The 91,609-nt window shown below is 28.4% G+C and carries 69 protein-coding genes, 9 tRNA genes, 2 rRNA genes and 1 pseudogene (1 of these 81 running past the window's edge); 12 read left to right on the forward strand and 69 right to left on the reverse strand.

The annotated features are described in order from the left end of the window. The 4 genes from BUA92_RS17420 to BUA92_RS17435 form a co-directional block, all read right to left on the reverse strand. Positions 1-412 carry the 5' portion of an ABC transporter ATP-binding protein gene (locus tag BUA92_RS17420; protein WP_341413346.1) on the reverse strand. 311 nt of this gene lie to the left of the window's left edge, so the window shows 412 of its 723 coding nt (coding positions 1-412); its start codon is at positions 410-412; its stop codon lies beyond the left edge, outside the window. After that, a complete protein-coding gene (locus BUA92_RS17425; protein WP_139259374.1) occupies positions 402-1,520 on the reverse strand; it encodes an efflux RND transporter periplasmic adaptor subunit in 1,119 nt (372 codons plus the stop codon). Before BUA92_RS17425 ends, BUA92_RS17420 begins: the two co-directional genes overlap by 11 nt. A gap of 147 nt (positions 1,521-1,667) precedes the next feature. After that, positions 1,668-2,963 (reverse strand): sensor histidine kinase, encoded by a 1,296-nt coding sequence (locus BUA92_RS17430; RefSeq protein ID WP_073021709.1) that lies wholly within the window; start codon positions 2,961-2,963, stop codon positions 1,668-1,670. 500 nt (positions 2,964-3,463) lie between these two features. Beyond that, positions 3,464-3,538: transfer RNA gene (locus tag BUA92_RS17435), tRNA-Arg, on the reverse strand. Between the two features lie 244 nt (positions 3,539-3,782). Between BUA92_RS17435 and BUA92_RS17440 the strand changes: the two are divergent. Then, a pseudogene (locus BUA92_RS17440) lies at positions 3,783-4,772 on the forward strand (exosporium glycoprotein BclB-related protein); the annotation flags it as partial. 229 nt (positions 4,773-5,001) lie between these two features. Here the strand turns inward: BUA92_RS17440 and BUA92_RS17445 are convergent. Further along, on the reverse strand, positions 5,002-6,369 hold the full coding sequence (locus tag BUA92_RS17445; protein ID WP_083553574.1) for a bifunctional glycosyltransferase family 2 protein/class I SAM-dependent methyltransferase: 1,368 nt from the start codon (positions 6,367-6,369) through the stop codon (positions 5,002-5,004). A gap of 200 nt (positions 6,370-6,569) precedes the next feature. On the opposite strand from BUA92_RS17445, the gene BUA92_RS17450 reads away from it, so the two are divergent. Beyond that, positions 6,570-7,649 carry a tetratricopeptide repeat-containing glycosyltransferase family 2 protein gene (locus BUA92_RS17450; protein ID WP_073021711.1) on the forward strand — a complete coding sequence of 360 codons (1,080 nt, stop codon included), beginning with the start codon at positions 6,570-6,572 and terminating at the stop codon, positions 7,647-7,649. 45 nt (positions 7,650-7,694) lie between these two features. Here the strand turns inward: BUA92_RS17450 and BUA92_RS17455 are convergent, their stop codons facing one another. The 5 genes from BUA92_RS17455 to BUA92_RS17475 all read right to left on the reverse strand — a co-directional run bounded on the left by BUA92_RS17455 (position 7,695) and on the right by BUA92_RS17475 (position 15,097). Continuing rightward, complete coding sequence (locus BUA92_RS17455) at positions 7,695-8,555, reverse strand: pyridoxamine kinase (RefSeq protein WP_073021712.1); 861 nt, start codon at positions 8,553-8,555, stop codon at positions 7,695-7,697. Positions 8,556-8,642: 87 nt separating this feature from the next. After that, positions 8,643-10,262 (reverse strand): DUF2207 domain-containing protein, encoded by a 1,620-nt coding sequence (locus BUA92_RS17460; RefSeq protein WP_073021714.1) that lies wholly within the window; start codon positions 10,260-10,262, stop codon positions 8,643-8,645. A 15-nt stretch (positions 10,263-10,277) separates the two neighbouring features. Continuing rightward, complete coding sequence (locus tag BUA92_RS17465) at positions 10,278-11,261, reverse strand: DUF4003 family protein (protein WP_083553575.1); 984 nt, start codon at positions 11,259-11,261, stop codon at positions 10,278-10,280. A gap of 132 nt (positions 11,262-11,393) precedes the next feature. Further along, positions 11,394-14,294: a YhgE/Pip domain-containing protein gene (locus BUA92_RS17470; RefSeq protein ID WP_073021716.1), complete on the reverse strand. Its 2,901-nt coding sequence runs from the start codon at positions 14,292-14,294 to the stop codon at positions 11,394-11,396. A gap of 236 nt (positions 14,295-14,530) precedes the next feature. After that, complete coding sequence (locus tag BUA92_RS17475; protein WP_073021718.1) at positions 14,531-15,097, reverse strand: TetR/AcrR family transcriptional regulator; 567 nt, start codon at positions 15,095-15,097, stop codon at positions 14,531-14,533. A gap of 304 nt (positions 15,098-15,401) precedes the next feature. Here BUA92_RS17475 and BUA92_RS17480 point away from each other — a divergent pair, with 304 nt between their 5' ends. Next, positions 15,402-16,289: a phosphatidylserine decarboxylase gene (locus BUA92_RS17480; protein ID WP_073021720.1), complete on the forward strand. Its 888-nt coding sequence runs from the start codon at positions 15,402-15,404 to the stop codon at positions 16,287-16,289. Between the two features lie 29 nt (positions 16,290-16,318). Here BUA92_RS17480 and BUA92_RS17485 read toward each other — a convergent pair whose 3' ends face one another. Both BUA92_RS17485 and BUA92_RS17490 read right to left on the reverse strand, forming a co-directional pair. After that, positions 16,319-16,684, reverse strand: a complete 366-nt coding sequence (locus BUA92_RS17485) for a zinc ribbon domain-containing protein (protein ID WP_073021723.1) — start codon at positions 16,682-16,684, stop codon at positions 16,319-16,321. 30 nt (positions 16,685-16,714) lie between these two features. Then, positions 16,715-17,875, reverse strand: a complete 1,161-nt coding sequence (locus BUA92_RS17490) for a Card1-like endonuclease domain-containing protein (protein WP_073021725.1) — start codon at positions 17,873-17,875, stop codon at positions 16,715-16,717. A gap of 209 nt (positions 17,876-18,084) precedes the next feature. On the opposite strand from BUA92_RS17490, the gene BUA92_RS17495 reads away from it, so the two are divergent. After that, entirely contained in the window at positions 18,085-18,813 is a 729-nt protein-coding gene (locus BUA92_RS17495) for a GntR family transcriptional regulator (RefSeq protein WP_073021727.1), read from the forward strand. A gap of 61 nt (positions 18,814-18,874) precedes the next feature. Here the strand turns inward: BUA92_RS17495 and BUA92_RS17500 are convergent, their stop codons facing one another. The 6 genes from BUA92_RS17500 to BUA92_RS17525 form a co-directional block, all read right to left on the reverse strand. Further along, positions 18,875-19,933, reverse strand: a complete 1,059-nt coding sequence (locus tag BUA92_RS17500; RefSeq protein WP_073021729.1) for a family 8 glycosyl hydrolase — start codon at positions 19,931-19,933, stop codon at positions 18,875-18,877. A gap of 30 nt (positions 19,934-19,963) precedes the next feature. Next, entirely contained in the window at positions 19,964-21,169 is a 1,206-nt protein-coding gene (locus tag BUA92_RS17505; protein WP_073021731.1) for an alginate O-acetyltransferase AlgX-related protein, read from the reverse strand. 12 nt (positions 21,170-21,181) lie between these two features. After that, entirely contained in the window at positions 21,182-22,600 is a 1,419-nt protein-coding gene (locus tag BUA92_RS17510; protein ID WP_073021733.1) for an MBOAT family O-acyltransferase, read from the reverse strand. Between the two features lie 27 nt (positions 22,601-22,627). Further along, positions 22,628-23,719, reverse strand: coding sequence for a hypothetical protein (locus tag BUA92_RS17515; RefSeq protein WP_207650358.1), 1,092 nt, complete (start codon positions 23,717-23,719; stop codon positions 22,628-22,630). Further along, on the reverse strand, positions 23,700-25,967 hold the full coding sequence (locus BUA92_RS17520) for a glycosyltransferase (protein WP_073021737.1): 2,268 nt from the start codon (positions 25,965-25,967) through the stop codon (positions 23,700-23,702). The genes BUA92_RS17515 and BUA92_RS17520 overlap by 20 nt, the downstream gene beginning before the upstream one ends. A gap of 227 nt (positions 25,968-26,194) precedes the next feature. Next, positions 26,195-27,973: an aminopeptidase P family protein gene (locus BUA92_RS17525; protein WP_073021740.1), complete on the reverse strand. Its 1,779-nt coding sequence runs from the start codon at positions 27,971-27,973 to the stop codon at positions 26,195-26,197. 616 nt (positions 27,974-28,589) lie between these two features. Between BUA92_RS17525 and BUA92_RS17530 the strand changes: the two genes are divergently transcribed. After that, positions 28,590-29,114 carry a sigma-70 family RNA polymerase sigma factor gene (locus BUA92_RS17530; protein WP_073021741.1) on the forward strand — a complete coding sequence of 175 codons (525 nt, stop codon included), beginning with the start codon at positions 28,590-28,592 and terminating at the stop codon, positions 29,112-29,114. Positions 29,115-29,218: 104 nt separating this feature from the next. Continuing rightward, on the forward strand, positions 29,219-29,425 hold the full coding sequence (locus tag BUA92_RS17535; RefSeq protein ID WP_073021852.1) for a BhlA/UviB family holin-like peptide: 207 nt from the start codon (positions 29,219-29,221) through the stop codon (positions 29,423-29,425). Between the two features lie 50 nt (positions 29,426-29,475). On the opposite strand, the gene BUA92_RS17540 is transcribed toward BUA92_RS17535, so the two are convergent. From BUA92_RS17540 to BUA92_RS17580, 9 genes are all read right to left on the reverse strand, one after another. Beyond that, positions 29,476-30,018 carry a hypothetical protein gene (locus BUA92_RS17540; RefSeq protein WP_073021743.1) on the reverse strand — a complete coding sequence of 181 codons (543 nt, stop codon included), beginning with the start codon at positions 30,016-30,018 and terminating at the stop codon, positions 29,476-29,478. Between the two features lie 148 nt (positions 30,019-30,166). After that, the gene (locus BUA92_RS17545) at positions 30,167-31,513 is read right to left on the reverse strand and encodes a peptidoglycan-binding protein (RefSeq protein ID WP_073021745.1); all 1,347 of its coding nucleotides are present in this window, start codon (positions 31,511-31,513) and stop codon (positions 30,167-30,169) included. Between the two features lie 190 nt (positions 31,514-31,703). Further along, complete coding sequence (locus BUA92_RS17550) at positions 31,704-31,859, reverse strand: tyrosine-type recombinase/integrase (protein ID WP_083553576.1); 156 nt, start codon at positions 31,857-31,859, stop codon at positions 31,704-31,706. A 62-nt stretch (positions 31,860-31,921) separates the two neighbouring features. Further along, positions 31,922-33,943 carry an ATP-dependent nuclease gene (locus tag BUA92_RS17555; RefSeq protein ID WP_073021747.1) on the reverse strand — a complete coding sequence of 674 codons (2,022 nt, stop codon included), beginning with the start codon at positions 33,941-33,943 and terminating at the stop codon, positions 31,922-31,924. Between the two features lie 179 nt (positions 33,944-34,122). Continuing rightward, complete coding sequence (locus tag BUA92_RS17560) at positions 34,123-35,241, reverse strand: site-specific integrase (protein ID WP_073021749.1); 1,119 nt, start codon at positions 35,239-35,241, stop codon at positions 34,123-34,125. A 39-nt stretch (positions 35,242-35,280) separates the two neighbouring features. Next, positions 35,281-35,466 (reverse strand): helix-turn-helix domain-containing protein, encoded by a 186-nt coding sequence (locus BUA92_RS17565; RefSeq protein WP_073021751.1) that lies wholly within the window; start codon positions 35,464-35,466, stop codon positions 35,281-35,283. A 71-nt stretch (positions 35,467-35,537) separates the two neighbouring features. Further along, the gene (locus BUA92_RS17570) at positions 35,538-37,331 is read right to left on the reverse strand and encodes a hypothetical protein (RefSeq protein ID WP_073021754.1); all 1,794 of its coding nucleotides are present in this window, start codon (positions 37,329-37,331) and stop codon (positions 35,538-35,540) included. 174 nt (positions 37,332-37,505) lie between these two features. After that, a complete protein-coding gene (locus BUA92_RS17575; protein WP_073021756.1) occupies positions 37,506-38,819 on the reverse strand; it encodes a hypothetical protein in 1,314 nt (437 codons plus the stop codon). Between the two features lie 45 nt (positions 38,820-38,864). Then, positions 38,865-39,200 carry a helix-turn-helix domain-containing protein gene (locus BUA92_RS17580; RefSeq protein WP_073021759.1) on the reverse strand — a complete coding sequence of 112 codons (336 nt, stop codon included), beginning with the start codon at positions 39,198-39,200 and terminating at the stop codon, positions 38,865-38,867. A gap of 125 nt (positions 39,201-39,325) precedes the next feature. On the opposite strand from BUA92_RS17580, the gene BUA92_RS17585 reads away from it, so the two are divergent. Next, positions 39,326-39,574 carry a hypothetical protein gene (locus tag BUA92_RS17585; protein ID WP_073021761.1) on the forward strand — a complete coding sequence of 83 codons (249 nt, stop codon included), beginning with the start codon at positions 39,326-39,328 and terminating at the stop codon, positions 39,572-39,574. Between the two features lie 122 nt (positions 39,575-39,696). Here the strand turns inward: BUA92_RS17585 and BUA92_RS17590 are convergent, their stop codons facing one another. The 3 genes from BUA92_RS17590 to BUA92_RS17600 all read right to left on the reverse strand — a co-directional run bounded on the left by BUA92_RS17590 (position 39,697) and on the right by BUA92_RS17600 (position 43,039). Beyond that, a complete protein-coding gene (locus tag BUA92_RS17590; RefSeq protein ID WP_073021764.1) occupies positions 39,697-40,524 on the reverse strand; it encodes an HNH endonuclease in 828 nt (275 codons plus the stop codon). Beyond that, positions 40,511-42,163 (reverse strand): AAA family ATPase, encoded by a 1,653-nt coding sequence (locus BUA92_RS17595; protein WP_073021766.1) that lies wholly within the window; start codon positions 42,161-42,163, stop codon positions 40,511-40,513. Before BUA92_RS17595 ends, BUA92_RS17590 begins: the two co-directional genes overlap by 14 nt. A 366-nt stretch (positions 42,164-42,529) precedes the next feature. Then, entirely contained in the window at positions 42,530-43,039 is a 510-nt protein-coding gene (locus tag BUA92_RS17600) for a JAB domain-containing protein (protein ID WP_341413345.1), read from the reverse strand. Between the two features lie 382 nt (positions 43,040-43,421). Here BUA92_RS17600 and BUA92_RS17605 point away from each other — a divergent pair, with 382 nt between their 5' ends. Then, positions 43,422-44,555, forward strand: coding sequence for a helix-turn-helix domain-containing protein (locus BUA92_RS17605; RefSeq protein ID WP_073021768.1), 1,134 nt, complete (start codon positions 43,422-43,424; stop codon positions 44,553-44,555). Between the two features lie 240 nt (positions 44,556-44,795). On the opposite strand, the gene BUA92_RS17610 is transcribed toward BUA92_RS17605, so the two are convergent. From BUA92_RS17610 to BUA92_RS17620, 3 genes are all read right to left on the reverse strand, one after another. After that, positions 44,796-45,938 (reverse strand): hypothetical protein, encoded by a 1,143-nt coding sequence (locus BUA92_RS17610; protein WP_073021770.1) that lies wholly within the window; start codon positions 45,936-45,938, stop codon positions 44,796-44,798. A gap of 536 nt (positions 45,939-46,474) precedes the next feature. Continuing rightward, a tRNA-Arg gene (locus BUA92_RS17615) sits at positions 46,475-46,551 on the reverse strand. Positions 46,552-46,614: 63 nt separating this feature from the next. Then, positions 46,615-47,514 (reverse strand): sensor histidine kinase, encoded by a 900-nt coding sequence (locus tag BUA92_RS17620; RefSeq protein WP_073021772.1) that lies wholly within the window; start codon positions 47,512-47,514, stop codon positions 46,615-46,617. A gap of 181 nt (positions 47,515-47,695) precedes the next feature. Here BUA92_RS17620 and BUA92_RS17625 point away from each other — a divergent pair, with 181 nt between their 5' ends. After that, the gene (locus tag BUA92_RS17625) at positions 47,696-48,571 is read left to right on the forward strand and encodes a DegV family protein (protein WP_073021775.1); all 876 of its coding nucleotides are present in this window, start codon (positions 47,696-47,698) and stop codon (positions 48,569-48,571) included. 38 nt (positions 48,572-48,609) lie between these two features. Here the strand turns inward: BUA92_RS17625 and BUA92_RS17630 are convergent, their stop codons facing one another. From BUA92_RS17630 to BUA92_RS17675, 10 genes are all read right to left on the reverse strand, one after another. After that, entirely contained in the window at positions 48,610-51,747 is a 3,138-nt protein-coding gene (locus BUA92_RS17630; protein WP_073021778.1) for an AAA family ATPase, read from the reverse strand. After that, complete coding sequence (locus BUA92_RS17635) at positions 51,748-52,950, reverse strand: exonuclease SbcCD subunit D (protein ID WP_073021780.1); 1,203 nt, start codon at positions 52,948-52,950, stop codon at positions 51,748-51,750. An 85-nt stretch (positions 52,951-53,035) separates the two neighbouring features. Then, positions 53,036-54,502 (reverse strand): 4-alpha-glucanotransferase, encoded by a 1,467-nt coding sequence (gene malQ / locus BUA92_RS17640; protein WP_073021782.1) that lies wholly within the window; start codon positions 54,500-54,502, stop codon positions 53,036-53,038. 14 nt (positions 54,503-54,516) lie between these two features. Beyond that, positions 54,517-55,863, reverse strand: a complete 1,347-nt coding sequence (locus tag BUA92_RS17645; RefSeq protein WP_073021785.1) for a sensor histidine kinase — start codon at positions 55,861-55,863, stop codon at positions 54,517-54,519. After that, the gene (locus BUA92_RS17650; protein WP_073021787.1) at positions 55,853-56,539 is read right to left on the reverse strand and encodes a response regulator transcription factor; all 687 of its coding nucleotides are present in this window, start codon (positions 56,537-56,539) and stop codon (positions 55,853-55,855) included. Before BUA92_RS17650 ends, BUA92_RS17645 begins: the two co-directional genes overlap by 11 nt. 13 nt (positions 56,540-56,552) lie before the next feature. After that, entirely contained in the window at positions 56,553-57,464 is a 912-nt protein-coding gene (locus BUA92_RS17655) for a glycosyltransferase family 2 protein (protein WP_073021789.1), read from the reverse strand. After that, positions 57,424-58,878 carry a glycosyltransferase family 39 protein gene (locus tag BUA92_RS17660; protein WP_083553578.1) on the reverse strand — a complete coding sequence of 485 codons (1,455 nt, stop codon included), beginning with the start codon at positions 58,876-58,878 and terminating at the stop codon, positions 57,424-57,426. The genes BUA92_RS17655 and BUA92_RS17660 overlap by 41 nt, the downstream gene beginning before the upstream one ends. 132 nt (positions 58,879-59,010) lie before the next feature. Continuing rightward, positions 59,011-60,231 (reverse strand): peptidase T, encoded by a 1,221-nt coding sequence (pepT, locus tag BUA92_RS17665; RefSeq protein WP_073021792.1) that lies wholly within the window; start codon positions 60,229-60,231, stop codon positions 59,011-59,013. Between the two features lie 15 nt (positions 60,232-60,246). Further along, the gene (locus BUA92_RS17670) at positions 60,247-61,053 is read right to left on the reverse strand and encodes a DUF1189 domain-containing protein (protein ID WP_073021795.1); all 807 of its coding nucleotides are present in this window, start codon (positions 61,051-61,053) and stop codon (positions 60,247-60,249) included. 53 nt (positions 61,054-61,106) lie between these two features. Beyond that, positions 61,107-61,880, reverse strand: coding sequence for a DUF1189 domain-containing protein (locus BUA92_RS17675; RefSeq protein ID WP_073021797.1), 774 nt, complete (start codon positions 61,878-61,880; stop codon positions 61,107-61,109). A 144-nt stretch (positions 61,881-62,024) separates the two neighbouring features. Between BUA92_RS17675 and BUA92_RS17680 the strand changes: the two genes are divergently transcribed. The 3 genes from BUA92_RS17680 to BUA92_RS17690 all read left to right on the forward strand — a co-directional run bounded on the left by BUA92_RS17680 (position 62,025) and on the right by BUA92_RS17690 (position 66,198). Beyond that, positions 62,025-63,203, forward strand: a complete 1,179-nt coding sequence (locus BUA92_RS17680; protein WP_073021799.1) for a L,D-transpeptidase — start codon at positions 62,025-62,027, stop codon at positions 63,201-63,203. A 349-nt stretch (positions 63,204-63,552) separates the two neighbouring features. Further along, complete coding sequence (locus BUA92_RS17685; protein WP_073021801.1) at positions 63,553-64,767, forward strand: NAD(P)/FAD-dependent oxidoreductase; 1,215 nt, start codon at positions 63,553-63,555, stop codon at positions 64,765-64,767. Positions 64,768-64,848: 81 nt separating this feature from the next. Beyond that, complete coding sequence (locus BUA92_RS17690; protein ID WP_073021803.1) at positions 64,849-66,198, forward strand: CCA tRNA nucleotidyltransferase; 1,350 nt, start codon at positions 64,849-64,851, stop codon at positions 66,196-66,198. Positions 66,199-66,227: 29 nt separating this feature from the next. On the opposite strand, the gene addA is transcribed toward BUA92_RS17690, so the two are convergent. From addA to BUA92_RS17820, 26 genes are all read right to left on the reverse strand, one after another. Continuing rightward, positions 66,228-69,965: a helicase-exonuclease AddAB subunit AddA gene (addA, locus tag BUA92_RS17695; RefSeq protein WP_073021805.1), complete on the reverse strand. Its 3,738-nt coding sequence runs from the start codon at positions 69,963-69,965 to the stop codon at positions 66,228-66,230. Further along, positions 69,965-73,429 carry a helicase-exonuclease AddAB subunit AddB gene (gene addB / locus BUA92_RS17700; protein WP_073021807.1) on the reverse strand — a complete coding sequence of 1,155 codons (3,465 nt, stop codon included), beginning with the start codon at positions 73,427-73,429 and terminating at the stop codon, positions 69,965-69,967. The genes addA and addB overlap by 1 nt, the downstream gene beginning before the upstream one ends. Before the next feature lie 99 nt (positions 73,430-73,528). Then, positions 73,529-74,242 carry a trehalose operon repressor gene (gene treR, locus BUA92_RS17705; RefSeq protein ID WP_073021810.1) on the reverse strand — a complete coding sequence of 238 codons (714 nt, stop codon included), beginning with the start codon at positions 74,240-74,242 and terminating at the stop codon, positions 73,529-73,531. Positions 74,243-74,306: 64 nt separating this feature from the next. After that, complete coding sequence (gene treC / locus BUA92_RS17710; RefSeq protein WP_073021812.1) at positions 74,307-75,959, reverse strand: alpha,alpha-phosphotrehalase; 1,653 nt, start codon at positions 75,957-75,959, stop codon at positions 74,307-74,309. Positions 75,960-76,034: 75 nt separating this feature from the next. Further along, on the reverse strand, positions 76,035-77,450 hold the full coding sequence (gene treP / locus BUA92_RS17715; RefSeq protein WP_073021814.1) for a PTS system trehalose-specific EIIBC component: 1,416 nt from the start codon (positions 77,448-77,450) through the stop codon (positions 76,035-76,037). Positions 77,451-77,647: 197 nt separating this feature from the next. Beyond that, positions 77,648-78,166, reverse strand: a complete 519-nt coding sequence (locus BUA92_RS17720; protein ID WP_073021817.1) for a GNAT family N-acetyltransferase — start codon at positions 78,164-78,166, stop codon at positions 77,648-77,650. A 243-nt stretch (positions 78,167-78,409) separates the two neighbouring features. After that, a tRNA-Ser gene (locus BUA92_RS17725) sits at positions 78,410-78,500 on the reverse strand. 26 nt (positions 78,501-78,526) lie between these two features. Further along, positions 78,527-78,617, reverse strand: a tRNA-Ser gene (locus tag BUA92_RS17730). Positions 78,618-78,654: 37 nt separating this feature from the next. Next, positions 78,655-79,593 (reverse strand): alpha/beta fold hydrolase, encoded by a 939-nt coding sequence (locus tag BUA92_RS17735; RefSeq protein ID WP_073021819.1) that lies wholly within the window; start codon positions 79,591-79,593, stop codon positions 78,655-78,657. Between the two features lie 103 nt (positions 79,594-79,696). Further along, positions 79,697-79,787, reverse strand: a tRNA-Ser gene (locus BUA92_RS17740). 26 nt (positions 79,788-79,813) lie between these two features. Continuing rightward, a tRNA-Ser gene (locus BUA92_RS17745) sits at positions 79,814-79,904 on the reverse strand. A gap of 106 nt (positions 79,905-80,010) precedes the next feature. Next, on the reverse strand, positions 80,011-81,102 hold the full coding sequence (locus BUA92_RS17750; RefSeq protein WP_073021822.1) for an ABC transporter permease: 1,092 nt from the start codon (positions 81,100-81,102) through the stop codon (positions 80,011-80,013). Positions 81,103-81,105: 3 nt separating this feature from the next. Then, positions 81,106-82,251: an ABC transporter permease gene (locus BUA92_RS17755; RefSeq protein ID WP_073021824.1), complete on the reverse strand. Its 1,146-nt coding sequence runs from the start codon at positions 82,249-82,251 to the stop codon at positions 81,106-81,108. Between the two features lie 11 nt (positions 82,252-82,262). Continuing rightward, complete coding sequence (locus tag BUA92_RS17760; protein ID WP_073021826.1) at positions 82,263-83,201, reverse strand: ABC transporter ATP-binding protein; 939 nt, start codon at positions 83,199-83,201, stop codon at positions 82,263-82,265. Positions 83,202-83,295: 94 nt separating this feature from the next. Continuing rightward, positions 83,296-83,952 (reverse strand): response regulator transcription factor, encoded by a 657-nt coding sequence (locus BUA92_RS17765; protein WP_073021828.1) that lies wholly within the window; start codon positions 83,950-83,952, stop codon positions 83,296-83,298. Then, positions 83,949-85,124 (reverse strand): sensor histidine kinase, encoded by a 1,176-nt coding sequence (locus tag BUA92_RS17770; protein ID WP_073021830.1) that lies wholly within the window; start codon positions 85,122-85,124, stop codon positions 83,949-83,951. The genes BUA92_RS17765 and BUA92_RS17770 overlap by 4 nt, the downstream gene beginning before the upstream one ends. A 114-nt stretch (positions 85,125-85,238) precedes the next feature. After that, a tRNA-Ser gene (locus BUA92_RS17775) sits at positions 85,239-85,329 on the reverse strand. 78 nt (positions 85,330-85,407) lie between these two features. Next, the gene (locus tag BUA92_RS17780; protein WP_073021832.1) at positions 85,408-85,641 is read right to left on the reverse strand and encodes a DUF1667 domain-containing protein; all 234 of its coding nucleotides are present in this window, start codon (positions 85,639-85,641) and stop codon (positions 85,408-85,410) included. A 2-nt stretch (positions 85,642-85,643) separates the two neighbouring features. Next, entirely contained in the window at positions 85,644-87,041 is a 1,398-nt protein-coding gene (locus BUA92_RS17785; RefSeq protein ID WP_073021834.1) for an NAD(P)/FAD-dependent oxidoreductase, read from the reverse strand. Positions 87,042-87,073: 32 nt separating this feature from the next. Continuing rightward, positions 87,074-89,728, reverse strand: a complete 2,655-nt coding sequence (locus BUA92_RS17790) for a UPF0182 family protein (RefSeq protein ID WP_073021836.1) — start codon at positions 89,726-89,728, stop codon at positions 87,074-87,076. A gap of 13 nt (positions 89,729-89,741) precedes the next feature. Beyond that, positions 89,742-90,254 (reverse strand): transcription repressor NadR, encoded by a 513-nt coding sequence (locus tag BUA92_RS17795; protein ID WP_073021838.1) that lies wholly within the window; start codon positions 90,252-90,254, stop codon positions 89,742-89,744. A gap of 21 nt (positions 90,255-90,275) precedes the next feature. Then, a complete protein-coding gene (locus tag BUA92_RS17800) occupies positions 90,276-90,812 on the reverse strand; it encodes an HD domain-containing protein (protein ID WP_073021840.1) in 537 nt (178 codons plus the stop codon). Positions 90,813-90,880: 68 nt separating this feature from the next. Then, positions 90,881-90,956: transfer RNA gene (locus BUA92_RS17805), tRNA-Ala, on the reverse strand. Between the two features lie 6 nt (positions 90,957-90,962). Then, positions 90,963-91,039 (reverse strand) — tRNA-Ile (locus tag BUA92_RS17810). 7 nt (positions 91,040-91,046) lie between these two features. Continuing rightward, positions 91,047-91,163: ribosomal RNA gene (gene rrf / locus BUA92_RS17815) — 5S ribosomal RNA — on the reverse strand. A gap of 193 nt (positions 91,164-91,356) precedes the next feature. Then, positions 91,357-91,609 (reverse strand): 23S ribosomal RNA (locus BUA92_RS17820); the annotation flags it as partial.

Raw genomic sequence — 91,609 nt, forward strand, 5'->3', positions numbered from 1 at the left:
TTAATAATCCAACCATGTCTAGATATTTTTCTATACTTTTATCTCTTTCCTTATGGGGTATATTCCCCTTATAAAGCAGTGGTAACTCAACATTTTGCCCTATTGTTAATGATTCTATAAGGTGAAACTGTTGAAATATAAAGCCCATATATTCATTTCTAAATTCTGATTTTTCATTCTCATTTAAGTTAGTTACATCTTTCCCATTAAATATATAATTACCACTATCAAAGCTATCTAGAAAACCAAGAAGATTTAGAAGGGTTGTCTTACCACTACCTGACTTACCCATAATCATTAAGAAATCTCCCTGTTCTATATCTAAATTTATAGATTTTAGTGCATGTAATCTATCGCCTTTTAATTTATAGTATTTATCTATATTCTTAAGCTCTATAACCTTACTCAACAGATATCCCTTCTTTCATTTCATCATTAGGGTTTTCTGCTATTTCATCACCTTCTGATAGACCACTTGTAACTATTGCTTTTTCTCCATCTTCGCTGTAGGCTATAACTTGTTTAACTAATTTTTTATCTACAACCTTGAAAACATAAGACTCCTCACCCTCTTTTAATATTGAAGCCTTAGGTATTTCTATTCCTTTATCATCTAACTTTATGGTAGCTTGTACATGGAATCCATTAGTTAAATTTTCTTGGGAATCCAGTGTTATTATTACATCATAGTTAGAAATATTTGCTCCAGCAGTTGCTGTGGCTGCATTAGCAATGGCTATATTATTAGTTACTGGTCTGTTTCCTACTGTAGTAACTTTTCCAGTTATTTTTTGGTTTGTAGGCAAGATTATTATTTCTGCCAATTGATTTTCCTTTAATTTAGGTTGATCCTTTTCATTAACAGTTCCTTTGATATAAAAATTAACAGATTCTATAGTTATATATGGACTCGTCATATTGTTAGACTCACCATGTAGTATAACTCTTCCGTCTATAGGTGCATTTATGCTTGAGTATTCTTTATTCTTAAGTGAAGTTAATTGCTCCTCATACGCACTTATTTGACTGTCTATGCTTGCTGTAGATATAAGGCTACTATTAATGTTTGATGTATTAGTAGCTTTGTCTTCTGTTGGATTTTGACTTGCTAATAAAGCTTGATTTTTAATAGCCTCTTCTTGAGCCTTTTTTTGTGCCAAAAGCTCTTCCCTTTGGGATTTACTTGCCTTTAATTGAGAATTAATTTGATTAATTTGTTCAGTTACCTGCTCATTTTTATAAGTAAACAGGTTATCTCCTTTTTTAATTACTTGTCCATCTTTAACTGAAACCTTATCTATTTTTCCTTTTGTTGCATCTAGATATATATCTTCAGTACCCTCTGGACCAATGATACCATTAACAAATACCTTTTCTCCTGATGATATTGTATAGGTGTTTATTTTAGCCTTCTCATTTGTATGCATATTTTTCTTTAATAAATAAAATCCTATACTGGTTGCTAAAATTATAGCTGCTATAGCTATTAATATTATGTGGTTTTTTTTCAGTTTCTTCATTAATATCCCCCTTGTCTTATTATATGTATATTATTTTAATGTAACATATTTGTAAAATTTTGTGGTGATTATGCAGTAAACGTACGTATTTCTGTAATAAACGTCACTTTTTAAAAAATCTCTGAAAAATTTTTCAGAGATTTTATCTTAGGTATTAGTTATTTGTAGCTCTTGTATAAAGTAATTATCTATCATCTTTGTCTCTAAAAACACATTATCATAATCATCTATTATCTTTTTTAAATTGTTTAATCCAATTCCTCTTCCTGATCCCTTTGTAGAATAATTGGGTTTAAATATTTTATTTAGCGAAATATTTTTGTCCTTATAGCTATTAGAGATTACAATAATTATTGCTTTTTCTGTTTTAATAAATGCTAGCTTTAACTTAAACTCTAAACTTTCTTTAGATGCCTCAATAGCATTATCTAATAAAATTCCTAATATCCTACTTAAATCTATAATATTCATCTTTACATCATCTATGTTTTCAACTACCTCTACATGAACATCCAATCCCAATTCCTGCGCTCTTATAAGCTTAGAAGAAACTATTCCTTTTATCTCGGGTATATCAATATTTTTTATTGCTCCGATTTTAAAATCCTTTTTTTGCATACTTTTACTTACAGGAATTATATTTTCATAAAAATGTCTTTCTAATCCGTCCATATCTCTATTATCTATATATCCAATCATTGATGATATTATGTTTATATAATCATGTCTAAATACTCTCATATCAGAATAAAGCTTTTCCAAACTCTCAGTATATTGTTTTAGATTCTCAAACTCCTTTTGTTTATTTCTAAACTCTAACTCCTTAGTTAAGCTTCTAATTAATACAAAAAGAATTACTCCCAATAAAATAAAGTAAGTTAAAAATAAAATTCCATTAGCTCTTAATACATCTTCATTAAAGCCAGCCTTGCTACCTAAATAAATGTTTGTATAGAAAATAATCAATGTTAATAGTAAGCTTAAAACTATAAGTACTCCATACCTTCCTTTTAGATTTATATTAGTTAACTTGATTTTTTTATTTAATAAGTATCCTATACCCTTACTTATGGTTATGCATATAAAAAACTCTAGTAAGGCAACTCCTATATCAAAATTTCCTCTAGTTACATTTATACCAAATAAGGATATATAGGTATTACTAACTATATAATCTGAAACCACTCCTATAAGTACTGCCCCTATTGGAATTATTATGCTTATCATAAGATTCTTATCATATTTATATAAAATAACCCCTGTTATTACTATCATTGGAATTACGGCTAAAAACTCTTCTATTTGAGCCACAGGTATTGCAATAAGCTCCGCAGCTAATATCATTATAAAAAGATCTTTAAGACTTAGCTTGTAGCTAACTAGATTTATTATTGTCACATATATTAATAATACAGTTATTAAAATTTGTATGTATATGGGCATATATCCTATATTCTCCTCTATTTATTACTTTATTACATTATAAACCATTAATATTTTCATCACAACTTATTATTAACCATTAAATAGGTTATTTAATATCTTCTTAAATGATTTATTAATCTTTTTCTTGTATTATCTCTTTTTCTCTTAGTTTTTGTAAGTAATTCGTGAAATAGCTTATATGGTAATAATACAGATAAAAAAAACCATAGGATAACGTTCAGTAAAACTGATACATTTCCTATGGCCCCTTTTCTACACATTTATTTTATAAGTGTGTATCTTAATTCTATTGTACACTAAAATAGTGTGAATATTCACTATTTTTTTGTTAAAATTCTATTTAATTTGTGTTTAATAATTATTTTCTCAATTTTTCTGTATATAATTTACTTATTTGGATTTAATGTTCGAGTTTCGTTGTTATAATTTAATAGTTTAACAATCTTAATATGAAAAAGCCGACTTAAACTTTGAGTTTAAATCGGCTTTTTGGTTCTTGGTATCCCCAGTAGGAATCGAACCTACATTTGTCCCTTAGGAGGGGACTGTTCTATCCATTGAACTATGAGGACATAAATTACTATTAAATTCTAATACATTGTTTTCCTTATGTCAACTTTCACCCTATTTATATTTGTTATCAGAAATTAAAAATGTCTATGTTTATTATAAAATGTGGCAAATCTCACCAAATTCCATAATCTATATATAGGAGATATTTTATTTCTAATTATATATTAGGAGGTACTTTTAAATATGGTATATAGATTAAATAATGGTTGTTGCAATAATGCTTGCTGCACACTTGTTTTTAGAGGTGCCACTAGTGCTACTGGCGCTACTGGTGCTACTGGACCTACCGGTCCTACTGGTCCTGGTATTGGTGTTACTGGCGCTACTGGTGTTACTGGTGCTACCGGTGCTACCGGAGCTACCGGAGCTACTGGTGCTACCGGAGTTACTGGTCCTACTGGCCCTACTGGTGATCCTGGTATTACTGGCGCTACTGGTGTTACTGGTGCTACTGGTGCTACCGGCGATACTGGTGCTACTGGTGCTGCTGGTCTTGCTGGTGTTACTGGTGCTACCGGAGCTACTGGCGCTACTGGTGCTACCGGCGATACTGGTGCTACTGGCGTTACCGGTGCTACTGGTGTTACTGGTGCTACTGGTGTTACTGGTGCTACTGGCGCTACCGGTGCTACTGGTGCTACTGGAGATACTGGCGTTACTGGTGCTACTGGCGCTACTGGCGTTACTGGTGCTACTGGTGTTACTGGTGTTACTGGTGCTACTGCTGCAGGTGCTATAATCCCATTTGCTTCTGGTACACCTGCTGCACTTACTACTATAGCAGGTGGTTTGGTTGGTACTAGTAGTATTATTGGATTTGGTTCATCTGAAACAGGTATAAGTATAGTTGGTGGTGCTATAGATCTAACTGGTATTAATAATTTTGCATTCTCAGCTCCTCGTGATGGAACAATTACTTCTATCTCAGCGTACTTTAGTACAGCAGCGGCCTTAACACTTGTAGGAACTACTATAACAGTTACAGCTCAATTATTTAGTTCACCTACACCTAACGATACCTTTACTGCTGTTGCTGGCGCAAGTGTAACTTTAGCACCAGCATTAACTGGTGTAGTAGCTATAGGAGCTGTAAGTAACGGAATTACAACTGGTTTAGCTATTCCTGTAACCGCTCAGACTCGTCTTCTATTAGTATTCTCAGCAACTGCTGCTGGAGTAACACTAATAAATACAGTACTTGGATATGCAAGTGCAGGTTTAACTATCAACTAGTTATTCTATAGTTTATAATAACTATAAGAATCTAAAATAATTTAACCATGCATCCTTTTAGAAACCTATTTCTAAAAGGATGTTTTTTTATTCTATATTAGATTCCTTCTTTCTCAGCTTCATCAAATTCATTTACTGTAAACTATACTTATCTAAAAAATAAAAAAATAGATAATATATACGTATTTTATACATGTATATTATCTATTAATTAAAAATATTCCTATTTTTAGTTTATTCTTTGAGCTTTAACAAGATATTGATATGCATCTAATTGCCATTTTAAGCTATCATCAATTAATGGAGATATTTTGTTAATAAATTCATCGTCTTGAGGAGTTCTTCCTATAAATACCTTTAGATAAAATCTATCAACATAGCCCGTATTAATAAACATCTTTTTAATTTCATTAAAAGTAAAAAATCTTAAATGTGTTCTATCTAGTAATCCAGCATCCTCATAAGTCCAGTTTCCATTTAAAAGTCCTCTTATAACGCTATAATGCATAACATTTGGTATACTAGCTACTACAAAGCCATCCTTTTTTAGAAACTTCTTTAAATCTAATAATACTTTAGAAGGATCATGTAAATGTTCTAGTACATCTCCAAATATAATATAATCAAAAAATTCCTCTTCACATTCTATTTTATCAGTTTCTATATTATATCCTAGCAGCTTAACATTTTTCCCAGCAATTTTTGCTGCATTTAAATTATACTCTACCCCATATATATTAGCATTTTTATAAAGGTCTTTTACTCTTATTAATGTAGCTCCGCAAGCACATCCAACCTCTAATACATTTATCGCCTTATCTTTTGGTGAATCTATAAGTCCTATAATGTCATTTCTAACTCCACATGAATAGCCTACATCAAAACCCCACTTAGCTTTAAATTTAATTCCATTAGTAGCCATTAAATGATTAAAAGCTACTAAATCTGCGCTAAAGCTTAGGCTTCCATAGTGATGAATAAAGGTATCTTTACATAAAATTAGTTTATATCCTGCCTCAGTAATTCTAAAGCAATAGTCATCATCTTCATAATTCCCTGGCGAAAATCTTTCATCTAGGAGTCCGATCTTATCTACAACTTCTTTTTTAACAAGTAAACAAAATCCTATTAATATAAGTCTATGCTCCCAATTTTCGCTATTGGATTTATTATATTCTTCAGCAAACACTTTCATTTCTTCTAGATTATTATAATTCACAGCTATATTTTGAAAATTAGAACAGTTATTAGTAACAGGTCCAACAGCCCCTACACTTTCATCACTGTATAAAGCAGTAGTTAAATTCTCAAGCCAATTTTTTGTAACTACAGTATCATTATTAAGAAGTAATATATTATCTCCTGTGGCTATCTCCATTCCTTGATTACATCCCTTAGGAAACCCTTTATTATCTTCATTTAATATTGCTATTATGTCCTCTTGCTCTTCTAACCACTTAGGTGTTTCGTCAGTTGAATTATTGTCTATAACGATTAATTCATATGAATCTTTTTCTGTAAATTCTCTAATACTTTCTATACATTGTTTTGTGTATTCAAGTTTATTATAAGTTAATATGATTATACTAGTTTTCATTTTTTCCTCCAAAAATTTTACTTACTATATAAATTATTATTATATCTCCTTACCTGTTCATTAAATTTATAATTTAAATATATAAATTGTATTTTCTTAGCCTTTCATATTATTTTGGAAGGATTTACAGTGTACATTTATAGAGTAATTTCATAATATACTTTGAAAGTATTTTTATAAATTACAAAAGAGGTGCACTTATGAATGAAAAAATATCTATAAGTTTATGTATGATAGTAAAAGATGAGGCTGATGTTATTGCAAGATGTCTAAACTCCGTTCGAAATGCTTTAGATGAAATTATAATAGTTGATACTGGTTCTACAGATAATACTAAAAGTATTGTAGAAGAGCTTGGTGCTAAGGTTTATGATTTTGAATGGATTGATGATTTTGCAAAGGCTAGAAACTTTTCTTTTAGTAAGGCCACTAAAGATTATATTATGTGGTTAGATGCGGACGACATTTTATTAGAGGAAGACGTAAATAAACTTATAAATTTAAAAAGTAATTTTGACACAACTATAGATTCAGTAACTATGAACTATATTTTAGGTCAAGATGAATATGGCAATGCTACAAGCCAACTTAGGAGAAATAGACTTGTAAAAAGGAGCAATAACTTCGAGTGGATAGGGCCAGTTCACGAGTATCTATCTGTGTATGGTAATATCCATAGCGCTGATATTAACGTATATCACAAGAAACTTAAATCTAGCGGCAATAGAAACTTAAGAATTTTTGAAGCAAGAGCTGAAAGAGGAGAAGAGTTTTCTCCAAGAGATACATTTTATTTTGCTAATGAGCTTTATTATAACAATCGAACTGATGAGGCTATAACTTATTATGAAAAATTTATAAACTCAAAACAAGGATGGGTTGAAGATAATAAAACAGCTTGTTCAAATATAGCTGAATGTTATGCTAAAAAGAAAGATATGGATAGCTTTATGCATTATTGCTTAAAAACATTCCAGTATGATATACCTAGAGCTGATTTTTGTTGTAAAGTAGCTTATTATTTCTTTAGTAGCAATCAATTAGATCAAGCTATATTTTGGTATGACTTAGCTACAAAACTACCTGAAAATAAAGGTTCCCTTGCTTTAGTTCAAGCTAGCTATTCTACCTGGATTCCTCATATTCAATTATGTGTTTGTTATTCTAGACAAGGTAAATTTGTAGAAGCAAACCTTCATAATGAACTTGCTGCAAAATACATTCCTAATAACCAAAGTGTAATTCATAATAGAGAATACCTTGCTACACAATTAAAATAAATAAATAGAAGCCTTCTAAAAATCATAATAGAGGGCTTCTATTTATTATAGCTCTTTAGAATCTATTAAATAATAATCATCCAAAATAAGTTCTTTTAAAAACATTTCCAATGGTAATCCCTCACGTATATCTTCTACATGCTGTTTACCTTCTTCTATAAGCTTATATATAAAGCTACAGGCTCTACTCACACTTTTATCAAAACTTTCCCCTTTTAGTATGTATGAAAGCATTATAGATGCAAAGGTATCACCTGTTCCTGGAAATGATATGTTTATATGCTGAGTCTCAACCTTATAGAATTTATTTAAATCTTTGTCATAAGCCAAAGTAAATACATTTTCATTACCAAAAACTTTTACAGAGGTTAATACAACTTTTTTAGGACCAAATTCTGCTAGGTTAATCAAAATTTCCTTCCAATATAATAAATCTTCTTTGTCCTTATATTCTTTACCCAATATCATTAAAGCTTCTGTTACATTAGGTGTTATAATATCTGCATGTGATACTAGATCTTTCATTTCTAAGACCATTTCATTTGTTATTGATGAATATAGTTCTCCATCATCTCCCATTACAGGATCAATTAAAACTATATTATCTTTAGTTTTAAAGTATTCTATAAACTCTTTTATTATTTTTGCTTGTTTGGGAGAACCTAAATATCCAGAATATATACAATCAAAACTCAAATTTAACTTCTTCCAATGATTTATATGCTCCTCCATATATTCAGTTAAATCTCTTACAGCAATATCCTTATACCCGCCTGTATGAGTAGACAACACAGCAGTTGGTACAGCACACACTTGAATTGCCATAGAAGATAATATAGGTACAATTGTATTTAAAGAAGCTTTTCCAAATCCACACAAATCATGAACAGCTGCAACTCTTTTCATATCCTACTCCTCCAAAGAAAATAGTGGATAATAACACATATATCCACTATTAAAATATATATTAAATTATATCACAGTTAAGAGATTTTAGAAGGCACTACTTCCCCCTCCGCCACCAAAGCCTCCTCCTCCACTTCCACCGGAGAAGTTACTTGTGGAACTGCTGCTATCTGAGCTAGAGAAATTGTGGTTAAAATTATCATGATAACTACTTGCATAGAAATACATAAATCCATAGTTATACATAGGATTATATGAATCATAATAATTTGAATCTCCTTTTATAAAATCCTGTACATCCTCAAATATATCTAAAGCTATAGCATAAGGTAATATTCTGCTCCATATGTTTAAGTCCTTTAAATCATCAACATCATTTAAGTTAGTAAAGTATCTCTCAAAAGCTCTCCACTTAAGTCTTTCATCCTCATACTCATTTGTTAATATCTGCTTTCCTAAAATATTTGTGTAGAAATTAAGATTTTCAGCATCTATATCAACTACATTTTCCCAGCTTGAGTATTCCTCTCTAAAGCTTTCACTCCTAGATACCTCTTGTAATTTTGAAAGTTTAACCTTCCCATTTTTCATATATCCTTTTAACCAGCCTATTAAATACTTTTCACTATCTAAAAGATAAGCCGAGCTATGATTTTCATCTATTGATATAGAGACATCTTCATAGTCATCTTCACTGTAATTCCCCTCAAATTTTATTATTCCTTTGTTTGAGAGGTATAATATCGTCGCTAGGAAATCATTTATATCTATTCTTCCATTTACTAATATAGATACTAATGCAGGAGTTAAATCTGATGGTATATCTTCATATAGATTTCCGTTAAAGAATACATAATCTTCCCTATATTTATCTATTGCTTTTTTTCTACGCTTACTACTTAAATATAAAGGAATAGTTATTAAAAGTATTGCTATTGATATTCCTGAAGCTATAACAACTGTGGTAATTGTTTTTTGTTTTTTAGCCTCTTTAGAGTATTCATCATAGGTTTTATCTACTACTTTAGAAGTATTAATCCAAGTTGATGGAAATAATACCGAAGCTCCTATTACGTCATTATTCTCCATATCATTTAAAGTAAGCCTTATATATTTATTGTCAATATTTCTTAATTCTCCTCTTTTGGGACCCTCTCCACTATAAGTAACCTCTTTTGTGATTTCATTAGGAAGAGTCAAGAATACAGTAATATTATCTATTTTTACATCATCTTCATTCTCAAAAAACACCCATTTAAGCTCTGATAAATCACTATAACTGGTTACTACATTTTTTAATGTGTACCTTATCTTAAACACTTTTTCTTCATCTTGACTTTGGCTAAATATCTTTACTTCAGTTTCACTACTTGATTTATTTAACTGAAAAGTATTGTTGTTTTCGCTATTACTTTCATTTATAAATTCATCCTTGTTATTATTTACTATGGATACCTTAACATCCTCAACCCCATCAGAACCTTTAGTTTTTACGTTTCTTTTTATCCCATTAAACTTTCCTGTAAAATTGTATCTGTAGGTTTCTTCAACATTCATATTACCTTTATCATCGACTTTAGCTTCTATATTTATATTTGAAATATAATATTCCTTGGATGCTGCCCAAGTATTACTTGGACTTAGAAAAACAAAAAATCCTATAATCCCTAATATAAAAATAGCCATACTTCTACTAATAACTCTCATAAAAACCTCCTCAATTTATGATGATGATGCAGCCGCTGAAGCGGCTGCTGCAGATGCGGCTGCCATCATAGCCTGTTGCTGAGCAACTGCAATTAGCTGCATTGTTAACCCTGATGATATATCCATAAGTTTATTTTTTTCATCTGTATATATACTTGTAACTAAAATAGAGCTAAACATTGTTTTTATATGTGCCTGCACCCCATATTTATAACCTTTGGCATTTTTTATATCTTCATATACTTCTAGTATTTCATTGCAAATCTCTGAATAATCATCAACGATTAAAGCAACTACTGCTATGGAAGCTAGATTATAACTATTAACTTTAACCCTTAATTGCTTTAACTTAACTACTATCTGATTAAACAGTTCTACCCTAAACTCATAGTCATCTCTCAGTGATAGAATATGAGATACTGTCTGAAGTCCATTGCTCCTACTGTATCCAATACTGTGCAATTTATAATATATATATTCTATTTTATCGCAAGTTCCTTTTACATCTAAATCTGTACATCCTAATAAAGCCGCATAAACATAGTCATCCTTAGATGTCAAAAACACATGATTATCTTTCATATCTTCATAAAATAATCTAGCTCTTTGAATATTTTCGTCCATGTTTTCTTTATTAGAATTCTTCAAAAATGTGTATGCTATCATTGGACTATATTCATAGGAGGCTATTCCATTTTCTTTAAGTTTAATTGTCATTTCTTCTATCTCTTTAAAGGTAGTTTTATAATCTTCCTCAAAAGACAAAAGTAATGACATTAAAGATAAGCTGTTCCCTCTAAATTTCGAAAAAAAGCCAGTATTATCTTTAATATAAGTTTTTATTTCTTTAATTTTTTCTGTATCTGCCCTCTTACCTTTGCTAGCATAACTTAGTGCTATAAAATGATTAAATATAGCCATATCCCATTTAAATTCTTTTTTAGCATCACTATAATTATCTTTTAGTAATTCTAATTTTTCTTGTAACTCTACTCTCACAAATTATCACTCCATTTTATGAGTTATTTATTAACTCTTTATAAGTTTTATACTATCATTGGTTTTATCTCTTGTCAATATTTTACCATAAATAAAAAGAACACTCCATTTTAATTGAGTGCTCTTTTTTTATTACATTGCTTGGCTTTTTATTTCTTCTAATCTACTTTGTATGATATTACCTTTTCTTCTCAATATTACTGATAAACCTACAAACACCACTAATATTGTTCCAAAAATAGTTGAACATTGTACAATTACTGAAGTATCAGTTCCTGATATGGCTTCCCTTAATGCTTTTACTGCATAAGTAAATGGCATATATGGATTTAATACTTTAAACAAGTTTGGAACTACCTCAAGTGGGAATGTTCCTGCACAAGCTGTTAATTGTAGTATTAGTAAAACTATAGCTATCAGCCTTCCTGCATCTCCTAATGTACTTATAAAGAACTGCATCATAGCTACAAATGTTAATGACATAAGTATATTAAAGAAGAAATACATAGGTAAATTTGAAGGATTTAATCCTAAACCTAAAACAACTAAACTTGCTAAAACAGCTTGGATTACTCCTACAACACCATAAATTACAAACTTTCCTAAAACTACAGATGTTGAACTTACCTCTTTGCCTTCTCTCTCTTCCTTAGACTTAGGTGATATTACAAAGAACATCATAAGAGCTCCAACCCATAATGATAATGGGATAAAGTAAGGTGCAAATCCTGTTCCATAATTTTTAACTTCATCTATAATCTTATTATCCATAACTACTGGCTCTGAAATAAATGTTCCCATTTCCTCTGGAGTATTAACTAAGTTATCATCTAGCTTATCAGCGCCATCTTTTAAACTTGTTGAAAGTTCATTAGAACCATCTGAAAGCTTAACCACACCATCTTTTAACTCTGGTATATTTCCTTGAAGTTGTCCAAGTCCATTTGTTAACTGTGAAGAACCTTCATATAGCTGCTTAACTCCACCTGTTAAGGTTGGAACACTATTTATTAGTTCTTTTGCTTTATTAACATTTCCAGAAGTTAAAGCATTGTTAGCCTTGTTTAATAACTCTTGATTATTTTTTACATCATTTTGAACTGTCTTTATCATAGCTACATATTTAGGACTATCGTTGAGTAGACTAGTCATTTTGTCTGTATTCAAGCCATTTAATAATGGTTTTGCAGTGTTTAAATCATTTTGAATTGACTGCAATTGTGGTATTAAAGCTTGAACATCTTTATTGCTCATAGTTTTTGATAATCCGTTAGCTAAAGTAGTAAGTTCATTTATAGTTTGCTCATTATTATTTAAATCAACTTTTATTTTATTAACTGTTGTCATAACTCCTTGTAAGTTCTTCATGTTCTCTGGAGTTATTAGTTTGTCTATAGAATTTAATAATGGTTTCTCACTATTTATTAAAGCCATAGTACTATCATAGTTTGTAAGTAAACTCTTTAATGCCTCAACGCTTTGTGGGTTTGCTTGCATTAAAGTTAGCTTGCTATTTATAACTTTTGAATATTTAGCTACATCTGTATTTAGTTTATCAAAAGTTGGTTTATAACCTTTTAAAGCTTCAGTTAACTGATTCATGTTATTAATATATGTTAATACTAAACCAGTTTCTTGTGGGGTTAATTCAACACTTTGTCCACCTTTAGCTGCGGTTTGCATTTTTAAAACTACAGCACCAAAGCCTTGTTGGAATTGTTGTTGTTTTGCTTGCGCATCTGGATCAGTTGGAGATAAACTCTCATAAAGTTTGTTTATACCTTGAAGTTTTGTATTTACATCTCCAAGTGTATTAACTATTGAAGATGGATTATTAAGTATTCCTAAAAGCATTTGAGTATCCTCTTTGCTTATAAGTTTACTAGCTTCACTTAAAGTATTTACTGATGCTATAGCCTGCTTTAAATTCACTATTTGAGTTTGTAAATCTTGATTTAATAGTTCCTTTGGAACTTGGCTTTCTAAAGCTGTTATCTGTGCTTTTAGAACATTTGCATCATCAACTAGAACATTTAACCCTTGCATTTTTTGTTGTAAAGATATTATACCTTGAGGATTGCTTGGATTAAGTTGCTCAGCTAAGTTTTGTATAGAAGGCTCTGCCATTATTAAATTTAATCCCTTTGAGTTACCTAAAGATTGTATGTCAGTATAGCTTTTTTCTATAAGAGTAACTGTTTCAGGATTAATTTTATCTAAATCAGATAAATCCATGTTTTGAAACTTATTAGCTACACTTATAGCTCCTTTTAACTTAGCTACATTATCATCATTTAAATATCTAGATACCTTTACAAGTTCTGCTGGATTTATTGTTGAAACTTTAGAGTTAAGCACCCCTATTCCGTCATTTAACTGTTTAGATCCGTCATAAAGTTTACCAACCCCATCCTCTAATGTTGGTATGTTCTCTTTTAATGTACTCATTCCATCCGCTATTTGTTTACTTCCATCAGCAGCTTTATTCATGCCGTCTTTTACTGTATCAAACTGTTCAAAAGTAACCTTAGCATATTCTTTTGATATGGTTTGAGTAATTTGTTCTTTAAGTTTATCTTCTACCTTTCCTCCTATTTGTGATGCTAAGAAGTTTTTCTTGTTATTAGAAGTATAGATAATATCAGCTTTTACAGGAGTATCAGCTTTTGCACTGGTGACATTCTCTGAAAAATTTTCAGGAATTACAAACATTGAATAATATTTGTCTCCATTTACACCATCAACTGCATCCTCATAACCTACAAATCTCCACCCCATATCCTTATTATCTTTTAGCTCATCACAAACATTTTGTCCGTAGTTTACTTCATCTCCGTCCATTGTTGCACCTTTGTCAAGATTAACAATCGCAACAGGAAGCTTATCCATTCTTGAATAAGGGTCCCAAAAGGCAGCTAAGTAAAGTAAGCTATAGAGTAATGGTACGATTACTATTCCCGCTACTGCAAATCTCAAGAATCTATTTTTATATATTGATGATAGATCCTCTTTAACTATTTTTAAGAAATTCATAACTTCACCTCTTACTGCTTTTTTGTACTGACTAGTCAGTTATATTTTGCATCTAAACTTTTTTCTTGTAAAGCATAATTTCTTTTATTTTTAGTTTAAGTAATCGTATATTTTCTGTATTTAATCTATATTTCTTTAATTTTCTTTGATTATCTTTACTTATAAAAACAAAAAACACATAAAGCTACTGATGACTTTCAGCAAGCTTTATGTGTAAAATTTAATACTCATGTTTTTTATCTTTTTTCTAATCCTTTAAGATTGTATAATACAAGATTATCTACAATCTCATCTAAATTAATATGATCTATATTTATAACTTCATATACAGCAACAGATAACAGACTTCCAAAAAAGGCATAGGCCATGAAATTAGCATTTCCTTCTCTTATATAGCCCTTCTTAATTGCATCTTTTATATAAAGTTCTATCCTGTCTACATATTTTCTTAATTGTTGTCTAAGTTCTAATTGTCTTATTTCCTGTCCCCATAGTTGACTTAATAAAACCTTAAAAAAGTCTTTATTCTCATATAGCGCTGCTAATTGAGCTCTGCAAATATTTTTAAGATTATCTATAGGATTTTCATTTTTTTCAACATAGTTAACCTTATCTGCTAATATTCCTAAACCTTCGTTTATAATAAATCTAAAGATTTCCTCTTTACTTTTAAAATGATAATATAAGGTTCCCTTTGCTACCCCTGCTTCTAGAGCTATTTCGTCCATGGTAGCACCATTATATCCGCTTTTAGAAAAGATTTTAATAGCCGCATCAAAGATCGACTTTTTTGTTTTATTCATTCCGCATCCTCTCCATATGTTTTGTCTCATATCTAGCTACGGCACCACAAAATAGTAAGTAAAATTGGTACAACCCTAGATAGTTCAACTTGATAACTAGTCAGTATATTTAAACATATAAGTATATTAATTATATCACTTTAAATTATGAATAACTATTAAATTCTCACAGAGTAAGTCTTTGAAAGCTAAATCAAAGATTTAGACCCTATCTTTTATTATACATGATTATTATTGAGTATTAATATTTTATATATATTATGTTAAAATTAAGTCTATAATATTTAAAAAGTGAGGGCAAATTATGATAAAAGTATATAATAGAGAAACTAAAGAATATGAAGAAGAAAAGGTGGCTGGTAGAAAATACATCGAATGGTCTTACTCTTCTCCTGTAGGGAAAAATATAACTGAGCTTTTGATAAAGAAAAAGCTATTTTCTAAAATATATGGCTCTTACTGTGATACAAGAGGAAGTATAAAAAAGATAAACTCGTTTATAAATGATTTTGATATAGATATGACTAAAAGCAGAAAAAAAGCATCTGATTTTAATAGTTTTAATGACTTTTTTATTAGGGAGCTAAAAGAAGAAGCTAGACCTATCGATAAAAACCCTAATATATTAGTGTCTCCAGGTGATGGAAGATTAAGTGCTTTTGAAAATATAGATATGCATAAACTAGTTCAAATTAAGGGATTAACATATTCCTTAAAAGAACTTCTTCAAGATGATGAAGTGGCTAAAGAATATGATGGTGGGGTATGTTTAATATTAAGATTATGCCCTACTGATTATCATAGATTTCATTTTGTAGATAATGGTGTATGTGGTGAAAGTAGATTTATTAATGGAGGCTATTATTCAGTAAATCCTATAGCCTTAGAGAGAATACCTAAACTTTTCTGCCAAAACAAAAGAGAATGGAGTATATTTAAATCTGAAAACTTTGATGACATCGTACATGTAGAAGTAGGTGCTACCTGTGTTGGAACAATAATTCAAACCTATAAAACAGGAAAACCCGTTAAAAAAGGATCTGAAAAAGGTTACTTTAAATTTGGAGGTTCTACTACAATTTTATTCTTTAAAAAGGATACCTTAAAAATAGATGGAGATATCCTAGCTCAAACTGCTTTAGGATATGAAACTAAGGTTTTAATGGGCGAAACAATAGGTAAAAAAATATAGAAATTAAGCAGTACTCCCCTGAGTACTGCTTAAATCTTTTCTCCACAATATGGACAAAACTCATAATCTTCATTAAGTTCTTTATGACAGTTATCACAATAAGTTTTTATTACGCCTCTTTTTAGAACTTTTAAATCCCAATAATTAATCTCTTCTATCCCTTTTTCTACATTTTTACCCTTCTCTTTATTAAGTTCATATGTAGTTCCACATTTACTGCAAAATATAAAATACTCTTCTCCCCACTTAATTAAAGGTAAAAAGAAAAAGTGAAATAAAGAATACTCTTTGTATAACTTTAAAGTTCCATCCTTGCACTCTTTGCATGAAACATCTTTAATTTCTTTTATCTCTTTATGCCTTCTATCTATTCCAAAGATCCCTATAAAAAACATGCTAATCCCACCTTCTATATATTAACTCTATTATAAGTGTACTAGCTCTCCTTTTACAACCGCTTCCAAAGACTTTTTAAACTTCTCTCTATTTCCATCAAATATTACTATATTAATATCCATCTCTTTAGCTCTTGAAAACATAGAGGTCTTTAATGGCTCCTTTGTAGCAACAAGAATCTTTTTAATATTATCTCCCCCAACTTTTTCACTATATACATTAAGCTCATTTAGTGCTACATCATCGTATTTAGCACTATCTTTGCAGGATATACATATAAGAGTTGAGTCCTTAATTGCCATAACATCTATTTCATTCTTAATTCTTGCCCTTTCATCATTCCATAAAAAAACTACACCACTTTTTACTTCATCTATTTGTTTAATTTCAGATATTACATCTTTCACATATGCTTCTAACCAGCTTCCACTCTTAAATATAAAACTTCTTATATAATCATTTTTAAACTCTATATTTATATTTTCTGATTTTTCACTATAACTAAGCTGCTCATATTCTTTTAAGAACTTAAGAGTAGAGATACATATTTTTTTTTCTTCATTCGTCAGAAACTCTAAATTAATTCTCATAATTCTAGAATCTATCTCATCTACCATAAAAATTCTTTTATCATAAAGTCTATATTTTAAACTTTCCCATTTATCTAAGTTATTAGCTATGGTGTGACTTATTTTTCTAATAACTTCACTATTATCAATATCCGTAGATTCTACTAATATACTTCCTCCAAAGCTTTCTATTATCTCATCTATATCTAAATCCATATCACTGTGTTTATTCATAAATATCTGACCATTTATAACTTCTAGTACCCTACCCTTTTCTATATCAAGGCAAATACCTTCAAGATTATAAACCTCACATATATGCATTAATATAATATTCAATATTTTGTCTGAAGCGCTTAAATTTACGATACATTTCTTTTTTAAGTATTTCTCTAGTTCCCCTATTATCTCTTTTAAATTAATATTTTTAATTATTATGCTATTAAATATAATCTTCGGAAACTTTTCTTTATAAAACTCTTTTAAAGCCTCTAATCTATTTATACTTTTTTCTTCATCTTCACAAACATATATAACTTCTTTAGGTTTTATTTTTTCAGATAATAAAATACTTTCTTGATTATGGTCATCTAAAGAACTAATAAAAAAATCATAATTCATATTATTTTTACCTTTCTAGTTTTTTATTAGTTTATCCAAATAATGAAGCAAATATTTCATAAACTTGACTAGTCAATCGCCTGACCGTATGACTGCTTAACAGGTTGACCGTTCAACTAGTCATACGGTCATCCGTTCATTTAATTTTGGTACCAATCTAAAAGCTTAATAATATTTTATAATTAAATAACTTAAAGGAGTTTAAAGAAATGAACTTAGACAGAAATAAAAAGGCATCTCCAATGTATTATCAAATAAAAGAATATATAAAAGAAAAAATTGAGAATGGAGAATATAAAGTGGGCGATTTTCTTCCTTCAGAAATAAATTTTAAAAATGAATTTAATGTAAGTAGAGCTACTGTTACAAAAGCATTGGATGAATTACTCAAAGAGGGATATATTTCTAGAGAAAGAGGGAGGGGAACTATGGTTATTAATAGTATTCCTCAAACTACTTTTAGAAATGTTTTAGTTCAATCAGAAAATTTTCTAATTAAAAACTTAGATGATTATGATAAAGATGTACATCTACTCTCTGTTGATAAGTCTAGTCATTATGCAGAAATATTAAAATTAAATCCAAGTGTTGAGCTAATTTCCATTGAGATTGAAGTATCTTATGATAATGAAAAAATTGGATTCTTTCAATCTTTAATATCTAAAGATTTGAATTTACCTAAAAATAAATATGAGATTGGGTTAGACTTATGTGATACTTTAGAAAAATATAATGACATTAATATAATAAAGAAAAAAGATTTAATTGAACTTGTTGGATGTCCTAAATATCTATGTGATATTTTCTCTGTTAAAGAAACTTATTATTTCGTAAAGACTAGTAGAATCTATTATGATGATAAAGATAATATAGTTTCATACACTATTTCTTATATTAAACCTCTTCATTATAAATACTTTATAGAGCTATTGCGCTAATCATATCACAAAGCTAATGCTACAATATTTTATAATTTTAAAATATTGTAGCATTTACAACTTAGAATCTTCTTTCTTCAATAAGAATCACCCAGAGTTTCAAAGAGCTCCCATAGTAACTATTGTCATCATCCTCTTTAAGTTTATTTATAAGCTCCCTACTTAATGAAGATTTAGGTTTTATAAGTGCAGAGGAAGTGTATGAAGCTAAATAAGTAGTATTTATATAGCTTTGTAGCCCTTCTCCTCTGGTGCTGTATCCCGCTACTAGGTTATTTGCACCTATTTTATTTAAAAATCCTTCTTGTTTTAATAATATATTTTTTACTCTTGAATCATCGCTTTTCTTGTAAAAGCTTAATAATCTTATAGGAACTCTTACTGAATCATATCCAAGTATATTGTCTTTATTTTCAACACTACCATCTTCATTAATCCAATCTGGTAGAAATCCTGTATCTTTATCAGCATATTTTTGAAGCAAATTCATGTTAGCTTCACTAGCTTTCTTCCAATAATTTTTATCTTGACCTTCTATATTCTGAAAATCTAAATAATATAGTGGTGCTATATATGAGGGATTAAGTTTTATATTATCTCTCCACTTATCTCCAGGCAGTAATATATAGTCAGAAGATATGTCATATTTTTTTATGGAATTTATCATATCACTGGCTGCTTTAGAATAATCATCGTTATTCCACTTTTTAGCTGCAAGATGTAGGGCATAAGCTATATCTTCATCTGCATCTGATGCTGAACCTTCTCCTATTACTTTTCCACTTTCATCTATCTGCCAATTCATAAGTCCATATTCATCTAAATAATTCTTAGTAAAGTTCCAAAGTTTATCAAACTCCACCGAATCATTTAATGCTACAGCAAATAACATACCATAGCCCATTCCTTCACTTACTGTTATGTTATTTCTTTGTGGATCTATTACTTTACTTTTATTTGAATCTACATCTACTACAAAGTTTTGTTTCCATTTTTCATGATAGTCTTTAGTATACATATCTTTATCTTCACTAATATTATTATTTATAAATTTAAATATAAGTAAGGCTGTTAAAATAATTGCAATAAATATTCCTATAAACTTATATGTTATTTTCATAAAAGCTTTAACACCTACTTTTTTTCTAGTTTATTTATCATAAAACTTAAAGAAATCTTCTGTTAAGTCTTGAGGATAAAAAGATACAAACACAAAATCAGCTTTAACACTATCTATATACTCTGGAATACTTCCTGTATAATATCTTGGATCTACCATATAAATATCTGAACACACTGTTGATAAAAAAGCCGCTAGGGCTACCGTATAGGAGTCCTTCACAAACAATATCTTAGGTCCATTAGGCACTTTTTCATTTACTACATGAACTATCCCTTGATTACCAAACAGGTATGAAGAATACTTATCGCCTTCTAAAGCATATACTCCCTTATTTGTTCTAAATGGAGATATGGTTATAAGTGCTTCCTCAAATCTTCCCTTTAAATTGGTTTCCTGTTCTCCCGTTTTTGAATAATATGTATAATCAGTATTGAATTTAGGATATATAAGGGTGAAATCATCTACTCCTGAATAAGGTATTCCTGTTTTTCTCCCCATTGAACCAACGTAAGAATCTTTATAAGTTATAAAATTATAGTTATCTTTATTAGTATAAAAATCAATGTCCTCTATGTTAGCTCCATAATTATTTTTTAAAGTATTAGCTAACTGTCCAAACTCCCAAAAAGCAGTTTCTGTTTTCCAATGATGGTCAGTTTTAAAAAATAAGTCCTTAGGTTCAATACCGCTTTCATCTAAATTATCTCTTAAATCTATAGTATCTATATTATTTTGCTTTAATAAATCAAGAAATGAATCTGCAGTTTCATTTGCATAATTATATGGAATTCCATAAGGCAAACTTGTATAACCTTTATAGTATTTATCTGGTGGCATTATATATGCAAATTTTACACTTTCATCTTTTAATCCATTTTTAAGTGCCTCAGTTCTTTTAACTAATTCATATACGGGATTAGCTTTATCTCCAAAAAAGGTGTAATGAAGAGTCCCATTATCATCTTTAACAACCTCAAAGTTTGATTCTTCATTTTTATCCATTAGTTTTTGTAAATATCCATAAAAATCAATAAAAGCATACTTCCCATAGGTATTATCTTTAATTGATGCATCTATGTTTTTTATCCTATTACTTATGGAAATATCCTTTTGGGATTCTACTGTATCAATTATAGGCTTATAATTATTTATTAGATTTGTTATTGATAATCCAAAGATTATTAAAACAATTAAAATAGAAGTTATAAGCTTTTTGAAAAAAAATCTCTCCATAATACCCCCCTCTTAAAATTTAAAGTAAATGAAAGGATTGTAGCTACCCTTTACAATGTAAGCCATACATATTAAGAAGATACCAACTATAGCAAGTGGATATAATCCCTCTAAAATATTATGTCCCAAAGACTTATCTACAATAAATTTATTAGCTTTTCTTGCTATTGGCGTAGAGAAAATTATTGCCGCTATTAGAAATACTAAATTTTCTTTTATAAACATGTATGTGTATGGGCTCCAGAATCCCCCTTGTGTAAAGCCAAACATTGAAGATATATACTTTCCTGCTTCTAAAAGATCAGACGATCTAAATATTACCCACCCTAAATTTATAATAAATAATGCATATATTCTCTTATATTTTGCAGCTATATCAATCTGATTAAAGGATATTAACCTTTCAAAGGCTATGAATACAAAATTTAAAAACCCCCATACTACAAAAGTCCACTCTGCTCCATGCCATATTCCTGTTGAAACCCATACTATTAATAGGTTTCTTATAAGTTTATCTTTGTTTTTAACTCTAGATCCACCTAGGGGAAAATATAGATAATCCTTAAACCAAAGGCTTAAAGATATATGCCACCTTCTCCAAAATTCAGTAATAGATTTTGATATGTAGGGATAATTGAAGTTCTCTTCAAACTTAAATCCAAACATTAGCCCTATTCCTATAGCCATGTCAGAATATCCTGAGAAGTCAAAATATATTTGAAAGGTGTATGCTATAGAACCAAGCCAAGCTAAAGTTACTGCAATGTCAGAATTTAAGTTCATTTGAAAAATTCTATCTACAATCACGGCCATACTATTAGATATTAAAATCTTTTTTCCCATACCAATTACAAATCTACAAGTCCCTACTGAAAACTTCTGCCAAGTAAACTTTCTATTTTTGATTTGCTCTACTATATCTCCATAACGTGAAATAGGTCCAGCTAAAAGTTGCGGAAATAATGCTATATATAATCCTACATATAGAGGATTCTTTTCAGCCTTAGTCTTTTCCCTATACAAATCTACTAGATAAGATACTGCTTTAAATGTAAAAAATGAAATTCCTATAGGTAAAGCTATCTTGGGCATAGGAATTTGATATCCTTGTAGTTGATTTATGTTTTTTATAAAAAAATTTAAGTATTTAAAAATAAATAGTGACCCTAAATTACCTACACAGCCTAATATTAAAAAATACTTACTATACGATTTATTTTTAAAGCCTACTATCAGATGCCCCACTACGTAGTTAAAAATTATTGAGGCTATCATCAAAATTACATAATAGGGCTCTCCCCAAGCATAAAATCCTAGGCTTAGGAATAGTAATATATAATTCTGTAAGCCCTTAGAAAAAAAAGCTCCATAATATAATATTAAAGCTACTGGTAAAAAATATAATATAAATATAACACTTGAAAACAGCATTCTATCACCTCTCAATCAAACAACACTTTATCTAAGATTCTTTTTTCTACTCCAAAAAATATATAATCCAGAGAATATTAAAACAAAGACTATACATATTCCTCTAATGAAATCTATAAATCTTTGGGACATAATTAAGGTATATATTCCACCCATAAGATTTTTAACTTCTGCATATCCTGGAATACTCTTGCTAGTTCCATCTATCTCTTTTGCACCTAAAGTCCAGGATCTATATAATTGAATTTCTTTTTTAACTATTAAGTATTCATATTTTGCCTCTATTTTTATCTTTTCTACATTTATTGAAGTGTTTAAAGTTAATCTTCCATCCTTATCTATAGAAACTCCCTCATAATCCTCAGCTAAACTATAAATTACATTATCTTCATTTAGTGAGGTTTTATATATGGATATAGCTTCCCCTTGTACAGGTATTTGTACTCTATCATCGCCTTCTATTTTAAAATTCAAATCTCCATATTTAACAAGTGAATCATCTTTAGGTATAAGGACAAAACCACCTAGGTGTATATCTTTTTCTTTATTTTCTTCTGTTGTTATGCTTATGCCCCAAGAACTTATATTGGAAAATGAATATTGATTATTATCGCCTGCTTGACTATTTAAACTTGTAAAAGGTACATAAACTACTCCCTTAAATCCAGAGGGTATATTTATAGTCCCATAAGCAGGTGACAATTTCTCAAAATCCTGATTGTTCTCCTTTTTTATTAAAACAGATTTATCTTCATTAACTGTGAGGAAGGTTCCATCAGTTTTTACAACAGAAAAGTTAAACTTCAATTCTTCTTGAGAATTATTTTGAACATTAAATGATATCATACCAAAGCTATTCCAATTATACTTTCCTTTGCTATATAAGTTTGATGTATAATATCCTTCCTCTAAACCTATAGAATCAACTTTTATCTCTAAGCTATTATTAGCTTTATCAAAATCATAATTTAATTTAGCTTTATCCCCTTCTAAATATATATTTTCTGGAGATATTTTCTTATAATTATTTGCTTCCTCAGCTAAAGCTATTTTATTATTAACTATTACTAAAAATACAAGAAAAAAAAGTATAAATATCTTATAAAAATTGCATTTCATTAAATTCATCAAAGGATTCCTCTCTTCTAACTACAGAACTTTCTGATAAACTTTCATTGTATTCTCTGATCCAGTCATTTAATATATTTCTTATCTCTTTATCGTCAGCTATTTCTTTGTAATTTTTAATTTTATAAAGGTGGATGTTTTTATCTTGAACTTTCTCTAAAACACCTATTATTTCCCTATTTTCTTTTATTCTTAAAGTAATTTGATCTTTTAGTATTGATTCACTAATGCCTTCTAAAGCCATATACTCATAATTAAAGGATTTAAGTTTAACACCTCCACACTCTTTTGAAGCTATTGTTTTATCTAAATCCACTCTTGGTAATTTTCTCTTAAACAGAAATAATTTTTTATTTCTTGTAAGAATATTTACTCTTATATCATCAAATATGCTGGTGTTTTCATCTAAATTATTAGGAAGGGTTGGAACTCTATCATAGGTTATGTATAATAGTTGTTTAAAATTATCTTTATCTATATCTGTTATTTCAAATGCATACTTCCACTCTTTTTCACCCTTTGCTATATGTACAACTTTCCCACTAAATTCAGATAAATATCTATCTGTAAATAACTTAATTTTTATTACTTCGTCATAGGGTATATACTCTGGAAACTCAAATCTAACTGCTAATCCACCTTCTGATACATCTATGGTTTTACAGTTTAATTCTTTATTGTTATAGGTTATTTTACATGGAACCTCAGCTAAAACTCTCTCAGTTTTTCTAAAGGATTTTCTTCCTACCATAAAAAATATAGCCATTAAAATGTTATAAAAATTAACTATAAGCCAAAATAAAACTACACTATAAGTAGCAGATCCTGCCTCAAAAATCATTCTTATACAATTAAAGATTCCTATTATAGAAAGTACTGCAAATGCTATATGTGGTATAGCTTTCTTTAATCTATATACTCTGTCGTCTACTTTAGCGTTATCTTTCCTTGTAACTAAAAAACTGTTTTGTGATATTCCAAAGGTTTCTAATATCACTGGTACTACAAGAGATGGAAATAAAATAGTTTCATATATGTTAGTCCATTTGGTAGTTCTAATATTTCTAGATAAACTCCTTAGTTCTTTATTACTTAAATAATACATAGGAAGCCAAAATATCAACACTTCTGTTAGATTACAATCAACAACTATTACCCCAAATACAGCAAATAATATTGGAGCCATTATATAAGCAACTCTTTTGATACCTGAATACCAATAAGAAATGGAGGATATATAACTAATCTTTTGACTGAAATTAAGTCCCTTTCTAAATAATATATTTAGTCTTCTTCCTGTCTGGATACATCCTCTTGCCCATCTTTGACGTTGTTTAACAAGACTCATTAAGTCAGAGGGCGCTAAACCAGATGCATGAACTTCTCCTACTGCAAAACATTGATACCCTTTACTTTGTATTATTAACCCTGTAGCAAAATCTTCTGTTATTGCCTTTGTATAATACCCTCCAGCATCTTCAAGAGCTTTTCTAGCTATTACTGTATTTGTTCCGCCATATATTATAGAGTTATTTTTATTTTTAGAAATCTGTACATCTCTATAGAAATAATCTTGTTCATTAGGAATTCTTCCTTCTGAAAAAAGATAATACTGAAATAAGTCCGTATTATAAAAGCTTTGAGGCGTCTGCACAAATCCAACTTTTTCATTGCCTAGGAAATATGGAACTGTAGCCATTAGAAAATCATGCATAGGAATCATATCTGCATCAAAGTTTGCTATTAATGGTGAGTTTGACTTCTCAAGAGCATTATTAAGATTCCCAGCCTTTGCTCCTTTTCTTTCTGTTCGAGTTAAATATCCTATTCCCATTTCATAAGCTAATTTTTTCATTGATTCACGATTTCCATCATCACATAAATATATATGTATCTTCTTTTTATCTGGATAGTCCATATTCTTGCATCCATTTATAGTTTTAAAAAGTAATTCTTCTGGTTCATTATATGTTGTTATAAAAACATCTACATGAGGAAAAAGACTTTCATCATCTATCTGTGGTTTTTCTGGATGTTTTATATCGTACATATTGTAATAGTGTACTGCTGCTTCTAACATTCCCACTATTTCAACTATTAATAGAATAATAGCTGAAACTAAAGATATTATTCCAGCCTTAGTCGGTATAGTAAAAAAAATTCTCCATATCAAATAAATTATATTCATTATTACTGTCGCTATTATTAATGAATAATTTCTTACTCTTTTATAATTCATACTCACCATACCTTTCTAATATTTTAAATTAATTAATAATTATTATATATTATATTTAATACAATTAAAACCAAATTCCGACAATATTGCTCAAAATATTTGCTATTTATAAATATAACTTGTATTTATATTATTGTTTTATATTTATTTTTTATTAAATAATTATATATAAGCAAAAAAAGGTCAGATTTCTTATTGTTGAAATCTGACCTTAATATATAACGCTCTTATATTTCTCTAGTTTCTTTTTTTAACCAAGCTTTATGCTCATCATCTAAATAAGGAGATAATTTTTTATATACCATTTTATGATAGTCATTTAGCCATTGCTTTTCCTTACCTGTAAGCATATCTTTATCTATTCCATCTAAGTCTATAGGGCAGTAAGTAATAGCTTCAAAGCTCATAAATTGCCCAAATTCTGTTTTTTCTTCTTCTACTACGAGCATTATATTTTCAGTTCTAACACCGTGTTTTCCTTCTTTGTATATGCCAGGCTCATTAGTAATAACCATTCCTTTTTCTAACTTCACACTGTTAGGTTCTTTCCTAAAACCTTGTGGTCCTTCATGGACATTTAAGAAAAATCCTACTCCATGACCAGTTCCACATTTATAATCTAATCCATATTCCCAAATAGGTTGTCTAGCGAGTACATCTAAACTAGATCCTGTTGCTCCCTCTAAAAACTTAACTGAACTTAAGGCAATATGTCCTTTTAATACTAAGGTAAAGTCCCTTTTTTCTTCTTCACTAAGCTTTCCTAATGTTATAGTTCTTGTAGTATCTGTTGTTCCATTAAAATATTGTCCACCTGAATCTACTAAGAAAAACCCTTCATCTTTAAGGGTATATTGAGTTTCTTTAGTTGCCTTATAATGCATCATTGCAGCATGATCTTTATATCCTGCTATTGTATCAAAGCTAGGTTCAACAAATAAATCTTGCTGTCTTCTAAAAGCTTCTAACATTTTTTCTGCTGAAATTTCAGTGATTTTTTCCTTATTAACAGATTCTTTAAGCCATTTTATAAACTTAACCATAGCTAATCCATCACTTACTTGGCAGTTTCTTAGATTTTCTATTTCAACTTCATTTTTAATAGCTTTTAAAGCTGTAGTTATATTAGGTTCCTCAATTTTAGTGGTATCCGTATTAATAGAATTATACATACTAATACTTGTTTTATTTGCATCAAAAATAATTGAGTCATCAATAGTTAACTGATTTAAAATTTTGTATATCTCATTACATCCTTTAATCTCAATTCCATTATTCTCTAGCTCTAATCTTATATCATGAGTAACTTTTGAATCCTCAACAAATAAATAGCATTTATCCTCACCCACTAATACATTGGAAATTACAACAGGATTATTAGGTACATCATTTCCTCGTATATTAAGTAGCCATGCTATATCATCTAAAGAGGTTAATAAATAATAATTTGCCCCCTTACTACTCATGTTAACTCTAACTTTATTTAATTTTTCTACTCTAGATTTTCCAGCATATTTTATTCCATGTAAAAAAACTAATTCCTTAGGTATTTCCGGTCTGTCTTCCCATATTTCATCAATTAAATCTTTCTCTATTTTTATATTTATATTTTTAGATTTAAATGCTTTCTCCATTCCTTTAAATAAATCTACTGAAAAAACGCTTCCATCAAATCCAACTGTACTACCTTCTTTAAGAGTGTTTTTTAGCCACTCTGTATATGAAGGAACCCCTAGATCTGCCATCTTAAACAGTCTTATACCTGAACCTTCAAGTTGCTTTTCTGATTGAATATAATATCTCCCATCTGTCCATAATCCAGCATCATCTAAAGTAATAACAACAGTACCAGCAGAACCTGTAAACCCTGATATCCATTGTCTACTTTTCCAATGATCTGCAACATACTCACTTTGATGCGCATCAAAACTAGGAATTATATATGCATCTATTTTATTTTCTTTCATTAAACTTCTTAATTTTTCTATTCTTTTTTTAACATCCATATTTCTTACCTTCTCTTTCCTAAATCTCCTATTGTTTTAATGATATTATACATCAATTGATTCAAGAATTTTACTTTAAAAATATAAAAAATAAAAGCCTTGCTATTGCAAGGCTTTTATTGGTGCGGCGGAGAAGATTCGAACTCTTGCCCCTATAGTTTTAGCTATTTTTATTCTATATTCTTAAATATTATCTAATCCTTTAAAAATCAATATTTTCAATACTTTATAGTTAATATTAATTCTATATAGTTATTTTTAAAATTTAGTTGCATGTCTACAGGTGTCTACAAAGGTGGTGCGGAATTTTTAAACACTATATAATCATTTATACTAGCTATCTATACCTATTAAAAATAGCTATTAAATCTTAATTTATATAATGAAAAAACCTTTCAAGTGATTCGTCAAATATCTCTTACCTTAATTTCCTTATTTGAAAAATTCTCCTTTTTATTTCATTTTTATTGTACTATTTTACTTAGAGCTTCTATAAATTTTCTATATTGATTAATTTACTTTAAATTATTTATATATTATACATATCCATCAAATTATTCTATATGTTTACAAATGAATCTATTTTTTATCCTTCTTTATTAGGAGGTGTTTAATTATGGATTTTTCATTATGTGATTATATCAAAAAATTTAGAGAAGGAGATATATATAGTATAGAATTCTTGATACAAAAATTTCAGCCACTATTAATTAAATATGCAAATAAACTATCAGATTTTGATGATGCTAAATCTGAATTAAGCTTACATTTTATTATTACATTACAAAAAATTCCTTTAGACGACTTAAAATTTAAAAACGACAAATATATACTTTCATATATAAATACTAGTATAAAAAGATATTACATATTTTTATCCACTCAACAAAGTTATTTACATAGTAAAGAAATTCTTACATTAGATGACTATCAGCCTGGAATTGCTTATGATACTTGTAATGTTGAATTTTATGATTTAATACATACACTTAAAATAAAAGAACAGAAAGTTTTAATTTTAAAATTTATTTATAATTATACAAATACTGAAATATCTAGAGTTTTTAATGTATCTAGACAAAATGTACAAGTATGTATAACAAGATCACTTATAAAATTAAAGAGTAAAGTAGTTTTCTAATTATATATATTATTATTTTAAGTTAAAGAATTGATATATAGAATGCTTCTTAAATTAGAATTATGCAACTTTTACTTATATACTCACGAAAGGAGGTGTTTATTATAGAAGCCGAACTTATTAAACTGATTGCTACACAAGGAGCTTTTGCACTATTATTCTCCTATTTACTTTTTTATGTTTTAAAAGAAAATAGTAAAAGGGAACAAAATTATCAAGAAATAATTCAAAAGTTTTCTGACTCTTTACCACAAATAGAAAATAGTATAAGCTATATCCATGAAATGATAGTAAAAAAAGAGACTAAATAATATATTAGTCTCTTTTGAATTATTTCACAATTTATTCTATAACATATTATCTATTTTTGATAATATGGAGGTAACTTATCTATTATATCATTGAAGTCTTTTACTTTCTCACTAGTAGCCCAGACAATTTCTTTATTGAAGCTCTCATATATGTCTCCTGTTGATGTTTGAAAATAAAGTTCACTTAAATTATTATATATAGAAATTCCATACCCTTCATTTTCTTTCACACTATTCTTAACTGATAATATATAATGGTCTGTAGAAAGAGATCCATCATCTTTTTGTCCTGCACGCCCACTAAAAGGATATTTAGACCCATCTATCGTTATAAAACCATTAAATCTTTTACCATAAGTATTAGTAAGATTAGGCGGGTAATTATCAAAAATAGTTATTATAACTTCTCTAGATATACCTTTTATTTGTATACTACATTCTCCTAAATTTTCTTTCGTCACATTATTTATATAGAATCCAGTATACTCTTTATTTATATATTGTACATTTCTAAAAAATAAAAACTTTATACATATGCATATTACTAATAATATACTTCCAATAATTAATACTTTAGTACGTTTTTTCTTCATCTTATTACCTCTCATAGTAAATTATAATTCTATTATACCATAAAAATACATATTATTTAATTACAAGAAAATTACTTTTTCATAAATCTATTAATAAAATAGAACAGATCAATGCTTGTAAAGCATTGATCTTTCTAATATATACTATTTAGTTTACTCCAAAACCTGCTATTGTATATGAAGTTACACTTTGATTTAAACTAATATATCTACGAGTAATTGTGTCGCCTACATTACCTTCAATAGTAGTTATTGAATTATCACTAGCATTATATGACTCTACTATTCCAACATGACTATATTCCCTACCATTATGATGGAAAAATAAATCACCCGGTTTAGGCTTATATCCAGAACTTACAGTTTTATATCTTATATTTCCATACCATTTTACTAAATATGGTACATACGCCATTTTAGGTATCATAGTATTTAAAATTCCTGCTTGGTTAGCGCACCATGATACAAATATTGCACACCATTCTGCACTCATGTTTGGATTATTATAATACCATGTTACATAAGGAACTCTATTATTCCCCTCTCCATTAGCATTTTTCCCTTCCTTGTATTTTCCAATTTCTCCTTTAGCTATATTAACAAACCTACTAAGAGCCTTGTCGTGCTCATCTTTAGTTACAGGAAGATTATCAAAGAAATTAACTGCATTAACACTATACAAAGTATTCCATGTTTGAGGACCTACAACACCATCTGCAGATAAACCATTATATTGTTGAAATAATATAACTGCATAATAGGTTCCCTCTCCAAAATCTCCGTCGGCACCAGATGCTCCACAACTATATCCACGGCTTATTAATGCATTTTGCAACTTAATAACCGAACTTCCCGTTGCTCCTTTTGATAAGGTTGGGTAATTTGTTATAGGTGTAGAACTACTGTTAGATTCTAATGCATTCCATGTAAGTGGTCCAACCATCCCATCTACAATTAAGCCTTTATTAGCTTGAAACTTAACTACTGCGTTATAGGTACCTTGCCCAAAATCTCCATCAGCACCAGCTGCTCCACAACTATATCCATAGTTTATAAGTAAATTTTGAAGTTTAACAACATAACTCCCAGAAGAACCCATAGATAACAATGGATTATTTGATGTAGATGCAGAATTACCTAATTTAGCTTTAGTACTTGGTCCAACCATTCCATCGGCAGCCAATCCATTTGATGCCTGAAACTGTATAATAGTATTATAAGTAACAGGACCTGCTATTCCATCAGAATCTAAATTATATCCCTTAGTTTTTAATTGTGCCTGTATATAACTTATTTGAGTACATAATGCATTCCATGTACCATCTCCTACCACACCATCAGCACCTAAGTTAAAATTAGTTTGAAACTTTTTTACTGCACTTACTGTTCCTTGTCCGAAATCACCATCAAATCCATTTGGATTACAACACATGATATATAATCCATATTGAAGATAAGTGACAAATTCTCCTTTGTCTCCGCTTTTTAATAACATTTATAAACAACTCCTTTTATTTTTTTGAATTAGCTAATTCATTATATAAGAAGGAGCTTATACTTAATATGTAAACAAATTTCTTAAAGTATATCTATTATTTTTTTATATATTCTTATAAACAACTTAAATAAAGATAGAAAGTAAAATTACCTCTCTACCTTTATCTCTAACCTTTATATAAATTCTTTTATATTGTTATATTACTTATTACATAAATTGTCTTAACATGCGTTTTATTAAACCTATGTGTATATATTTTATTAGTTGTAGCTAAATCTGAATGTCCTAAAGCTTCAGAAATTGCCTTTAAATCTACCCCATCATCATAATAATATACTTGCATCGGTGGGGTTTTTAAGATAAAACCCTTATGATTTTAATCAGTTTCATTTAATCTTAAATACATTAATCTAGATTATGTTTAAACTCTTCTAGCATATTAATTATATTTTGTAATTTTGTTTCTTTAAGTACATTCAACTCTTGATCTTTTATACATTCAACCATTAAATCTTTTCCTTCCAATTTCATTTTTTTACTAAAGTTATTAATTAATGTTCTAATTCTAAAAAATTCTTGAATTTCTCCATCAGTGCAAATTTTACATTTATCAAAGCTTAACCAAATTTTTTCATACATAGTATTATGACTTTCTACTGCTTCTTCTTGATTATACTTAAACTTATCTAGAAATCTTTCTATAAAGTATTTAGGTTGATACCATTGCTGTAATATCTTTTCTTGTTCTTCTCCTGCATATACTCTTTCAGAATAATATTTATATTGGCATTCATAGCATTTTATTGCATTATCCAAATAATCTTTACTACACTCTAAAACATTGCTTAATAAATCTTTATCTATAAAATATCCTTCTAATGAGTAGTGATCTGTTATTCTTACACTTTCTCTTATTTTTTCTTTCAAATCCTCTTCAATTCCAACTCTATTTTTGATAATCTCTGTAATAAATTTCTCTCTTCTAGCCTCTTGAGACTTAGCATCAGCATCTCTAAATATTAATGTTGGTATATTGAATCTATTATTAATTAATAATTCAGCATTAGCATAAAATTTTAAATTGTCACAGCTTCCTGTATCCAAAACATTTATTTTACTGCTCAAGCCGTCTTCAATTTTATCTAATAATATTTCAATAATTTTTTTATCATCTTTTCCTTCTACGAATACTATTCCTTTATTGGCTATTATATCATCAGCTTTTATACCTAATTCATCAATTACTAATTTAGGAATAATATCCTCTACAGTAGCAATACCTTTTACCTTTTTTACTAACTTAATTTGATTTTTTTCTAACTTACTTACTGTTATGGGCGAATGTGATGTAAAAATCACCTGATTATTTTTAGATATTGTAATTAATGTATCTATCATTTTCCTTTGCAATGATGGATGTAAATATACCTCTGGTTCTTCTATTAATAATATGTATTTTAACTTGCTATTAGATATGTTTACATAAGTCTCCAATATGGACAATATTATCATACTTTGATAGCCTGTCCCACAACTTAAAATGTCACTTTCTATTCCTGTATTTGTATCTTTAATTTTTGTATAATATGTTGTTCCTTTACTGATATTTACATCTGAATCAATTATAACCTCATAATCACTTGTTCCTATAGCACTATTATAGAATTGTGTTATTCTCTCTCCTAGTGACCTACATCTATTTTTAGTTTCTTCAGCTATAACCATATTTAATTTATTATAGGAAATACTATTTCCCTCTAATATTATATTAGTTTGTATTTCATCATCTAACATTTGAATTAGCTCTTTTAGATATGAATTTGCTCCTGCTGTACTCTCATTCTTAGGATCTCTTATAGCTGGTATAATCTTCACTTGAGGCAAAATTGATTTTAAATCTGCTTCTTTGATTTCAGATTCTTCATCTACTTCATCAATATAAAATTTTTGACTAATATTTTTCCCACGACTAGCCACTAATTTAACATACATATTATTTTCTTTTATTTTATATTTATCTTTGTTGCTATTTAGATTTTCTTTTCTTATACTATCTAATTTTAAAATCTCTTTTTCTACGCTTTTATTTAATTTTTCCGTGAAATTTTCATTTAATTCTTTTTTTAATCCTTCTATCTTTTTTTCCTGTCTAAAAATTTTGTCTTTAAATATTTTTTCTTCTATGTATTCATCACTAACTTCACCAAACCATAATTCGATTTGTATTTCATCTGAGCCGCCCTTATGAAAGTCTGTAGTAGTTATGTTCTTTTTAGTTCCTGGAAAAAAACATTGTATTGCATCCAATACTGCAGATTTTCCAGTATTATTTTGACCTATTAATGCAAACAAATTTCTATCTATATTTATAACTCCTGAATCTATAAAAGACTTATAATTTTTGACTCTTAATTTTTCTATATACATTTTTAATCTCCTTAATATCATTATAATCTTTCTATAACCCAATTTTATCAATTTCATTTACAAAAATCCATATATACCTATTAATATAAAAAATATAAGAGAACTGTAATTTAATACTTAGCTCTCTTATATTTTTTATATTAATATTGTCCTATATAATTCACCTAAATCTGCTATACTTATTTACTTAATTTTAATGCATTACTTATTACATCAATTGTCTTAGCATGAGTCTTATCAAATCTATGTGTATATATTTTATTAGTTGTACCTAAATCAGAATGTCCTAGATCCTCTGAAATAGCCTTTAAGTCTACTCCTTCATCATATAATATACTTGCAAATGTATGTCTTAAATCATGTAATCTTATTTTAGGTAAGTTATTTTTATCTAAAAATTTTCTAAAATTATCTGTTACTGTATTTACTCTAAATTCTTTTCCATTTTCATGACAATAAACATAATCATTCTCATAATATTCTTTACCTAATATTGATTTAAAATAGTCTTGTTTATTTTTCTCTTTTAACAATAGGTTGTACACTCTTTCTGGAATATGAAGAGTTCTCATACTTTTATCTGTTTTAGGTTTTTTAGTAACTACATTCTTTCCTGCCCTTACTCTAACCTCATGAATATACATTAGTCTCTCATCTAGGTTTATCTTATTCCATTTCAATCCTAAAATCTCTTCTCTCCTTAATCCTAAATAAGCAGCTAAGTTAACTGGCAATTCTATTTTTTCTCCTTCTAATAACTCTAGTAGCCTTTTTAGTTGCTCTTTATCATATACCTTCGCCTCATATTTTATTTTTTTAGGTAAACTTACTGCATCAGCAACATTTCTATATACTAATTGTTGCTTTAAAGCATAGTCTAAACTTTTTCTAATAAGAGCATGATGTTTTATAACCGTATTAGGCGATAGACCTTTCTTTTCCATAATATGCACATAATACTGCTGTATTTGAATAGGCTGTAGTTTTTGTAACTTAATATTGCCTAGATGTTTATTTATATGATTCTTTATTATATTAATATATCCACTCATTGTTGTAAGCTCACAGCTATATTTTACATAGTTAGAAAGCCAAATTTCTAAGTAATCCTCCATACTTATATCTTCTGGATTAACCAATAAATTCTTATTCTTATTGTATTCAAATTCATTTATTATCTTTTCTGCTTCATCTTTACTATTAGCTGTTACATATTTTCTTATTCTCTTCCCGCTTGAATCTTTTCCATATTCTAAAGTTACTCTGTATTTATTTCCTCTCTTTTGTATGCTAGCCATTAGCTACTCCCCCTATCTTATATGAATAAATCAATACTACTAACTATTCTCTGAAACTTTACTTGCTATCCAATTATTAAATGCATCATAAGGAATTCTAAACTGTTTCCCAATTCTTATCTTTGGAAAATCCTCTTCCTTTACTAATGAATATGCTTTATTTCTTCCTATATTTAAAATCCTACCAATATCCTCGACAGTTAAAGTAGTTTTAAACTCGCTCATCTATATACCTCCTCAAAAATATAATATATATTTAAGTAATTATTTCTTACTAACAGCGCCCACATGCCCACCTATTGTGATAGGTACTCATTTAATTTTTCCTTCGATATCTTTAATACTCTAAGTCTATTCTCACTATTTACTTTAACCTTTTTGCAGTTCTTACCTGTGTTTTTTTCAAATTCAATAATATTATTTTTTCTCATTAGATCATGTATTTGCTTCTGACCAAGTGGAAAGACTTTATTCCTTTTTCTCCAAAATAAAAACACCGTGTTATATAAGCCTTCAGGTAACATATAATAATATTTTTCATCATACCAACCATCTATATTTTTATTTTCAGGTTTATATCCTATCTTCTTAATAATAATTTTATTGGAAATAATCATTTCATTAAGAGTATTTAAATACATATAAAGTGGTTCTTCACTAACCATTAACATGCTTTGCTTCTCTACTAACTCATAAAAAACGTTCTCTACTTGCTCTAATTTCTCTTTCATAGTTTTTTTATCTATCACATTGATTGATATTCCGTATTTTAAATATAGATAAAATGAATATTTTAATCCCCAAATTGCATCTATTAGTCTTCCATGTATATTAGTATTACTATATTTTTTTCTAAATTTATCTAGATCAATTTTAGGTAAGCTTTGATTTTTAGTCATATATTTGGAAAGCCATTTTATATAATAAAATATTGAAGTAGATAATATTAAAGGGTTTTCTTGGAATTCTGTAAGCTTATCTAAATTCACATCATTTTTCTCAACTTTTATATTTATACATCGTGCTATATTAGATTTTACATGAGTAAAGTCTTCTCCTGTAATTAAAACTAGTCCTCTTGGTGTTAAATTTTTACTTTCTTTAAGATTTACATTACTTCTTCCTTTTGGAGTTTTATCTCCAATTAATCTTAATATCAACTCAACCTTCGAATTCATATCTTGTTTCTCAGAAGGATCCATTGCTGGATAATAATCATCTATTACAAGAACTGAATCTTTATACTGGTTCATCTTATACTCTAAAAATGTTTTAGTACATTTAAAATTGGCTATTACTGGTGGATTCTCACTCCTGTTAAATAAAAAACTAAATTGTCTAGCTAAAGTAGTCTTTCTACTGCCAGTTTCTCCTTCTAGCCATAATACAGCTTGTGGTTCACAATGTTCCTCTCTTAATAACGAGTTTATTACTGACATAAGCGTGTAACTAAATAGTGGAAGTGTTATTTTTAAAGGAGCAATATCTAGCATTTCAAATGATTTTATATATGCATGTGCAGGATGTAATTCGTCATAAATATCTATTCTAAAATCATTTAATTCTTCCCCAACTTCAATATCACGTTTTTTTCCTATTATCCCATCTCCATGTACATAAAAATATTTTCCATTATCACAACCCCACCCTATTTGGTTAGCTATTTTAGTAGCCCCTAAATCTTTACAACAAAGTTTTAATGCTTGTTTTATTTTCTCATAACTCCTGTTTTCAGACATTTCGGAGTAAATGCAACACTTAAATCCAAAATATTTATCTATCCAGTCAATCTTTTTAATCTCTTTCATTCCAACTTCGATATCCTTAATAACTTCTGTATTATCAATAACACATGTAATTCTTAGCTTACTAATAATTATATCTCCCTCTAGAATCTTAACTTCTTCTTGTGGAATAAGTACAAAGTTACACAATGGAATAATTTCATTATTTTTGATATAACATAGTTCCCCTTCATCATTTATTGTGTATTCACTTTTTGTATAATTTTCTAACTTTTTTTTAAAGATTACTAATTTTCTAATTAGCTTCTCATCATCTAAATATCTTGGTTTTACTTTTTTTATCATAACTACCTCTACTTTTATAAAATATTAATAAAGCTTTATCTGAATAAATAGTAATTCAGATAAAGCCTTATTAGTAGAACCAAAAATGTCCTAAAAAATTTGTATATTTACAATATGTACTATTTAATATATAATAAAATATTTATAGCCATTTATAGGTAAATCTATAAATGGCTATTTTAATAGTTTTTTAGTATATTTATATTGACTATATAGTAAATTAATTTCTTTTTCAGAGTTAAATCTACGCATAGAATAACTAGTTTCAGATATATCATCCAAATTTTCATTAAATATTATAGAACTTCTGTATATTTTATTAAATTTTTCCCTCGTAATATTAAAAATAACTTTATTTAAGTTATTATCTTTATTTACATAACTTATGTTCTTAAATTTTTTTTTAATTCTTTTTAAATTCTTTTTTGTTTTCGTATATTGTGATTTTATGTTTATTTCATTTCTTTCTTCATTTTTTAAATAATTTAAATATATTAAGTCTTTTATTACGTTACTTTTTTCATATAAATCCAATAACTTTACCATTTCTTTAAACAATATTTCGAATTCCTCATCATATGTATAAATTTTTTCATTATTAATATTACTATACATGTTTACTTGATTTTTAGATCTATCAATTATACCTTTCAAGTATCTTCTATCTATATTATCTACTACATCTTTTATGTGATAATCTACTATCTTATAAAATACTTTTGATAGATATATAACTTGTTTAATGCTATCTTCTATGTCTTTAATATAATCTAATCTAATCAATTCAATTCTTAACTTTACATCAGGTATATCCATAATAGGTAATAAATCATACATATGTATGTTGAATTTTTTTCTATTTACTTTATAAAATTCTATTATTTTGTATATAGTGTGGTATTTATACTCTTTTTCCAATATTAACCCCGAAAAATAATCATTATCAAAAATATCGTAAAATTTTTTTAAATCTAGAAGTCTAATTTTATTATATCTTTTCTTAGATATTCTTTGGTACAAAATTTTATTTTCATTATTTTCTCTAAGTAATTTTATATGCCTAATATAAAATTTTCTTTTTTCTATTAGTAGTCCACTAATATTTCTTTCTTTGATATATCTATTTAAATATTTATAGTTTGCAATAAAATCTTGCTCATATAAGTCTTCATTTTCTTTATATTCCTCTTTATCATTCATTATATAATTCTTAATTAATTTTGTTTTATTAACGTGTACTGTTTTTTCTTTATCTAGAGTGTTAAAAGTTACTTCTAAAAATTTATTAAAAATATATTCCTTAACAATCTCTTCAAAATTTATTTCCTTTAATATACCTCCAAATTCCTTTAAAAAATATATATCACAGTAATAATATATTAATTCACAAATATCATCTAAATCATCAATATATCCAGAATATAAACTTTCATAGAATTTACTATTTAATCTATATTCTTTTATAAAATATGCACTAAAGTTATTCATAATCTTACTTATTCCTTAATTAAATTCTGTGGGCAAGTGGGCACTTTATCTTCGCTTCCACTCAACCAAGTTATTTATAATATTAATTAAATCTCGTTGCTCTTGATAATTCATATTTTTTAATATATCAATTATTTTAAATGTTATATTTTTTTTGTTCTCTAATGTATTAATCAAATAAAAAAAATCTTGTAAAGTAATATCTAAAGATTTAACTATAACATCCAAATTTGATATAGTTATATTTTTTTCTCCTCTTTCCACTTGCCCTATATATGTAGGGTGAAGATTAGCTTTAAAAGCTAATTGTTCCTGACTTAAGTTGCGTTGCTTTCTTAAAGTCCTTATTAAAATACCAATATCATTAACTAAACTACTCATAAAATACACCTCTTGTTAAACTTAACTTTCAAGAGGTATAGTCTCAATATACTATTGATATTATTTTTGTATTAATATATACTATAAATATCGATATTGGAAATTTTTATTAGGGGGAACTACATATGTCAAATACACTTACAATACTTTTCACCTTACTAATAGGAGGTATAAGTTTTAGTATTTTTAACAAATTGTTTAAAGTTACATATTGGGGATTTAAAGGAGCTATCTCAACTTTTATTGCTTGTTGCTTCTTTGGATGGTTAATCGTTATATTCGGACTAGCTTTCATTATGTCTCACTTAAAAATAATAATTATTATTGTTGTAGTTTTATTATTACTTTCTTTGATAGGTAAAAAAGTTTCTTAAATAAGGTTTTTATTTGTAATTTTTAAAATTATAAGAAGATGAGCTTCTTTATTGGAGCTCATCTTTTTCATGTAAAGTATATTTATAAATTTTTAATATTTTATAAATAATGTATATCTTAATCATTTATTGCTAAAATAACTTTCAAAAAACCAATCGCTATCTAACAGACTTTTAAAACCAGCATGTCTCCAAGGCATAATTTTCTTTTTATCATATACCTTTACTTTTCTTTGTAGACTAATACGAATTAGTTCTTCAGAGTTTGTTTCTTTATACATCTCTTTTAATTCGTCAAATACTACATCAAATTCTGTATTAAAATCTGAAAGATATAACTTGTCAATTTCTAACTTCTTAAAATGAAACTTTACCTTTTCAAAAAACACGTCATCCCAATGACTTAGTTTTTTTATATAAAATTTAAAACCTATTATTTTATCCTCAATTATATCACATTGTAGAAACTTAAAAGCATCTTCAATTTTTTCATCATAATAAGGATGAATAAACTGTTCTGAATAATCAAAAGAAAAAAAGTCATCTTTTACTTCATTACAATCCTTACATATTGGCACAAGATTTTTTACTACAAGTGATAGTGAAGGGAATTTAGATTTTGGTAAATAGTGATCTAATTGCTTTACTTCTCTAGTATGAAAATTACAATATGGGCAATACTTTTGACTAGATCTAAGTTTAGTATAATACTCATATTGATTAGTGTATAGCTTGTTTGAAAACCTACTTTTATACATTTTTTTCATGTACTCTGTATATCCAGTGTTCAGTGATTCAAATGTTTTTTCTTCATTATAATTTTCTTCTAACTTTGAAAGTATATCTTCATATTTTTCATATTTCTCTAATGTTCTATCCTCATACATTAAATTTTTAAATGAGCTACATACATCCTTTTGATTAATGTTTGGTTTTTTAATCTTCCTCACTTTCATCCCTCTTCTCACTTACTAGACTTTGCATTAATACTTGTCCTAGAAAACCAACTTTGCCTTCAAATTTTTTTAAAGTTTGATCAAATGTATCATCTATTTCTTTTTGAATTAATTGGTAAAATCCTGTTTTTACAACTTCTAATCCAAATACTTCTCTAGTTAATGAATCAGTATTAGTTGCAAATGTTTCAAGTATTAGTCTCTCAAAACTCATATCCTCTCCAGTTCTTATTACTTTATTAACACAATCTTTAGGTACCTCTTGTAAAACAATTGGAGAATGAGTTGCTATGATTGCAACAGCATTTTTCTTCAATAATAAAAATGATAGTGTTCTTATGTATGTAGATAATAGTGGTGGATGTAAATGTGTTTCTGGTTCATCTATTAATATAATTGTTTTTTCACGAATTGACTCAGCTAGTAATGTTAATGAGAGCATTATTATCATATGTCCAGAACTTAATTTCTTAAAATATTTTTTTACTTTATCGGATATTTTGGAATCTATTTTATCTTCATTCTCTTCTATTGATTTAATTGTATTTTTTTGTCTATCTTCGAAATATTCCTCTAATAATTCAATAAATCCGTTATCATAGAACATTGAATCAGTATTTAAATTTTTACATGTTTCTAAATATATTTCTATTTTATTTCTATTTCTGTTAATTTCATTTAAAGCTTCAAGGAACTCAACTGACATATCCTCTACAGATTTAATTTTTGACTTACCATTTCTTTGATTTTTGCTAATTAATCCAATATACTTATATACTTTCTTAAATTCCTCTATCAGTTGTGGATCTATATTAGTTGAATTAGCAATATCAATTGGAAGGGCATCGTCAAAAACACTAAACGATAACCCAATAATTCCAGCAAAACTATTTCTCGGACAATCAATAGTAAATTTATCGCTTATTGAATATTTTTTTGATCTTTCCAATTCAATATTGCCTAAATTAATATTTTCAATTAATCTATGGGCAATGTTATATAGTAACCAAGTTTTACCTACCCCATTTCTTCCGATTAATATATGAATATTGCTTGGTGGCAGTGACGTAGGCACAACATTAATATCTATTTTTTCTTCATTATACCTAAATGCAAACGAATACTTAGTTAATTCTACTCCCCCTCTTGAAATTCTATTAAATTGCTCCACATCAGAAATATATAAGTTTCTCATAAGAGAATTCATTAAACAAGGTTCATTTCTATCATATAACCTATTGAATCTATCAATATTATATCCAATATCCTTTAATGCATCATAATATATTGTATTTTTATTACCAAGAAATTCATTAATATTTTTATAATACTGAATATCTTGACCTAAGGAAAAAAATTCATTAGATAATTTTGTAAATGACTTAGTGCTAATTAATTCTTTAACTGAATAGGATGGATAACCATTGCTAGATGTATTAGCTGTTACCTTTGTAGCTAAAGACTTACATCCTATTTTTACTGTACCGATCTCCACAGCCTCTTTTTTGCTGTCATACTTATAGTAAGCCGTAAATGTAGTACAATATTTATAGTCGTCCCAATAACTATAAACAAGATAAATAACTCCAACTTCTTTTGCCTCATAATAACTTGTTATTTGCCTGAATTTCATTCTTTATCCCTCTTAAGCCTTTAATATCTCATTTTTAATGTTTTAATTATACCTTATATGTAAATAGATTTAAATCCTCTTCGCCTTATTCTTTTAATTAACCCTTATATCCTATAATTTTTTAGTATTTGTTAATTAGTTTTTTGTTCATTACTATAAAAAAATTCACCTACATATTTAATGCAGATAAATTTTTAGCTAAACATTAATAAAATTCTATTACTACTATTTTATTAATAGTTAATAAACTTTTCTTTTAAGTTATTTAATCATCTAGCTCACTTTATATTAAATTTTATTTATATAATGTACTTTTTAAAAAACTATTAGATATATTTTATTTTATCAAATAGTTTTTATGAAGTACTATATCATTCCACTTTCTCTAATGCTACAGAACGCCCCATCTGCTCCTATTATTATATGGTCTAATAATTCTATTCCCAATATATTCCCTGCCTCTTTCAACCTATTAGTGACATTTATATCTTCCTTTGATGGGGTAATATCACCTGATGGGTGGTTATGGAACACTATTATACTAGCTGCATTGCTTAATATAGCTGTCTTAAATACTTCTCTTGGATGTACTATAGATGAACTTATAGAACCGATACTAACTACCGATATGGACGTAGGTTGATTCTTTATATCTACGCTACATACTAATAGCTGCTCTCTATCTGCATCATCAAGGAACCTTTTTGCTATTCCAACTGCATCATTTGGCTGATTTATTCTTCTAATCCCGTATAACATACTAGATTCTCTTATCATCTTTATAGATACAATATCAATTCTTTTCCTATGATTATTAATTTTTTTATCTCCTATATTTATTTCATATTTTCCTGAACAATATAATTGTTTTGACATCATAAAACTCCTTTCATTTAATCAAAATAGAAAGATCAGTTGTTCTTTATGTTAGAGCAACTGATCCTTTAAAATACTTTATAATAGTCTATTATTTTTTTATATACTTTACTATATTAGGTATACCTATCGCATAGGTATATCCAAGGATATAATATATATTTGTATTTATATTTGATACTATATATAAATATAGCCATGATTTTCTAAACTTATAGTTTTAAAATTAACCTATATCTATAATAATATAAACTCAAACTAGAATCCTCCATAAAACGGATTTATACACTTCTTTTAATTCATTTATTATAGTATTATTTTCATTGACAATCGTAATGCACAATTGTATTATTGTACTAAAGATTGTTAGGAGTGTGATATTTTGCTGTGTAATTATGAAAGAGAGTTTATTAAACATAACGTTCTAACTTCATCAGAAGTTGCTGAACTTATACAAACAACTAGACAAAGGGTATCAGCTATTGTAAAGTCTGGAGAAATAGAACCAATAAAGCAAACAAGTCAAGGTATGCTATTTCTACGGTCTGATATAGAGGCGTATAAAAAGAAAAAAGAATTAGGTTATATCTCACCTTTAGAAAACTCATTTAATCCAATCTATGATCGAAGTGGTAATACACATAAAAGTATTGAATTCTTTGAAAAGAACATTGATAAACTTGACCAAATTGAATCTATTTTTATTTTTTTTGATGAAATTGATGCCGCCATTGGAAATTTCTATACAGCCTCAGACTTACTAAAAATAGGGGAACTACGTTATATTGAAACTCCACATTTTATAATTAAAGATATAAACGGACAAGAACTATGGCTTGGAGGATGTAATTGTGGATATGGTGGTACAGGACCACACGGTTCTCGTAAAGTTCTATCAATCCTTCGAGATTCAAAGCGTTTGAATAGTTTTAATTATTCAGATGAACAAATTCAAGAGATTCTTTACAATCGTGTAGTTAATATTTTTATTGATTCTGAAGGAAATACTGAATTAATAAAAAGACAAAGTCTAGTTGATGAAAGCTTTGTTAAGAGAGACTTCACAGCACGACTATATCTTTTTAGACACAACCTTGTCTTATTACAAGATACGTGTTCTATATGGAATAAAAATGATAAATACCCTTTAGGAGTTATTGAAAAATATAGAGCTTTTATACCTAATCCACAAGAAATAATTGTTTACCCTACTATAGCACAAGCTAGAGATGCAGGATACATTGGATTAAATAGAGGATATTCAGATGAAGAGGTTTATCGATTAATAATACGAGATGCAACTGGAAGGGAGTTATGGTTAAATCCATTGATTACTAATGAAAAACCACTTTATAGACAAAATAACATCTGTGAGTTATTAAATTTTTGTGGGTTTGATTTTGATATTGAAGATAATAACAATAGTACTACTTCTAAGCTCCTTACTTGGTTAAATACCACGCTTAGAGTTGTACGTCCTGAATCACAAAGACCAATATTAATAAGGAAAAAATAGAGAGATTATAATCCATTACTTCTAAATTTAGAGGTAATGGATTTCTTAAAACTTTAACAAAAGGTATACATTTCTATGATACTGTTCTCCATATCAATTGTAAGTGTAGTTTTTATTTTATGACTAACTCTTATACTAATTTAATATTTCTAACAATAATAGAAACTAAACATACTATCTCATTTTCTATTTATTTATTTATTTATTATATATTTATCGTTGTAAATGTTTCAAATACTCTTATTTTAAAATTTTCTTCCTGTTTACTTCTAAATCGTATAATCTATCATGAACTTTTAAAAGATATTTATCTCCTCCCCAAAAAATATATTGTTTCTCTAGTAGACTTATTCTTTCTTGAACAATTAAATTCTTTTCTCTTAAATATATTATTTCATCTAAAGTATTTGAAGCCTTTTTGGTATAATACTTCTTTAAAATTTCAATAGTAAAATTAGATATAACTGCGCCTAACGTATATGGAAGAAATAATATATATCCTGCATTAATTATGTTACTCTTAGAAAAAGATTGTAAATACTTTGTAGTGTCATGTGTTAACGTTAGGTATTTTAGATGGTAAAAATTAGTATCTATATTGATTTCTTTAATAAATTCCTGGATACTTATCCAAGACATATTTGTAAAAAAGTAAATAAAAATACTTAGTATTATAAGCACCAAGTTTACTATCTTAAAAGCTGTTGCAAGTTCTTCCAATTGATATGGAGGAGTACAAATAATGAAAACCAAATATAAAATTATTGATATTATCATAATTAAAATAATCTCCCTCAATGAAGATTCCGCAAAGTAACATAAAGATACTATAAATTCATCATTAAACATAGATATAAGACTCTGTACTGATTGGATTCCTCTACCTTCACTTATACTTATTACAGATAAAAGAATTATAGTTATTCCGATCAACAAAATTAATAATCCTTGAATTGTTGACATAAATATAGCAATTACCTTAAATAATTTCATATTTTTCGAGATTGATACATTTGCTATTGCAAAATAAAATATACAACAAAAAAGGCTAATACCAATTGTACTATTTCCAAAATCCTTAAATAAATCTTCATTTACCGATAAAGCTAAAAATAAAAATACTAATATTGCAAATATATCGCCTAATTGATCTCCTCTTTTTTCTGCATCTGAAACATATCCTTTTTCATTTAAATCAAAATAGTTTAGATCTTTTAAATTTTTTCTTCGAACAATTATTCTTACCAAGAATAATATACAGTAAAGTAACGGCAATATTACCATCATAGAATTTGACTTAAAAACTAATAAAATAAACATCATAATAAAAAAAAGTATATAAAAAGCAACCATACTTCCTATTTCAAATATTGTATTTTTCAAAAACGTTACCTCCACTAAATATTATAAATTTGAATAATAATATATAATTCAATATAAGTGTGAAATAAAATTAATCTATATACTAAAGATGTGTTTTATCATATAGCGTACTTGATTTTTAATCCTTTCTAAAATATTATTAGTTTATAACATTTGACAAAAAATCATAAACCCATTTACTTTTATTTATATTTTAGTAAAAGAATTTTATATTGAGAAGTATTGACAATCCTCAACAATACTATCAATATACACTTTTTAACGCTAATCAAAAACTGTATTATATTTATATTTTTCTATTAGCTTAATATCTTGTTATTCTAGAAATTACCGATAAAATTTTACTGCATTTTAATTTCACACTATTTCCATACTTACTTAAAGTAAGTTTATCTGTTACGAATTATATTTTATTCTGCATAAAAGTGTAGCCATTAATGTTTATTTTTATAGCCTTAAAATTAAACCATGTCTACAAAATGTCTACAATTTATAAGTTGAAATAAATAAAAGCCTTGCAATAGCAAGGCTTTTATTGGTGCGGCGGAGAAGATTCGAACTCCCGGCCCTTTGGTCCGTAGCCAAATGCTCTATCCAGCTGAGCTACCACCGCAGATATAAAACACGTCAAGACTTATATTAACATAATCATTTTTGAAAAGTCAATAGTTACCTGTTAGTAAATATCAGAAAACTCTATTTCTAAAACTTCCACCTTGTTGTTTGATGATATTTTCTTTCTGGTTTGACATTCTTGACAATATTCTCTTGGAAATTTTACTACAAACTCACAGCCATCTTTATGATTTATTATATCTATAGATCCTTTATGTGTTTTAACTAGATTATTAACTAAGTTAAGACCTATTCCACTACCTTCATATTCAGAAGTTAATAGCTTATTAACCTTATGGAACCTATTAAATACTAATTGTTTTTCTTGTTCAGGAATTCCTGGCCCTTGATCTCTTACTGATATACAAACACTATTTTTATCTATATCTAATGTTATAAGTATCTCAGAGGATTTAGGCGAAAACTTTATTGCATTTGATAATAAATTCATAACTATTCTATCTATTACTTCTGGATCTACCCCTATAATACACTCTTCCTCATTAGTATCAAATATTAATGATATATTTTTATCTTTTGCATACTTGTCCACTGAAGTTACTATGTTTTCAAGAAAACTGACTATATCTAGGTTTTCTTTATTGCATATGAAGTAATTATTTTCTAATTTTGTTACGTCAATTAAATTGTTTATAAGTTTTAACATCTTATAACAACTTTTTTTAATTGAGTTAGAATACTCACTCCACTTATTTTCATTATTATTTGTATAATATTCTTTATTTTTTAATAATTGCATTATACTTAATACCACATTTAGATGAGTTCTCAAATCATGAGAAATATTAAGTATAAATTCTTCTTTTAAATAATCTTTTTGTCTTAAGTCACTAATTTTAGCCTCATAATCATTTAAAATACTTTCAAATGCATTAAAATCGCTATATTTTAATTTCTCCTCCATTTTCAAAACCTCATCTTCACAAATCTTATATACCATATATATTATAATTTTAATTTAATTTCCCCCGCATGTCTACTATATTATACCATTCATGCTTTTATTTGTAAATTTTTAACAAATAAAATTAATAACTTATTTTATTATAGTTATTAATTGAATATTTTCACCCATTATATTAAAATCAATATAATAATAATTTCTTAAGGAGATAAATTTTATGAAAGATTATGTTATCTTAACTGATTCTGGCTGTGATTTACCTAAAGATTTAGTTAAAGATTTAGACGTAAATTATATTGGTCTAGTATGCTTATTTAAAGGTTCAGAATATATCGAAGATTGTGGTCAATCTCTTTCCTATAAAGATTTCTATAAAGGTATTAGAGAGGGAGAACAACCTACTACTGGTCAAGTAAACTCTTATAGGTTTGTTCAAGAGTTTGAAAAACATGTAGAGGCTAATAAGGCAATAGTTTATATTTCATTTTCATCCGCTCTAAGTGGTACCTATAATAGTTCTTTAGTAGCTAGAAATGAAGTATTAGAGAAATATCCTGATGCGGATATAACAGTTTTTGATAGTAAAGCTGCCTCTGGTGGTCACGGTCTTTTAGTTTACCTTGCAGCTAAAAAAAGACAAGAAGGAGCTACAAAAGAAGAATTAGTTACATGGCTTGAAAAAAATTACTTAAAGGTCAACAGTTACTTTTTTGTTGAAGACTTAAATCATTTAAGAAGAGGTGGTAGAATTTCTTCAACTTCTGCTATAGTTGGTGGATTGCTTAACATAAAACCTATTCTTCATGTAAATGAAGAAGGAAAATTAATAAACATCGCTAAAGCAAAAGGAAGAAAAAAAGCAATAAAACAGCTTCTGGATAACCTAGAGAGAAAGATAGTTAATCCAGAAAACCAAACAATCATTATTACTCATGCAGATTGTTTAGAGGATGCTGAGGGACTTGCTACATCTTTAAAAGAGTCTATTAAAGTAAAAGAAGTTATTATAAATTATATAGGCTGTGCAATAGGCAGCCATACTGGTGCAGATGCTATGACTGTATTTTTCTTAGGTAATGATAGAAATCCATAAAATTTTAAGGGGCTAGTTAAAGCCCCTTTTTTAATAAATCATATATTAAATCTTATATGACTTCCTTCTTTTGCAGGAGTTACCTCTAACCTTGCATCTATTCTTTCTTTTAACTCAGACACGTGAGATATTATCCCCACTAGCCTTCCCCCTTGCTGAAGGTCAATTAAGCAGTTTATTGCATTATCTAAAGATTCTTGATCTAGGCTTCCGAAGCCTTCATCTATAAACATGGTATCAACTTTTATTCCGCCAGTATAGCTTTGGACAACATCTGCTAATCCTAACGCTAAAGCTAAGGATGCTTTAAAGCTTTCTCCCCCAGATAAAGTTTTTACATGTCTCGATTTACCTGTATAATTATCAAATACCTCTAGTTCTAAACCTGACTGTTTACTTCCCTTTACTCTGTTTTCTTTTCTTTTAAGCATAAACCTTCTACTAGTCATTTTCAGAAGTCTTATATTTGCAGCATTTATTATTTCATTAAAATAAGCTGCTAAGACATATCTTTCAAAGCTAATTTTCTCACTGTTATCACCTTTAGCTAATCTGGATAAATCACCTATAATACTGTATTCTTTTTCTCCTTTAGCTATACTAGCGGTTAATTTTACAATTTTATTTAACTGTTTTTTATTATTATCTACCCTTGAGAATATTCTACTATTTTCTTCATTTATAGCTTCTTCTTTATTTTTCAATAACTTTATTTCTTCATTGATGATTTCTATATCTATTTCTTTCGATCCCTGTGTTTCTTTTTCTATTTCTAATAATCTGTCTTTTAAGGATTTCAAGTTTTCATTATATTCTTTTATCTCTTTATCTAAAATGTCTATTTGAAGCTTAGTTCTCTTTAAATTAATATACTCATTGTAATCCATAAAGCCATGTTTCTTTAAAGAATCATTAAACTTATCTTTACTTTCTTCTAATTCCTTAATGATTTCTCTTAAATTATTCTCTTTACCTTTTAAATTTTCCTCACTTGATGCCTTTATAGAACTTAAATTACTAAAATTGTTTATTGCATCTTTATAAGCTTTTTCTAAGGTTTCAAGAGAAAGTGTATACTTTTCTATCTCAGCTCTTAGTAAATTAAGTTCTCTCTTATCTTCAGGTATCTCTAGTTCAATATTTAATAAAAGTTCTTTTTCAGATTTAACAACACCATATATTTCAGTAAAATCTTTTTCTAAACTTTCTCTTTGTTTTTCTTTTTCATTAAATTTAGTAATTATCTCTTCCTTTTGCTTCTGAACTCTATCTTTTGTAATTATAATGGTATTAAGTTCCTCTATTTCCTTCTCTAAACCCTTTTGTAAATTCCTTATTTCTGTACCTTTGAATTTTATTACATTTAACTTCTCTTCGATTTTAAGATTTTCTAAATTTTCTTTTATTATATGTGATGTATTTTCATAACTATCCATATAAGAGGTTTTTAATTCCTCTAAAGATGCTTTTATAGCTGCTATATCATTTCCCTTAGCTGTAAGTTCTTTCTCTGACTTATTAAGTATAAGCTTCTTTTCATCTACCTTCTCTGCTGTAGGTGTTTCTCTAAACTTTAATGCCTTTTTAGGATGTTCCAGAGACCCACATACAGGACAAGGTTTATTCTCTTCTAAAGCTTCCGCTAATATACCTGCCTGCCCTTTTATAAACAAATCATAAGCTTCCATATAAGCTTTGTTACATCCCTCATGATTTTTTCTTAATACATCTATTTCTATTAAAGCTTTTTTATATTCTAATTCTTTATTAAAATATTTACTGCACTTATTATGAAGCTCAAGCAATAGTTTTATATCCTTCAATATAATCTCTAGTTCTTGCTCCTTTTTTATTTTTAATATTTCTTTCCTTTGGATTTCATTAATAGTAATATCTATTTGTTCAAGTTCATATTTTAGATTTATTATTTCTGTTTTAACATTACTTCTTTTTGCTTCTATATCTTTACTTCTGCTTATTATTTCTCTTAAATTAGATTTCTTCTTCTCATAATTAATGACCTTTGGCTCAAAGCTTTTAAGATTTCCTATTATTTCTGTTACTTTTTTTCTTAAATCTTCATTTTTATTTTCTTGCTCTAAAACCTTCTTTGCCTCTTCTAATTTTCTAGAATTAATATCCAATATGTTTCTACTCTCTATTAATTCTTTTTCTCTATTAATCTTGGTTTGATTTTTTTGTATTAACTGCTCTTCAATAGGCATTAATTCTAAAGCTTTTCTTCCCAAATCAAGCTCTTTCACCTTGCATTTAATCTCGCCATCTTTTAACACTTCTTTTTCTAAGTGCTCTTTAAGTTCTATTTTATATTTTAATTTTTTATTTATATCTAAAGCTCTTGTGAGTTTGGTTTGAAGCTCTTCTGTAGTAAGCTTAATATTCTCTATATCGGCTTTAAACTTCCACATCGTTTCTTCATCTCTAGCTATTAAATTTTTAGTTAAATCTAATATCTCTTGTAAGTTTTTATCCTTAGCTTCCTTTAGTGCAAAAAGATACTCTTCCTCACCAGGGTCTATACTTCTTATGTAAACATCTCTTTCTTCTATAATTTTAGCTATTCCTTTATTTAACTCTCTTTCTTTTTCTTCTAAGTTCTTTTGAACCATTAAAAATGCTTCTGTCCCAAATATCTTTCTAAATATTTTTTCTCGCTCTAAGCTCTCTGCCTCCAATAGCCTTCTAAACTCTCCCTGAGGAAGCATTACTATTTGCTTAAATTGTTGACTTGTTATACCCAATATTTCAGCTATCTTTTCATCTACCGACTTAACCCCAGTAACTATTTTACCTTCAGGAAGCATTAACTCTGCTTCAGCACTTTTCTGAACATACCCTTCTCCTCTTGATTTCTTCTTAAACTGCTGAGGATGCCTTTTTATAGTATAGTTTTTACCTCTAAGAGAAAATGATAACTCCACATAAGTAGCTATTCCATCTTCTGCAAAATCACTCCTTAAGCTATCCTTATCTCTGCTACTTCCAGAAGCTTCTCCATATAAGGCAACACTTAAGGCATCAAATATTGTTGTTTTTCCTGCTCCCGTTGGGCCAGTTATTAGAAATATATTTTTTTCTCTAAGATTAGTAAAATCTAATACCTCTTCTTTTGCATAAGGTCCAAACGCACTCATAACGAGTTTAATTGGTCTCATCTATATTACCTCTCTTTGAACTTCTTCTATTACCTTTTTAAGAACTTCTACCCTTTCATCATCTAACTCTTTTCCTGTAAGAGTTTTATAAAATTCATTAAATAATTCTTCTTTACTTTTGCTTTTATATCCCTCTTCTGCTGAAGTTCTATTACTTTCTGTATTTACAAAGGCTTCTCTACTTAAGCCCATTATATTAGGATATACAGCTCTTAACTTAGATATTGGGTCTAATAGTTCTCCTTCGTCTGTTAATATAGCAAATACATAATCATCAGTATTTGTACCTTTATAAACTTTTGGAGATATTATTTCATCAATAGGCCCTTTAATAGTTCTTAAGTCTCTAAGAGCTTTAAGCTCCTTGATTTCAATATTAACTTCTCCTTTTGAATCTATGTTTACTATAGTTACACTTTTCTTTTGTCTTGCCTCTGAGATAGAATACTTTAATAGTGATCCAGAATATCTAATCTTATCTGATCCAACCTTTTGTGGTCTATGAAGATGACCTAACGCTACATAGTTAAACTTATTAAAAACTTCTGCTGATACTAAGTCTGTTCCACCTATAGATAGAGGTCTCTCAGAAGATGATGTAACAAGTCCAGCTCTTTCCTCTTCGCCATCTTCAGTTATTTCTTGCTCTTTATTTTTCATATTTGTTATATATCCATGAGTTATCAGTATATTTCTTTGATTTATATCTAATTGAGTTTCAATATTTTCAATTATCTTTTTAGCCCCATCTTCATGAGTTTTTATAGAACTATCTTCATAAAGTTCTCTTATGTAAGCAGGATCAGTATATGGTACTAAATAAAAATTTACAGTTCCATACTCATCTTTTAGAGGAACCTTGGTTATCTCTTTTCCTAATAATCCTTCTATATGAAGACCACTATTTTTTAAAAGCGAACTTCCAAAAGATAATCTCTCTGGACTATCATGATTTCCTGCTACGGCTAAAATAGGAACTTTTAGGTCTACTACTATTTTGCTTAAAAATTTATCTAAAAGTTCCACTCCATCAGCTGGAGGCACTGATCTATCATATAAATCTCCTGCTATTATTAAGGCATCTGGTTTCTCCTCAACTATTAATTTTATAAGTTCATTTAATATAAACTCTTGATCTTCTAGCATGCTAAACTCATTTACTATTTTACCTATATGCCAATCAGCTGTATGAATAAATTTCATAATATACCTCCATTAGACTTTCTTATTTTTATTCTAACAAACTTAAAAAAGAATTCCAATCTTACGATTAGAATTCTAAACTTCCTCATCTTCTATACAATTCAGTTAATTTCTTAATCTTATGTTCCAAATCTTCATTAAGCTGTTCTTCTCCAGCTCTCCATGTCCAGTTATTTTCAGCAATTGAGGGCCTATTCATTCTATAATTATTATCTAATCCTAAAAAATCCTGCAAAGGTGCCATAGCTAGAGCAGCAACTGAACTCCATGCCCCTCTTATAAATCCCCAGTTGTATCCCTCTTCCTCACTTAATTTTAAATACTCTTTAGCATATTCTACATCACCTTTGTTTTTTTCATCCTGAAACCATCCTAAAAAAGTATCATTATCGTGTGTTCCTGTATAAACAACACAGTTTTTAATATGATTATGAGGAACATATTGACTTTCATAATCTCTACTAAAGGCAAATTGCAGTACTTTCATGCCTGGGAATCCAGTTTCCTTAAGAAAATCTATTACTTCTTGAGTTAATAGACCTAAATCCTCAGCAATTATATTAACCTCTCCTAGTTCATCTTTAATCTTATTAAACAATTTTATTCCTGGTCCCTTTACCCACTCCCCATTAATAGCAGTTTTATCTCCATAAGGTATTGACCAAAAAGCTTCAAACCCTCTAAAGTGATCTATTCTAACTACATCGTATAGCTTTAAACTCGTCTTTATTCTATTAATCCACCAGATATAATTATTTTTATCCAAATACTCCCAATTATATAATGGATTTCCCCATAACTGCCCTGTTTCAGAAAAATAATCTGGAGGACATCCCGCGACCCTTAAAGGAACACGCTCCTCATCTAATAAAAACATCTTATGATTTGCCCAAACATCACAACTATCTCCAGCCACATAAATAGGTATATCTCCAATTATTTTAATACCATTACTATTAGCGTACTCTTTTAAGGAACTCCATTGCTTATGAAATACATATTGTAGAAATATCCAGTAGCCTATTTCATCCTCTAACTCTTTTTTATATTTATCCATAGCTTCTTTTTCTCTAAACCTAATATCTTTATCCCAATCATACCAAGCTTTTAAATCAAATTTATTCTTTAAAGACATAAATAAACCATAATCTTCTATCCAATTTTTGTTTTCTAGTTTAAATTCTTCTAAACTTTCTTTATTGTTTTTATAAGCCTTTTTTAAAATCTCCATCTTATTTTTAAATATTTTATAATAATCTACTCGCTCTTTTTCTTGTCCCAAATCTATATTTTCTATATCCTCTAGCCTAAGTAACCCATCCTTAACTAAAAGATCCAACCCTATAAAATATGGATTCCCTGCAAAAGCCGAAAAACATTGATATGGTGAATCGCCATATCCCGTAGGCCCTAAAGGCAGTACCTGCCAATATTTCTGACCAGCATTTTTAAGAAAATCTATAAACTTAAAAGCCTCTTCCCCAAAACTTCCTATACCATATTTATTAGGAAGAGATGTAATGTGCATTATTATCCCACTGCCTCTTTCCATAAAATTCTCCCCTTTTAATTTCTTAATACAACATGTATCTCTAGCGATTCGTTGATTTCATCTTGTTTTGTGAAAACTTCTCCTTTGTGTAAAGTTACTATACTTTTAACTATAGCTAATCCTAAACCTGAGCCCTCAGTTTTTAAACTTCTAGATGAATCCCCTCTATAAAATCTATCAAATATTCTATCAAGTTTATTTTTATCTAAATACTTGTATTCATTTGTTACTATGAACTCTATCTTATTATCTCTTTGTACTATTTTTATTCTAACCTTAGTTTTTTCTTTACTATACTTTATTGAATTTATAAATATATTTTGAAATACTCTACCTATCTTGTCTGGATCAATATATAAAATAATTTCTTCCTCTAAAAACTCTTTTATAAAACTTATATTTACGCTTTTGCTCTCTAATTCTAATTCTCCCAAGCATTGATCTATTATCTCAACTACGTTAACCTTACTCCTGTTAAGTTTAAAATCTTTACTTTCAAGTTTAGAATACTCAAATAAATCATCTATTAAATTTTTTAATCTATTAGCATTTTCTAAAGAAACCTTCGTATATTTTTTTATATCTTCATCATTTTTCTTATCTATTAGTTGCAGATATCCTATTAATGATGTAAGTGGAGTTCTTAAATCATGAGATATATTAGTTATTAATTCATACTTTAATCTCTCTTCCTCTTTTTCCTTATCTATCATATTCTTAAGATTTCGTGACATGTTATTTATTTTATTTGCTAAAAAATTAAGCTCATCTATTCCTCTTTCTTCAATACTATATGTTAAGTCTCCCAATGATAAAACTTCTACTCCATTTGCAATTTTTTTAATATATTTAACCTTAACATAAACTAATAGATATATTATTCCTATAATAAGTAAGATAATAGTTACAAGAATCCATATATATTCTCTAGTAGATTTTATAGCTGTTTCCCTCCATACATGTAAATAGCATGGTTCATTATCTATCCTAATATCATATATTTGTCCAAAATAATTACCTTTTAACTCTTTGAATGGATGATCTCTATCTATATATTCATAGGTCACATTAATTGATTTCATAAGTACCTTTTCATTTTTATCTACTACTGCCATATTAAAGTTATATAAATCCGCTACCTCATTTAGATAGTAAGCACAGGACTCATCATTTCTAGTAACAAATCGACTCGCTACATAGGCACTATTAGCATCATTATTTAATTCTTCAGGATTTTCTCCATTTGTGCTTTCTATAAATGCTACTGTCATAAATATTGTTATTACTACTGCTATTACATTTAGTATTAATAAACTCCTATTTAAACTTCCAAATAATATTTTCTTAATTTTATTTATCAAATTTATATCCAACTCCCCATACAAGTTTAATAAATTCAGGATTTTTAGGATTGAATTCTATTTTTTCTCTAATGTTTCTTATATGAGCAGCTATGGTATTGCTATCATTATAGTATGGTTCATCCCATATATTTTCATATATCTGCCTAGTACTTAGTACTCTGCCTCTATTTTCTATTAGTAAATCTAAAATATTAAACTCTAATGGAGTTAATCTTACAAACTCACCATTAACGAAAACTTCTCTTGAATCCTTATTTATTTCTAGGTTATCTATAATCAAATTTTTAGATTCTACTTTTCCTGAGAAATGTATATATCTTCTAAGTTGAGATTTAACTCTAGCTATAAGCTCTATTGGATTAAATGGCTTGGTCACATAATCATCTGCACCTATATTCAATCCTAATATCTTATCACAATCTTCTGATTTAGCAGAAAGTAACATTATAGGCAATTGATTCTTTTCTCTTATCTTCAAACAGGCCTTAATTCCATCTAAATTAGGCATCATTATATCTAATATGATTAGATCTACTTCATTTTTATCTAGCTTGTCTATAGCGTCTAATCCATCATCCGATAATATTACTCTATATCCTTCATTGACTAGATATATTTCTAACATTTCTCGTATATCTTTATTATCATCAACAACTAAAATACTACTACTCAATACCTTCACCCTTTTAAAAATTTATTTTATCTTTAATTATATATAACGGTCTATTTTTACTTTCTTCATATATTCTAGATATATATAACCCTATAATGCCTAGTGATATCACTTGAATTCCTATAAAAAATATTACTAACGATGCTATAATAAGCTCTTTGTTAAGTCTATTTAGTACTCCATTTATCATCATTATGTTTGAAATAATTTCTATTATAATTCCTAATACAATTATAAACTTTATTGGTTTACTTGAAAATGATATAATTCCATTTTCTGCAAGGTTAAACATCTTCCATAAAGAATATTTAGTATATCCATTCAATCTTTCATCTCTTTTAAAATCCACATATGTCTGTCTAAAACCTACCCATGATACTATACCTCTTACAAATCTACTCTTCTCTTCCATGCTATTAAATGAATCTACAACTTTTTTATCCATAAGTCTAAAATCCCCAGTGTTTTGAGGTATATCAATCTCTGAAACACGACTTAAAAACTTATAGAAAATTTTTGCTGAAGTAATCTTAAACCAAGTTTCACCGTTTCTTTCTAATCTCCTACCATAAACCACATCAAATCCTTGCTTCCATTTTTCAATCATATCTGGTATAACTTCTGGTGGATCTTGTAAATCTCCATCTATAATAATAACTGCATCACCTTTTGAATTATTTATTCCAGCCGTTATTGCTATTTGATGTCCGAAATTTCTAGAAAAATCAATTATTCTACACCTATTATCAATATTACATACAAGCTTTAGCTTTTCTAAGGTAGAATCCTTTGAACCATCATTTACAAATATTACTTCGTAGTCTATTTCGATACTATCAATAACTTTCTTTAAACGCTCATAAAACTCATACACTAGATTTTCTTCACAATACATTGGAACTACTATTGTTATTAAACTTCTCATCCTCTCCTACCTCCTCATTAAACGCTGTAAATGCTAAGATAACAAATAGCCAGCTAACTATAAACGAATATCTATCTTGAGATTCTGTTATTAAATATAGCAATCCATACCCACAGTAAATTATATAAAATATATTTATTATAGGATTATTTAAATGCTGTTTTTTATTATATAAGCCTATATAAGTTAATATATTTAAAACTAAATAGACTAATTGAATATATACTTGTCCATTTTCTTCTAAATCTAAAATTATTCCATTATTCCCAACTCTATATTGACTCCAATAAACTCCCCCAAAATCTCCTTCTCTCCATTGAAAAGTATACTTTACAATAAAAAATCCTATTAACTTAATTAGTGGCACTTTAGTATATCTTTTTTGCACAATAGCTTTTGCCGCTTCCTCTGTTTTATAATAATCACCGTTATAAGAATCAACTAATTTAGCATCCTCCTCATTCCATCTTCCAAAACTATTCATATTAGAACCTTTTAATATAGATGTCCAATTAGACTCACTCCCCTTCCACAGATCATATTCAGTTATGCCCTTATACTTCAATATATTGCTTATTATTATTAATGGAATTATAAAAGAAAGTAATATACAAACTCCAGCTACAAGTCTATCTTTAATTTGTTTCTTAAAATAAATTACTATATAGATCAAATAAGCTATAATAACAACAGATGCTACCATTCTAAATAAATTACCTAAAAATAAAACTAAACCTGATAACAATAAATATTTTTTAGATTTTTTATCTTTCATTACTAAGATAAATAAATATAAACTTAATAAATAAAATGTTATTGCAATATTTTCTGGGCAATAAGTTGCTGTATAGCTTATAGTAGCCGGATAAATAGCTGATACATATCCTACGCATATAGCTTTTTTATAACTATTGAATACTTCTTTTCCTATTAAGTAACATATAAAAACACCTATTGTTGAACTAATTACATTAATTAATTTAAGTGTAACTAATGGAATAGGAGATATATACATTATAAAAGCATAATAAAGGACAGGAATAGTTAGATGAGGAAATCTTGCATAATAGTTATCTCCTTTAAATATATAATATTCACCCTTTAGAAAAAGCTCACTTCTTTCATACATGCCTTGAAAATCTGACGTTGGAAGGCTATCGATTGAAAGTACCCATAATAATCTTAATAAAAAAGCAAAAATAATTAATCCTACTACCATAACTCTATTATTAAATCCCTTTTTAACAGAAATTAAAAATAAACTTGTTGTTATAGAAAAAACTATAAGTATTTTTAAGTTCAAGGATTCATACTTAATCCAATACACCAAAAATGATCCAGCTACTACTATAAGAGTTAAACACATTAATACCTTTAAACATTTATTTATTAAATTAGAAAATATTTTATCCATATAACCACCACCAATTTCTATGATAGCTACTATATTTCAAGAAACTATTTGAGAAATAATGAAGATTTTATGAAGGAAGTAATTTAATCATTTAAAAAAGGATATTGCAACACTTTGCAATATCCTCTAAATTTACTCACAATATATCTGAACTAAATTTATTATAACTTCCACAGCCTTTTCCATAGACTCTATAGGAACATATTCATACTTACCATGGAAGTTTTCTCCCCCAGCAAATATATTAGGTGTTGGTACTCCCATAAATGATAGTCTAGCTCCATCTGTACCACCTCTTATAGGTCTTATATCAGCTTTAACTCTAGCTCTTTCCATAGCCTTCTTAGCATGATCTACTACAAACATAACAGGCTCTATTTTTTCTTTCATGTTTCTATAACTTTCTGTTATCTCTATGTTTACTAGCTCCATTCCATATTTGCTGTTTATAGCATGCTGTTTTTCTTCTAATACCTTTAATCTTGATTTATATATCTCAAGAGAAAAGTCTCTTATTATATAAGTTAAAGTAGTTTCCTCTACTCCACCCTCTATTCCTACTAAATGATAAAATCCATCGTAACCTTCTGTTTTTTCTGGAACTTGATGTTTAGGTAGAAGATCTGCATATTCCATAGCTACAGTCATAGAATTAATCATCTTATTAAATGCATATCCTGGATGAACATTTCTTCCTTTAACCACTACCTTAGCACTTGCAGCATTAAAGTTTTCATATTCAAGTTCACCTATTCTTCCACCATCCATAGTGTAGGCATATTTAGCTCCAAATTTCTCTACATTAAAGAATTTAGTTCCTTCTCCTATTTCCTCATCTGGAGTGAATGCTATTCTTATTTCTCCATGCTTAATTTCTGGATGTTCTATCAAATATTCTATTGCTGTTATGGTTTCTGCTATTCCAGCTTTATCATCAGCACCTAAAAGAGTAGTTCCATCTGTAGTTATTAATGTTTTTCCCTCATAAAGCTTTAGCTCTGGGAAGTTTTTTGGAGATAATACTACATTTTTTTCTTTGTTTAATATTATATCTCCGCCTTTGTAATCAACTATTTGAGGATTTACGTTTTTACCTGTCATATCTGGAGATGTATCCATATGCGCAATAAATCCTATTACTGGTACTTTTTTATCTATATTGCTTTCTAAAGTAGCATACACATAACCATGTTCACACATTTCTACATTTTTAAGACCTAAAGTTTTTAATTCCTCAACTAAAATTTTAGCTAAGTCAAACTCACCTTCAAAACTTGGAGTTGTGCCTGTACTTTCATCAGCTGTTGTATTAATTTTTACATATTCTAAAAATCTATCTTGAACCTTTTTCATAATTTATACTCCTTTTTAACCTATTATAAACAATTCCTCTTCTGTAACTTCTTTCTTTATAAGCTTTAACGCTAGGTATATATAAACCATAGAAACCGCTAAAAATATAAGGCTAAACATAGGTACTCTTACATTTGCAGATACAAATATAGTATCTATTATTACTGGCAATGTAATAGAATATAAGGATATTCTATATAGTCCTTTAAACTTAATTTTCACCTTAACAATATAACTAACTACAGTTCCAACTAATGCTATAATTAATGCCCATAGTAGGTTTCCTATAAACCCACCTATTGTATAAATAAGCAATACAAAAATCCATACTATACTAGCAGCATTTAATATATTGATTATATCTCTAGGATATATATTAGTTGTTATATCTGAAAATTTCTGAACAGTTTGTTGCCCATTATTGTTAATTATAACTCTATCTTTAAAAATCAAAACTGAATTTATATATTTTTCTAGATTAAGATCAGATAGATTTTTTTGTCCAAAAGAATCATATGTATAGCTAGTATCAACCAATACCAATACACCTTCTTCTTTTATAAGTATAGGATTTTCCCCAACGGTTAATTCTCCATTTTCTAATTTAAAAGTGTCTTCATTTTCAGTTAGATAATTTTTAGTTTCATTTATGGCTTTTTGAATATTTCTAGATACATTAAATCCTTTAATGCCACCAAGTATTATAGACAATAACAAAATATATATTATAGCCTTACTTGTTCTTTCTTTCAAAAAGACCAAATAACTTTTTATATCTATAATACTTTTTATAAACTTCTCTGCTACATTCATTTTCTTCATAAAAAGTTTCCCCCTTAAATTTCCATATCATTTCTATTATACTATACTTTAAATCAATCTTCTATATTAATTACCACTCCTTTAAATGCTATAAAAACATATACAAATCCAATGATCAAATAAATATAATTTGTAAATAATAAAGATATATTTAAAAACCTTAAAATAGCTCCTAAAATTATACCTGTTGTAATAGAGTATAAACTCATTTTATAAATATTTCTATATTTTAGCGGCCATCTTAATAAAGCATTAATAATTACCCCAGCTAAAGATATTATAAACGCTGAAAATAAATTTAAAACTATCATCAAAACTGGGGTTACAAATTCAATTAAATAAGCTCCCATTTTTAACTTAGGTAAAAGTTCTCTTGTTTTTTCTTTATCTAAATTAATCCACTTAAAAAAATCATAGGTTGCTTGGTCTATATTAATATTACTTTTTTTATAAAAAAGCTTATCTTTCAAAATTAAAATACATTTATCATATTCATCCAGTTTACTTTCTGTTGTTTCTCCTGAAGTATCTATGATTATAGTAGGTTTTTTAGCCTTTTTTATTATTATTGGTTCCTTTTCTTTTACATCTAAAATCCCATTGTATAATGTAAACTCAGGAAAACCATTTCCCACCTCATCTTCTATAAGATTAATAAAATCCAAATAATCTCTAGCTGGTGTCGTAAAGCTAATAAGTCCAGTGATAACAGTTATAGATATCATGTATATAAAAGCTCTTACAAGACTTTCCTTTATTAAATTATAATATTCTCCTGGCTTAAAAATACTTATAAAAAACGCTTTAACAAAATTTATTTTTTTCATATTTTCACCTAATCTAAATTCTTTTTTTATATTATTACCATTTTGCCCAATATTAAAATTAATAACTATATTTCCTATAAAATGATTATTAATAGAATTTTTGGTAATACTTTTTAAAGAATTCTTTATTAGGAGGTTCTGCTTATGCGTAAAAAATCATCACTTAAGACTTTAATAAAGGATAATAAAGGTTTTATATTTATATATCTAACCTTAGTTACCTTGGCTACCTCCCTTATAGTAGCTTCAGTTATTTCATATAACTACTTAATTAGTGCCTTTAGATCTCAATTTAATAATGGTCAATATAGTTCTGCTAATAATATAATCATTAATCAGCAAAAATATAATCCAGTTAAAACTCTATTAATAAATAGAGATTTACAGAAATTTTTAAGGCAGTTTTTTGATGATGTAGTATCATCCTATGACAATAAGGAACTCGGTGAAAATGAAGCTTTATTTTTAGTTAAAGAGGTAGAAAGTTACGGTTTTTTTAATGAAGATATACAATCATTTAAAACCTCTTTACCAACTATTAAAGAGTCCGAAGATAATTTAAAAAATGGAATCGCTAGCTTAAATAATGAGAAATACAAGGAAGCTATTGATAGTTTCTCTAAAGTATCTCTTTTTGATTCCAACTATAAATCAGCATTAGAATATAAAAAAGAAGCTTTTAATAATTATAAAGTATCAATAATAGATAAAAGTAAAAAATTAGCTGAAGATAAATATTATACTAAGGCCATTGACTTAATCAATAACAACTTAGGTGAATACATATCTCAGGATAAAGAAATAGAGGATCTACTAGCATCTTATGAAAGCGATAAAAAGAGTTATCTTGCTTCAACGGGTAAAAATTCTTCTACTGTGGCTGCATCAGCATCTTTACCTGTAATAAGTTCAAGTAATATCAATACCTTAAATCTAAGTAGTTCAACATCAATGCTTATATATGTTAATAAAAACACTCAAAAAACTTATGTTTATAAGGGATCTAAAAATTCTTGGAAGTTAGACAAAACCTTTTCTTCCTCTACTGGTATATCTGGAAAAGATACTCCTTCTGGTATATTTGAAGTTTTAGAAAAGGGTGAATGGTTTTTCTCAGAAAAATATGAACAAGGTGGTAAGTATTGGGTGCAGTTTAAAGGAGATTACTTATTCCACTCACTACCATTTGCTGAAGATAAAAAAACTATATTAGATACAACTTTAGGCAAACCATCTTCCCATGGCTGTATAAGGCTTGATGTCGCTAATGCTAAATGGCTATATGAAAATGCTAAAAAGGGAACTAAGGTAATAATAAACTAAGAAGGTGGCTCAATATATTGAGCCGCTTTTTTAGTTTATTTTTATATTAGCCTTTTAAAATATCTTTTTTTTAATATCTTTAGAAATTTCTGTACACTTGTACAACTGTACACTTATTTTTTTGTACAATCGTACATTCGTACAAGTGTATAATCGTACACCTGTACATCTGTACAATTGTACATTCATAATATAAATTATCTTAGGTAAATGCTTAACTAATACTTGTTTAAAACAATTAAGTACTCTTCTACAAATTTTTATATCATTTACTTAGTTACTTTAGCATAAACCCTCTAGCTTATGGTAACAAATATATAGATAAGTTTTAATGATAGGAGTTGATTATATGAAAACCATAGGTGATAATCCAATTTGGACCAGTGTAAATCCAATAAGTTATCATTATCCTAGTTTAAATGAAAATATTGATTGTGATGTTGTTATTGTTGGTGGAGGAATATCTGGAGCTTTATGTTGTTATTACTTTGCTAAGGCAGGTATAAAAACTGTTTTACTTGAATCAAATATTCTTGGTTATAGCAGTAGTTCTTGTTCTACCTCTATCCTTCAATATGAAATTGATTCAAATATTTCAGGTTTAAGTAGTAAGCTCGGAAAAGAAAAAGCTTTTGAGGCTTTTTCTGAAACCCTTCAAGCTTTTAATGATTTAAAGGATATAATAAATGAATTAAATATTGATTGTGACTTTAAAGCTGTTCCCTCTTTACTTTATACTAATAAACCTGCACATTCACAGGCATTACGAAATGAATATAATCTTAGAAAATCTGCTGGATTTGATGTTCAATATATAGACTTCAATAATTCTAGAGATTATTTTCCATTCCCAATTTATTCAGGAATACTTTCTCACGAAGGTTCTGGAATCGTTGATCCTTACAAATTAATAAATGCTTTAATAAGAAATGCTTTTGATAATGGAGCTAGAGTTTTTGAACATACACCTGTAGATAATATAAAAGCTCTTTATACAGGTGTTTTAGTAAATACCCCTAAAGCCAAAATAAATGCAAAAAAAGTTATTATTGCTACTGGTTACGAGGCTATAGAAGATTATCATATACCTAATCAAAAATTAACTAGAAGTTTTACTATTAGTACAACAAAATTTCTAAATGAAAATGAGGAAGTTTGGTATAAAAACTCTATAGTTAGAGATATGAGTGATCCTTATACATACCTTAGACCAACTGTAGATGGTAGGATATTAATAGGCGGAGAGGACATAGATAATTTAGAATATAATGATGAATTAAATTCTAAAAAATATCTAATACTAGAAAAGAGATTAAGAGATTTGCTCTGTTCTCCTAAAGATTTTAAGATTGAATTCCAATTTAATGGTGTATTTGATGATACAAATGATAGTCTTCCTATAATAGGAGAAAATCAAGACTTTCCAAATCACTATTTTTGCTTAGGCTACGGTTCTAATGGAATTTTATATTCAACCTTTGGAGCAAAGATGCTATTAGATCTCTATCTTAATCAGAATGCCTCCCACTTGGACTTATTTGAATTTAGTAGAAATACTATCTAGAGCTATTGCACTAAGAAATTAGTGCAACAGCTCCTTTTTTTATTTAATGTTTTTGTAGTAAAATTAATTGAGGTGATTTATATGGTTATTTTTTATCCTAAAGATGTTCAATATGTTATAGATACATTAACTAAAAATAATTATGAAGCTTTTTTAGTTGGAGGATGTGTTAGAGATATTCTTTTAGATACAAAACCTAAGGACTATGATATAACAACTAATGCTCTACCTGAGCAGGTCATGTCATTATTTTCTAAAACAATACCTACTGGTTTAAAACACGGAACAGTAACTGTTTTAATTAATGATACTCCATACGAAGTTACAACCTATAGAATTGATGGTGATTATAAAGATAATCGAAGACCAGAAGATGTGCAGTTTGTTTCTTCACTTAAAGATGATCTATCTAGAAGAGACTTCACGATAAATGCTTTAGCTTATAACAATAAAGATGGTCTACAGGACTTTTTTAATGGCACAGAGGACTTATCCTCAAAACTTATTAAAGCTGTAGGTGATGCTGATAAGCGCTTTAATGAAGATGCTTTAAGAATGCTTAGAGCTATACGTTTTTCCTGTCAGCTTAACTTTAATATAGAATTAAGAACACTAAAAGCTATAGAAAAAAATAGTTCTCTTATTTTAAATATAAGTTCTGAAAGAATACGAGATGAACTTTGTAAAATCCTAACTTCCCCTAATCCTGCTAAGGGATTTAGACTTTTAAACTCTACAGGAATACTTAAATATATACTTCCTGAGCTTCAAAAGGCTGTTGGTTTTGACCAAAAAACGCCTTATCATGATAAAGATATATTTGAGCACACGCTTTCTGTTGTGGAAAAAGTTCCTAATAATTTAACCTTAAGGTTAGCTGCCCTTTTTCATGATATAGCTAAACCACAATGCTTTTTTATAGGAGAAGATGGTATAGGACATTTTTATGAACATCAAAAGGTAGGAAAAGATTTATCTAAAAATATACTAAAAGGCCTATCCTTTGATAATGATACTATAGATAAGGTTTCTACCCTTGTTAGAGAACATATGAGTATACTTTTTAAACCCAAATCCGCGGCTATTAAAAGGTTAATTAATCGAGTAGGAAAAGATCTTATATTTGATTTATATGATTTGCAAAAAGCAGACATTTTATCTTCTGCACCTCCGTTTATAGCATTGGAAGCTTTGGAGTCTACTAAAGAAAGAACAAAAGAAATTTTAGAAGCAGACGAACCTTTAGATAAATCTTCTTTAAATATAAATGGAAACATATTAATGAAATCTTTAAATATAAAACCTGGAAAAATAATTGGAGAAATAATTGATTATCTTATGAATAAAGTTATAGATGAGCCTAACTTAAACAATGAAGCTGATTTATTAGTTTTAGCTAGGGATTATATAAATGATAAAACAAACCCTTAGGAATATTTAAAATCCTAAGGGTTTACCTTTTATATCTTAACTTCTTTATCTATATTAAATAAATATAGATATCTTTCTTTAACTTTTTTACCTGTTATTTTTTCTAAAGCTTCTTCATAGTAGTCTAACTGTAATCTATACCTATCTATTATTTCCTCTACACCTTTTTCTCCTACATAATCTGTTTTATAGTCTAGAAGAACTATTCCATCCTCTTCTTCAAAGTAGGCATCTATTACTCCCTGAAGTCTTACCCTCTCAGTTTCATATTCTCTAGGAAGAGTTTTATCAAAATTTAAGGCACTTATTTCTGTATAGAAAGCTAATTCCCTATTTACCTCTCTACCTTCTTCAAAAGCGTTCTTCATTCTCTGCCCTAAATTACTATTCATAAAGTTTAGGATTTTCTTTATGTTTATTACTTTACTTTCATCTTCTCTTAGTAAGTCTCTTGCTATTAATTCTTCTATTTGTTCTTTTATATCACTGTATGAATTACTTTTTCCTAACTCTAACTTCTGCATAAAGAAGTGGACTATGGTTCCTCTTTCAGCTGGTGATAACCCTCTCTCTTCTTGCAAAAATACTGGTTTTACTACTTTCTCAACCTTAAATACATCATAAGTAGCTTCTTCTTGTAAATCCTCATAAGCTCTTTTCTTTAAATCAGATACTGATATATTTGAAGGAAGTAAAGACGACTCTCTATACTTATACTTGAAGCCTAGTCTTCTTTCTATCTCTTTATTTATAGACTTATATTCCTTATTTATAAACAATTCTTTTTCTTCGTTTTTATCCACAGCAATAAAATTTTCTTCCACAGGCATTTGAGATTTTCTCCACAAGTTTATATTCCAGTGAGAATTATCAAGGCTTAAGTTTTCCACAAAGCTATTTTCGCCTCTCAATATCCCCCCATCTTTATGTCTACATAAAGCTAAGGCTATCCAGTCTAAAAAGCTTCTTTTCTTCAGTACTTCTGATGGAGATATTTTATTATCCCCTAATGCTGTTGACCTTCTCCACTTATCTACACTTCTATCAAAATTAGTTGTAGCTCCTGTTATTATAAGCTTTTCCTTAGCTCTAGTTAAGGCTACATAAAGTATTCTCATTTCCTCTGATAAGGCTTCTACTAAAAATTTTTTCTTTATAGCATTTTTAGCTATAGATGGATAGGATACTCTTCTTTCTACATCTATAACCTGAGGGCCAAATCCTAAATCCTCATGGAAAAGAACCTCTTTATTTAAATCCATAAGATTAAATTGTTTTCCACAACCACTTAAAAATACTACAGGAAACTCAAGACCCTTACTTTTATGAATACTCATTATTCTTACTACATCTTCATTTTCACCAAGAATTTTAGCACTTCCCATATCGCCAGAGGAGCTTCTAAGTCTATGAATAAAGTTTATAAAATTAAACAATCCCTTAAAGCTGGTTCTTTCAAATTGCCTAGCTCTTTGGAATAATATTCTTAGGTTAGCTTGCCTTTGTATTCCATTGCTCATAGCTCCTACATATCCATAATAAGAGGTATCCATATATAAATACCATATGAACTCATCTATAGGAGTATATATAGCCTTTTCTCTCCAACGTTTTATACTCTCTATAAAATAGGTGCATTTTTCCTTTAAGCTTTCATTTACTTCTTTTTCCCCTAAAGCTATTTTTTCTATGGTTTCATAGTAGTAGTCTTCTTCACCTATAATTCTTAAATCCGCAAGTTCTTCTGCTGTAAAAGAAAATATAGGACTTCTTAATGTGGATATTATAGGTACATCTTGAAGTGGATTGTCTATAACTTGAAGTACAGAAAGTATGGTTCTTATTTCTATGGTTTCAAAATATCCACTTCCAGTATCAGCATAGATTGGTATACACATAGCTCCAAGTTCCTCTAAGAAGGTGTCAGCCCAGTTTTTAGTTGCTCTTAAAAGAATTACTATATCCTTAAATCTTATTTTTCTATATTCTCCAGTACCTTTATCTAAAACCTTATATATGCTTCCATCCTTAGGATTCATAAGATTATTAATTCTGTTTCCCACGATTCTTGCCTCTATTTGAACTGCGGTTAAATCCTCTTCTTCCTCAGTATCTATCTCTATTTCTTCTGTAACTTCATATTCTTCTTTTTCTTCTTCTCCACTTTTATCTATTATATGAAGCTCAATGTCTCCAGCAACATGTACCCCTTCTTCTTCAGGATATCCATAGCTAGCTCCTAAGTTTAAGGCTTCTTTCTCATCATATTCAAGCTCTCCCACAGTAGTTGACATAAGCTGAGTGAATATAAAGTTAACTCCATTTATAACTTCTTCTCTGCTTCTGAAATTTTTATAGAGCATTATTTTTCTATTTTTATCTGTATCCTCAGTTCCATAGCTATTATATTTCTCTAAGAAAAGCTCTGGTTTTGCTTGCCTAAACCTATATATACTTTGCTTTACATCTCCAACCATAAACACATTAGGATTTTCTAATTCCTTTCTTGAAACAAGGTTTATTATGGTTTCTTGTACATTGTTAGAGTCCTGATATTCATCTACAAGCACTTCATTAAACTTCTCTCTTAAAGCACTTGCAACTGAAGAAGGTTTTATTTCTCCATTGTCCTCATCTATAAGAATCTTTAAACATAAATGTTCTAAGTCATTAAAGTCTAAAACTCCTCTTTCTCTTTTTTTAGCTTCATATCTATTCTTAAAGTCTATTACTAAGTTAGAAAGAGACTTCATAAGAGGATATAGAAGTTTTAACCCTTCAAGTATTTCTTCTGGAGCTACATTAAAGGCCCCATCTCCCATTTTGGCTATAGATTTTTTCACTTCATCTCTTATCTTTTTTACTCTTTCTTGAGTGTCTGGATCTTCAACATTTTTAGCCAGAACTCTTTTAAGAGTTGAAAATTTTACTCCACTTACCTTTAAATATATTTCTTTTAAGGAACCTTCCTCTAAACTCACTCTTATATTATTAAGAATATTAATATCATCATTGAGATTTTCCCCATAAGGTTCTAGTCCTCCGCTGTTTTCAGCTAGATCTAAAGCTATATAGAGATTTTTTATAAGACTGTTTAGTTCAAGAAGTACTGATTCCTTTAATACCTTTATCCAAGGAGTATTTTCTAACTCCTCTTCATTATCTATATTAAAATCTTCTGATTTCTCTTTAAGCCAGTTTTCTGGCCAAGGACCACTCATTGAAAACTCATAGAGATTTAAAACTAATTCTTGTAGTTTTTTATCATCTTTTCCACTTCCATAGGCATCTAAAAGAAGTATAAATTCTTTATTCTCCTGGTCATACTTTTCTTCAAAAAGCTCTGTTAAAGTTTCAAGCTTCATTAAAGTTCCTTCAGTATCATCACTTATTCTAAAGGCCGGGTCTAAATCTATATGATGAAAGTTGTTTTTTATCGTATCTAAACAAAAAGAGTGCATGGTAGTTATATTTGCTTTACTTAATAAGGTTAGTTGCCTTTGAAGGTTTTTAGAGTTAGGTTCCTTCTCTAACTCTTTAGATATGGCATCAGCTATTCTTTCTCTCATTTCTCCAGCTGCTGCTGAGGTAAAAGTAACAACTAATAGTTTATCAATATCAACTGGATTTTCTTTATCCGTTATTATCTTTATTATTCTTTCAACCAAAACAGCTGTTTTACCTGAACCAGCCGCTGCTGCTACTAAAAGGTTACAGTCTCTAGTATTAATAGCTTGAAGCTGTTCCTCTGTCCATTTAGTTGCCATTACTTTTCCCCTCCTTCTTCATTCTTTTTTATATCTTCCTGCATTTCTTGCCATACTTCTTCTTTTTTCTTTAACTTAATTAGCTTATATTTATTATCCTTTAAACTAGTATCAAATTGACATACTGATGAGTAATCGCAAAAATCACAATAAGCAAAATTGCTCTCTTTTGCAGGATTTATCTTTATGTTACCTTTAAGCATATCTGAACATATTTCTTTTATCTTATAGTTGACATACTTCCTTAATGTTTCAAACTGTTCTTCAGTAGCAACTGAGCTTGTGTAAGAAACATCTCCGTCCTTTTTTATTCCTGCTGGTATAACTACGGAATAAAGTCCTGGATCATTATCCATAGCTTTTATTATCTTAGGATCTTTAAGTACTAATCCATCCATCTTAAAAGAGGATAGGACCTTCTTTTGTATCTCTTCTTCAGTTATCCTCTTTTCAGCTGCTATAAGTGGATCATCTATCCTAAAATATAATATAGCTCCTGGAAGAGTGCTTTTATTTAAGAAATACTTAGAATTCTTTATTAAAGCGTCTAAATATACTAAAAGCTGAATTTGGAGACCATGATAAAGCTTTGTTAAGTCAAATTTCTTACTACCTGACTTATAATCAATAACCCTAATATAGCTTTCTCCATCTATATCAGCTACATCAACTCTATCAACTCTTCCTACTAGAGATACTTCTTCCCCATCATCAAGTTTAATTTTTATAGGCTCTGCGTCCTTAAAACTTGAGAACTCAAACTCATTTTTATAGATTTCAAAAGTACTTCTTTTCATGTGTTCAGATACTGCTGATACAGATTTAGATAATATTCTTTTAAATCTATCTGTGAAATATTTATATCTTTTTGAACTATTTAATATAAACCCTTGATTTTCATCTAGTTTTTTATCTACAAGCATAGAAATTATATTGCTACACTTATCCTTATCTAGTTCACTCCAGTTTAGCTTCTTATCTCTTACGTAAGTAGTAAAACCATCTAATATCTCGTGCATAAAGGAACCCAAATCTGGCGCTGAAAACTCATATATCTTTCTATCTTTTGCTTTTAATCCATATTGGACGTAATAAGAAAATGGGCACTGAGCATATTTTTCAAGCCTAGAAACTGAAAATAAAAGTTTCCCATTTTGGGAGGAGTATATCTTCCTAGCTTTATCTTTAGGTAAATCTTCATCTTGATTTGTATAATTTAATGCTCTTTCAAGATTTTTAGCTTTTTGCTTCCAACTATCCTCTTTCTTGTACCAGCTATAAACCTCTCCCCAATATTCTTCTACAACCTCTTCATCATAGTCTTTTCTTACTGCTCCTATAAGTTCATTAAAGGTTGGAATAGGCGCAACTATCTTATCAAAATCCTGAGTCTTTTTATTTATATCACTATCCTCAATTAACTTAGAAAATAATTTTTTTATTCTAGGTATTATTATTGAAGGTCTTAGGGACTTTCCTTCAAAATCTGCCATAGGATAGGTTATTATTAATCTTTCACTTGATATTGTTAGAGCTGTATAAACTAATAGTTGCTCTTCAAATGCTTTTGCTTTTGAATCAGATGCTAAAGTTACCCCTTTATTTTTTAATAGCTCTCTATCTCTATCAGACAATATTCCTTCATCTTTAGTAGTAGCTGGAATAATCCCATCGTTAACTCCTATTAAAAATAAAATCCTTACCTCTTTACTTCTGACCCTTGTTATGTCACCTACTGTTACCTCATCTAAAGATAGTGGGATAAGTCCTAATTCATATTTCTCAAAACCTCCAGTTAATACTTTCGAGAATTTCTTTATATCCATTTTCTCATTTCCCATTACATCTACAGCTTGATCTAAAACTTCCATTACTATAGAAAGAATTTGAGAATATTCTTTTTCTTTATCTTGAATTCCCTCTTCATTAAACTTGTCTATCCAACTTGATACCCTGCTTACTGCGTTTATCTCAGTTAAGAAGTCATAAATAGCTTCACATATTTCTCTTACTTTCTTTTCTCCCTTAGTTTTATTATAAAAGCTTATAAGTGGCCTTTTTACCTCATCTTTAATCTCATTTATAAGCATTTTCATATTCTCATCTTGCTCATTCTCATTGGCGAATCCTAAGGGATAATAATCCCAGTCCTCTTCTGACAGCCAATGTTTTTTATTTACACCATAAGCAAGGACATAATTTTCTATTATATCTATATACTTGGCTTCAAGCCCTGTAAGCCCTGTTTTTAGATACTTAAATAAGCTCTCATAATTCCAGTTTTTATTATAAACTTCAAACAGAGATGTAACTAAAACCACAAAAGGATTATTTAATATATCTCTTTTTTTATCAATGTAATAAGGAATTTCGTATTCGTTAAATACAACTGAGGTTATTTTTTCATAGTCATCAATATTTCTACAAACTATGGATATATCTTTATACCTATATCCTTTATCTCTAACATATTGTTTAATATTTTTAGCAATAGTTTGAATCTCCTCATAACTATTAGAAGCCTTATATATACTTAAGCCTTCTATTTTGTTTTTAAACTCGTTAAATGGATATGAGTAAAAGTATCTTTCAAGATGGGCTAGCTCCTTAGAACCTCTTAGCTTGTATGGGGTTCCATCATTAACATTTATAACTCCATCAAAAGGAATTCTATTCTCCTCCATAATCTTAAGAATTCTCTTTTCTGTACTTTTAGTTACATTAAATAAATCTGTAGATTCAACCTCTTCTTTAGGATTCCACTCATCCCCCACTAAAGTTATATTTACTCTCTTAGCTTTTTTAGAAATAGTTTTTATTATGTCTAACTGCTGAGGAGTAAATGTTGTAAATTCATCTATCCAAATTTCTGTTTTATCATATAGCTTACAGTCTTCTAACTTAGTAGATAACATAGTAAGTTCATCATCTGTATCAATATAATTTTCATGTAAAACTTCGTTAAAACGTAAATATATCTTTTCTAAATCTATTAGTTTATATTTTAATTCTAAATTTTCATCGCTTAAATCCTTTGATATTTCCTCCAATATTTCCGGGGTAATATTATACTTTTTAAATTCAGTTATGGTCTTATCTATAATATCTATAAATCCATTTTGCTTAGATGCTTTATTAAATATCTTAAGTTCTTTTTCTATTTCTTGAAGAACCTTATATATTATCATAGCTTTTCCTGAATCCTGCATCTTTCTAATAGTTAACCCACCACATTCTGAAAAAACTCTTTGAGCCATCCTTTTAAAGCTTAATACTTCTGTTTTAAGTAAAGCTCTCTCTCCAACTTGATTTAGTAATGCATTTTCTGCTCTAAATGTAAATTGTTCAGGAACTATTAGTATAAACTTTCCTTCTTTATTTTCATCTATTCTCTTTTTTATAGCTTGAAGACAAAAATGAGTCTTTCCAGCTCCAGCTCTACCATATACAAACCTAATGCCCATAGAAAATTTCTCCTTAAATTTGTCATTATATATTATTATAAAGTAAAAAAAGACTCCTAACAAAGATTATTACCTTTTTAGGAATCTTTTAGAACAATATTAATAAGCTCTTCTAGCAAAGTCTACAAATTTAAATTTATCAGGCCTATGTCTTGATTCTGTGTATTGAAATAGAGTTCCATCTTGTAAATAAACCATGGTATCTACTACAACTATCATATCATATCCTTCTAAGTCTAAATATTCTATATCTTCTTCTGAGCTTGATCTAACTGTTATCTCTTTTTTTGCAAATCCTATCTTTAGCCCCAGCTCTTTTTCTATGTAGTCATATATAGAGTTACTACATATCTCTTCAGTTAATTCTGGAATATATGTACTGTTAAAGTGGTCCTTATCTAATATAATTTTTTTACCACCAATTTCTCTTACTCTGACAACCTTCCAGAGCTTTTCATCATCTTCTAAAACTAACTTATTTCTTAAAAATTTATCACCTTTAGTTAGTTCTAAATTTTTAACTAAGGTTTTAGACTCCCCCTCCATACTTTCAGCCATTTCCTTAAAGCTTATTAAGCCAGATACCGGAAATTTATGCCTATTTATATCTAGGACAAAGGAGCCTTTACCTTTTACTTTATTTATATATCCATTGTGTTCAAGCATATTTAGTGCTTTTCTCACTGTATCTCTAGAGAATTTATATTTTTCCATCAACTCATTTTCCGATGGAAGTTTTGAACTAGGAGGATAACTTCCTTGTTCTATTTTTTCTATAATTTTATTATAGAGAGTTATATATTTACTATTCATATATTATCACCATAAATATTTTAACATGACTATATTTACTTCTCAACAATATACTCTTTTATATTTATTTTTCAATAATATATGCAATGGATTCATAGGGTCTAAGTTTAATATTTTTTAAATCTTTAGTAGAATCTTTATAATTAGATATTAATATATCTAACTTCTTATACTCATCTACAAATTCTTTTACATCTACATCTATAGTTTCTCCATAAAAGTTATTTAAAACTATAAGCTCCTTATTTTCATAACTTCTTATATACCCAAAAACCTTTAAGTTTTCTTCTAATATAGGTCTATAGTTTCCATAAGCTATAATATCATGCTCTTTTCTTAGAGATATTAGCTTCTTATAATGATAATAAACTGAGTCTTCATCTCTTAAAGAACTTTCAACCGTTATGTCTGTACTTTTACTTAATGGTATCCATGGAGTCCCTTCTGTAAATCCAGAATTTTTTTCACTACTCCATTGCATTGGTGTACGTGAATTATCCCTAGATTTAGCTTGTAGTATTTTTATTATCTCTTTTTCACTTTTTCCCTCTGACTTTAAAATATTATAATAATTAATTGATTCTATATCCCTATATTCCTCTATATTATCAAAATATGCATTTGTCATGCCTATCTCTTCTCCTTGATAAATATAGGGAGTGCCTCTTAACAAATGAAGGGTTGTAGCTAACATTTTTGCTGATTCCTTAGGATAGTTTTTATCATCTCCAAAACGTGATACTATTCTAGGCTGATCATGATTACACCAAAATAAAGCATTCCATCCTTTTTCCATTCCTATTTGCCATTCATTTAATAGATTCTTTAGTTTCATGAAGTCAAAATCCATCAAGGTCCACTTTTCACCATTTTTATAATCTACTTTTAAATGATGAAAGTTAAACACCATATCTAATTCCTGTTCTTGCGGATTTGAATATCTAACGCAGTTTTCTATACTTGTTGAAGACATCTCACCTACTGTGATTAAATCTTTATTTTTCCCAAAACTATTACTATTAAGTTCCTTTAAATATTCATGTATCTTAGGACCATCTGTATAGAATCTACGGCCATCACCTTCATAATCATTTATAAACTCTTCTGGTTTAGATATCAGATTTATAACATCTAATCTGAAACCTTTTACGCCTTTTTTTACCCAATAGTTAACAACATCATATATTTCTTCTCTAACAGCTTCATTCTCCCAGTTTAAATCAGCTTGAGTCTTATCAAATAGGTGTAAATAATACTCATCAAACTTTTCTACATACTTCCAGGTAGTTCCCCCAAATTTTGATATCCAGTTAGTAGGTTCTTTTCCATCTACAGGGGCTTTAAATATATAGTAATCTTTATATTTTTCATCTCCATTTAATGCATTTTTAAACCATTGATGTTCTGTTGAGGTATGATTAAAAACCATATCTAACATTATATCTATATCAAGTTTTTTAGATTCAGCTACTAATTCTTCAAAGTCTTCCATAGTTCCAAATCTTTTATCTATACTCTTATAATCCTCAACATCATATCCATTATCCTTCTGAGGAGATATATAAAAAGGTGTCAGCCATATATAGTCAACGCCCAAATCTTTTAAATATCCTAAACTAGTAGTAACTCCTTTTATATCCCCAAACCCATCTCCATTTGAGTCCTTAAAAGATTTAGGATATATTTGATAAAACACACTTTTTTTAAAGTCCTTCATATTTATTTACTCCTTATGCTTCAATTTATAGTACTAAAGGAAGGAACTAATTAGGTTCCTTCCTGTGAATGCAAATTATTTCTTAGCTAGTATTTTATTTTTATTAAATATTACAGTCAGTATAAATGGTACTACTATGGCTATAAGCATACTTATTGCAAATATCCCCATATATTTAGGCTGTATTGATAATATCCCTGGAAGTCCTCCAACACCTATTGAGTTAGCCATAACGCCAGCTCCTACTGAAACTACTGCCGCTGTAGCTGAACCTATCATTGCTGCGAAGAAAGGATATACATATTTTAAATTAATACCAAACATAGCAGGCTCAGTTACACCTAAATAACATGAAATAGCCGCTGGAATAGATACTTGCTTTTCATCTTCATCATGTCTATTTAAGAATATCATAGCTAGTACAGCTGAACCTTGAGCAATATTTGATAATGCTATCATAGGCCATAGGTTAGTTCCTCCAAATTCAGCAACTAACTGCATATCTATAGCATTTGTCATATGATGTAATCCTGTTATAACAAGTGGTGCATATGCAAAGCCAAATAAAGCTGCAAATAACCAATTTAATCCTGATGTTAATCCTGCATAAACTACAGTTGATATAGCTGAACCTATTTTCCAACCTATTGGACCTAATACAGTATGAGCTATTAAAACTGTTGGTACTAATGCTAAAAATGGAACTACTATCATAGATATATATTCAGGAACTACTTTACGTATATTCTTTTCCAAGAAGACTAAAACAAATCCTGCAAGCATAGCTGGAATTACTTGTGCTTGGTATCCTATCATCTGAACTTTTGCAAAACCAAAATCCCAGAAAGGAATTTCTGTAGCTCCAGCCACTCCATAAGCATTTAAAAGCTGAGGTGAAACTAAAGTAATACCTAATACAATTCCTAATATTTGAGTTGTGCCCATCTTTTTAGATATTGACCAAGTGATTCCTACTGGTAAGAAGTGAAATATAGCTTCTCCAATAAGCCATAAGAATGCATGAGTTCCTGCCCAGAACTGAGATACTTCAACTAAACTTTTAGTGCCTCCCTCTAGAAGTTTTATATCACCTATTACATTACGGAAACCTAATATCAGACCTCCAACTACAAGAGCTGGTATAAGTGGTGCAAATATTTCTGCTAAATCAGCTAATAATCTTTGGAAAACATTCATATTTCCCTTAGCAACTGATTTTACTTGATCTTTACTTACGCCGTCTATTCCTGCTATTGCTGCAAAGTCGTTGTAAAAAGTTGAAACTTCATTACCTATGATAACTTGAAACTGTCCTGCTTGAGTGAATGTGCCTTTCACACTCTTTAAAGCTTCAATAGATTTTACATCTGCCTTTTTAGGATCTACTAGAACAAAACGCATTCTTGTAGCACAATGAGTTACTGCTGATATGTTCTCTTTTCCACCAACAAGTGCTAATAACTCTTGAGCATCATTTTGAAATTTACCCATTAAAAAAACCCCCTAAAATATTTATAATTCCAGAAACAGAAAACTTTTTGCAATCTAAACATATACGTACAAGTTCTCTATGTTTTAATTATAACTTGTACGTATATGTTAGTCAATACGTTTTCATTATTTATTTCAAAAAATAAAAAAACCTAAGATATATAGATTTAATTATAATCTTAGGTTTTCTCTCTATATTATTTTAAATATTCATCTCTCAAAATACTCATCATAACTGTATCGCTATATTTTCCTTGAAAGAAATATCTTTTTCTTTTGCGTCCCTCTTCTATAAAACCACAAGAAAGATAACATCTTATTGCTCTTAGGTTATAATCCACAACCTCTAATTCTACTCTATGAGCATTATTATTCACAAATAAATAATCCACTAACGTTTTTATAGAGTCTTTTCCATATCCTCGTCCCCAGAACTTACTTCCTATAGTTATCCCTATAGAATACACATCTAAAGTATCTTTTATTTCCTTATAAGTTATATACCCTACTAAAACATCTTTTTCATTTATTATAGAAAGTCTTTTTCTTTCAATATTAAACATATCATCAAAATGCTTAAGCATATACTGTAAAGGTGGTAATGTAGACTGCCCACCATCATACTCTCTAACCTCTGGCTCAGAACATATATTATAAATTCTACTTACATCTTTTTTCTCTACTAACCTTAAATAAACTTTATCACCCTTTAGCAATATCCCACCTTCTTACTAGCAAATTTTAACTGACCATTAATATTATATTCTTCTTATATATTTATCTCAATGTACTTCTGTGACTATATTAATTAATGTTTTTAAATCTATTTAAAATATCTATCATTATATTATTGTTCTCTTACTTTTTTATTTTTCTTTATAAGAAAGTTCTCAAGTACAAAATAACTTAAATCACATTTTCTTTTATAAATAAAAAAAGAACAATTTAAAATTGTTCTTTGGCGGAGAAACCGGGATTTGAACCCGGGCGCCGGTTGCCCGACCTACGCCCTTAGCAGGGGCGCCTCTTCAGCCACTTGAGTATTTCTCCAAGCTGAAAATATCTTTAAATTATAATGGCGGAGAAAGTGGGATTCGAACCCACGGTACGCTCACACGTACGCCGGTTTTCAAGACCGGTGCCTTAAACCAACTCGACCATCTCTCCATTTTTCACAAAATTTATTATATCAACCAACATAGTATTAGTCAATAGTTAAATGTTTTCTGATCCAGCTTAGTATATCCTCATATACCTCTTTTTTTCCTACTTCATTTAATATCTCATGCCTCATTCTCTCATACAACTTTATATCTAAATCCTCTATTCCTACTTCTTTATATTTTTCATAACATTCAATAACCATCTTACCTTCATTTCCTACTACATCTTTTTTACCTGATAGTAATAATATAGGAAGATCTTTTGGTGTCTTTTTTATATTTTTAATGTTTGTTATATAATAAAGCCCTCTAAACATTTCTTTAAAGGCATTACTAGTGAATATATATCCGCAATAAACATCTTTTTCATATTCATCTACTACTTTTTCATCTATACAAATCCAATCATATTTTGTTCTATGGCTGCTTACTTTTCTATTAAAAGCTCCATAAGTTAAATAATTTATGAATTTACTTCTATATCTGTTTCCATGTATTTTTATATATATATCAGAAAGTGTTATTGCAAACTTTAAAAGTAATCTATTATTATGAGCTGTACCACTTAGCACAACTCCCTTTACAGTGTTTCCATATAAAGTAGCGTAATGCCTCGCTATAAAAGAACCCATGCTATGACCAATCATAAATATAGGTAAGTTAGGGTAATCATTAGTTATTAGTTTATTTATTTCTAAAACATCTTCAACTAAAATTTCCCATCCATTTTTATCCGCAATAAAACCTAACTCCTCTTCACTTTCTGCTGTCAATCCATGTCCTCTATGATCATTAGAATAAACTACATATCCATTTTGAACTAAAAAACTACTAAAATCTCTGTATCTCCCTGAATGTTCACAGGATCCATGAACTATTTGAACTATTCCTTTTATATTCTCTTTATTTTCTGGTTCCCATTTATATAATGACAATTCTTTAGAGTCTCTTGATTTATGTTTTATAATATTTTCTCTCATCTCTTTACTCCTAATATATCTTATAAATATTTTAAAATTAACAGGAATGTAATTATAAATATTATAACAAAAAAATACACTGATATAAATATCAGTGTATTTTTGGCGGAGAAACCGGGATTTGAACCCGGGCGCCGGTTGCCCAACCTACGCCCTTAGCAGGGGCGCCTCTTCAGCCACTTGAGTATTTCTCCAAGCTGAAAATATCTTTAAATTATAATGGCGGAGAAAGTGGGATTCGAACCCACGGTACGCTCACACGTACGCCGGTTTTCAAGACCGGTGCCTTAAACCAACTCGACCATCTCTCCGTATGTTACAACAATTAGTATTATATCAACGAGCTTATGTAATGTCAACATCTTTTTAATAGAAATTTAAGGGCAACTAATTTAAAAATATTAGTCACCCTCTTAATTAATTAATTTTTTTAGCAAAATTTGAATATTTAATACTTCCTGCACTAAAGAATATTAATGCAAACAATAATAAAATAAACACATTTGGAAACAATACAGATTTTTCTATACTTCCTAATGACCAATAAAATGGTGTGAACTTTGCTAATGTTGCCATAATTCCTTCTGACTTTCCACCTGATTCTATAGTATTAATATATACAAAGAACATTAGTAGTGATGTTAAATAAACTACCAAGCTTGCCACACCTTCATTTTTAAACAATCTACTAATCATTATTCCTAAACTTATAGATACCAAACTCATCAATGAAATATTTAAAAGCAGCATCCCACAATTCTCAAAATTATATTTAAATATAGTATTAAGAACTACAAATGAAGCTGTATAGAAAATTATCTGCACTAACCACATGGAAATATAAATACTTCCCATTATTTCATAACCTCTATTATTTGTAGTTAAAAATCTTTCTAATATTCTCTGTTTTCTAAGTCTTAATAAGTCAACAGTTATGTTTGCAGAAAATGTTACTAAAAAGAATATTATTAAAACTATAGGCATAAATGACTCAGTTGATAACAACCCTTTGTGCATATTATATTCTACATTTACTATATTTTTATCTAATTCACTTTCCTCATTTATTACATTATTATCTTTAAACAATTTTATCTTCATTAGATTATTTATATCTTTCTCAAGCTTAGATTCAAATATTAAAGTACTATTTCCCTCTTCGATCTTATAAGAATTAACTATAGGCTTAATTCCTTTATTTATATTTTCAGTGAAATTCTCTGGAATTTCATACACAGCTATAGATTCATATTTTTTTAAATCTTCTAGAGCCTTATCCTTATCAGAATATATGCTATTTACATCTAAATCTTCTATTAGCTTATTCCCTAAATCACCTTTATCTAAATTTACTATAGCTGCCTTTATATCTAATCCACTACTACCTTTGCCAGCTAACACATTTACCATTCCTACACAGACTATGGGAACTACAAACATCATTACTATATTGGCATAATCCCTGATGTATTTTTTACAATTTACTAATACCATTCTAATAAATTTCATCCACTATTCCTCCCATCTAAGTCTTACTTTAGTTATACTTATTAAATATGCAGCTATTGATATTGCTAACATCAATATTAATTCAGTAGAGATATCCTTAATAGAATTAAACAGCATACATTTTCTATATGCATCTGTAATTATATCCCCAGGTGAGAACTTAGCTATAGTTAAAAATACTTTATTAGATATTTCCTTTAACGGTATAAATCCTCCACCAAATATAATTTGAAAATATATAAACAGAATTATTACTATCTGTGAAACCTTTTTGCTTAAAAATGCAATTATCAATCCTGACAGTGCAGTTATAAGTATGCTTTGTACTGATAATAAAACTATTATATTAATCAAAGATACTCCTTTAAATGCAAACCCTGCAATTCTAGAAACTATAACATATATACCTCCATATACAAAGCTAGACATAAAAAATATTAATAAATCAAGTTTAAAAAATGTTTGTTTAGTTATTGATGTAGACATCAATCGTTTAAAACTTCCATTTTCTTTATCTAGATGATATCCTGCAACACAGCCCATAATTATAGTAAAAAGCATAAAAGTCATCATAGATGCAGATTGGTTCTCAAAGGATGTAAGAACTCTTTCAGCTTCTATTTTATTGCTTTTTATAGAAGTTGTTTCATTTATTGATTTTAATGTTGCTGTTATTTTATTTATTATTTCTTCATTATCTCTTAAATCCATATTATTATTTACTATTAAAGATTCCGTTAAGCTTTTTCCATATTGCTCTATTAATGACTTTATTATTACTTCATTTTGTCTTGATACTCTATTTTTTTCATCTATAGTAATTGTAGTATCTTTAAGCTGGAGTAAATCTTTTTCATAATTTTTAGGAATATTAATTATATAATCTCCATTGTCAGATATATTAAACAGATTTTTCAATTCATCAGAACTTAGTAAACTTATAAAATTTTTAGATACATCGCTTTTATCTTCATCTACTATAGAAATATTTATCGCATCTATTTTTGTCTCAGGCTTGTATAAGTCTCTTTGAAAATACCCCATTACCCCTATTAACAGTAATGGAAATACTGCATACATTAGTAATACTTGCTTCCATTGTGCCAGTAACGCTTTAACTGTAACTTTTATAGTAGCTTTTACTTTCATTTTTAGCCCTCCTAATCCCTTAATTTCTTGCCAGTAAGTGCTAGAAAGACCTCTTCTAAAGATGCTTCTTCTATATTTAAATACTTTATTTTCTTTCCTTCTTTGCTTACTAAATTCAATAAATCTTCTATTTTAAAAACTAATTCTCTAACTAATATTTTTATATTATCTTCTTCTCTAAAACAATCTTTTACCCCTTTTAATTCCTTTATTTTAACTATAAATTCCTCGTTATAATCATCTATTTTTAATTTTATTGTTCCATTTTCACTAGACATAGCCTTTATGATAGATTTTGATCCAGATGCTATTTCTTTCCCTAAATCTATTATAAATATGCTGTTACACAAGTTTTCTACTTCTTCCATATAGTGAGATGTGTAAATTACAGTTGTTTTATTTTCTTTATTGATTCTTTTTATGAACTCAAATATATAATTTCTTGATTGAGGATCAACTCCTACTGTAGGTTCATCCATAATTAATACTTTTGGTTTATGCATTATAGCTACAGCTAGATTTAATCTTCTTTTCATTCCTCCTGAGAATTTTTTGACTTTTTCCTTCCTTTTATCTACTAATCCAGTCACCACTAAAGCTTCTTCAATTCTTTCCTTTAGCAGCTTTCCACCCAACCCATAAAAGGCTCCAAAGTATTCTAAGTTATCATAGGCAGTTAATTCTTCCATAAGAGCTAGCTCCTGAGGCACAAGTCCTATTAGCCCCTTAGCATCTAGTGGTTGCTTCTCTATAGAATATCCACCTATATTTACTTCTCCACCATTACTTTTTAATAATCCAGTAATTATATTTATTAATGTAGATTTTCCTGCTCCATTAGGTCCTATTAAACCAAATATATCTCCTTCTTCGATATTAAAGGATATATTATCTAAAACCAACTTATCATCAAATCTTTTTGTAATATTTTTAACTTCTATATAATTCATAAAAAAATCCCCCTTTAGTACTTTAATAATATTTTAAAATACTAAAAGGGGATTTACTATTATCCTAAGTAACTATAAGCCGTTACTTAAGTCACTATTCATCTGCTATATCATTTTTAAATGCAAATATAGTTAATTGTGTTCTATCTCTTAACGATAATTTTGATAATATATTACTTATATTGTTCTTAATAGTTCCTTCTGATAGAAATAACCTCTCTCCGATTTCCTTGTTAGATAGTCCATTTGCTATTTCTTTTATAATATTAATTTCTTTAGAATTTAAATTGTATCTTATTTTTACATCTTCTAAATTCTTTTTATTAGTTTTTAGTCCTGATCCTAGCATTTTATTAGCAACTTCTTGATTGATTACTATTGTACCTTTTATACATGCCTTTATTCCCTCATATATTAAGTCGTAATCACTATCTTTAAGTATATATCCTGATGCCCCATATTTTAAGGCTTCTTGAATATATTCTACATCATTAAATGTTGTTAATATAAGAATTTTTATATCCTTAAACTGTTCTTTTATAAGTTTTGTTCCTGTAACTCCATCACACTGAGGCATTCTTATATCCATTAAAACTACATTAGGAGGATTTTTTTTACAAGACTCTAAGGCTTCTCTTCCATTAGAACAAACATCTATTACTTCTATATCATCATAGCTTTCTAATATAATTTTTAATCCGTCTCTTATTAACTTTTCGTCATCTACCAATATTAGTTTTATCTTACTCAAGATTCTTCCTCCTGTGAATAGATTTTTAATTTTTCTTTTTTATCTAATTCTATTCTTACTAAAAATCCATCATTAGGTTTTGTATAATAATCAAAGGCACCACCTATTTCCTCAACTCTTTCTCTCATGCTTCGTAGACCTAGCCCTTCAATTACCTTATCTTTACCTATTCCATTATCCTTTAATGCCACTATTAAACTATATTCGTTAAATGCCATTGTTATTTTTATTACAGTGGATTTCCCATGTCTTAATGAATTAGATAAAAATTCTTGTATTATTCTATATATTACGAAGGTTTGATCTGAATTTAATGCCCACTTTTCCTTTGTAAATGATAATCTTACATCTACTCCTGTAAGTTTTTTAAATTTATTTATTAACTCATCAATGATTATAATTCCTTCATAATTTTCAAATTCTTTAGGTTTTATTTCTCTTACTGCACTTCTCACATCATTTAGACTTTTTTGAGTAAATTCTCTAAGATTAGCTGCTAATTGTTTTCCTCCAGTAGGGTTTTTATCTACTACTTTCTCAATAGCACCTAATTGTATAATAATTGTAGATAGAGCATGCCCTACACTGTCATGTATTTCTCTAGACAGCCTATTTCTTTCTCTTAACAGAGTTATTTCCTCAATTGAACTTGCATACATCTCTAAATCATTATTAGCCTTTTTAAGCTTATCTTCCGATATTCTAAGCTTATCATATAATTCCTGTGCCTCTATTTTCTTATTATATTCATCATTTATAAAATATAATATTAAGATTAATATTATAACTATACTCATATTCATTATCTGAGTATCTAATGGATCTTTTAAAGATAACATTATTCCTTCAAATGTTATTAATACATTTAGTATAGTTTTTATTGGGTTCTTAAAGAGTATGTTACTATCCAAGGCTACTAATACAAGATATGCGAACAGATATCCACCTATATATTTGTAGCAAAATATTATCATAGCTAATTCTACGATAAAAGACAGGCATCTATAACTTATCTTATCCAACGAAAAGAACCTTAGTTGATTGTTTATTATAAATGTAAGGACAAAAACTATTTCGATTTTATCTATATCATTTTTATGCATTACTATACTTGCAATGATAATAAGTAGCAATGAATATCTAATTACTGTTAATAATTTCTTATTCCACATAAATCCTCCTTATAATCTTAAAAAGATTATATCATAAAAAAACATCTAGAAATTCTTCTAGATGTTTTATCTTACATAAAATAAAAAAGTTAGCTAAAATCTTAGCTAACTTTTTGGCGGAGAAAGTGGGATTCGAACCCACGGTACGCTCACACGTACGCCGGTTTTCAAGACCGGTGCCTTAAACCAACTCGACCATCTCTCCAAGTCTCACAAAGACTATTTTACCAAAAAAAATAATTATGTCAATACTTATTTGTGTTTTTATTATAATTATATATTTTTAATCTTTATCAACATCTCTGGTACATATAATATCCACTCCAGTATTTAGTATATTTGAGCAGATACTATCGCCTATTTTTATTGGAGTACTTATATAAAGTCTACTTAATACTTTAGAAAATTCTTTCCAAAGATCTACATCTATCTCTTCTGTACTTTTAACTGGTATAACCTTATATTTATTACTACCTTTAGTTCTTACCACACTTGTAAATATATCTTTTCTTCCCATATTTACACCCCATCAAATTCTTTAATCCTAGCTGCTAAAACCCTCGAACCCTTGGAATCCTTAACTATGTCTGTTGATTTTTTATTTAATTCTTTAGAAAGTATATCAATTACTTTATTTATACAATATGAACCATGACAATTACCAAATGTAGCTCCTGTTCTTCTCTTAACACCCTCTACTGTCCTCGCACCTAAAGGTCTTCTAATAGAATCAACTATTTCACCTTCAGAAATCATATTACATAAACAAATTATCTTCCCGTATCTAGGTTCTAACTTTATTATTTCATTGCGTTCTTTGTTTGATAAATCTTTAAATCTATAATAATCCCTTCTTTTATCTACAAAATTTTTCTTTAAAGAACATTTTAGATTATTTACTATAGTCTCACATAACATCTGAGATAAAGCTGGAGCTATAGTAACTTCACCATAATGATTTCCTGTAACACTTATATATCCTTTAGATATTTCACTTTCATCTATAAGCATTGAATCTACATTAAATTCATCAGAAAACATATGATTCACATCTTTTTTTGATAAATTAGGCAATATAGTATTTGATGTTTTTATTATTTCATCTAAATTTAAAGTAACATCACTTTTCACTGCTATAAGTGTTCCTGATGAAAATGTAGGTGTTTGAAATATAAACCCATTAGTATCTAACTCATTTATCACTAAACTATTAACAGTATCCTTAAAATCATGATCTAATAAGAGATAATACAATTTCTTATCTTTTCTTTTCTCTTCAGCATTAGTATTATAATTTAAATCATATTGTTCACTAGGTATTGTATTAATAACTACTCTACAATTAAATTTATTTTTATTTGTGGTTACTCTAAATCCTTTAGCTGCTTTTTGGATATTTAGTACTGTTTCTTCTAACCTAAAAAAAACACCATTATCAGCAGCTACTTCAGCGTAAGCTAATGCTAAGTCATAAGGACTTATTATTGCTGTATTTTGAGAATATAATGCTTTTTTTATAGGAACCTTCAAATTACCGTTTAATTCTTTTGCATGTTCCTCTTCTATTAAATGTATATCCTTTATTCCTCTTTTTATTGCCCTATCATATATCTTATTTAATTTTTCTACTGACTTATCTGTTTGAGCTATTCTCATAGATCCTATTCTTTTGAAAGGAACATCAAATTTTAATGCTATTTCTTCAATTAATTCATTCCCCATGTATTCTAATGATGACATAAGATTATTAGACGCCTCTGATCCGTCATAAACTATAGCTGTATGAACTGATGATAGATCATCAGCTATATCATAATCCCTTTCTATTAGAGCTATATTTAAGTTATATTTAGATAACTCATAGGCAGCGGCGCATCCTATTACACCACCACCTAATATAAGTATGTCGTAATCCATAAATCTAACCTCAACTTTTCCCTTTTTGTTTATTACTTATTTAACTTTTCTATGGCTTCTCCTAGCTTCTTTATATATTCTCCATATTCAGCCCAATTTCCTTTTGTTTGCGATTCAATTGCTTTATTATATAAATCTTGAATCTCTATACTAGTTTCTCTTTGTTCTTCATTTATAGTATTTTCATTTATTATTTTTTCTTTATAATTAAATAAGCTTTCTAATGCTTTATTTAAATTTTCTTCCATAACTATTTTTTTACCATCTGATAAAATAATTCTCTTCATTTCTGGTATAGTTTTTTCTACATCTGCCTTAAGATAAATTGGAAGCATATATATAAGGGAATTTTCTATAGGTAATATTACAGTCTCACCATATTCAACTTTGGAGCCTTTACCTTCCCATAAAGAAATTTCCTGCGAAATATATGGATCTTGTAGTATCTGATTTCTAAATAAGTATGGTCCATAGATAGTTTTCTCAGGTGAAAATTTAAACAATACTAATTTTCCATAATTTTCTCCATCCATTCTTGCACCTAACATAGAAATCATATTCTTCTTACTTTTCATATTAAAGTAATTGAATAATACCATCTCTTCATTTTTCTCTCCAGGCAATTGTGTCACAAGATATAAACCTTCATTATTATTTAAGCTTTCTTTAGCATCCGAGCTATTACTAGAAACTTCCCATACATCTTCTAAAGTAAAAAACTCTTTAGGGTCTTTTATATGATAGGTTGATAACACGTTGCTTTGAATATCAAATATCTTCTTAGGATATTTAAAATGACTTTGTAATCCTGAAGGAATTTCTTCTTTATTTTTAAATAATCCTCTAAATATTTTAGAATATCCTAAAACTATAGGATCTTTTTCATCTACAATATAATAATTAGTTTCTCCTGATGAAGCATCTATAACAACTTTAAATGAGTTTCTAATATAATTTATTCCTCCATATGGCTGAGAGTAAGGAAAATTATTAGCAGTTGTATATCCATCAATAACCCAATATAACTTGCCTTCATTTATTACCATATAAGGATCTTCATCATATTCTAAAAAAGGAGCTATCTTTTTTACTCTCTCTAATATATTTCTATTAATTAAAATCTTGCTTTCGTTTGTAATATTTCCAGAGAATAAAATTTTAAAATTTTGCTCTCTTAAACTAAATAATATTCTATTAAATAGGCTTAATTTTATGCCACCTTTATCATCATACTTATAGTTTGTATCTCCATTTTCTTTAGGGAAATCTAATTCACCACTTGAGGTATTTACTATTGCATAATCATTTGTAACTTCACCAAAATAGATTCTAGGATTTTTCAAATATATATTAGTAAGATTTTCAGTGGGCAAATTTTTCATCAAAAAATCTGGCTGCCCCTCATCTGTAACCTTATTTACTTTACTCATAACCACTCCATACCCATGTGTATATACCATGTGATTACTCTGCCAATTATCTATGGCTGATGTTTCTATCTCTCTTGGTGCCAAAAATACTTGTGTGTATTTGCCATCTATAATATAGCGATCTGTATCTATATCTAAAAATTTATAATAACTTCTTATTTCTTGTACTTGATTATAAAAGTTTAAAACTGGTCCTGGAGAGTTTACTTTAAGATTTGATATTATTTGTTTATTATTTTTTATTTTAGTACTGTTTAAATCCATTCCTGGATCAAAATCTTTTTCTTCTATATTATTTATATTAAACCCTTCATTGGTTGCATCTATGTTATAAGATATATAAGGGCTTTCATATTCTATTTCATTAGGTTTTACAAAGAATTTATACACAATATTATATATTAGTGGCTGTATTATTATTAAAAACAATATTATTCCTGTAAAAAATATCAGTGGCTTAAATTTATTTCTTCTTAGCATAATAAATGCGATAATTGATGATATTATTGAAACTATTATTATTACTTTATAAAAATTTAGTGTTATATTTATATCTGTAAAACTAGCACCAAATGATCCTCCATTATTACTATATAATATATAGAAACTTTTCAATATATATCCTATCCCTATAAGAAATATAAGCATAGATACTAAAGTAGCTGCTTGTTTACCTAATATTTCTTTAAATTCTTTTAAATGCTGACTAAATTTCATATAATTTTTATTTATAGCATATTTCTTTAAACTAATAAATACATAAATCCCTATTGTTATGATTAAAGCAATAAATAAAATATCTTTAAAAAAATTATAAATTATATCTATTAATGGTAATTTAAATATATAAAAAGATGCATCTATATTAAAGATAGGATCTTTATAATTAAAAAGATTTGAATTCGTAAATAATAATATATTATACCAATATTTCACAGAAGCATTTATAGATATAATAAAGGAGATTATTATATTAAAAACTAATACAGCTTTTCTCAATTTAAATAAACTCTCAGATTTAAATTCTTTCTCTATACTTATTAATATACTTTTGCTCAATAGATATATTAATACAAAACATGATAGGAATAAGGGTCCCATAAGCTTTAATACTGCTAGCATTTTTGTAAGATACACCTTTATATAACCTACTTCTTGAAACCATTCAATATCTATAATAAGCTTTGTTGACGATATTATTAAGGCTAATATCATAAACAAAATCCCTATTAGTATCAAAAACTGTTTTTTCTTCATCTCCTTACCCCCGCTAATCTTTTAATATATATCCAGCCTTTTCTAGGTTTTCTATTATTAGTTGCATATCTTTTTCATTATCAGTAGATATGGTATGAAGATGAATCCCTTCAGTCAATGCTGATAAGGGTCTAGCTTTATTCTTTTTATATAAATCTATAAAATTATCTAAATCATTCAAATTTCTGATCATTAAATTTGCTTTTATTTCGCCATATATAGGATGTTCTATTATAACATCTTCAATTATTCCACCAAACTTTATAACTATCTCTAGTTCACTTACCATTTCTTCTTCTTTATGAGCTAAAGCTAAAACTTTCTTATATCTTGATTCTTCTTTTGTTATCATATAACCTTCAGGAGTAGCTATTATATTAACGCCTGCTGCTCTTATAATAGCTATGTCTTTAACTATAACCTGTCTAGTTACGCCAAAAATATTAGCCAATTCTACACCTTTAATTGGCCTATGTATTTTAGCTATATGACTTATAATCTCTTTTCTCCTAATTAAACTGTTCATAAATTCACCCCATATTAAATACTAATTTTTATTATCATAATATTGTACTATCTCTAGTAACTTATTAGAAGTATCTTTTTTTATGTGATGGTTCTCTATTATCTCTAAAAACTCATCATCATATTTTGAACTTTTCCTCAATATGTCTGATCCTATTTTAGGATGATTATAATATATATCTATACTTTTTATATTATCATACTTTTTTATTTTTCCTTTAGTTATTTTATCAAATATAACAATTACAGATTTTTCAATTACATTAAGAGGTCTTTTTATTTTTCCTATATCATGAAGTAGCGCTAACTTTAATATTCTATCTTTATCAACATCAATATCTACAGAAACTTCGTCATTTACTTCTGGTATATTATTTAAATTCTCTATATGCTTTAGAATATCCTTTGATACTCTAACACAATGATGTTTATCCGTTTTCTTTAAAAGAGAGAATAGTTGTATCTCATCTTCATCTAAATACTTTTTTATGTACTTATCATCTAATGATTTATATAAAGATTCAACTGCCCATATAAATTGTTTTATTCTATATAGCATCTCTAAACAATCCTCCTTAACCTTTATATTACAAAAAAAGCTATGAACAATTGTTCATAGCTTTTCATTGGTGGAGATAAAGAGATTCGAACTCTTGACCCCCTGCGTGCAAGGCAGGTGCTCTCCCAGCTGAGCTATACCCCCAAAAAATGGTGGACCTTCAGGGACTCGAACCCCGGACCTACCGGTTATGAGCCGGTTGCTCTAACCAACTGAGCTAAAGATCCTCATGTAAACTGGCGACTTCCTACTCTCCCACACAGTCTCCCATGCAGTACCATCGGCGTAATAAAGCTTAACGATCCTGTTCGGAATGGGAAGGGGTGTTACCTTTATGCCATTATCACCAGATTTACTTGTCAGTTACATGTTACATTGACTATTATATAGTGCTGTCAAAGCTTTGTCAACACTTTTTCAAAGAAATTATTCTCTGAAAATTGCACATAAGTGAGGGTCTAAATCTTCGATTTAGTCCTTCGAACTTACTCATTAGCTTTAGCTAAGGAGTTTCCTTCTAAATAATATATATTCCAGTTAACTTTTGGTCAAGCCCTCGATCTATTAGTATGAGTCAGCTAAATATGTTACCACACTTACACCTCTCACCTATCAACCTTGTGTTCTTCAAGGGATCTTACTAGATTACTCTATGGGAAATCTTATCTTGAGGTGGGCTTCACGCTTAGATGCCTTCAGCGTTTATCCCTTCCCGACTTAGCTACCCAGCTATGCTCCTGGCGGAACAACTGGTACACCAGAGGTCAGTCCATCCCGGTCCTCTCGTACTAAGGACA

Source organism: Clostridium intestinale DSM 6191 (genome assembly GCF_900130055.1).
In the GTDB taxonomy this organism is placed as follows: Bacteria; Bacillota; Clostridia; order Clostridiales; family Clostridiaceae; genus Clostridium_T; species Clostridium_T intestinale.

Coding starts and splice junctions, on each gene's coding strand:
- BUA92_RS17425 (WP_139259374.1), bottom strand. CDS start 1,520: ATGAAGAAACTGAAAAAAAACCACATAATATTAATAGCTATAGCAGCT.
- BUA92_RS17430 (WP_073021709.1), bottom strand. CDS start 2,963: ATGCCCATATACATACAAATTTTAATAACTGTATTATTAATATATGTG.
- BUA92_RS17445 (WP_083553574.1), bottom strand. CDS start 6,369: ATGAAAACTAGTATAATCATATTAACTTATAATAAACTTGAATACACA.
- BUA92_RS17450 (WP_073021711.1), top strand. CDS start 6,570: ATGAATGAAAAAATATCTATAAGTTTATGTATGATAGTAAAAGATGAG.
- BUA92_RS17455 (WP_073021712.1), bottom strand. CDS start 8,555: ATGAAAAGAGTTGCAGCTGTTCATGATTTGTGTGGATTTGGAAAAGCT.
- BUA92_RS17460 (WP_073021714.1), bottom strand. CDS start 10,262: ATGAGAGTTATTAGTAGAAGTATGGCTATTTTTATATTAGGGATTATA.
- BUA92_RS17470 (WP_073021716.1), bottom strand. CDS start 14,294: ATGAATTTCTTAAAAATAGTTAAAGAGGATCTATCATCAATATATAAA.
- BUA92_RS17475 (WP_073021718.1), bottom strand. CDS start 15,097: ATGAATAAAACAAAAAAGTCGATCTTTGATGCGGCTATTAAAATCTTT.
- BUA92_RS17480 (WP_073021720.1), top strand. CDS start 15,402: ATGATAAAAGTATATAATAGAGAAACTAAAGAATATGAAGAAGAAAAG.
- BUA92_RS17485 (WP_073021723.1), bottom strand. CDS start 16,684: ATGTTTTTTATAGGGATCTTTGGAATAGATAGAAGGCATAAAGAGATA.
- BUA92_RS17490 (WP_073021725.1), bottom strand. CDS start 17,875: ATGAATTATGATTTTTTTATTAGTTCTTTAGATGACCATAATCAAGAA.
- BUA92_RS17495 (WP_073021727.1), top strand. CDS start 18,085: ATGAACTTAGACAGAAATAAAAAGGCATCTCCAATGTATTATCAAATA.
- BUA92_RS17500 (WP_073021729.1), bottom strand. CDS start 19,933: ATGAAAATAACATATAAGTTTATAGGAATATTTATTGCAATTATTTTA.
- BUA92_RS17505 (WP_073021731.1), bottom strand. CDS start 21,169: ATGGAGAGATTTTTTTTCAAAAAGCTTATAACTTCTATTTTAATTGTT.
- BUA92_RS17510 (WP_073021733.1), bottom strand. CDS start 22,600: ATGCTGTTTTCAAGTGTTATATTTATATTATATTTTTTACCAGTAGCT.
- BUA92_RS17515 (WP_207650358.1), bottom strand. CDS start 23,719: ATGAAATGCAATTTTTATAAGATATTTATACTTTTTTTTCTTGTATTT.
- BUA92_RS17520 (WP_073021737.1), bottom strand. CDS start 25,967: ATGAATTATAAAAGAGTAAGAAATTATTCATTAATAATAGCGACAGTA.
- BUA92_RS17525 (WP_073021740.1), bottom strand. CDS start 27,973: ATGGATGTTAAAAAAAGAATAGAAAAATTAAGAAGTTTAATGAAAGAA.
- BUA92_RS17530 (WP_073021741.1), top strand. CDS start 28,590: ATGGATTTTTCATTATGTGATTATATCAAAAAATTTAGAGAAGGAGAT.
- BUA92_RS17540 (WP_073021743.1), bottom strand. CDS start 30,018: ATGAAGAAAAAACGTACTAAAGTATTAATTATTGGAAGTATATTATTA.
- BUA92_RS17545 (WP_073021745.1), bottom strand. CDS start 31,513: ATGTTATTAAAAAGCGGAGACAAAGGAGAATTTGTCACTTATCTTCAA.
- BUA92_RS17550 (WP_083553576.1), bottom strand. CDS start 31,859: ATGCAAGTATATTATTATGATGATGGGGTAGATTTAAAGGCAATTTCT.
- BUA92_RS17555 (WP_073021747.1), bottom strand. CDS start 33,943: ATGTATATAGAAAAATTAAGAGTCAAAAATTATAAGTCTTTTATAGAT.
- BUA92_RS17560 (WP_073021749.1), bottom strand. CDS start 35,241: ATGGCTAGCATACAAAAGAGAGGAAATAAATACAGAGTAACTTTAGAA.
- BUA92_RS17565 (WP_073021751.1), bottom strand. CDS start 35,466: ATGAGCGAGTTTAAAACTACTTTAACTGTCGAGGATATTGGTAGGATT.
- BUA92_RS17570 (WP_073021754.1), bottom strand. CDS start 37,331: ATGATAAAAAAAGTAAAACCAAGATATTTAGATGATGAGAAGCTAATT.
- BUA92_RS17575 (WP_073021756.1), bottom strand. CDS start 38,819: ATGAATAACTTTAGTGCATATTTTATAAAAGAATATAGATTAAATAGT.
- BUA92_RS17580 (WP_073021759.1), bottom strand. CDS start 39,200: ATGAGTAGTTTAGTTAATGATATTGGTATTTTAATAAGGACTTTAAGA.
- BUA92_RS17585 (WP_073021761.1), top strand. CDS start 39,326: ATGTCAAATACACTTACAATACTTTTCACCTTACTAATAGGAGGTATA.
- BUA92_RS17595 (WP_073021766.1), bottom strand. CDS start 42,163: ATGAAATTCAGGCAAATAACAAGTTATTATGAGGCAAAAGAAGTTGGA.
- BUA92_RS17600 (WP_341413345.1), bottom strand. CDS start 43,039: ATGTCAAAACAATTATATTGTTCAGGAAAATATGAAATAAATATAGGA.
- BUA92_RS17620 (WP_073021772.1), bottom strand. CDS start 47,514: ATGGTATATAAGATTTGTGAAGATGAGGTTTTGAAAATGGAGGAGAAA.
- BUA92_RS17625 (WP_073021775.1), top strand. CDS start 47,696: ATGAAAGATTATGTTATCTTAACTGATTCTGGCTGTGATTTACCTAAA.
- BUA92_RS17630 (WP_073021778.1), bottom strand. CDS start 51,747: ATGAGACCAATTAAACTCGTTATGAGTGCGTTTGGACCTTATGCAAAA.
- BUA92_RS17635 (WP_073021780.1), bottom strand. CDS start 52,950: ATGAAATTTATTCATACAGCTGATTGGCATATAGGTAAAATAGTAAAT.
- malQ (WP_073021782.1), bottom strand. CDS start 54,502: ATGGAAAGAGGCAGTGGGATAATAATGCACATTACATCTCTTCCTAAT.
- BUA92_RS17655 (WP_073021789.1), bottom strand. CDS start 57,464: ATGAGAAGTTTAATAACAATAGTAGTTCCAATGTATTGTGAAGAAAAT.
- BUA92_RS17660 (WP_083553578.1), bottom strand. CDS start 58,878: ATGGATAAAATATTTTCTAATTTAATAAATAAATGTTTAAAGGTATTA.
- pepT (WP_073021792.1), bottom strand. CDS start 60,231: ATGAAAAAGGTTCAAGATAGATTTTTAGAATATGTAAAAATTAATACA.
- BUA92_RS17670 (WP_073021795.1), bottom strand. CDS start 61,053: ATGAAGAAAATGAATGTAGCAGAGAAGTTTATAAAAAGTATTATAGAT.
- BUA92_RS17675 (WP_073021797.1), bottom strand. CDS start 61,880: ATGAAAAAAATAAATTTTGTTAAAGCGTTTTTTATAAGTATTTTTAAG.
- BUA92_RS17680 (WP_073021799.1), top strand. CDS start 62,025: ATGCGTAAAAAATCATCACTTAAGACTTTAATAAAGGATAATAAAGGT.
- BUA92_RS17685 (WP_073021801.1), top strand. CDS start 63,553: ATGAAAACCATAGGTGATAATCCAATTTGGACCAGTGTAAATCCAATA.
- BUA92_RS17690 (WP_073021803.1), top strand. CDS start 64,849: ATGGTTATTTTTTATCCTAAAGATGTTCAATATGTTATAGATACATTA.
- addA (WP_073021805.1), bottom strand. CDS start 69,965: ATGGCAACTAAATGGACAGAGGAACAGCTTCAAGCTATTAATACTAGA.
- addB (WP_073021807.1), bottom strand. CDS start 73,429: ATGGGCATTAGGTTTGTATATGGTAGAGCTGGAGCTGGAAAGACTCAT.
- treR (WP_073021810.1), bottom strand. CDS start 74,242: ATGAATAGTAAATATATAACTCTCTATAATAAAATTATAGAAAAAATA.
- treC (WP_073021812.1), bottom strand. CDS start 75,959: ATGAAGGACTTTAAAAAAAGTGTGTTTTATCAAATATATCCTAAATCT.
- treP (WP_073021814.1), bottom strand. CDS start 77,450: ATGGGTAAATTTCAAAATGATGCTCAAGAGTTATTAGCACTTGTTGGT.
- BUA92_RS17735 (WP_073021819.1), bottom strand. CDS start 79,593: ATGAGAGAAAATATTATAAAACATAAATCAAGAGACTCTAAAGAATTG.
- BUA92_RS17750 (WP_073021822.1), bottom strand. CDS start 81,102: ATGAAATTTATTAGAATGGTATTAGTAAATTGTAAAAAATACATCAGG.
- BUA92_RS17755 (WP_073021824.1), bottom strand. CDS start 82,251: ATGAAAGTAAAAGCTACTATAAAAGTTACAGTTAAAGCGTTACTGGCA.
- BUA92_RS17760 (WP_073021826.1), bottom strand. CDS start 83,201: ATGAATTATATAGAAGTTAAAAATATTACAAAAAGATTTGATGATAAG.
- BUA92_RS17770 (WP_073021830.1), bottom strand. CDS start 85,124: ATGTGGAATAAGAAATTATTAACAGTAATTAGATATTCATTGCTACTT.
- BUA92_RS17780 (WP_073021832.1), bottom strand. CDS start 85,641: ATGGGAAGAAAAGATATATTTACAAGTGTGGTAAGAACTAAAGGTAGT.
- BUA92_RS17785 (WP_073021834.1), bottom strand. CDS start 87,041: ATGGATTACGACATACTTATATTAGGTGGTGGTGTAATAGGATGCGCC.
- BUA92_RS17790 (WP_073021836.1), bottom strand. CDS start 89,728: ATGAAGAAAAAACAGTTTTTGATACTAATAGGGATTTTGTTTATGATA.
- BUA92_RS17795 (WP_073021838.1), bottom strand. CDS start 90,254: ATGAACAGTTTAATTAGGAGAAAAGAGATTATAAGTCATATAGCTAAA.
- BUA92_RS17800 (WP_073021840.1), bottom strand. CDS start 90,812: ATGCTATATAGAATAAAACAATTTATATGGGCAGTTGAATCTTTATAT.